At 63.7% G+C, this 111,654-nt stretch carries 122 protein-coding genes and 2 pseudogenes (1 of these 124 only partly in view); 59 read left to right on the forward strand and 65 right to left on the reverse strand.

What is annotated here, in order from left to right; translation table 11 throughout:
• Nucleotides 1–129: 129 nt before the first annotated feature.
• On the reverse strand, nt 130–684 hold the full coding sequence (locus tag CH278_RS05285; RefSeq protein WP_052073932.1) for a CGNR zinc finger domain-containing protein: 555 nt from the start codon (nt 682–684) through the stop codon (nt 130–132).
• Between the two features lie 52 nt (nt 685–736).
• Between CH278_RS05285 and CH278_RS05290 the strand changes: the two genes are divergently transcribed.
• On the forward strand, nt 737–1,327 hold the full coding sequence (locus tag CH278_RS05290; RefSeq protein ID WP_094621349.1) for a LysE family translocator: 591 nt from the start codon (nt 737–739) through the stop codon (nt 1,325–1,327).
• A gap of 23 nt (nt 1,328–1,350) precedes the next feature.
• Here CH278_RS05290 and CH278_RS27360 read toward each other — a convergent pair whose 3' ends face one another.
• Together CH278_RS27360 and CH278_RS05295 are read right to left on the reverse strand one after the other, a co-directional pair.
• Nucleotides 1,351–1,515, reverse strand: a complete 165-nt coding sequence (locus CH278_RS27360) for a hypothetical protein (RefSeq protein ID WP_155290302.1) — start codon at nt 1,513–1,515, stop codon at nt 1,351–1,353.
• A 29-nt stretch (nt 1,516–1,544) separates the two neighbouring features.
• Nucleotides 1,545–2,015, reverse strand: coding sequence for a winged helix-turn-helix transcriptional regulator (locus CH278_RS05295; RefSeq protein WP_094621350.1), 471 nt, complete (start codon nt 2,013–2,015; stop codon nt 1,545–1,547).
• 93 nt (nt 2,016–2,108) lie between these two features.
• Here CH278_RS05295 and CH278_RS05300 point away from each other — a divergent pair, with 93 nt between their 5' ends.
• Complete coding sequence (locus CH278_RS05300) at nt 2,109–3,278, forward strand: thiolase family protein (protein WP_032371733.1); 1,170 nt, start codon at nt 2,109–2,111, stop codon at nt 3,276–3,278.
• Between the two features lie 69 nt (nt 3,279–3,347).
• Here CH278_RS05300 and CH278_RS05305 read toward each other — a convergent pair whose 3' ends face one another.
• A complete protein-coding gene (locus tag CH278_RS05305) occupies nt 3,348–4,061 on the reverse strand; it encodes a GntR family transcriptional regulator (RefSeq protein WP_032389681.1) in 714 nt (237 codons plus the stop codon).
• 119 nt (nt 4,062–4,180) lie between these two features.
• Here CH278_RS05305 and CH278_RS05310 point away from each other — a divergent pair, with 119 nt between their 5' ends.
• From CH278_RS05310 to CH278_RS05340, 7 genes are all read left to right on the forward strand, one after another.
• Nucleotides 4,181–5,227, forward strand: coding sequence for an alcohol dehydrogenase catalytic domain-containing protein (locus CH278_RS05310; protein WP_094621351.1), 1,047 nt, complete (start codon nt 4,181–4,183; stop codon nt 5,225–5,227).
• A complete protein-coding gene (manD, locus tag CH278_RS05315) occupies nt 5,224–6,429 on the forward strand; it encodes a D-mannonate dehydratase ManD (RefSeq protein ID WP_032374833.1) in 1,206 nt (401 codons plus the stop codon). The genes CH278_RS05310 and manD overlap by 4 nt, the downstream gene beginning before the upstream one ends.
• 8 nt (nt 6,430–6,437) lie before the next feature.
• Nucleotides 6,438–7,373: a sugar kinase gene (locus CH278_RS05320; RefSeq protein WP_057474613.1), complete on the forward strand. Its 936-nt coding sequence runs from the start codon at nt 6,438–6,440 to the stop codon at nt 7,371–7,373.
• A complete protein-coding gene (locus CH278_RS05325) occupies nt 7,370–8,782 on the forward strand; it encodes a mannitol dehydrogenase family protein (protein WP_094621352.1) in 1,413 nt (470 codons plus the stop codon). The genes CH278_RS05320 and CH278_RS05325 overlap by 4 nt, the downstream gene beginning before the upstream one ends.
• Nucleotides 8,779–9,438 (forward strand): bifunctional 4-hydroxy-2-oxoglutarate aldolase/2-dehydro-3-deoxy-phosphogluconate aldolase, encoded by a 660-nt coding sequence (gene eda, locus CH278_RS05330; RefSeq protein WP_094621353.1) that lies wholly within the window; start codon nt 8,779–8,781, stop codon nt 9,436–9,438. Before CH278_RS05325 ends, eda begins: the two co-directional genes overlap by 4 nt.
• A 158-nt stretch (nt 9,439–9,596) precedes the next feature.
• Nucleotides 9,597–10,994, forward strand: a complete 1,398-nt coding sequence (locus CH278_RS05335) for an MFS transporter (RefSeq protein ID WP_094621665.1) — start codon at nt 9,597–9,599, stop codon at nt 10,992–10,994.
• Between the two features lie 175 nt (nt 10,995–11,169).
• Nucleotides 11,170–11,610, forward strand: coding sequence for an Hsp20/alpha crystallin family protein (locus CH278_RS05340; RefSeq protein WP_027495425.1), 441 nt, complete (start codon nt 11,170–11,172; stop codon nt 11,608–11,610).
• 68 nt (nt 11,611–11,678) lie between these two features.
• On the opposite strand, the gene CH278_RS05345 is transcribed toward CH278_RS05340, so the two are convergent.
• From CH278_RS05345 to CH278_RS05380, 8 genes are read right to left on the reverse strand one after another with little or no spacing between them, the layout of a single operon-like run.
• The gene (locus CH278_RS05345; RefSeq protein ID WP_094621354.1) at nt 11,679–12,299 is read right to left on the reverse strand and encodes a TenA family protein; all 621 of its coding nucleotides are present in this window, start codon (nt 12,297–12,299) and stop codon (nt 11,679–11,681) included.
• On the reverse strand, nt 12,296–13,048 hold the full coding sequence (locus CH278_RS05350; RefSeq protein ID WP_094621355.1) for a glutamine amidotransferase: 753 nt from the start codon (nt 13,046–13,048) through the stop codon (nt 12,296–12,298). Before CH278_RS05350 ends, CH278_RS05345 begins: the two co-directional genes overlap by 4 nt.
• A gap of 9 nt (nt 13,049–13,057) precedes the next feature.
• Nucleotides 13,058–14,083 (reverse strand): phosphotriesterase family protein, encoded by a 1,026-nt coding sequence (locus CH278_RS05355; RefSeq protein ID WP_032367060.1) that lies wholly within the window; start codon nt 14,081–14,083, stop codon nt 13,058–13,060.
• A complete protein-coding gene (locus CH278_RS05360; RefSeq protein WP_032367059.1) occupies nt 14,080–15,114 on the reverse strand; it encodes an ABC transporter permease in 1,035 nt (344 codons plus the stop codon). The genes CH278_RS05355 and CH278_RS05360 overlap by 4 nt, the downstream gene beginning before the upstream one ends.
• Entirely contained in the window at nt 15,111–15,896 is a 786-nt protein-coding gene (locus tag CH278_RS05365) for an ATP-binding cassette domain-containing protein (RefSeq protein ID WP_032367058.1), read from the reverse strand. The genes CH278_RS05360 and CH278_RS05365 overlap by 4 nt, the downstream gene beginning before the upstream one ends.
• 4 nt (nt 15,897–15,900) lie before the next feature.
• Nucleotides 15,901–16,914, reverse strand: coding sequence for a substrate-binding domain-containing protein (locus CH278_RS05370; protein WP_032367057.1), 1,014 nt, complete (start codon nt 16,912–16,914; stop codon nt 15,901–15,903).
• On the reverse strand, nt 16,911–17,807 hold the full coding sequence (locus CH278_RS05375; RefSeq protein ID WP_094621356.1) for a carbohydrate kinase family protein: 897 nt from the start codon (nt 17,805–17,807) through the stop codon (nt 16,911–16,913). Before CH278_RS05375 ends, CH278_RS05370 begins: the two co-directional genes overlap by 4 nt.
• Nucleotides 17,808–17,810: 3 nt before the next feature.
• A complete protein-coding gene (locus CH278_RS05380) occupies nt 17,811–18,677 on the reverse strand; it encodes a BtpA/SgcQ family protein (protein WP_230592013.1) in 867 nt (288 codons plus the stop codon).
• Nucleotides 18,678–18,879: 202 nt separating this feature from the next.
• Here CH278_RS05380 and CH278_RS05385 point away from each other — a divergent pair, with 202 nt between their 5' ends.
• On the forward strand, nt 18,880–19,905 hold the full coding sequence (locus CH278_RS05385; RefSeq protein ID WP_094621357.1) for a LacI family DNA-binding transcriptional regulator: 1,026 nt from the start codon (nt 18,880–18,882) through the stop codon (nt 19,903–19,905).
• Here the strand turns inward: CH278_RS05385 and CH278_RS05390 are convergent.
• The 4 genes from CH278_RS05390 to CH278_RS05405 form a co-directional block, all read right to left on the reverse strand.
• Nucleotides 19,866–20,948 carry a M20 family metallopeptidase gene (locus CH278_RS05390; RefSeq protein ID WP_032371743.1) on the reverse strand — a complete coding sequence of 361 codons (1,083 nt, stop codon included), beginning with the start codon at nt 20,946–20,948 and terminating at the stop codon, nt 19,866–19,868. The genes CH278_RS05385 and CH278_RS05390 overlap by 40 nt on opposite strands.
• Nucleotides 20,949–21,032: 84 nt before the next feature.
• Nucleotides 21,033–21,866 carry an alpha/beta fold hydrolase gene (locus CH278_RS05395; RefSeq protein WP_032371744.1) on the reverse strand — a complete coding sequence of 278 codons (834 nt, stop codon included), beginning with the start codon at nt 21,864–21,866 and terminating at the stop codon, nt 21,033–21,035.
• 19 nt (nt 21,867–21,885) lie between these two features.
• Nucleotides 21,886–23,103, reverse strand: coding sequence for a lipase family protein (locus CH278_RS05400; protein WP_052068991.1), 1,218 nt, complete (start codon nt 23,101–23,103; stop codon nt 21,886–21,888).
• 9 nt (nt 23,104–23,112) lie between these two features.
• The gene (locus CH278_RS05405) at nt 23,113–23,979 is read right to left on the reverse strand and encodes a hypothetical protein (RefSeq protein WP_139278398.1); all 867 of its coding nucleotides are present in this window, start codon (nt 23,977–23,979) and stop codon (nt 23,113–23,115) included.
• A 66-nt stretch (nt 23,980–24,045) separates the two neighbouring features.
• On the opposite strand from CH278_RS05405, the gene CH278_RS05410 reads away from it, so the two are divergent.
• Complete coding sequence (locus tag CH278_RS05410; RefSeq protein WP_032392136.1) at nt 24,046–24,807, forward strand: TspO/MBR family protein; 762 nt, start codon at nt 24,046–24,048, stop codon at nt 24,805–24,807.
• Here CH278_RS05410 and CH278_RS05415 read toward each other — a convergent pair.
• From CH278_RS05415 to CH278_RS05425, 3 genes are read right to left on the reverse strand one after another with little or no spacing between them, the layout of a single operon-like run.
• Nucleotides 24,795–26,573, reverse strand: a complete 1,779-nt coding sequence (locus CH278_RS05415; RefSeq protein ID WP_094621358.1) for an FAD-dependent monooxygenase — start codon at nt 26,571–26,573, stop codon at nt 24,795–24,797. The genes CH278_RS05410 and CH278_RS05415 overlap by 13 nt on opposite strands.
• The gene (locus tag CH278_RS05420; protein ID WP_094621359.1) at nt 26,570–27,496 is read right to left on the reverse strand and encodes a fumarylacetoacetate hydrolase family protein; all 927 of its coding nucleotides are present in this window, start codon (nt 27,494–27,496) and stop codon (nt 26,570–26,572) included. Before CH278_RS05420 ends, CH278_RS05415 begins: the two co-directional genes overlap by 4 nt.
• A gap of 27 nt (nt 27,497–27,523) precedes the next feature.
• A complete protein-coding gene (locus tag CH278_RS05425; RefSeq protein ID WP_032367048.1) occupies nt 27,524–28,159 on the reverse strand; it encodes a VOC family protein in 636 nt (211 codons plus the stop codon).
• Nucleotides 28,160–28,315: 156 nt separating this feature from the next.
• Between CH278_RS05425 and CH278_RS05430 the strand changes: the two genes are divergently transcribed.
• Both CH278_RS05430 and CH278_RS05435 read left to right on the forward strand, forming a co-directional pair.
• Nucleotides 28,316–28,939 carry a TetR/AcrR family transcriptional regulator gene (locus CH278_RS05430; RefSeq protein ID WP_072692027.1) on the forward strand — a complete coding sequence of 208 codons (624 nt, stop codon included), beginning with the start codon at nt 28,316–28,318 and terminating at the stop codon, nt 28,937–28,939.
• Between the two features lie 28 nt (nt 28,940–28,967).
• Nucleotides 28,968–29,627: an enoyl-CoA hydratase/isomerase family protein gene (locus CH278_RS05435; protein WP_027495442.1), complete on the forward strand. Its 660-nt coding sequence runs from the start codon at nt 28,968–28,970 to the stop codon at nt 29,625–29,627.
• On the opposite strand, the gene CH278_RS05440 is transcribed toward CH278_RS05435, so the two are convergent.
• The 3 genes from CH278_RS05440 to CH278_RS05450 are packed head-to-tail and all read right to left on the reverse strand — an operon-like array spanning nt 29,596 to nt 32,141.
• The gene (locus CH278_RS05440; protein WP_094621360.1) at nt 29,596–30,366 is read right to left on the reverse strand and encodes a TetR family transcriptional regulator; all 771 of its coding nucleotides are present in this window, start codon (nt 30,364–30,366) and stop codon (nt 29,596–29,598) included. The genes CH278_RS05435 and CH278_RS05440 overlap by 32 nt on opposite strands.
• 12 nt (nt 30,367–30,378) lie before the next feature.
• Nucleotides 30,379–31,164, reverse strand: a complete 786-nt coding sequence (locus CH278_RS05445) for an SDR family NAD(P)-dependent oxidoreductase (RefSeq protein WP_094621361.1) — start codon at nt 31,162–31,164, stop codon at nt 30,379–30,381.
• Nucleotides 31,161–32,141 carry an SDR family oxidoreductase gene (locus tag CH278_RS05450; RefSeq protein ID WP_094621362.1) on the reverse strand — a complete coding sequence of 327 codons (981 nt, stop codon included), beginning with the start codon at nt 32,139–32,141 and terminating at the stop codon, nt 31,161–31,163. The genes CH278_RS05445 and CH278_RS05450 overlap by 4 nt, the downstream gene beginning before the upstream one ends.
• A gap of 118 nt (nt 32,142–32,259) precedes the next feature.
• On the opposite strand from CH278_RS05450, the gene CH278_RS05455 reads away from it, so the two are divergent.
• Together CH278_RS05455 and CH278_RS05460 are read left to right on the forward strand one after the other, a co-directional pair.
• Nucleotides 32,260–32,889, forward strand: a complete 630-nt coding sequence (locus tag CH278_RS05455; RefSeq protein WP_027495446.1) for a TetR/AcrR family transcriptional regulator — start codon at nt 32,260–32,262, stop codon at nt 32,887–32,889.
• Nucleotides 32,890–33,126: 237 nt separating this feature from the next.
• Entirely contained in the window at nt 33,127–35,484 is a 2,358-nt protein-coding gene (locus tag CH278_RS05460; protein WP_094621666.1) for a transketolase-like TK C-terminal-containing protein, read from the forward strand.
• A gap of 12 nt (nt 35,485–35,496) precedes the next feature.
• Here CH278_RS05460 and CH278_RS05465 read toward each other — a convergent pair whose 3' ends face one another.
• Nucleotides 35,497–35,703, reverse strand: coding sequence for a helix-turn-helix domain-containing protein (locus tag CH278_RS05465; protein WP_027495448.1), 207 nt, complete (start codon nt 35,701–35,703; stop codon nt 35,497–35,499).
• Nucleotides 35,703–36,185, reverse strand: a complete 483-nt coding sequence (locus CH278_RS05470; RefSeq protein ID WP_094621363.1) for a DUF2975 domain-containing protein — start codon at nt 36,183–36,185, stop codon at nt 35,703–35,705. The genes CH278_RS05465 and CH278_RS05470 overlap by 1 nt, the downstream gene beginning before the upstream one ends.
• A gap of 176 nt (nt 36,186–36,361) precedes the next feature.
• Between CH278_RS05470 and CH278_RS05475 the strand changes: the two genes are divergently transcribed.
• Nucleotides 36,362–37,207: a GAF and ANTAR domain-containing protein gene (locus CH278_RS05475; RefSeq protein WP_139278399.1), complete on the forward strand. Its 846-nt coding sequence runs from the start codon at nt 36,362–36,364 to the stop codon at nt 37,205–37,207.
• A 227-nt stretch (nt 37,208–37,434) separates the two neighbouring features.
• Nucleotides 37,435–37,647, forward strand: coding sequence for a hypothetical protein (locus tag CH278_RS05480; protein WP_139278400.1), 213 nt, complete (start codon nt 37,435–37,437; stop codon nt 37,645–37,647).
• A gap of 28 nt (nt 37,648–37,675) precedes the next feature.
• On the opposite strand, the gene CH278_RS05485 is transcribed toward CH278_RS05480, so the two are convergent.
• Nucleotides 37,676–38,356 (reverse strand): TetR/AcrR family transcriptional regulator, encoded by a 681-nt coding sequence (locus CH278_RS05485; protein ID WP_027495451.1) that lies wholly within the window; start codon nt 38,354–38,356, stop codon nt 37,676–37,678.
• 157 nt (nt 38,357–38,513) lie between these two features.
• On the opposite strand from CH278_RS05485, the gene CH278_RS05490 reads away from it, so the two are divergent.
• The 11 genes and pseudogenes from CH278_RS05490 to CH278_RS05535 all read left to right on the forward strand — a co-directional run bounded on the left by CH278_RS05490 (nt 38,514) and on the right by CH278_RS05535 (nt 47,281).
• On the forward strand, nt 38,514–39,716 hold the full coding sequence (locus tag CH278_RS05490) for a cytochrome P450 (protein WP_094621667.1): 1,203 nt from the start codon (nt 38,514–38,516) through the stop codon (nt 39,714–39,716).
• Nucleotides 39,713–39,910: a ferredoxin gene (locus CH278_RS05495; RefSeq protein WP_027495453.1), complete on the forward strand. Its 198-nt coding sequence runs from the start codon at nt 39,713–39,715 to the stop codon at nt 39,908–39,910. Before CH278_RS05490 ends, CH278_RS05495 begins: the two co-directional genes overlap by 4 nt.
• Complete coding sequence (locus tag CH278_RS05500; RefSeq protein ID WP_094621364.1) at nt 39,907–41,049, forward strand: NAD(P)/FAD-dependent oxidoreductase; 1,143 nt, start codon at nt 39,907–39,909, stop codon at nt 41,047–41,049. The genes CH278_RS05495 and CH278_RS05500 overlap by 4 nt, the downstream gene beginning before the upstream one ends.
• An 8-nt stretch (nt 41,050–41,057) precedes the next feature.
• Nucleotides 41,058–41,450: a hypothetical protein gene (locus CH278_RS05505; protein WP_094621365.1), complete on the forward strand. Its 393-nt coding sequence runs from the start codon at nt 41,058–41,060 to the stop codon at nt 41,448–41,450.
• Nucleotides 41,451–41,456: 6 nt separating this feature from the next.
• On the forward strand, nt 41,457–42,215 hold the full coding sequence (locus CH278_RS05510) for a 1-acyl-sn-glycerol-3-phosphate acyltransferase (RefSeq protein ID WP_094621366.1): 759 nt from the start codon (nt 41,457–41,459) through the stop codon (nt 42,213–42,215).
• Nucleotides 42,216–42,250: 35 nt separating this feature from the next.
• Nucleotides 42,251–42,394 (forward strand): annotated as a pseudogene (locus CH278_RS28200) (TetR/AcrR family transcriptional regulator); the annotation flags it as partial.
• A gap of 509 nt (nt 42,395–42,903) precedes the next feature.
• Nucleotides 42,904–44,493, forward strand: a complete 1,590-nt coding sequence (locus CH278_RS05520) for a GMC oxidoreductase (RefSeq protein ID WP_094621367.1) — start codon at nt 42,904–42,906, stop codon at nt 44,491–44,493.
• A gap of 20 nt (nt 44,494–44,513) precedes the next feature.
• Nucleotides 44,514–45,806, forward strand: a complete 1,293-nt coding sequence (locus tag CH278_RS05525) for a lipase family protein (protein WP_256991772.1) — start codon at nt 44,514–44,516, stop codon at nt 45,804–45,806.
• Nucleotides 45,791–46,078 carry a hypothetical protein gene (locus tag CH278_RS27365; RefSeq protein ID WP_179274349.1) on the forward strand — a complete coding sequence of 96 codons (288 nt, stop codon included), beginning with the start codon at nt 45,791–45,793 and terminating at the stop codon, nt 46,076–46,078. Before CH278_RS05525 ends, CH278_RS27365 begins: the two co-directional genes overlap by 16 nt.
• Nucleotides 46,065–46,808, forward strand: coding sequence for an EAL domain-containing protein (locus CH278_RS05530; RefSeq protein WP_179274348.1), 744 nt, complete (start codon nt 46,065–46,067; stop codon nt 46,806–46,808). The genes CH278_RS27365 and CH278_RS05530 overlap by 14 nt, the downstream gene beginning before the upstream one ends.
• 140 nt (nt 46,809–46,948) lie before the next feature.
• Nucleotides 46,949–47,281 (forward strand): DUF3140 domain-containing protein, encoded by a 333-nt coding sequence (locus CH278_RS05535; protein ID WP_057474358.1) that lies wholly within the window; start codon nt 46,949–46,951, stop codon nt 47,279–47,281.
• Nucleotides 47,282–47,398: 117 nt separating this feature from the next.
• On the opposite strand, the gene CH278_RS05540 is transcribed toward CH278_RS05535, so the two are convergent.
• Genes CH278_RS05540 through CH278_RS05560 form a run of 5 tightly spaced genes read right to left on the reverse strand, consistent with a single transcriptional unit; the run spans nt 47,399 to nt 51,116 of the window.
• Complete coding sequence (locus CH278_RS05540) at nt 47,399–48,001, reverse strand: methyltransferase (RefSeq protein ID WP_032371760.1); 603 nt, start codon at nt 47,999–48,001, stop codon at nt 47,399–47,401.
• A 23-nt stretch (nt 48,002–48,024) separates the two neighbouring features.
• Entirely contained in the window at nt 48,025–49,017 is a 993-nt protein-coding gene (locus CH278_RS05545) for a Bug family tripartite tricarboxylate transporter substrate binding protein (protein ID WP_094621369.1), read from the reverse strand.
• Nucleotides 49,014–50,537, reverse strand: a complete 1,524-nt coding sequence (locus CH278_RS05550) for a tripartite tricarboxylate transporter permease (protein ID WP_082519354.1) — start codon at nt 50,535–50,537, stop codon at nt 49,014–49,016. Before CH278_RS05550 ends, CH278_RS05545 begins: the two co-directional genes overlap by 4 nt.
• Nucleotides 50,538–50,540: 3 nt before the next feature.
• The gene (locus tag CH278_RS05555; protein ID WP_179274347.1) at nt 50,541–50,774 is read right to left on the reverse strand and encodes a tripartite tricarboxylate transporter TctB family protein; all 234 of its coding nucleotides are present in this window, start codon (nt 50,772–50,774) and stop codon (nt 50,541–50,543) included.
• Between the two features lie 12 nt (nt 50,775–50,786).
• Nucleotides 50,787–51,116 (reverse strand): hypothetical protein, encoded by a 330-nt coding sequence (locus CH278_RS05560; protein ID WP_094621371.1) that lies wholly within the window; start codon nt 51,114–51,116, stop codon nt 50,787–50,789.
• 142 nt (nt 51,117–51,258) lie between these two features.
• On the opposite strand from CH278_RS05560, the gene CH278_RS05565 reads away from it, so the two are divergent.
• Complete coding sequence (locus CH278_RS05565; RefSeq protein WP_080731151.1) at nt 51,259–52,098, forward strand: MurR/RpiR family transcriptional regulator; 840 nt, start codon at nt 51,259–51,261, stop codon at nt 52,096–52,098.
• Nucleotides 52,098–53,267 carry an MFS transporter gene (locus CH278_RS05570; RefSeq protein ID WP_094621372.1) on the forward strand — a complete coding sequence of 390 codons (1,170 nt, stop codon included), beginning with the start codon at nt 52,098–52,100 and terminating at the stop codon, nt 53,265–53,267. Before CH278_RS05565 ends, CH278_RS05570 begins: the two co-directional genes overlap by 1 nt.
• Before the next feature lie 97 nt (nt 53,268–53,364).
• On the opposite strand, the gene CH278_RS05575 is transcribed toward CH278_RS05570, so the two are convergent.
• From CH278_RS05575 to CH278_RS05585, 3 genes are all read right to left on the reverse strand, one after another.
• Complete coding sequence (locus CH278_RS05575) at nt 53,365–53,799, reverse strand: GNAT family N-acetyltransferase (protein WP_032406096.1); 435 nt, start codon at nt 53,797–53,799, stop codon at nt 53,365–53,367.
• 31 nt (nt 53,800–53,830) lie between these two features.
• Nucleotides 53,831–54,220 carry a DUF4234 domain-containing protein gene (locus CH278_RS05580; RefSeq protein ID WP_230073142.1) on the reverse strand — a complete coding sequence of 130 codons (390 nt, stop codon included), beginning with the start codon at nt 54,218–54,220 and terminating at the stop codon, nt 53,831–53,833.
• Between the two features lie 139 nt (nt 54,221–54,359).
• Nucleotides 54,360–55,109, reverse strand: a complete 750-nt coding sequence (locus CH278_RS05585; RefSeq protein ID WP_052066810.1) for a TetR/AcrR family transcriptional regulator — start codon at nt 55,107–55,109, stop codon at nt 54,360–54,362.
• 136 nt (nt 55,110–55,245) lie between these two features.
• Here CH278_RS05585 and CH278_RS05590 point away from each other — a divergent pair, with 136 nt between their 5' ends.
• The 5 genes and pseudogenes from CH278_RS05590 to CH278_RS05610 all read left to right on the forward strand — a co-directional run bounded on the left by CH278_RS05590 (nt 55,246) and on the right by CH278_RS05610 (nt 58,363).
• On the forward strand, nt 55,246–55,938 hold the full coding sequence (locus CH278_RS05590) for a carboxymuconolactone decarboxylase family protein (RefSeq protein ID WP_057474355.1): 693 nt from the start codon (nt 55,246–55,248) through the stop codon (nt 55,936–55,938).
• Nucleotides 55,935–56,045 (forward strand): annotated as a pseudogene (locus tag CH278_RS28205) (NAD(P)-binding protein); the annotation flags it as partial. The gene CH278_RS05590 and the pseudogene CH278_RS28205, both read left to right, overlap by 4 nt.
• A gap of 93 nt (nt 56,046–56,138) precedes the next feature.
• Entirely contained in the window at nt 56,139–57,350 is a 1,212-nt protein-coding gene (locus CH278_RS05595; RefSeq protein WP_179274341.1) for a GMC family oxidoreductase, read from the forward strand.
• Nucleotides 57,351–57,371: 21 nt separating this feature from the next.
• Nucleotides 57,372–57,665: a hypothetical protein gene (locus CH278_RS05600; protein WP_094621375.1), complete on the forward strand. Its 294-nt coding sequence runs from the start codon at nt 57,372–57,374 to the stop codon at nt 57,663–57,665.
• A gap of 290 nt (nt 57,666–57,955) precedes the next feature.
• Nucleotides 57,956–58,363 (forward strand): ankyrin repeat domain-containing protein, encoded by a 408-nt coding sequence (locus CH278_RS05610; protein ID WP_032383178.1) that lies wholly within the window; start codon nt 57,956–57,958, stop codon nt 58,361–58,363.
• A gap of 2 nt (nt 58,364–58,365) precedes the next feature.
• On the opposite strand, the gene CH278_RS05615 is transcribed toward CH278_RS05610, so the two are convergent.
• The 4 genes from CH278_RS05615 to CH278_RS27370 all read right to left on the reverse strand — a co-directional run bounded on the left by CH278_RS05615 (nt 58,366) and on the right by CH278_RS27370 (nt 62,708).
• Entirely contained in the window at nt 58,366–60,504 is a 2,139-nt protein-coding gene (locus tag CH278_RS05615; RefSeq protein ID WP_094621377.1) for a catalase, read from the reverse strand.
• A gap of 70 nt (nt 60,505–60,574) precedes the next feature.
• Nucleotides 60,575–61,219 carry a GAF and ANTAR domain-containing protein gene (locus CH278_RS05620; RefSeq protein WP_052063100.1) on the reverse strand — a complete coding sequence of 215 codons (645 nt, stop codon included), beginning with the start codon at nt 61,217–61,219 and terminating at the stop codon, nt 60,575–60,577.
• A 209-nt stretch (nt 61,220–61,428) separates the two neighbouring features.
• Nucleotides 61,429–62,481 (reverse strand): YihY/virulence factor BrkB family protein, encoded by a 1,053-nt coding sequence (locus CH278_RS05625; protein WP_032367019.1) that lies wholly within the window; start codon nt 62,479–62,481, stop codon nt 61,429–61,431.
• A 74-nt stretch (nt 62,482–62,555) separates the two neighbouring features.
• Nucleotides 62,556–62,708 (reverse strand): hypothetical protein, encoded by a 153-nt coding sequence (locus tag CH278_RS27370; RefSeq protein WP_167326464.1) that lies wholly within the window; start codon nt 62,706–62,708, stop codon nt 62,556–62,558.
• Nucleotides 62,709–62,813: 105 nt separating this feature from the next.
• Between CH278_RS27370 and CH278_RS05630 the strand changes: the two genes are divergently transcribed.
• Nucleotides 62,814–63,884: an NAD-dependent epimerase/dehydratase family protein gene (locus CH278_RS05630; RefSeq protein WP_094621378.1), complete on the forward strand. Its 1,071-nt coding sequence runs from the start codon at nt 62,814–62,816 to the stop codon at nt 63,882–63,884.
• 42 nt (nt 63,885–63,926) lie between these two features.
• Nucleotides 63,927–64,307 carry a VOC family protein gene (locus CH278_RS05635; protein ID WP_032367016.1) on the forward strand — a complete coding sequence of 127 codons (381 nt, stop codon included), beginning with the start codon at nt 63,927–63,929 and terminating at the stop codon, nt 64,305–64,307.
• Here the strand turns inward: CH278_RS05635 and CH278_RS05640 are convergent.
• Together CH278_RS05640 and CH278_RS05645 are read right to left on the reverse strand one after the other, a co-directional pair.
• Nucleotides 64,294–64,632, reverse strand: a complete 339-nt coding sequence (locus tag CH278_RS05640; RefSeq protein ID WP_201245346.1) for a bile acid:sodium symporter family protein — start codon at nt 64,630–64,632, stop codon at nt 64,294–64,296. The two genes, CH278_RS05635 and CH278_RS05640, sit on opposite strands and share 14 nt — an antisense overlap.
• Before the next feature lie 118 nt (nt 64,633–64,750).
• Entirely contained in the window at nt 64,751–65,431 is a 681-nt protein-coding gene (locus tag CH278_RS05645) for a FadR/GntR family transcriptional regulator (RefSeq protein WP_094621379.1), read from the reverse strand.
• 51 nt (nt 65,432–65,482) lie between these two features.
• On the opposite strand from CH278_RS05645, the gene CH278_RS05650 reads away from it, so the two are divergent.
• Nucleotides 65,483–67,246 carry a 2-isopropylmalate synthase gene (locus CH278_RS05650; RefSeq protein ID WP_027495472.1) on the forward strand — a complete coding sequence of 588 codons (1,764 nt, stop codon included), beginning with the start codon at nt 65,483–65,485 and terminating at the stop codon, nt 67,244–67,246.
• On the opposite strand, the gene CH278_RS05655 is transcribed toward CH278_RS05650, so the two are convergent.
• A complete protein-coding gene (locus CH278_RS05655; RefSeq protein WP_094621380.1) occupies nt 67,243–67,965 on the reverse strand; it encodes an SDR family NAD(P)-dependent oxidoreductase in 723 nt (240 codons plus the stop codon). The two genes, CH278_RS05650 and CH278_RS05655, sit on opposite strands and share 4 nt — an antisense overlap.
• A 73-nt stretch (nt 67,966–68,038) precedes the next feature.
• Here CH278_RS05655 and CH278_RS05660 point away from each other — a divergent pair, with 73 nt between their 5' ends.
• On the forward strand, nt 68,039–68,581 hold the full coding sequence (locus tag CH278_RS05660; protein ID WP_032367011.1) for a MarR family winged helix-turn-helix transcriptional regulator: 543 nt from the start codon (nt 68,039–68,041) through the stop codon (nt 68,579–68,581).
• Here the strand turns inward: CH278_RS05660 and CH278_RS05665 are convergent, their stop codons facing one another.
• Nucleotides 68,582–69,721 (reverse strand): alpha/beta fold hydrolase, encoded by a 1,140-nt coding sequence (locus CH278_RS05665; protein WP_094621381.1) that lies wholly within the window; start codon nt 69,719–69,721, stop codon nt 68,582–68,584.
• 184 nt (nt 69,722–69,905) lie between these two features.
• On the opposite strand from CH278_RS05665, the gene CH278_RS05670 reads away from it, so the two are divergent.
• On the forward strand, nt 69,906–70,313 hold the full coding sequence (locus CH278_RS05670; RefSeq protein ID WP_045841083.1) for a hypothetical protein: 408 nt from the start codon (nt 69,906–69,908) through the stop codon (nt 70,311–70,313).
• Here CH278_RS05670 and CH278_RS05675 read toward each other — a convergent pair whose 3' ends face one another.
• On the reverse strand, nt 70,314–71,108 hold the full coding sequence (locus tag CH278_RS05675; RefSeq protein WP_094621382.1) for a hypothetical protein: 795 nt from the start codon (nt 71,106–71,108) through the stop codon (nt 70,314–70,316). It lies immediately after the preceding gene.
• A gap of 135 nt (nt 71,109–71,243) precedes the next feature.
• Here CH278_RS05675 and CH278_RS05680 point away from each other — a divergent pair, with 135 nt between their 5' ends.
• The 4 genes from CH278_RS05680 to CH278_RS05690 are packed head-to-tail and all read left to right on the forward strand — an operon-like array spanning nt 71,244 to nt 75,022.
• Entirely contained in the window at nt 71,244–73,127 is a 1,884-nt protein-coding gene (locus CH278_RS05680) for a hypothetical protein (RefSeq protein WP_094621383.1), read from the forward strand.
• Entirely contained in the window at nt 73,124–73,288 is a 165-nt protein-coding gene (locus tag CH278_RS27375; RefSeq protein WP_179274346.1) for a hypothetical protein, read from the forward strand. The genes CH278_RS05680 and CH278_RS27375 overlap by 4 nt, the downstream gene beginning before the upstream one ends.
• Nucleotide 73,289: 1 nt before the next feature.
• Nucleotides 73,290–73,709, forward strand: coding sequence for a hypothetical protein (locus CH278_RS05685; RefSeq protein WP_094621384.1), 420 nt, complete (start codon nt 73,290–73,292; stop codon nt 73,707–73,709).
• The gene (locus tag CH278_RS05690) at nt 73,706–75,022 is read left to right on the forward strand and encodes a hypothetical protein (protein WP_094621385.1); all 1,317 of its coding nucleotides are present in this window, start codon (nt 73,706–73,708) and stop codon (nt 75,020–75,022) included. Before CH278_RS05685 ends, CH278_RS05690 begins: the two co-directional genes overlap by 4 nt.
• Here CH278_RS05690 and CH278_RS05695 read toward each other — a convergent pair.
• The 3 genes from CH278_RS05695 to CH278_RS05705 all read right to left on the reverse strand — a co-directional run bounded on the left by CH278_RS05695 (nt 74,983) and on the right by CH278_RS05705 (nt 77,015).
• Entirely contained in the window at nt 74,983–75,291 is a 309-nt protein-coding gene (locus tag CH278_RS05695) for a hypothetical protein (protein ID WP_094621386.1), read from the reverse strand. The genes CH278_RS05690 and CH278_RS05695 overlap by 40 nt on opposite strands.
• Nucleotides 75,292–75,336: 45 nt before the next feature.
• Nucleotides 75,337–76,029 carry a hypothetical protein gene (locus CH278_RS05700; protein ID WP_094621387.1) on the reverse strand — a complete coding sequence of 231 codons (693 nt, stop codon included), beginning with the start codon at nt 76,027–76,029 and terminating at the stop codon, nt 75,337–75,339.
• A gap of 128 nt (nt 76,030–76,157) precedes the next feature.
• Complete coding sequence (locus CH278_RS05705; protein WP_256991771.1) at nt 76,158–77,015, reverse strand: alpha/beta fold hydrolase; 858 nt, start codon at nt 77,013–77,015, stop codon at nt 76,158–76,160.
• 150 nt (nt 77,016–77,165) lie between these two features.
• Here CH278_RS05705 and CH278_RS05710 point away from each other — a divergent pair, with 150 nt between their 5' ends.
• Nucleotides 77,166–77,540 (forward strand): hypothetical protein, encoded by a 375-nt coding sequence (locus tag CH278_RS05710; protein WP_094621388.1) that lies wholly within the window; start codon nt 77,166–77,168, stop codon nt 77,538–77,540.
• Nucleotides 77,541–77,557: 17 nt separating this feature from the next.
• Nucleotides 77,558–78,154, forward strand: a complete 597-nt coding sequence (locus CH278_RS05715; protein ID WP_094621389.1) for a hypothetical protein — start codon at nt 77,558–77,560, stop codon at nt 78,152–78,154.
• A gap of 104 nt (nt 78,155–78,258) precedes the next feature.
• On the opposite strand, the gene CH278_RS05720 is transcribed toward CH278_RS05715, so the two are convergent.
• Nucleotides 78,259–79,143 (reverse strand): COX15/CtaA family protein, encoded by an 885-nt coding sequence (locus CH278_RS05720; protein ID WP_179274344.1) that lies wholly within the window; start codon nt 79,141–79,143, stop codon nt 78,259–78,261.
• Nucleotides 79,144–79,374: 231 nt separating this feature from the next.
• Here CH278_RS05720 and CH278_RS05725 point away from each other — a divergent pair, with 231 nt between their 5' ends.
• Nucleotides 79,375–80,658, forward strand: a complete 1,284-nt coding sequence (locus CH278_RS05725) for an MFS transporter (protein ID WP_256991770.1) — start codon at nt 79,375–79,377, stop codon at nt 80,656–80,658.
• Here the strand turns inward: CH278_RS05725 and CH278_RS05730 are convergent.
• Both CH278_RS05730 and CH278_RS05735 read right to left on the reverse strand, forming a co-directional pair.
• On the reverse strand, nt 80,633–81,655 hold the full coding sequence (locus CH278_RS05730; RefSeq protein ID WP_094621391.1) for an ABC transporter substrate-binding protein: 1,023 nt from the start codon (nt 81,653–81,655) through the stop codon (nt 80,633–80,635). The genes CH278_RS05725 and CH278_RS05730 overlap by 26 nt on opposite strands.
• 96 nt (nt 81,656–81,751) lie before the next feature.
• On the reverse strand, nt 81,752–82,174 hold the full coding sequence (locus tag CH278_RS05735) for a hypothetical protein (protein ID WP_256991769.1): 423 nt from the start codon (nt 82,172–82,174) through the stop codon (nt 81,752–81,754).
• A gap of 133 nt (nt 82,175–82,307) precedes the next feature.
• Here CH278_RS05735 and CH278_RS05740 point away from each other — a divergent pair, with 133 nt between their 5' ends.
• Nucleotides 82,308–82,784: a DinB family protein gene (locus tag CH278_RS05740; RefSeq protein ID WP_094621671.1), complete on the forward strand. Its 477-nt coding sequence runs from the start codon at nt 82,308–82,310 to the stop codon at nt 82,782–82,784.
• Here the strand turns inward: CH278_RS05740 and CH278_RS05745 are convergent.
• Entirely contained in the window at nt 82,775–83,188 is a 414-nt protein-coding gene (locus CH278_RS05745) for a hypothetical protein (RefSeq protein ID WP_256984019.1), read from the reverse strand. The genes CH278_RS05740 and CH278_RS05745 overlap by 10 nt on opposite strands.
• A gap of 66 nt (nt 83,189–83,254) precedes the next feature.
• Between CH278_RS05745 and CH278_RS05750 the strand changes: the two genes are divergently transcribed.
• The gene (locus CH278_RS05750; protein WP_094621393.1) at nt 83,255–83,824 is read left to right on the forward strand and encodes a CGNR zinc finger domain-containing protein; all 570 of its coding nucleotides are present in this window, start codon (nt 83,255–83,257) and stop codon (nt 83,822–83,824) included.
• Here the strand turns inward: CH278_RS05750 and CH278_RS05755 are convergent, their stop codons facing one another.
• Nucleotides 83,825–84,604, reverse strand: a complete 780-nt coding sequence (locus tag CH278_RS05755) for an NAD(P)H-dependent oxidoreductase (protein ID WP_094621394.1) — start codon at nt 84,602–84,604, stop codon at nt 83,825–83,827. It abuts the gene before it with no gap.
• Between the two features lie 150 nt (nt 84,605–84,754).
• Here CH278_RS05755 and CH278_RS05760 point away from each other — a divergent pair, with 150 nt between their 5' ends.
• The gene (locus CH278_RS05760) at nt 84,755–85,618 is read left to right on the forward strand and encodes a helix-turn-helix transcriptional regulator (RefSeq protein ID WP_094621395.1); all 864 of its coding nucleotides are present in this window, start codon (nt 84,755–84,757) and stop codon (nt 85,616–85,618) included.
• Here the strand turns inward: CH278_RS05760 and CH278_RS05765 are convergent.
• Nucleotides 85,581–86,735, reverse strand: a complete 1,155-nt coding sequence (locus CH278_RS05765; RefSeq protein ID WP_094621396.1) for an FAD-dependent oxidoreductase — start codon at nt 86,733–86,735, stop codon at nt 85,581–85,583. The two genes, CH278_RS05760 and CH278_RS05765, sit on opposite strands and share 38 nt — an antisense overlap.
• A gap of 136 nt (nt 86,736–86,871) precedes the next feature.
• Here CH278_RS05765 and CH278_RS05770 point away from each other — a divergent pair, with 136 nt between their 5' ends.
• Both CH278_RS05770 and CH278_RS05775 read left to right on the forward strand, forming a co-directional pair.
• Nucleotides 86,872–87,885 carry a redoxin family protein gene (locus tag CH278_RS05770; RefSeq protein ID WP_218828686.1) on the forward strand — a complete coding sequence of 338 codons (1,014 nt, stop codon included), beginning with the start codon at nt 86,872–86,874 and terminating at the stop codon, nt 87,883–87,885.
• The gene (locus CH278_RS05775) at nt 87,882–88,496 is read left to right on the forward strand and encodes a LysE family translocator (RefSeq protein ID WP_032392167.1); all 615 of its coding nucleotides are present in this window, start codon (nt 87,882–87,884) and stop codon (nt 88,494–88,496) included. The genes CH278_RS05770 and CH278_RS05775 overlap by 4 nt, the downstream gene beginning before the upstream one ends.
• Here CH278_RS05775 and CH278_RS05780 read toward each other — a convergent pair.
• Nucleotides 88,480–89,154, reverse strand: coding sequence for a TetR/AcrR family transcriptional regulator (locus CH278_RS05780; protein WP_094621397.1), 675 nt, complete (start codon nt 89,152–89,154; stop codon nt 88,480–88,482). The two genes, CH278_RS05775 and CH278_RS05780, sit on opposite strands and share 17 nt — an antisense overlap.
• A gap of 41 nt (nt 89,155–89,195) precedes the next feature.
• Between CH278_RS05780 and CH278_RS05785 the strand changes: the two genes are divergently transcribed.
• Together CH278_RS05785 and CH278_RS05790 are read left to right on the forward strand one after the other, a co-directional pair.
• The gene (locus tag CH278_RS05785) at nt 89,196–89,630 is read left to right on the forward strand and encodes a GNAT family N-acetyltransferase (RefSeq protein WP_218828687.1); all 435 of its coding nucleotides are present in this window, start codon (nt 89,196–89,198) and stop codon (nt 89,628–89,630) included.
• Between the two features lie 299 nt (nt 89,631–89,929).
• Nucleotides 89,930–91,195, forward strand: coding sequence for an IS110 family transposase (locus tag CH278_RS05790; RefSeq protein WP_256991768.1), 1,266 nt, complete (start codon nt 89,930–89,932; stop codon nt 91,193–91,195).
• 108 nt (nt 91,196–91,303) lie between these two features.
• Here the strand turns inward: CH278_RS05790 and CH278_RS05795 are convergent, their stop codons facing one another.
• The gene (locus tag CH278_RS05795; RefSeq protein ID WP_032392175.1) at nt 91,304–91,969 is read right to left on the reverse strand and encodes an epimerase; all 666 of its coding nucleotides are present in this window, start codon (nt 91,967–91,969) and stop codon (nt 91,304–91,306) included.
• 99 nt (nt 91,970–92,068) lie between these two features.
• Nucleotides 92,069–92,368, reverse strand: coding sequence for a putative quinol monooxygenase (locus tag CH278_RS05800; protein WP_032374930.1), 300 nt, complete (start codon nt 92,366–92,368; stop codon nt 92,069–92,071).
• A gap of 173 nt (nt 92,369–92,541) precedes the next feature.
• On the opposite strand from CH278_RS05800, the gene CH278_RS05805 reads away from it, so the two are divergent.
• Both CH278_RS05805 and trpS read left to right on the forward strand, forming a co-directional pair.
• Complete coding sequence (locus CH278_RS05805) at nt 92,542–93,450, forward strand: AraC family transcriptional regulator (protein ID WP_032392177.1); 909 nt, start codon at nt 92,542–92,544, stop codon at nt 93,448–93,450.
• Nucleotides 93,451–94,196: 746 nt separating this feature from the next.
• On the forward strand, nt 94,197–95,243 hold the full coding sequence (trpS, locus tag CH278_RS05810; protein WP_094621399.1) for a tryptophan--tRNA ligase: 1,047 nt from the start codon (nt 94,197–94,199) through the stop codon (nt 95,241–95,243).
• Between the two features lie 112 nt (nt 95,244–95,355).
• Here the strand turns inward: trpS and CH278_RS05815 are convergent, their stop codons facing one another.
• A complete protein-coding gene (locus CH278_RS05815) occupies nt 95,356–95,727 on the reverse strand; it encodes a VOC family protein (RefSeq protein ID WP_032374932.1) in 372 nt (123 codons plus the stop codon).
• Nucleotides 95,728–96,167: 440 nt separating this feature from the next.
• Between CH278_RS05815 and CH278_RS05820 the strand changes: the two genes are divergently transcribed.
• Nucleotides 96,168–97,709, forward strand: coding sequence for an MFS transporter (locus CH278_RS05820; protein WP_094621400.1), 1,542 nt, complete (start codon nt 96,168–96,170; stop codon nt 97,707–97,709).
• Between the two features lie 114 nt (nt 97,710–97,823).
• Here CH278_RS05820 and CH278_RS05825 read toward each other — a convergent pair whose 3' ends face one another.
• The 10 genes from CH278_RS05825 to CH278_RS05870 form a co-directional block, all read right to left on the reverse strand.
• Nucleotides 97,824–98,852, reverse strand: coding sequence for a hypothetical protein (locus CH278_RS05825; RefSeq protein ID WP_094621401.1), 1,029 nt, complete (start codon nt 98,850–98,852; stop codon nt 97,824–97,826).
• 4 nt (nt 98,853–98,856) lie between these two features.
• A complete protein-coding gene (locus CH278_RS05830) occupies nt 98,857–99,972 on the reverse strand; it encodes a glycosyltransferase (RefSeq protein WP_094621402.1) in 1,116 nt (371 codons plus the stop codon).
• Nucleotides 99,969–101,114, reverse strand: coding sequence for a lipopolysaccharide biosynthesis protein (locus CH278_RS05835; protein WP_094621676.1), 1,146 nt, complete (start codon nt 101,112–101,114; stop codon nt 99,969–99,971). The genes CH278_RS05830 and CH278_RS05835 overlap by 4 nt, the downstream gene beginning before the upstream one ends.
• Nucleotides 101,111–102,178, reverse strand: coding sequence for a glycosyltransferase (locus CH278_RS05840; protein WP_256991766.1), 1,068 nt, complete (start codon nt 102,176–102,178; stop codon nt 101,111–101,113). The genes CH278_RS05835 and CH278_RS05840 overlap by 4 nt, the downstream gene beginning before the upstream one ends.
• Nucleotides 102,178–102,792: an acyltransferase gene (locus tag CH278_RS05845; protein ID WP_032366996.1), complete on the reverse strand. Its 615-nt coding sequence runs from the start codon at nt 102,790–102,792 to the stop codon at nt 102,178–102,180. Before CH278_RS05845 ends, CH278_RS05840 begins: the two co-directional genes overlap by 1 nt.
• Entirely contained in the window at nt 102,789–103,763 is a 975-nt protein-coding gene (locus tag CH278_RS05850) for a GDP-mannose 4,6-dehydratase (RefSeq protein ID WP_032392184.1), read from the reverse strand. Before CH278_RS05850 ends, CH278_RS05845 begins: the two co-directional genes overlap by 4 nt.
• A complete protein-coding gene (locus tag CH278_RS05855; protein WP_032392185.1) occupies nt 103,760–104,755 on the reverse strand; it encodes a GDP-mannose 4,6-dehydratase in 996 nt (331 codons plus the stop codon). The genes CH278_RS05850 and CH278_RS05855 overlap by 4 nt, the downstream gene beginning before the upstream one ends.
• Nucleotides 104,752–105,888: a glycosyltransferase gene (locus CH278_RS05860; RefSeq protein WP_032392186.1), complete on the reverse strand. Its 1,137-nt coding sequence runs from the start codon at nt 105,886–105,888 to the stop codon at nt 104,752–104,754. Before CH278_RS05860 ends, CH278_RS05855 begins: the two co-directional genes overlap by 4 nt.
• Nucleotides 105,889–106,316: 428 nt before the next feature.
• Complete coding sequence (locus CH278_RS05865; RefSeq protein ID WP_094621403.1) at nt 106,317–107,843, reverse strand: cellulase family glycosylhydrolase; 1,527 nt, start codon at nt 107,841–107,843, stop codon at nt 106,317–106,319.
• Nucleotides 107,844–107,952: 109 nt separating this feature from the next.
• On the reverse strand, nt 107,953–109,374 hold the full coding sequence (locus CH278_RS05870) for an O-antigen ligase family protein (RefSeq protein WP_094621404.1): 1,422 nt from the start codon (nt 109,372–109,374) through the stop codon (nt 107,953–107,955).
• A gap of 109 nt (nt 109,375–109,483) precedes the next feature.
• On the opposite strand from CH278_RS05870, the gene CH278_RS05875 reads away from it, so the two are divergent.
• Nucleotides 109,484–110,923 (forward strand): polysaccharide biosynthesis tyrosine autokinase, encoded by a 1,440-nt coding sequence (locus CH278_RS05875; protein ID WP_094621405.1) that lies wholly within the window; start codon nt 109,484–109,486, stop codon nt 110,921–110,923.
• A 4-nt stretch (nt 110,924–110,927) separates the two neighbouring features.
• Nucleotides 110,928–111,654: the 5' portion of a lipase family protein gene (locus CH278_RS05880; RefSeq protein WP_032366990.1), read on the forward strand. The gene runs 518 nt beyond the window's last position; only the first 727 of its 1,245 coding nucleotides appear in the window; its start codon is at nt 110,928–110,930; its stop codon lies beyond the right edge, outside the window.

The following is a 111,654-nucleotide window of genomic DNA, read 5'->3' on the forward strand; positions in this document are numbered from 1 at the left end:
GTGGATGTGTGGGTGGGGGTGGGGGTTGCAATCTACGCCCCTGTTAGGAATTTACGCCCCGTGTGGGGGGTGTGGATTGCTGCTGGGGGCGTAAATGTGTCGGCTGAGCCACCTGGCGTACTGAACTGTTCATGATCCGCGCTTCTCCTTTGCGTGGTGTCGTGCCGCACGGGCTCGATTTCCGCATGCGCTGCAGCACCATTGCTGATTGGGCCGATCCTGCAGAAACAGTTGACCGCATCGCGGAGCGTCGCAGAGTGACAATCGTGCGCGATCCGGTCCGTTCAGTAGATCGATGACCGCTGACGCTGCACGGGCGCGTATCGCGTCGACCGGATCCGACGTCCCCACAACATGTCCGACGCCACCGCCGCCCCCGAGATCGAGCCGACGGGTCACCGGATGGCGTCGGGCAATGTCGTCGATGTGGTCGACGCTGTCTCCCGGAACTTCCATGTCCGACGCCACCGCCCGCAGTAGCGCCAGCATGTGATCTCGCGTCAGCCGGAATGTGTCGATGTCGGCATCGTCAGGGATTGTCTCGGGTACCCGGGCACCCTGTAGCTCGGCCCATTCCTGGAGATCGGCGGTGGAGGCGATCAGTTCGACGTAGGTGCCGCGTTGCAACTGCACGGTGTTGACCACGTCGAGCGCGAAGTGGTCGCCGAGCCAGTTCCAGTCCATCGCCCGAGTCTAATGGTTTACGGATGTAAAAGCATCAGATACCGTCGAGACGATGACGGACATCCAATGGTTACCGTTCCTCGGCGTCGTGCTGTTGGCCTACGCGATACCCGGTCCGGACTTCGCGGTGGTGGCCCGGGCGGCAGCGAGCAGCCGTAGTGCCGGGTGGCGAGCGGGCCTCGGCGCGCAGACCGGACTGTGCGTGCACATGATCGCTGCGGTGGTGGGGCTGTCACTGCTCATCTCACGATCACCGATGGCGCTGAGCATCATTCAGATTCTCGGGGGTCTGTACCTGGTGTGGCTCGGTATTTCCGCGCTGCGACAGTCGTCGTCGGAGAGGCGTGCGACCTCCGATGTGCGCTGGTTTCGCATGGGCCTGGTGACGAACGTGCTCAATCCCAAAGCCATTCTGTTCTTCGTCGCGCTGCTGCCGCAGTTCGTCGATGCCGACGGACCGCTTCCCCTGCAGATCGGGTTACTCGGAATCGTGGATGTGGCAATCGGTGTGGTGGTCTGGGCGGTGGTCACCGCGGCTGTGGGCCGTCTGGCCGGTGGTTCGTCGAAGTCGACATCCTGGAACCGAGTGATCGGAGTCCTTTTCATCGGTATCGGAGTCGCACTCGCCGTCGAAGCGGTGTGACCCGAAGAAGGCACTTGCGCAAATCAGCGAACGATGTCCATGCTCGGGTCGTTCTTGGGTTTGTGGTCCCAAATGGAGGTGTCGGATTCCAGGGCCTGGCCCTCGTGGCTGGGCTGCACGGGGTCGGGTAGCTGTCGCCACTGTGCTCGCGGGTCATTCTCGGGTTCGATGCACGATTCATCGTCCATGGCGGAGACGCTACGCGTCGGCCCGGCAATCATCCGGCAACGCGTACTCGCAGCTCGTTCATCGGCACTTCGGAACCGACGCGGTCGGTGACCCGTACGCGCACGGGCTCGCCTCGGGAATCGACGACGTCGAGCGGTCCGTCGTCTTGTTGCAGGTACTGGTCGCCCCACTGCATCAATCCGAGTACGACGGGCAGCAGATCCTCGCCCATTCTCGTCAGAACGTATTCGTAGCGCGTTCTGCCCTTTTCGGGGCGGTAGGGCTTCTTGACGAAGATTCCGACGTCGACCAGTTCTTTGAGTCGGGCCGCACTGCTGGCGTCGGTGATGCCGACGCGTCGGCTGAAGTCATCGAAGCGGGTGGTTCCGTAGAACGCCTCGCGCAGGATCAGCATCGTCGATCGGGTGCCGACCACCGACAGCGCGCGTGCGATGGAGCAACGGTCACCTGCTGTCCAGCTGTCGAGATCGGACAGTGGGCCGTCCATGTGGAGGGGCATGCCACGATCCTACTGACTTTACAAAACTATAGCCAGCTCGTACCGTGGTGTCAGCGATCCGACAGGACCGGATCGATCGGACAAGGAGCCGTCATGAGAGACGCAGTCATCGTCGAGGCAGTCAGAACCCCGGTCGGACGGGGCAAAGCGAACGGCACGTTGCATCCCGAGCATCCAGTCGACCTGATGGCCCATAGCCTGCGGGAAGTAGTGCAGCGCAGTGGGATAGACCCGAGCCAGATCGACGACGTCATCGGCGGAGTTGTCACCGCGGTAGGGGATCAGGCGTCGAACATGACTCGGCGCGCGGCGCTGGCGGCGGGCTATCCGGAATCCGTACCCGCAACCACCGTCGATCGGCAATGCGGAAGTAGCCAGCAGGCAATACATTTCGCCGCACAGGGCGTGATCTCCGGTGCTTACGATCTGGCCGTGGCTACCGGTTCGGAGTCGATGAGCCGCATTCCGATGGGGTCGAACCTGGTGGGAACCGAGGATCCGGCAGGTGTCGGTTTCATCGAGAGGTATCCGGAAGGGTTGGTGCCGCAGGGCATCAGTGCCGAATTGATCGCGGCGAGATGGGGTATCAGCCGTACCGAGATGGACGAGTTCGCTCTAGTGAGTCATGCGAAGGCTGCCGCAGCCACCGAAGAGGGGCGTTTCAAGCGGGAGATCACCGCAATCCGCGGACTCGAACGCGACGAGGGGATCCGCACCGGATCCACACTCGATGCGCTGGCGGGACTGCGACCGGCCTACTTCAGCGACGCCATGGCGCAGCGGTTCCCGGAAATCGGTTGGAACATCACCGCAGGCAACGCAAGTCAGGTCAACGACGGTAGTGCGGCCGTCATGATCACGACCAGTGAGAAAGCGAAGGAACTCGGCCTGACTCCGATGGCGAGGCTGCACAGCTTCGCGGTGGTCGGCGACGATCCGTTGATGATGCTCACCGCAGTCATTCCGGCGACGAAGAAGGTGCTCGCCAAAGCCGGGCTGACGATGAACGACATCGACCTGTTCGAGGTGAACGAGGCCTTTGCGTCGGTTGTGCTCGCCTGGGCGAAGGAAACCGGCGCAGACATGAACAAGGTCAACGTCAACGGCGGGGCCATCGCCATCGGCCATCCGCTCGGCGGCAGCGGTGCCCGAATCATGACGACCATGGTCCACGCGCTCGCCGAGCGCGAGCAGCGTTACGGCCTACAGGTGATGTGCGAGGCCGGCGGGCTCTCGAACGCCACCATCATCGAACGCCTGTAATGCCTGCGGCAGTGGCGCGGATATGTGCTCTCGAGGGCACATAATCGCACCACTGCGGCGCAGCCGCACTCATTCCCAGCTGGAGACGACTTTGCGCGTCGGGCGTTCGTTGCTGTTGGAGAACAGGTGTGGGCTTTTGCTCTTGATGTATTCGACGTCGGCGAACACGGCGCGCAGGTGCTCGCGCATCGACTGGGCGGCGGCCTCGAAGTCTCGGGCTTCGAGGCCGTCGACTATTGCGGTGTGTTGTTCGATGAGGTCGGGGATGGGACGGGTATCGCGCAGACCGAGTCGTCGGGCCCGGTCCAGATGAGCTTTCGCGGATTCGACGGATCGCCATGCGGCGGAATGTCCTCCGGCTGCGAGGAGTAGCTGGTGGAATTGCTCGTCCAATTCGAAGAATTGGTCCATGTCGATTCCAGGCTCGGCCTGCGCTGCCAGATTGGCGCGCAACGCAGCGAGGTCCTCGTCCGAGCGAGACGTGACTGCATCTTTCAATGACGCGGTTTCGATTGCCTCCCGGACGAATTGGGCATCGGCAACACGGTCGGTGTCGACCCGCGAGACGAAGGTGCCGAGTTGTGGGAAGACCTGAACCAGACCCTCTTCGGCCAAGAGGATCAGGCTTTCGCGGACGGGTGTGCGGCTCACGGACATCTGCTCGGCGAGGTCGTTCTCCGACAGCGGGCTACCCGGGGGGAGCGTCAGCGACACGATGCGTAGGCGCAATTCTCGGTACGCCCGCTCCCGTGCGGTGACTTTCCTGCTGCTCTGTGTGCTCACCGGTCAAGACTAACGTGACCTCGTCGGTGACCCACAGGGCCGAAGCCTTGACGAAGTGCTGCCCGTCACTAGTATGGTAGTACTGATATTCAAGGCACTACGGCGGAGGCTCTACAGCGATGGCAGTGATCAGCGGCAACGACGAGGCAGCCGTCCTACACGGTCCACGTGACCTGCGGATCGAGAAGATCGACCGTATGCAGGTCGGCGACGGCCAGGTGAGGGTGGAGGTACACGGCGTGAGCCTGTGTGGCTCGGACCTGCACTACTACGCCGACGGCCGCAACGGCTCCAACTCGCTGACGCAGCCCACCGTCTTGGGCCACGAGGGATTCGGGGTCGTCACCGAGGTCGGCGCGGGCGTGTCCCAGGACCGGATCGGCCAGCGAGTGGCCATCGAACCCGCGATTCCGAAGGGCACCTCACCGCTGAGCCTGAGCGGTCACTACAACGTCTGCCCCAGCGTTGTCTGTTTCGGATCCCCACCGAACCACGGACTGCTGCGGCAATCCGTCGTTCTCGCAAACGAATTCGCGCACCCACTCCCGGATTCGATCGACGACGACGTCGCTGCGCTGATCGAGCCCCTGGCCGTCGCAGCGTGGGCTGCCGCACGGGTCGGGTCGGTGCTGGGCAAGCGCATCGCGATCACCGGTGCCGGGCCCATCGGTCTGTTGGTTCTGCAGACGGTCATCGCCCTGGGCGCGTCGGAGACGACCATCACCGACGTCGCACCAGCTCGACTCGAGGTCGCGGCAGCGCTGGGTGCCACCACGACAATGCGTTCCGGCAAAGACGCACTGCCGGAAGGCGCTTTCGACATTGCCTTCGACTGCTCGGGACATCCCGGAGCCATTGCCGACGCGGCACGCTCACTCGGCCCGGCAGGCATTCTGGCGCTTGTCGGCGTGCCCGGACGCGCGTCTGCCGAATTCCCCATCGGAGCAGTGCAACGCTGGGAGCTCGACATCCGCGGGTGCTTCCGTTACGGCCCTTCGGCATTCGCCGACGCGATCGCACTCGCCGGATCGGCGCGAGTGGACCTCGCGGCACTCGTCACATCGACGTACCCGTTGGCCGAATCTGCCGCAGCGCTCGAGGCCGCGCTCACCGACCCCACCCAGCTCAAGATCGTCATCGACACCACTTCGCAAGGACCGCAATGAAAATCATCGACGCCACCGTCATCGTGACGGCTCCGGGCCGCAACTACGTCACGCTCAAGATCACCACCGACGAGGGCATCGTCGGGTGGGGTGATGCGACGCTGAACGGACGCGAGCTCGCAGTCGAGTCGTACTTGAAGGACCACATTGCGCCACTTCTGATCGGACGCGATCCCCATCGGATCGAAGACATCTGGCAGTACCTGTACAAGGGTGCCTACTGGCGACGTGGCCCGGTGACCATGACGGCCATCGCAGCCGTCGACGTCGCACTGTGGGACATCAAGGGCAAGGCCGCCGATATGCCGGTCTACCAGCTCCTCGGCGGTGCTGCACGAGACGGAATCATGGTCTACGGGCACGCCAGCGGCGGTAGCATCGAAGAGATGCTCGACGACGTCCAAGCGCATCTCGACAAGGGCTACAAAGCAATTCGCGCCCAGTCGGCCATTCCTGGTCTGAAGAAGACTTATGGAATCCCGGTCGACGGTTTCTACGAACCCGCCTCCGGCGCTGCGCCGCAGGAAGATTCGTGGGATACCGCCCCGTACATGCGGTTCGCACCGCAGATGCTCGGTGCCGTGCGTGAACGTCACGGGTTCGACTTTCACCTGCTCCACGACGTGCACCACCGTCTGAGCCCGATCGAGGCTGGACGACTCGGGCGCGACCTCGAAGAGATGCGCATGTTCTGGATCGAGGATCCCACTCCCGCCGAGGATCAGAGTGCCTTCGCCACCATTCGCCAACACACGACCACCCCGATTGCCGTCGGCGAGATCTTCAACTCGATCTGGGACTGCCAGGATCTGATCACCAACCGGTGGATCGACTACATCCGAGCGTCGGTCTCACACGCCGGCGGCATCACCCATCTGCGCAGAATCTTCTCGTTGGCGGATCTGTACGGCGTTCGGTCCGGATCTCATGGTGCGGGCGATCTTTCGCCCGTCTCCCTCGCAGCCGCATTGCATGTCGATCTGTCGATCCCGAACTTCGGCGTGCAGGAGTACATGGGTCACGTCGACCCGACCGGCGATGTGTTCCAGACCAGCTACACCTTCACCGACGGTTTCATGCACCCGGGAAACAAGCCGGGCATCGGCGTCGAGGTGAACGAAGAGGCCGCCGCGAAGTACCCGTACAACCCCAAGTATCTGCCCGTCAATCGCCGTCTCGACGGCAGCATGCACGATTGGTGAAGCGCCACATGACCACAACGCAATTCGATGTCGTCCTGCTCGGCGAGCCCCTCGTGGAGGTTTCGACCACCGAGGCCTTCCGGCACGGAGCGCACGGGGTGCTCGGGGTGTCGGGAGACGTCGTCAACGCAGGTGCCGCGGCCGCGGCCGCGGGTGCCTCGGTCGCGCTGATCGCGCGGGTATCCGACGACGAGCTCGGCGACGCCGTCTGTCGGCGAATTCGTGAACTCGGCATCGACGACACCTGCATTCGGCGAGTTCCCGGACAGCAGGGTGTCTACTTCCTGCACATCGATCCCGAGGGGAATCGCCAATTCTCCTATGCCCGAGCCGGATCGGTGGGCAGTCAGCTCGATGTGGCGGACCTGCCCGAGGGTGTGATCGAGAACGCGGGTGCCGTGCTGGGCGGCGGAATCGCTGCGGCACTGTCGCCGACGCTCGCCCGCACGATGCTGCACGCGGCGCAGCGGTCGAGCAGATTCGTCTACGACCCCAACTTTCGCCCCAGGTTGACCACGGCCGACGAGGCCCGCGCATTCCTGCAGAGCGTTGCTCCCTGTACCGAGGTGATGGTGCCATCGGCACCGAGCGAGATCGAATTGCTCCTGGGCACAACCGAACCAGAGGCTGCTGCAGCTTTCCTGATGGGCTGGGGTGCACGTTCCGTGGTGGTCACGCGAGGGTCCGAAGGGTCCAGCATCTTCACCGCTGCGGGGACGTCGCACCAGCCGGTGATCCCCGCGCTCGAGGTCATCGATCAGACCGGTGCCGGTGATGTGTTCGCCGGCACCCTGACGGCGCGTCTCGCTCTCGGCGACGATCTTCGCGAGGCGGCGGCCATGGCAGCTGCTGCGGCATCGCTGAGCGTCGGCGGGCGGGGCGGCACTGGTCTCATCGCACCGCTGTCCGAAATCCGACGTCACAGAGAACGAGTGACGACATGACGGTGGCCACGCGATTGTCCGATGCGACCGCCGAGGTCGTTCGTCCCACCGCCAGCGGAATCGTGCATCTCGGCGTCGGGGCATTCCATCGGGCGCATCAGGCCGCGTTCACCTCCGAGGCGGCGCTGCTGACCGGTGAGACCAATTGGGGCATCACCGGTTTCACCCAGCGCAGTAACACCGTGGTGGAACAGCTTGCCCCACAGGACGGGTTGTTCACCCTGGTGCAGAAGGGAACCGAGGAGACGACGGCGACCGTCGTCGGTTCGATGCTCGCCGTACGGAACGCAGCCGCGAACCCCGACGCGGTGGTCGAGGCCATCGCCGATCCCGCCACGCACATCGTCACGCTGACGGTGACCGAGAAGGGCTATCGACTCGACCCCGCGTCGGGTCGATTGCGCCTGGACGATCCGGAGATCGCGGCGGATCTGGCCGGCAGGCCGCCGCGCACCGTTGCCGGACAGTTGGTGGCGGGCTTGGCTCGACGCATGGCGGGCGATGCGCCTCTCACGGTGTTGTGTTGCGACAACCTACCGTCGAACGGGCGGATTCTGTCCGAACTCGTCAGTGCTTTCGTCGAGGCCCGCGGCATGAACGATGGCCTGGCCGAATGGATCTCGCATCGAGTCACATTCCCCAGCAGCATGGTCGATCGAATCGTGCCGGCTACCACTGATGAGGACAGGGCGGACAACGAACGAAGAACGGGACTGCGCGACGATGCCCTGGTGGTGTGCGAGCCCTTCCGGCAATGGGTGATCGAGGACAATTTCGCTGGTCCGCGTCCGGCCTGGGATCGAGTGGGCGTGCAGTTCGTCGACGACGTGGAGCCGTGGGAGACCATGAAGTTGCGCGTCCTCAATGCCACCCACTCGGTGTTGGCCTACCTCGGAATTCTGCGTGGACACAACACTATCGCGGAGGCGGTCCAGGATCCGGAGCTCGACGAGATATGCCGGGCCATGGTTCTCCGAGATGTTGCGCCGACGACGGCCGGCGGAATGGACGCTGTCGGGTACGGCAACGAGGTACGCACGAGATTCGCCAACCCGGCGCTGAAACACACCACCCGGCAGGTGGCGATGGACGGATCGCAGAAGCTCGGACCGCGCCTACTCGGAACCGTGCGGGACGCGGCGTCGGCGGGTGGCTCGACGGACATGCTCGCACTCGCCGTCGCAGCCTGGTGCGCCTTCGTTCTGGCCGAGACGAAAGCCGGACGTGCACTGGACGATCCGTTGTCGGCGCACTTGGCTCGGGCCGGGTCGGCGTCGGACCTGCTCGCTGTCGAGTCCATCTTCGGGTCCGATCTCGGGCCCACGTCACCGTTCGGCACGCAGGTCGTTGCGTGGACCGACTTCCTACGGACCAACTCGCTGAGCGAGTGGAAACGAGTACTCGTATGACCTTCGAACCCACTATTTCTGGCGAAAGCCTTACCGCTCGCGACGTATTGCGCGTGAGCCCGGTGATTCCTGTGGTGGTCATCGATCGGGTCGAGGACGCAGTGCCGCTGGCGCGTGCACTCTATGCGGGCGGTATCGGCATCATCGAGATGACGTTGCGGTCCGAGGCCGGGCTCGGTGCCATTGCGGCAATCGCTGCGGACGTGCCGGAAGTGGTCATCGGCGCGGGAACGGTGTTGAACCGCGACGATGCCATGAGATCGGTGGATGCCGGCTCGAGATTCCTGGTCTCACCCGGATCGTCGAAGGGTCTCCTCGACGCGGTACGCACGCTACCGGTGCCTGTTCTGTCGGGCGTGTCGACTGCGACCGAGGCGATGACCGTTGCCGAGGCCGGATCGACCGAGATGAAGTTCTTTCCCGCCGAGTTCTCCGGTGGCGCAGCGGCACTGGGCGCGCTGGCAGGCCCGTTGCCGCACTTGACGTTCTGCCCCACCGGTGGGATCACCCCGCAGAACGCCGTCGACTACCTGGCGTTGCCGAATGTGGTGTGTGTCGGCGGTAGCTGGCTCACCCCGCGCTCATTGGTGCAGGCGGGGGACTGGGCCGCGATAGAGGAACTGGCCCGTTCTGCGAGTGCGCTCGGCACCGCGTAGTTCGGTTCGCGAAGGGTCATTGACCTATTGGTATAACAGTGCTTGTATATCACTGTGGCGAGCGCCACCAACCCTCCTCGATGAGGCACAGGTCTCGCGGAGGCCGCGGCGAACTCGCATCATGAACTCATCGATCATCACCAGCAATGGAGCTTCGGATGTCACAGGACACCAACGAGTCGACGGACGATCGCGGTAACACCGCCGTCCCGACTCGCAGCACTAAAGACCTCACCAAGGCGGCGATGTCCGGTTGGCTGGGTACGGCAATGGAGTTCATGGACTTCCAGCTGTATTCGCTCGCCGCCGCGATCGTTTTCAATCGCATCTTCTTCCCCGACGTGAGCCCGGCGATCGGCTTGATCGCCGCCATGGCCACTTACGGAGTCGGCTACGTGGCCCGCCTGGTCGGTGCCATCTACTTCGGCCGGATGGGCGATCGGATCGGTCGAAAGAAGGTCCTGTTCATCACCATTGCGATGATGGGTGCATCCACCACCCTCATCGGCGCACTGCCGACGTACGACGCGATCGGCATCATGGCACCGATCCTGCTCGTTGCCCTCCGCCTGATCCAGGGATTCGGTGCCGGAGCCGAAATCGCCGGTGCGACGGTCATGTTGGTCGAGTACGCACCGGACAAGCGTCGAGGCCTCATCGCATCGCTGGTCTCTCTGGGAACCAACTCCGGAACCCTTGCGGCCTCGGCTATCTGGGCCCTGCTGCTCGCTGTCCTGTCCGAGGATCAGTTGCTGAGCTGGGGCTGGCGAGTGCCGTTCCTCGCGAGCTTCTTCCTGATGATCTTCGCAGTGTGGTTGCGCTCGAACCTGAAGGAGAGCCCGGTCTTCGAGGAGCGTGCCGACGTGGTCGACGGTGTGGCTCTCTCGCGCGACGAGATCGAGAAGACCGACGAGGACGTGAAGGTCAGCGTTCTCGAGTCCGGTCTCAAGCAGAAGAAGGGGCGCGCGTTCTCCATCGCGCTGGGTCTGCGGTTCGGTCAGGCGGGCAACTCCGGACTGATTCAGACGTTCCTGGTCGGTTACATCGCGTCGACGCTGCTGATCGATCGTTCCATCGCCACCAGCGCGATCGTCTACGGCTCGCTCATCGGATTCGCCACCATTCCGCTCATCGGAATCCTGGGCGACAAGTTCGGCCGCCGTCCGATGTACATGGTGCTCAGCGCCCTCACCATGATTCTGGCGTTCCCGCTGATGCTGATGGTCACCAGCGGCAACACCGTAGCCCTCGTCGTCGCAATGGTTCTTGCACTGAACCTCGGTGTGCTGGGCCTGTTCTCGCTCGAAAGCGTGACGATGGCGGAGCTGTTCGGCGCACGTACCCGCTTCACGCAGCTCGCACTGTCCAAGGAGGTCGGCGGCATCCTCGCCACTGCCATCGGACCGCTGCTCGCGGCCAGTCTCACCGCGTGGACCGGTAGCTGGTGGCCCATCGCGGCAATGCTCGTGATCTACTCCGCAATCACCCTGGTGTCGGCCTACCTGGCACCGGAAACCAAGGGGCGCGATCTCGTCAGACTGGCCGACGCAGCCTGAGATGTCCGCAGTGGTGCAGTTGAGCCCACAGCTGCACCACTGCAACACAATTGGACACAAAAAAATCGAACTACCCTATTGGCACTCTCCGGTGGAGAGTGCTAATTTGGGTTCTGCACAGTGAAGGGCGGCCCGCCACAGGGGCGGACGCTTCGTCGTACAGGAGGTGGTTGCTGTGCTTCGCTTCGATCCGTTCCGTGACCTCGACTCCATTGCTGCCGGCATGCTCGGCGCGACCAGTGGTTCGGACCGTGCGCCCAGATTCATGCCGATGGATCTGTACAAGCTCGACGACCATTACGTACTCAACGCCGACCTACCCGGCGTCGATCCCGGCTCCATCGACGTCGACATCGACCGCGGCACCCTCACTCTGACGGCACATCGCACCGCTCCGAGTAGTGATGGTGTGCAGTGGCTTTCGTCGGAGCGGTTCGCCGGAACGTACCGTCGGCAACTCTCCCTGGGAGACGGCGTCGACGCGGAGAAGATCTCGGCCTCCTACGACAACGGCGTCCTGACGGTCACCATCCCGCTGGCGGAGCGTGCGAAGCCGCGCAAGATCGAGATCGCCCACGACAACACGCAGAAGACCATCGAGCCGCAGAAGAGCTGAGTGCGCTTCGCGCAGTGGTGCGGCAATGCGCCGCCCAGGGCACATAACCGCACCACTGCCGCAGGCACTCACACTGCGTTGTGAAATTTGTTCTCGGCGGCCAGCATCCCCTCGAACCACCTGTCGAGTGTCTCGTCGTCCACGGCGGCCATCCGGTCGACTTCTCGGGCCAGAGCGTCGACCTGAGCGGCAAACGCTGATCGAGTGTGCATCGCAATCCATTCCTGAAGTGCCGGTTCGCGTTCGGTGGAGAACGTCAGCGCAGTTCGGCACCACGACAAGTACAGAGTTTCGGCAGCGAACATCGCTACCAGAGCGGCACTTCTACCTTCTCGCTGCACGAGTCCGAGGGCATAGTCCGACAGCGCCGAGGAACTCGCGATCAACTCTTCGGTATTGCCGTCGAACGGAAACTTCTCGCGGAGACCGGCGAAGTACGCTCGCTGTTCTCCGACGAGGTTCGACATCGACATCACATGATCCGACGCGTCGTCCAATGACGTCGACTCCGCGACGACCAGCCCCAGAATGCGGACTGCAGTGAGTACGAACGCCTCCTCGATCACCAGGTACCTTCGAAAGTCCTCGTCGGAGAGTGATCCGTCCGTCGATTGCACGATGAACCGAACTTGCTGAGCAGCAGCGAGGTTGGGCTGTTGACGCTCGACGAGTTGCTGCGAGCGGGTCACGCGCCGGCAACCCACGTGATCAAGCCGTCGAACAGGTCGGTGTAACCGGGCCATTGTTCGCAGAACTCGGGCGGGGCCCAGTGCGGCGAGCAATCGGAGGTGAAGACCGCGGATCGGCCCGAGCCGTATTCGCCGACCGCGACGAGCGGATCTCCATTGATGGTGGCGGGCACGGTAACGCGCTCCTTCGGCACCACTCGGTTGTAACCGAGCAAGGCGGGCCACTGTGTTCCGCTGGCACCCAGTGCGGCGTGCGTGCTGTCGACGACATCGGGAACCATTCCGCCGGGAGCCTCGACTCGGTCGTCTTCGGCCAGCAGTGTCACCGGCAATACGTCGGCGAGCACAGTCTGCCGATACGCGGCGCGCGCTTGGAAACCGGAGAACGACAGGTACCCGCCGATCATGATCAGTCCTCCTCCGCTGCTCACCCACTCACGCAGTGCGGCGAGCCTGTCGTCGCCGGCCTGGAAGCGGTCGAACACGTTGGGCGCGAGTTGAATCGAATTGGCTCCGATATCCGAGAGCACAATGACGTCGAACTCGGACAGTGCCTCGGACGTGCCGGGGAATTGTGTGGGAACGAGGTGCGCGGGCATGTGAACCACTTCGTGCCCGCGCGAGGTGAGCGCGTCGCGCAGGGGGCCGATCCCTTCTACGTAGGAATGGACGGTGAATTCGTCGACGCCTTTGACGTGGGTGGACGAGGTCATCCAGCTTTCGCCGGCGATCAGAACTTTCTTACCCATGGTGGTTCTCTATCCTTTTCCGGCGCTCTCGAAGAGCGACCTGGGGTTGTCCTGCATGAGCGAGGAGACGTGGTGTGCGTCCATTCCGCTGCGGACCAGCCGCGCTGCGAAAGAGACTGGAACGTAGGCCAATCCGTTGCCACCGAACTTGCGGAGCATCGACTTGAGAAAGAGATCGTGACTGAGCAGCAACTGGGATCGATAGCCGCCACCGACGAGGCCGCAGATCGCGAACGCCGTATCGGCGGGCGACGGCGACTGGCCCTCGCCTGCGAACTCGAAGGGCATGCCGATCATGTCGAACTCGAGGAAGACTCCGCGATCGGCGAGGGCGCACTGATAGTCGGGGTCGTCGCCCGAGGGGTCCATGTGGCAGAGCACCACAGCTGCCGGGTCGACACCCATCTCGTCCACGACGATGTCGAGGACTTGATGTCCTCTGCGTTGCCAGCCCGGGAGATGGACGAACAAAGGGACGTAGGTTTCTCTTTGGGCGATGCAGGCGGCTCTCAGCGCTTTGGCCTCGGCGTCGGTGAAGGACGGCGAAACGCCGATCTCACCGATCACCCCCGGCCGCGGCCCGTCGCCGGTGAATTCGGCGATGAGCCGGGCCGCGAGGTTGTCGATACCGAGCGCGGTGACCTCGGGCGGGTGCGTGGGTTCGAGATACCAGCCCGAACCCATGACGACGCGTACTCCGGACTCGCGTGAGTAGTGCTCGAGGATCTCGGGTCGCCGCCCGATGCCCGGCGGCGTGAGGTCGACGACCGTGGTACCGCCGTTGTCCGCGAACACTTTCAGGTCGTCGAGTACGGCCGCCGCGTCGTCCACTCGGCAGTTGTCTGCGCTGTGGTACGGGTTGTCTTGCAGCAGCCAGGCGCGGTCCGCCGATACCGGACCGGACAGCAACTGCGCCAGAGCCGGGTCGGCAGCTTCGGAATACGCGGCCGAGGCGTCGTTGTGCAGATGCTCGTGCGGTAGCACCAGTCCCAGTTCGCTGGAGTCGATCGGCCCGGTGACGGTCTGGACGATCATTGCTTACCCGGTGCGCTCTGCAGGTGCTTGAACAGCGATGCCAGAGAGTGCCCGCGCATGTTGATCCAGATGGCAACGAGCAGAACGACACCGGTGATGATCGGTGTCAGGAACGGGCTCACACCGAGTAGCGTCAGGCCGTTGGCGATGATGCCGGTCAACACTGCACCGATGACGGTGCCGATGACCGTTCCCCGGCCGCCGAACAGGTTGGTGCCTCCCAACACCACTGCGGTGATGACGGTGAGCTCGAAACCATTGGCGGAGTTGGCCGATCCCGATCCGAGTCGTGCAGCGATCAATAGGCCCGCGATGCCCGCGGCGAGCCCGGTGAACACCAGGGTCATCATCAGCACGCGACGGGTGTTGACGCCGGAGCGTCGGACGGATTCGACGTTCGAGCCGATTCCGGTGACGTAGCGGCCGAATCGTGTGCGGTTGAGCGCAACAGCGCCGACGATCACTACGGCCAGAGCAATCCATGCGCTTGCCGAAAAGCCAAGCCACGACGCCGTACCCAGTTTCGCGAAGGCGGTACCGGGAGTGATCGGTACCGAGAAGCCCTCGGTCCTGTACAACGCGATGCCGCGGATGATGGACAGGGTCGCCAGGGTGACGATGAACGGCGGAATGCCCTGATACGCGGCGAGCCAACCGTTGACCAGGCCCCATGCTGCGCCCATCAGAGGTGCCGCGACGAATACCACCGACGAGTCGACTCCGGCTTGGATGAGTTCGGCGCTCATCGCGGCGACGAAGGCAACGGTCGCTCCGACCGACAGGTCGATCTGACCGGTGGTGATCACGAACGTCATGGCGACGGCGATGATGAGAACCGGTGCGATCTGCGTCGCGAGGTTCGAGATGTTGGTGAAGGTCAGGAACGAGGACGTCGTCACCGAGAACACCAGGGCCACTGCGATGGTGACCGCGAGCATGGCCAGGGTCGGCTTGTTGGTCTGCTGCCACAGAGTCGGGCGTGCCGCGAGTTTCTCCACGGTCGGCTGGGCTTTCTTGTCCACGGTGATCATGGGCGGCCTTCCGGCGAGGAGGGTGAACGCTGGGGAACCGGCGTGCGCGTGATCAATCCGACGAGCGACTCGATGTTCAGATCGCCGATCGGAACATCGTCGACGCTCTGTCCCTCGTACATGACGGTGATGCGGTCGCAGACCCGGAACAGGTCCTGTAGGCGGTGCGTCACCAGGATGACTCCGACGCCTTGGGCTGCGACGTCGGTGATGAGTTTGAGGACCGATTCGACCTCTGCCACAGCAAGAGCGGCGGTGGGTTCGTCCAGAATCAACACGTCCGGTCGAAACGAGACCGCGCGTGCGATGGCCACCGTCTGGCGTTGCCCACCGGAGAGTTGCCCGATCTCCTGGTAGGTCGACTTCACCTTCACGTGCAGGTCCGCCAGAATCTTGGCGGAACGTTCGTGCATCCCGTGGCGATCGAGGAACGGCCCCTTGCGTGGCTCGCGGCCGAGGAACAGATTGCTTGCGACGTCCAAGGTGTCGCACAGGGCGAGGTCTTGGTAGACGATGCCGATTTTTTTCTGTTGCGCGTCCAGCGGTGTCGAGAAGCGCACCGGTTCCCCGTTCACCCGCATCTCTCCACCGTCGTGTTGGACGGCGCCGGCAAGGATTTTCATGAGCGTCGACTTGCCGGCGCCGTTGTCTCCGACGACCCCGAGTACTTCGCCGCGACCGAGTCGAAGGTCGACTCCGCGAAGCGATTTCACCGGGCCGTACGATTTGGTGATTCCCGAGAGTTCGATCAGTGGCGCGACCGTCAGGTCTTGTTGTGCCATAGGGCTACTTCTCCAGGTAGTACATGTAGTCGCCGACGTTCTCCGGAGTGACGATCTGGGTCGGTACCGGGATGTCAGCGGGTGCGGTCCGTCCGCAGCCGAGGTCGATGGCGGCATTCATGGCCTCGTAGCCGAACTCGAAGGTGTTCTGCTGCACGACGCCTTTCAGCCACCCTGCGTTGAGAGCGGAGACGGCCTGATCGGACAGATCCCAGCCGACGGCCTGAATTCGGTCCTGCGCGTTCTGACTGTTCACGGCGGCGACCAACCCGATCAGAGCAGGCTCCCCGGTGGCGTACACGTACTGCATGTCCGGGTTGCCGGTGAGCAGGTTCTCGGCCGCGGTTTGCGCGTTCTCCTGGATGTTGCGGCCGTCGACCACGGTGCCGACGGTCATCCCGGCCGCCGAGACGGTATCGGTGAAGCCTTTCTGACGTTCGAGCTGGATGGTGCTGTTGAGTGCGCCGACGATTCCCACGGTGCCGGTGTTGTTCGCCAACGCAGTGAGGGTGTCGCCGATCTGAACGCCGCCTTCGGCGTTGGCGGTGCCGACCTGCGTGTCCACGGCAGGATCGTCGACGGTGGCGTCGACGGCGACGACCGGGATGCCCGCAGCATCGGCCTTGACGATAGAGGGCTTGATGCCGTCCGTGTCGATGGCATCGACGATGATCGCGTCGACGCCCGAGGCGATGAGGTTGTCGAATGCGTTGGCCTGGCTGACCGAGTCGTCGTTGCCGCTGATGATCTGCAGTTCGACGCCGGTCTGGTCGGCGATCTTTTGGGCTGCGTTGTTGATCTGGTTGAAGAACAGGGCCTGCAGGTTGATGGTGACGAGACCGACCTTGAGGGTGCCGTTCTTGCCGTCGCACGAATCGGCGACGCGGCTCGGATCCGGGATGCTCGACGCGGCTGCGTCGGTTCCGCCCGCGGTGTCGCTGCTGGATGCGGAGTCGCACGAGGTGAGGGTGAGCGCAAGTGCGGCACCGAGAACGAGGGGGAGTGCGCGTTTGATCATCGGGTCTCCTGGAGATCGACAGTGGCGAGGGTGGAGGTGAAGTCGGCGAGTTCGGTTGGAGTGGGGCATCCGCGTGGTCCGGCTGTAGCGCAGGCGAGTGCTGCCGAGATTCCCGCCATTCGGGCTGCGTGGATAGGGGGTTCGCCCGCGTCGATGAAGGCGATGTAGGTGCCGCAGAAGCAGTCTCCGGCTCCGACGGCATCTATGACGTCGACCGATACTGCCGGTTCGGTGATGGTCTCACCCGAGGGTGTGACCAGAGTCCACCCGCGTTCGCCGTCGGTGACGACGAGGTGGGTGTCGTGCTCGGCGGTCAGTATCGGCCACCGTTCGGCTGGGATGCCGAAGCTGTTCTGCCACAGACTGCGTCCGACGATGACGTGGTCGGCAAGGGCAAATGCGTGCAGTGCGGCGTCGACGTCGTCGCAGCCGTCGAGGTCGATGGCGAGGCCGACGTTGTCGGGGAGCGTGGGTGGGAGCATCGATGCGCGGTAGCCGTCGAGGAACACGCGTCCACCGTCGATCGAGAGCTTGTCGAGGACCGTGCGTAGTCTGCCTGCGTCGTTGGCGTCGTCCTGGCTGATGATCGATCGGTCCCCGCCGTCGGCGATGAGAACCACTGCGGTGGAGAGGAATGCGTCGCGCGGTGCCCAGCTGGTGTCGACTCCGTCGCGTTCGAGGGCCGCGAGGAATTCGGAGGATCGAATGTCCGGGCCCACCGCGCCGGCGAACGCGACGCGGGCTCCCATGCGGGCTGCCGACACTGCGGCGTTGGCATTCATGCCGCCGTCGATCGACTCGATCGTCGTGGCCTGCACCCTCTCTCCGAGGGTCGGAACATGCGGAACATGAACCGTGACATCGTTGTTGGCGTAGCCGAAAAATACGATCATCGTCTACTTCCCGGCTGCGCGGGACACGTCGCGAACCTTCTCGCCGGAGACCCGGCCCCACCAGCGTGCATTCTCCTTCACCGAAGAAGCGATGATGGCACCGTCGCATTCGTTCATCAGGTCGGCGACGTTGGCCGCCGTGATTCCCGATCCGATGATGACGGGGAGGACCGTGTTGTTCTTGATGACCGACACCTCGTCGACCGAGGCGGCGTCACCGGTTCTCGAGCCGGTTGCGATGAGCACGTCTGCGTCGAAGAATTCTGCGTCCTCGGTCTGTTCGGCGATGGTGCGATCGGCAACGATGGCGTGGGCACCGTGCTTGACGTGAACGTCGGCGAAGATCTTGACCGGGTCGGCACCGATGCGGTGGCGAAAGCGGGTGGTCTTGGCTGCCTGGCCTTCGATGAATCCCTCGTTGGCGATGTAGGCGTTTGCCCACTGGTTGACCCGCACGAAGCTCGCTCCGGCGGCCCACGCTGCGGCCACGCCGCATTCGCCCGCGTTGGACAGGATTGATACTCCGACTCTGCTGCCGAATTCACCGACGACGGAGGCGGTGACGACGCCCATGCTGGCCGCTGTTTCGTATCCGTGCTCTCCGGGCTTGAGGAAGGGTATGTCCCAATGATTTTCGACGATGACGCCATCGAATCCGTTGTCGATGTACGCGTGCGCCTCCTCCACGGCGAAGCCTGCGATCTCGGAGACGGGCTGGCCCTTGTAGTGCGGGCTGCCCGGCAGTGCGGGTAGGTGGATCGCGCCGATGAGTGCGGGTGCGGAGGTGAACATCTCGGCCAGCGCCGACGGCTTTGTCGGAAATACCCCCAGCGAAGCTGAGGGGTTCGGATCCGACGGGGACGTACTCACGTAAGGAGCTCCTCTGGTGTGGGCGTCGACCAAGGCGATGTAATCGATTGCCTCGTATGTATGCACCGTAGGCGATCGGCACCGGGTCGTGTCAAGGAATTCGCGAGTCGTTTATGTAAACGATTACCTCTACTGTGTAAACAGCATCGCAAGCGACCGTGCGGTTCGCTAGCCTCGGTTCACACGCGAGAGTAGGAGTTGGATGCGCAAAGCAACCATTCGCGACGTCGCGGAGCGCGCGGGCGTTTCGACAGCCACGGTGTCCCGGGCGCTCTCGGGGTCACGTCCGGTGTCGGACGACGTGGCCGCGAGCATTCGGCAGGCGGCGGCCGATCTCGGCTATTCGGGCAACATCATCGCCAGTTCGCTGCGCCGCAACCGCACGGACACGGTTGGGATGGTGGTGCCCAGTATTGCCAACCCGTTCTTCACCTCGCTCGTCGTCAATGTCGAACACGTTCTCTCGCAGCGTGGACTGCAGTTGTTCCTGTGCGATTCGCGATCGGATCCGGAAGTCGAGGCGCAACGGCTGCGTAGTCTGGTCTCGCGTCAGGTCGATGGCATCATCATCAGCCCGTGCCATGGAGAACGTTCTGCCGAGGCGGTTCGTGCGTCGGCCCGTGCGATCCCTGTGGTCCAGCTCGACCGCTTCGCTCTCGATACTCATACCGATTGGGTCGGCGTCGATGATGATGCCGCTCAGGGACTGATCATGGATCACCTTGCTGCACAGGGTGTTCGGAGTGCCGCATTCATCAGTTCCGAGCTGACCAATTCGTCGACGGAGTTGCGGCGGGCGGGCTTCTTCCGCCATGCCGAGCGCGTGGGGATTCGGACGCGGGACGAGTGGACATTGTTGGGTGATTATTCGATCGACTGGGGGCGTGAGTCGTCGCGCTCGATCCTTGCTGCTCCCACGCGGCCCGATGCGGTGGTGGGTGCGGACGACCTGATCGCCCTCGGGGTGCTGCAGAGCTGCCAGGCTCTGGGATTGTCGGTCCCGGGCGATGTGATGGTCACCGGGTTCGACGACATTCCGTTCTCTGCATTGAGCAATCCGCCGCTGACCACCATCCGGCAACCGCAGGAACGAATCGCTGCGGAGGCCACTCGCCTACTGGATCAGGCCATGAACAGCGATCACACCGGCACTGCGCACATCGCGTTGCAGCCGGAGTTGGTGGTCCGTCAGTCGACGGTCGGCCACGCACGCGTCGCCGCGGTGTAGGCCACGATCGCCGCATCGAGCTCGTCGAGCGTGACGGTTTCGTCGGCGGCGTGCATCAGTGTTGGCGTCCCCGGCCCCCACACGACAATAGGGGCACCGGGGGCAGCGGATCCGATGATGGACGCGTCGGTGAAGTACGTGACCGGTTCTTTAGCAACGGTATGCGGAAGGCCATCCACCCATCGGTCGCCTTGGGGTGTGCGAACTCCGGGCAGATCGATGCGAGCGTCGGCGTGATCGACCTCGGGTTGATCGCGCCACCAGGACAGCAGTGCCGAGCCGTCCCCGACGGTGCGATGGTCGACGACGACGTGTGCGGTGTCAGGAACGATGTTGGGTGCCGAGCCGCCGTCGATCAATCCCACGTTGAACGTTTCGGCGCCCAGGAACTGATCCGTAGACAGCGGGAGCTCGGTGCGGGCTCGTGTCAACACGTCGACCAGTTTCATGATTGCACTCTCACCCCGATGCGGAGTACTTCCGTGTGCTGCAATGCCTTTGGTGGTCACATCGACCCACAGTGCTCCTCGATGCCCCAGGTGTACCTGGTTCCCTGTCGCCTCGGGAACCACGACCGCTCCTACGGCGCACTCGGCGACGGCGTGGCGAGCGGCACGCGCACCGAGTGACCCGATCTCTTCGTCGCTGGTGAGCAACAGGGCGGCAGGAACCCCGTTGTCGAAGGCGTCCATCACCGCAGCGGTGGCGGCAACAAGCCCGGCCTTCATGTCCGAGGTGCCGCGGCCACGGAGTACCCCGTGTTCGATATCCGCGGCGAAGGGATCGAACTGCCAATTCGACAGATCACCCGCCGGCACGGTGTCCACGTGGCACGCGAACATCAACCGCGTCGACGTCGGCGGGGAGGGATTGGTGATCAACAGCCATGGGTGGGGACCATCCGGATCGCCGTCGATGGCAAGGTAACCGACGCGGGCCCTGAGGACGGACACGATTGCGTCCATCGACGAGCGCTGGGGACGAGGATCACCCGACACAGTGGGCTGGGTGACCAGTTCGGTGAGAAGTCCGACGGAATCCATGACTCCAGTATGCCCGTGGTGCCTTCGGCAGTGGTGCGGCAAAGCGCCGCAGAAGGCACATAGCCGCACCACTGCCGAAGGCATCTACGAGGCGTTGGCGATGATTGCCTGCGCGGCCTTGGTCGGTGCCTGAGTCGGGATCCAATGCGTCACTCCGGCAAGCACAGTCAGGGTGTAGCGGGCATCGACGTACTGTTGTGCGCGTTCGATGGCCGATCGGCCGATGAAAGTGTCGCCGTCACTCCACACCATCGATGTCGGCACTGTGATGCGCAGACGGCCGATACCAGGGTTGAAGAACGGCAGTCCGCGATACCAAGTGACAGCGTAGGGAAGTGCGCCGTAGTCGACGATGTCCGTGCGCGTGCGCTCCAGGTCGTCCGCGTTCATACCGCTTCTCTCGTACCAATTTTCGGCCCTCTGGCCGGGCCGCGTCATCCATTTCTCGGGGAGCACCGGCAGTTGGAAGAACGCGAAATACCAGGAGTGGAGTATCTGTCGCGAGGTGAGCAGAGCCGTCATGAACGACCCCGGATGCGGGACGGAGAATGCCGTCAGCGACGACACCAGATCCGGGCGTCGGCCTGCGGTGACCCACGCGATCATCGCTCCCCAGTCGTGGCCGACCACATGCACCGGGGCACCGATTTCGTCGATGAGGGCCACGATGTCGTCGACGAGCGCACCGACGCGATAGTCGCGTCGGCGTTTGGGTCGGGCACCCGGCGAGTACCCGCGCTGATCGGGCGCGATTGTTCGAAAGCCCGCGTCGTTCAGCTGGTCCATCACTGCGGACCACGACGCGGCACGTTCGGGAAAGCCGTGCAGCAGCAATACAATCGGTCCGTCCAGAGGTCCCTGGTCGAGGACGTCGAACTCGAGTCCGTCATGGGTGTAGCGTGCGATCCTCTCGCTCACCGAAGGATCCTTCCGTTGGTCAGCACGTGCTGGGAACCGATGCACCGGCGAATTCGGCGGCGAGGAATTGCATGGCCGAGTCGTCGCTCACGTTGTGTCCCTGCTCTGGTTGTTCCTGAGCGACAACCCGATCGCCGAGCGCACACGCTGCGCGGACGGCGTCGGCCGTCCACTGCGGTAGCACGATGTCGTCGCGCGCACCGTAGGCGACGAACATCGGCACGGTGGTTCGTACCTGAGGGAGGGTGTAGCGGCCGATCAGATCGAACAGCTTCTGTTCTGCCTCGGGGGATCTCGGTGCGAACTCCGTCGGTGCCATCTCGCTGACAGCGCGCTCCTTGGTTGCGGTGTTCGTGCCCTGGCACGCGAGTAGTAGTTCTGTGTTGGTCTGAGCGACCGTGCCGCTGTAGTCCCGAGGGTCGAGGGTGGGATCGACCTGTTGCGCCCCGTAGAGCAGGTACGGCAGCAGCCCTTTCTGCGGTGTGGTCAGGGTGCCGTCCCTGGCGGCACGCGCAAGCGGTGCCAGATCCGTGGGCGGGGACAGTGAGACCGAGGCGATCAGTTCCAGCCCTTGCCCATAGCTGGAGTTCAATTCGTTTGCGGCCCAGGCTGCTTGCCCGCCCTGCGACAGTCCGACGGCTGCCCACCGAGCAGAGGTCTCGGGCAGGCCGTTGTGGACGGCGCGAGCCGCGTCGATCATGTTGTGGCCCGCAGTGCGCGGCTCCAGGTACGGGTGGGTGCCGTCTCCGCTGCCGAGTCCTTGATAGTCGGGTAGCACCGTGACGTAGCCGAGTTCGGTGAAAGCCTCGACCGTGGAGTCCAATCCGAGTAGGTCGGGGTACAGGGAGGGCCCGCAGTCGGCTTGTACGCCGGTGGTGCCGTGGCCGTAGACGACGATCGGCCATCCACCTGCCGGAGGTGTACCGGGCGGAACAGCGGCGACGCCGGAGACCGCCGTCGCAGAATCATCGACACCGGATGTCGATTCGTACACGAAGCGATAGACGGTCGCACCTGTCGCAGTGAGCCTGGCCGACCGGGACCCGAAATCCTCCGATTCGAGCAGCGTCCCCGCAGTGCCCGTCAGCTCGTACTGCGACTGTGCTGCAGACGTACTTGCGGGCGCGGGCGAGTCGGGTCCAGCGGGCGACGAACTGCATCCGACGGCCGTCAGCAGCGTGAGCCCGCACGCAATTGCGAAGACTCGGCGAGACGGCAGGGCAATGGATGCGGGCATATCGCGTGTCTACCAGAACGCAGCCAACAACTCGTCGGTCGCCTGCAGCGGCGCATACCCGTCGGGAATGGCGCGACGGCATCCGTCGAGTTCGATGGTGAAATTGCGAATGTTCGACGGCCATCCAGCAGCATATGTCGTCACCGCCGTCCGCGTCGCAGACATCGTGCAGGGCCCGGCGGGTGCCAAGTCTTCGATCGATATCCCGATCTCGCCGGTGACTCCGGTGAATTCGGTGCCGGAGAACAAGCAGTACGTGTAGCCGATGGTCAGACCCGCTGCGCGCTCACTGCCGAGGAGAACCTCGGAGTAGTGAGGGGAGCAGCTCGAGACTCGTTGCCGGTCGTAGCTGATCACCGATACGTCGTGTTCGAATTCGGTAACCATATCGAGTGCCCGAATTTCGGCGATGGCGCTGTAATTCAGCAGCCCGCATTCCCCAGTAGGGAGAGTCGGTTCCATTGCGCGCCCTCGGTTGTCGACGAGCCATATCTGCGGCGGCTCGACGACGCTGTATGTCGGGCAATAGCCGCGGATCAGCGTGCTTTCGGACGGCGCGTTGAGTAGGCGGATCACCTCGGTGAGGTCACCTTCGTATCTGTGCTCGCGGTAGGGCACGGTGTCGGGGGCGACCCCCTCGTCGATTTGGTCGCAGACGATCGCGGCGACTGGAACGAAATCGTCCGGCACCGTCCCAGGTGTGGGCCGAGGGAATCTCGGCCGCGGCTCGTCTATCTGGGGCCCTCGGTCGCACCGAAATGCCTCTGCAGATCCGATTTCGGCGACGACCCGGTGGGGACTCAGCGACGCCGGCGACGCACAGGTGACCGCGGTGATGGCGACGAGCATCAGTCCCACCGTCCATCGCCATGTCATCAGCACAACGTAGCGGCATTGCAGTTCAGGGTTTGTCGCTTCTGTTTTTCGGGGACTATCGCAGCCATGAGGATTGGCGTCGTTGTCAGTGCGGTCGTTGCGGTTGTGGTGTCGTTTCTCGGCTCCGGTGCGTGGATAGGGACGCCCATTGCCGAGGCAGCCGGCGGGGCGCTCAGTGCCACGTCGACGCTGGTGGCTCCCGCTGGTCCCGCGTTCTCGATCTGGTCGGTGATCTACACCGGTCTCATCGTCTATGCCGTCTGGCAGTTCCTACCCGGTCGAACTGCACGTCACGACGCCTTGCGGGCACCGGTCATCGCGTCGATGTTGCTCAATCCGGCGTGGATTCTCGCGATTCAGTTCGGGCAGGTGTGGCTCAGCGTGGTGGTCATCGTCGCGCTGTTGGCCGCTCTCGTGCGCGTGTTCGTACTCCTGCAACAGCAGCGGCCGGAATCTGTGGTCGACGCGGTGATCACCGACGGCACGATGGGTCTCTACCTCGGGTGGGTGTGCGTGGCCACCATCGCGAACATCTCGGCGTGGCTGGTCGATCTCGGAGTCACCGGTGGCGCGACGGTCTGGGCAGTCGTCGTACTCGCCGTCGCAGCACTGGTCGGGGTGACTCTGGCGCGTTACTCGGACGGAGCGATCGCTCCGATGCTCGCCATCGTGTGGGGACTGGGATGGCTGGCGCAGGGGCGTCTCGGTGGCGAGCTGACGAACGCCGCGGTCGGATGGACGGCTGTATTTGCCGCAGCGATCGTCGCCGTTGTGACGGTGGGAATCAGGCTCCGATCACGGCGATCGACGGTCAGTCAGGCGGCGTAGTACTTCCGCCACTGCGTTTCGAGGAAGTCGGACAGCGAACTCCCCGAATCGTTGGTACGCCAGGCGACGTGACCGTCGGGTCGGACGAGTACTGCTCCGGACTCACCTACCTCGTACAGCGATATCAGTTCGTTGCGATCGACGCCGACGGGTGCGTCCAGCACGACGAGCGACATACCCGGGCGTGCATCATGCATACTCTCCACCACCGCTGACCACGCAGAACCATCGAAGGTGAACAGCGTCAACATGTTCGGGTCCAACACGTCGTGCGGCGAGACGAGTTGCCCGTCGACCGAGACGAGCGCGTGCGGCAATCGCGCACCGGGGTACGTGGTGGGCACGTAATCGACAACGTCTTCCAGGGGCTTCGCCGACGCGTCCTGAGCGATCAGTGGACTGTCGTAGAGGTAGCCGAATTGCAGGCCGGTGGAGACGAAATGCTCCAACTGCAGTGGAATCGCCGCTGCGATTTCGGCGCGCAGTTCCGCCGACCCGGGGACGTCCGGGCGCAGGCTTCGTGATCGACTCATCTGCTTGCGGGTTGCTGCAGCCGCGATGGGCGCGATCAGTCGGCCCGGAAGTTTGTTCAGTGGTGCCCGCCCCATGGCTTGAGTTGCCTTGGCCAGCATGGCGTTGGTGATCCCGACGCGCTTGCCGATGTCGTCCATGCGGAAGTGGTTGGCCACACTCTGTTCGGCGAATTTCTCCACCACGGGCCGACGCTCGGTGTCGTAGGTGTCCAGCAGCTCCGGGCCTGCCGCACCGGAGAGCACGGCATCGAGCTTCCACGCGAGGTTGTGGGCATCCTGCACTCCCGAATTGAGCCCGAAGCCGCCGGTGTGCGGAAAGCGGTGAGCGGCATCGCCCAGCAACAGCAGCCGATCGTGGCGGAACGTGTCGGCCGTCTGTGACGTCATCACCCACGTGCCCGTCGATTCGAGCGTGAAGTCGTTCGTACCCAACGCCTTCGGTAGCGTCTTCTCCCAGAATCGGCGGCCGTTCCTGGCGATCTCCTGCGCGGGGTGCAGATAGGCCGTCATCAGGATGTAGCGGTGGTCGGCGTGCGAGATGAGCACTCCGCACAGGTCCGGGGTGTAGATCCAACTCAACAGCGGACGCGCGTCGTCGGGAAACAGTGTTGTCGAGGTGAAGAACGCACTGCCCATGTTGGCGAGTACCGGCCCGGTCAGCGATATCCCGGCCGCGTCGCGGGTCGCGCTGTTTGCACCGTCGCAGGCGAGGACGTACGGCGCACGTACTTCGGCGGCGTCACCCGTCACGGTGCGGAAGGCGACGCGCGCGTCACCGGAGTTCGATTCGACCGATTCGACCGACTCGACCGAGACTCCGCGGCGAAATTCGATCAGCGGTTCGGCGTCCACGGCGTCCCACAGCACGGGCATCAGAATGTGCTGGCCGATGTGCGACACCATGTACGGGCTCTGGCTTTCCACGATGGCTTTGCGTTCGGGATCGGACAGCAGATCGATCGACCCGATGGCGTCACCGGCCAGGTCGCCGTACCAGCTGATCAGATTGACCTGTTCGTGCGGAGGCGACATCGCCGCTATCGACTTGGCCAGTTCGGGGCTGTACTCGTTCCAGATCTCCAGCGTCCGAGCATTGATGACGTGAGCCGCCGGATGGAACAACGGACTGGTCCGACGCTCGAGCAATACCGTTCGAATACCCCTGCGCGCCAGCAGAAGCGCTGCAGTGGTACCCGCCGGACCGGCACCGATGATGACGACGGGAGTGATCATCGGACGGCGGCTTCCTGGGTCCCCAGGTCGATCGACCCGTCCGGAGTGCGGATGGTGGCAGTGACGACGTCGTCGACCGAAAGGTATTTCGGGTTCTTGGCTTGGCGTGCGAAGAAGAACTTCCACTTCAGCGCAGGTGGGATGAGTTCACCGATCTTCTGGATCGCTCTGGGCGGCGCGGAGATTGCCGTGCCGATCGGCGTTCCGGTCAGCAGGACATCGCCTGCGGTCATGTTCTGAAAGCGGGCCAGTCTGGTGAAGGCCTCGGCGGGAGGAGTGATGAGGTCGTCGCCGATGGTCTGGTCCTGACGGATTTCCCCGTTGACCGCCAACGTCATCCGTAGCTCGGGCAGTCGTCGAAGCTCGTCGTTGTCGAGCAGCACCAGCCGAGGGCCGAGTGGAGTGAAGGTGGGATACGACTTGCTCTCGTACACCTGCACTTTCGTCAACTGGATCTCCCGAGCCGACACGTCGTTGGCCACGACGAAGCCCGCCACATAGGACGCGAGGTTGTCGTCGGTGACGGTTGTCCCGATGGGGATATCGGCACCGACCACCACACCCAGCTCGATCTCGTAGTCCAGCAGGGCTACCTCCGGCGGTTGCCGAATGGGATCGTTCGGGCCACTGATCGACGCGGACGATTTACGAAAGAACGTCGGCTGCAGGGTCTTCGGGTCCGAACCGGCGTCGATCGCATGGGATCGGTAGTTCAGCAACTGCGCCACCACTCGGCAGGGCGCGGTGATGGGCGAGACGAGCCGGAGCTCGGCGACGTTCGTCCCGACCCCCGACGCGGCCTCGATGGACGGCCGGTCGGCCAGTAGCTCACTGGTGGTCTGCGCGGTGGTGTCGATCCTGACGGCCTCGTCGCCGTCGAGACGCCACCAGCCGTCTGTGGTTCGAATGATGTTGATGGGCATAGCTTTCGATCCCCCCCTAGCAATCGGTCACAAAGTTTTCGGTGTGATGGTCTTCTTGTTGGCGATCACCGGTCGGCCGGGCCTGGTTCCGGCCTCACGCTGCCGCAGTTCCTCGTGGGTCGCGCCGTTGCGGAGTCGGCTGAGGAGGTAGTCGGGGTCGATGTTGACGCCGATGGGATTGCGCGCGAATTCCTCGGTGAAGAAGAAGGCCGCGGTGTGGTCGGGATCGAAATTCTCCACTTGGAACTCGAGCCGAATGCCGTCGGGGTCCTCGTAGTACAGCGAGATCGTGGGTCCGTGATTGATGGACCACACGGGAAGGATCCCCTGGCGCTTGAGCCGCACATAGTTCTCCAGCAGTCGTTCCAGAGATCGGAACGTCAGGGCGATGTGATCGATGCCGTAGGCCTTGCGCCGCAGCTTGGCGAAGGGGAACAAGAACTTCACCGGCTTGGGTACGGCGATGATCGCGAGTCGATGCGACTCGTCGTCCCAGGTCAAGAACGTGATCTCGTCGTCCTGGTAGGCGATCTCGGCCCCGAACACCGTGCCGTACCAGCGCACCATCTCCTCGGTTCGCGCAGATTTGACGACCCAATGCGCGATGTAGTCGGGTGCGACCCGTTGCGTCTCGATCGTCGGTGCATCGTGCGTTGCGCTCATGAATCGACCTTTCTTCGCGATCGCGGATTGTGATCCAGGTTAAGTGCACTTTGACTAACAGTCAATAAATTGACTGATGGTCAGTCGAAAATCCGGAATGGGTGCGGTGCCGAGCGTGTCGTTGTAACAGAGCATTTGCTCTGTTACGGTCACGTCATGCCCCGCCCACGCGTGCACGATCTCGACCACCTACTGGATGTGGCCGAGGCGTTGGCCGTCGAGTCGGGCCCGGCCGCGGTCACCATTCGCGCGTTGTCTGAGCTGACCTCGGTGTCCAACGGGGCGATCTACCACGCGTTCGGGTCGCGGGCCGGACTCCTCGGCCGAGTGTGGTTGCGCGGCGCGCAGCGCATGCTCACCGTGCAGCGAGGGTCCGTGGACGACGCATTGGCGACGGGCACCGCGGTGGACGCAATAGTGGCTGCTGCGGATGCGCCGGCGCGCTTTCTACTCGATCATCCGACGGCCGGGCAGTTTCTCATGATTGTGTCGCGTCGAGAGTTGTTGGGCTCGAACGATATTCCGGACGCGCTTGCCGACGACCTTCGTATGCTCGATTCGACGCTCGTCGAGTTGTTCGTGCGGTTGTCGACCGAGATGTGGAACCGAGCGGATCGCACGGCCGTAGCCGTGATCAAGGATTGCACCGTCGAGCTCCCTGCCGCGTTGCTCCTGCGGGGTCGCCGTGCGCCAGACGCATCGGTGCGCGAACGACTCGCTGCCGCCGTGCGCGGCGTCCTCACTCTTCCTCCGCCCCCTCCACCGCCGAAGTCTTCATAGCCTCGGCACCCTCGAAAGGTAGCTCACGATGACTCCTACGCTAGAAATTCGCAGTGACATAGCGATTTTGACGCTCGGCTCGGACGAGAATCGATTCTCACCGGACTGGCTCGATGCGGTCGACGCCCACTTGGACCAGATAGAGCGGTCGGCGCGCGGGCTGATCACGGTAGGAGCGGGCAAGTTCTACTCCAACGGACTGGACCTCGACTGGCTGATGGCCCATGGTGATCGCGCCGATTGGTACGTCGATCGAGTGCAGACGCTGTTCGCCCGAATACTCACGTTTTCGATACCCACCGCCGCGGCGGTCAACGGGCACAGTTTCGGTGCCGGAGCGATGTTCGCCATTGCCCATGACTACCGCTTCATGCGCGAGGATCGTGGCTACTACTGCTTTCCGGAAGCGGATATCAACATCCCTTTCACTCCCGGCATGTCCGCTCTGATTCAGGCGAAGCTCTCTCCGCAGACGGCCATGGTCGCAATGACCACGGGACATCGGTACGGGAGCGCGGAGGCCCTCACTGCAGGTCTCGTCGACGGCGTAGCGGCCGAGGACTCGGTGATCGATGCTGCGCTGGAGCGGCTCTCGGCAATTGCCGGTAAGGACAAAGCCACCATCGGAGCCATCAAGACGACCATGTTCGCGTCGGTCACCGCTGCGCTGCGTCAGGGCCGACAGTGACGTCGTAGTCGGTCGCGTCGCGCTGCGCAGGCGGGATCAGAAGGTGAACGCGGCCGACGAGGGTCAGAGCCGTGTCGGCGTCGGCACCGTCGAACACCGCTGTGTGGATGCCGCGCATGGCACCGGTGAGCAGTCGGGCTGAGGCAGGGAGGTCTGTGGCACTGTCGATCTGCCCTGCTTCGGCAGCGGCGCGGAGTAGTTCGGTGATGGCATCGACGAAGCTGTCGTGCCAACGCTCGGCTGTGCCTTCGGATTTGGGGACTCCGAGATTGCGGAACAGCACGTGCGTGCGCGGTGTCTCGTAGATGCTCTCGGCAGCTATTCGCAGAAATGTCTGCAGCTGCTCGAGTGGGGTGCTCGGCCAGCCGGCGTCCGCAGACCGTTCACGGATGCGTTCGATCAGAACGGTGGCGGCGTCGTCGACGGCGGCCTGAAAGAGTTGGCGTTTGTTGGGGAAGTGGTGGAAGGCAGTTCTGGGGGCCAGACCGCATTGCGCAGCGACACTTTCGATCGTGATGTCTGCGTAGTCGGCGTGCCGAAGCAGCTCCTGGGTGGCCTCGATGAGGCGTGTCGGTGCTGGCCCGGGTTCGTCCGTGGCCGACGACCCGGCCCAGCGGTACAGCGTGGTGGTGTGGATGCCCAAGTCCGTGGCCACGGCTGCCGGGCTTTCGGAACCCCCGAATGCCCGCGCCACCGCCTCTCGGCGATCGGCGAGTGTGAATCTCGAGACCCTGGCCATGATCGTGACAGTCTAGTGCAGCATTCGTGCGAGGGCCGGGAGTAGAACTCGTGCGGGGACGATACCCGCCATCGCCGCCTGCAGAGCATTGCGGCGACCCGAAATAACATGTGGCCGTGATCGTTTGGCGTCGAGTTCCTTCATGGCGGTGGCGACGACGTCGGCCGGTGTCTGGTAGGTACCGGTGGCTGTGGCCGAATCGCCTATGACGTCGAAGAATTCGGTGTGGGTGGGGCCGGGGTTGAGTGCGAACACTCTGACTCCGTGTTGCGCTGCTTCGTACCACAGCGACTGGCTGAAGCTCAGCACGAAGGCTTTCGCGGCCGCATACACGGCAAGAGTCGGGACAGGTTGGAATGCCGTCGTGCTGGCTACATTGACGATGGTGCCTGCTGTGCGGGCGATCATGCCCGGCAGGAACGCCGAGCAGATGTCCACGACCGCGCGGATGTCGACGGCGACGAGCCGCTCGAAATCGTCGGCGTCGCCGTCGACGAACGGTCCCTGGACCGCAAATCCTGCGTTGTTGACGATGAGGTCGATGCGCTCGGGAACGATGGCGCGGAGCCGCCGACCACTGGCCTCCTCCGACAAGTCCCAGGGCACTGTTCGGCAGCGCACACCGTAGGTCGATTCGAGCTCGTCTGCCAGCGCTGTCAGACGATCTTCCCGTCGGGCGACGAGCACCAGATCGGAGCCGCGGGCGGCCAGCACGCGCGCGAATTCGGCGCCTATTCCGGAACTCGCGCCGGTGACCAGCGAGCGGCCCGGACTGTATCGACCAGCTGTGCGGCTCATCGTTCCGTGCGTCCGAGTTCAGCGGCCGAGCGCCGGGCGAACTGTTCGTACGAGGTGGGTGTGCGTCCGAGCAGAGTCGGAAGAACCGTCAGGTCACCTGCGGGTAGGCCATGGCCGTCGTAGTGGGTCATCATCGTGCGGTACGCCTGACGTGCATCTTCCGGCCAGTTCTTCATATCGCGGGGATTCGACGCGGCCTGCGCGCCGCGAACGATATGTCCGAGCGAACGCAGCTTCGTCGATCGCACGGCGTGACCGATGACGGCAGGAAGTGCAGGCACCACATCGAGGGTATTCGTCAGCGACGAGGGCGGGATTCGGATGGCGGTCACCGGATGCCCCAGCACGCGTGACCAGATCTCGGCCATCTGGTGTCGGGTGAGTTCGACCGCGGATAGGTCGTAGGTGCGGCCGGTGTGCGGCGACGGGTCGATCAGTACGTTCGCCGCGGCCTCGGCGACGTCGGCGAGATCGACGACACCCATCACACTGTCCGGCGACACCGGGTACGGCATGACGCCCGCCTGCAGGAACTCCCACACTTCCAGGTAGTTCTGCATGTAGTGCGACGGCCTGAGCACCGTGGTGGGGATCCCGCTGTTTCGGAGCAGACCCTCGGCGATGTCCTTCTGGTGATGGTGTGTCAGCTGATGCAGGTCCGGATGGATGACCGAGTGAAACACGATGTGCTGCAATCCACTTGCCGGAGTCGTCGCGATCAGGTGCTCGATGATCGGTCTTTCGTCGATGACCTGGGTCGGTGCCGCGTGATAGAGCACGTCGGCTCCGGCCAGAGCTCTGTCGAGCGTGTCGGGCGACCGCAGATCGCCCACGACAACCTCGGTTGCCCCGTCTCGACGGGTGGTCGCAGCCTGACTGTCGTTCTTCACGACAGCGCGGACGGGCATCTTCTGCGCGGTCAGCTGCCGGACGAGCAACCGTCCGATCCCGCCTGCGGCACTGGTCACTGTGATCATCGGACCTCCTCGATGGTGAGCGCGGCAACTCCGGCTCGGTTGCATATATTGCAGATGAGCCGCAAATAACGCAAGAGGTCGACGCAAATGCCGGCTCGATCTGCATTAGTCTCGGACGGTGCCCTCGAACGACGTCGACGATGCAGAGCAGTCGCGGCGTGCCCGCCCACGTCGCGATCGCCGTCAGGCGTTGATCGACGCCGCGATCGAGATGATCTCCGAAGGTGCCAGCGCAGACATCAGTGCGGCGGCGATCTCGCGCAGAGCGGGTGTGGCGCACGGGTTGCTCTTCTACTACTTCACCGACAAGCAGGGCCTGGTGCAGGCTGCGCTGGCCGACGTTCTGGGCAAGTTGTCCGACGCGCAGGGGCCGCAGTCCGAAGAGCGGACCGTCCGAGCGCGGCTGGAAGGATTCGTCCGACGGCACATCGAGTTTCTGCGGGATCACCGAGCGCTCTACTTGCGCGTGGTGCGGGAGGAGGAGTTCGGTGAGGCAGGCGTCGAGAGCGCCCTCCGGCAGGCTCGCGCCGAGGGTGAGCGTCAGGTCGCGGCCCTGGCCGAACTTCCGGATCCGTTGCCGCCGCTGGTCGCTGTTGCGATTTCGGGGTGGACAGGCTTTCTCGATCGAACCGCCGATGCCTTCTTCGAGACGGCGGATCTCGATCTGGACGAGTCGGTCGCGCTGATCGTCGACGCATTCGAAGCTGTCATCGATTCCGCGACTCGCCGAGGTGCCGGGCCGCGGTGATCAGGTCGACCAGAAACCGCAAAGGCCGATTCCGAAAATTGCGCAGATTGCTCAATGTCGATGACTTCTATTGCGCAGCCCGCCGGGTTCTGGTCGACTGACGCCGGTTGCATCACAGACGCGACTGACTCGGCGCTTCGCAATCCGAACGCTTGCCTCATGGAGTGACGGGACCCATCCGGTCCCGCCACGTCCACTCGATGCAATCTTTCGTCGCCTATTTCAGGAGTGCTCGCCATGACCAGCCTCAGCTCGACCTCCGGCAATTCGACCGACGGTGATTCGGTCACCGGAGGGCGCGAAACCCTGCACGACATTTCCGAGCGGGTGCTGTGGCTGTCGACGTCGATGATCCATCACGCCAACCGAATCCGACCCAATCCGACGGGTCTCAAGGTGGGCGGTCATCAGGCGTCGTGCGCGTCGATGGTCACCATCATGACCTCGCTGTGGTTCGAGCAGCTCGAAGCGGGCGACCGAGTGTCGGTCAAGCCGCACGCGTCGCCGGTGCTGCACGCCATCAACTACCTTCTCGGTGAGTTGGACGAGAAGTATTTGACGACGCTGCGCTCGTACGGTGGGCTGCAGTCCTACCCGTCGCGCGCCAAGGATCCCGATACCGTCGACTACTCCACGGGGTCGGTGGGTATCGGTGCGACGGCACCTATTTGGGGCGCGATGTCGCGTCGTTTCGTCGACTCCGCATTTTCCGCGGACACCCCGAGTGGGTTTCGCGGCCGGCAGTATTCGCTCGTCGGAGACGCCGAGCTCGACGAGGGTGCCGTGTGGGAAGCCGTCATCGATCCGGGCATCGGTGAGTTGGGCGAGATCGTTTGGATCGTCGACCTCAACCGGCAGTCCCTCGACCGAGTGGTGCCGAACATCGCCGCGCGTCGCCTCGAGAAGATGTTCGACGCGGCAGGCTGGCAGGTCATCACCGTGCGTTTCGGTCGGCTGCTCGAGAACCTGTTCGCGCGTACCGGTGGTGACGCCTTGCGGCGTCGCATTCTCGACATGCCCAATCCCGAGTATCAGCGGCTGTTGCGGTGCTCGGCGTCCGAATTGCGTGATCGGCTGCCCGGCAACGGTTCCGATGCCGCGGCGATCACCGCGCTCATCGGTGACCTCGACGATCTGATTCTCACCGAGTCGATTCGCAATCTCGGCGGCCATGATCTCGACGCGCTGCGCGAGGCCTACGCGCAGATCGACGACACCCGGCCCACAGTGATCATCGCCTACACGGTCAAAGGCTTCGGCCTCCCCACTCAGGGGCATCCGCAGAACCATTCGTCTCTGCTGACTGTCGACGAATATGCAGCTCTGGCAGACACTCTCGGCACCGACGTCGGTTCGCCGTGGGGCCGCTTCGACGACGCTACAGTCGCCGGGCAGTTGTGCGCCGATGTCGCCGAACGGCTGCGCCGCGAGCCGGTGCCCGTCTCGGCACCGCCTGCAGTTCCCGCCGACATCGGTCGTACTCCCAAGGGCACGGCCACGACGCAGGCCGCGCTCGGCCGCACCCTGATCGACCTGACGCGTGAGGCCCCGGATGCGGCGCGGCGCGTGGTCACGGTCAGTCCCGACGTCAGCTCCACCACTAATCTCGGCGGTTGGGTCAACAAGGTCGGTGTCTGGTCGTCGTCGGAGCGGCACGATTGGTTCGGCGACGATGCCGAAACCATCATGCACTGGCGTGAGGGTCCCACCGGTCAACACATGGAACTCGGTATCGCAGAGACCAATCTGGTCGGATTGATGGGTGAGCTCGGGGCGACGTGGAGCCGGTGGGGAGAGCCGCTGTTCCCCATCGGGGTGATGTACGACCCGTTCGTCGAACGCGCTCTCGAACCGTGGTCGTACGGCATCTACGCGGGTGGTCAGTCGATTCTGGTCGGTACGCCGTCGGGTGTCACGTTGGCCGCGGAAGGTGGTGCGCACCAGTCGATCAAGACTCCGTCGATCGGTCTGGAGCAGCCCGGGTGCATCTCGTACGAGCCGGCGTTCGCCATCGACGTCGAGTGGACGCTCCTCGCCAGCATCGCCAAGTTGGGTCGTCCCGACGGCACCTCGGCATACCTGCGCCTGTCGACCCGTCCGGTCGATCAGACGTTGGCCGACGTGCCCAGCGATCCGGCGGCCCGCGAACGAAGGCGCAAGCAGGTGGTGGCCGGCGGCTACCCGCTCGTCCGACGTGACGGTGCCACCGTCACCATCGCGGCGATGGGTGCGCTCATGCCCGAAGCTCTCGACGCCGCAGCACGATTGGAACGCATCGGCATTCATGCGGACGTCCTGTGCATCACGAGTCCGGGCCAGCTCTATCGAGCCGTCCAGGCTCGACAGGGACACGGCGACGCGGAGTCGTGGATTCTCGATCAGCTGTTGCCGGCCGATCGGGCGACACCGATGGTGACCGTCCTCGACGGCCATCCGCACACGCTGGCGTTCCTGGCCACGGTGAACCGTGTGGCGTCGACGTCGTTGGGCGTCAGCAACTTCGGTCAGGTGGGCTCTCTGGACGAGGTGTACAAGCATCATCACATCGACACCGATTCGATCGTCGGTGCCGCTCTGGATGTCACCGGGCAGTAGTGCAGCGGGTGCTCATTCGTCCACCCATTCCAGGAGGTCTCCGGGTTGGCAGTGCAGCACCCGGCACATGGCGTCGAGGGTGCTCAGTCGTACGGCTTTGGCCCGTCCGTTCTTGAGGACTGCGATGTTGGCGGGCGTCAGCCCCACGCGTTCGGCAAACTCGCCGACGCTCATCTTTTGCTTGGCCAACTGAACATCGATGCGCACCACGATGGCCATCAGATGACCGCGTCCATGTCGCTGCGCAGTTCCGTGGCCTGACTGAGCAGGGTCCTCATGACGACCATCAACAATGCGGCGACGGCGACGATGACGACGAGCAGGAAGAGCAGTAGCGGCAGGCCTGGGTCGTCGGCTCCGAATCCGACGTAGAGAAAGACGCCGACCAGCACCACCCAGGCCGCGACGATCGACCACGTGATCGTGTCTACCCACACCAACGAAGCGCGGGTGAAGATGGCATTGCGGTTCACCATCGTCAGCAACTTCCATGTCGCGATCACGACCACCTGAATGCACAGCACCCAGAAGATCGACACGATGGTCAGCGGCCATCGCAGGTACGCGGATTCGGGAGATTCCTGGGCCATGTGGGCGAACTGGCCGGGCAACGACATGACTTGCATCAGCACCAGCACCGCGAACAACGCGGCGAGAAACAGGCGAAGCAACAGGACTACCGCTCGATATCCACTCAGCATGGAGCGGGTATCGACAGTAATCTATCGAAAGTCAATAGATCAATGTGGTGTCCGATTCATCCAGTTCGGGTTGACAGCGGGCGTACGGTTGTAACATTCGGTGAAGGTCATCACCGCTGACAGGCCTCGTGCACGCCAACAGGTGTAATGACTGCACCATCTGGGACGCGATCTACTTGACCGATTCCACATCCAACGGCCCCAAACGAAGTGCCGCTACCGAAGCCACGGCTGCAGCCGCATTCGACGAAGAAATTTCGGCTGCTCTGCCTGTCCGGCGACGTCGGTATGCAGGCGAAGACTATTTTGCCGAGGACACCTTCGATGCTCTCGACATATTTCGCGGAATACTGCTCGAACACAAACGTTTCGACACCCTCTTGCAGGGCCTGTGTGAACAGGTGGTCGCTGCCATTCCGTGGGCTGACATGGCGGGAGTGACTTTGCTCCGACATGATTCCGACAATCCCGCGACGGCGGCATGTTCGGATGCGCGTGTGATCGATGTCGACACCGATCAGTACGCCGCAGACGAGGGCCCGTGTCTCGAAGCGGCGAGAACCAACCAGATCGTCAGTGTTCGGATCGACGAGGTCGTAACCCGCTGGCCGACTTTCGCGTCTGCAGCCGCCGCGATCGGAGTGAAAAGTTATCTGTCTGCTCCGCTGGCTGTCGACTCGGGTCATGCCGGTTCGCTGAATCTGTACGGATTCGACTGCGAGGGCTTCAGCGATGTCGACGAGGTTCTCGTCAAGATGTTCGTCACGTCGGTCGAAGCTGCGGTGTGGAATTCGCGACATGCAGCAGAAGCGAGAACGGAAGCGGCCGGTCTTCGTGAGGCGATGAAGACCCGTGGAACAATCGAGCAGGCCAAAGGAATCTTGATAGCCTTGCGCGGCATCTCGCCCGAAGCGGCATTCGCGGTTCTGGCGGAGCAGTCGCAGCGTGAGAACGTCCGTGTTGCCGTACTGGCAGCTCGGGTGGTGAACTCGGCGGTCTCGCAGGCCGTAGGGTCGCATTGACGCCGTCAACTCCTCTCCCACTATGGTTCAGCGAAGCCGAACCGACCTGCGTTATCGAAGGTCGAGAAGGTCAAGGCCTATGACGGACACACCGATTCACGACGAACTTCAGCATTTTCTCGACATCGATACCGGCGGCGGGAGCCGGAAGGCTGCGGCCGTCGATCGGGCGGTCCCGGCCCCGGTACCCACGCATGTCCGGCCCCGGCATCACAGGGCCTGACGACGTGGCCACAGCCCGAGAGAAACAAGACGTAGCCCTCGCCGACTATCGACGCGCGAAGGAACACGAGCAAGGGCTCGCGGATGTGCGTGGGCAGACCGACGCCGATGTTCCCCTGGTTGTCGACGTCGACGATGCCGAATTGCAGGTCGCGGTCGATGCCGACGTGTCGGCACAGGAGGCTCTCAGCGTGGCCCTCAGGGCCGTCGACGACTAGGGCCGTCGACGACTAGAGCTGGACGCGATCAGCTTTCGTTGCCGTCCCGCACGGACGCAGTGGGTGCGACGGCCGCGTGGACGTCGCCGCTGTAGGACGCAGGCAAGGGACTACTGCACAGTGTGCGTGCCTCGTCGGTCGAAATGCCGAGTGCGCGGAGCACTCGCTCGGTGGTGCCGTCGACCGTCGCCGCTTCGTCGCGGTCGGGCTGCGCCAGGAGCAGACGGCCCATGGAAAGCAGTGAACCGGCGACGATCGCGAGCGCGAGATCCGGGTCGTCGACGTCGAATCTCCCCTGCGCTGCGGCCGATTCGATATCGCGACGCGACCGTGGTGCCAGGCCACCGGCCGCGGCGAACGCGGCGGCCTCGGAATTGAGCAGGACACGGCTCAGTTGCGGTTCGAGGCGGAACAGGCGCCCGGACAGTCTGAACGATTGGGTGAACTTCTCGACCGGATCCTCGAAACCAACGGTGAGCGAATCGAGGTAGTCGCCGACGGACTCGAGAGCGGCGTCGATGGCGGCCTGCCACAGTTCTTCTTTGCTCTCGAAATAGTTGTAGAACGATCCGTTGCTGACGTCGGCGGCCTGCGTTATTTCGAGCACGGGTGCGTTGGTGTTCCCGTTGGCGAGTAACCCTTGCGCGGCCTGGATCAGCGCGGCTCTGGTGCGTGCCTTGCGGCGCTCGACGCGGTTGCCTTCGGTCACGATCTGCTCCTGCTCTGCGGTGTCGATGCAGCCTATCGCGAATCAATGATGACGAATTCGTCAAAAAGCCTTGACGTACGGCCGTGCCGTGAGTGACGATATCGTCAACACCTTGCGAAGGCAGGGGTATCGACTTCCGGCGGCACCGAAGGACCTCATGACGACGAACGCGACGATCCCGCAGTACCGCACCGATCTGTACTCCACCGATGCGATTCTCGATCCGTACCCCCACTACGTTCGGCTACGCGCCCTCGGCCCGGTGGTGTGGCTGCCGCGCCAGCAGGTGTTCGCCGTCTCGCGCTACGCGGACTGCAAGGCGGTGCTGCTCGACGACGAGACCTTCATCTCGGGGGACGGGGTGGCGCTCAATCCCGTCGCCAATCGGCTCGGCCGCGGAACGACACTGAACAGTGACGGCGACGAGCATGCAACCAAGCGATCGGTGCTGGCGCATCGGCTCACTCCGAAGGCCGTGCGCACGATGAAAGCGGATGTGGAGGAAAAAGCGAACAGCATCGTCGACGCGGCGCTGAGCAAACAGTTCGTCGACGGCGTGGACGATCTCGCGACAGCGCTGCCGATGTCGATCGTGCCCGATCTCGTCGGGTGGCCGGAGGACGGACGCGCGGATCTACTCCGCTGGGCCGGTGCGACATTCGACTCCCTCGGCCCCGTGAATCGACACTCGATCACCGCTGTCAAGGGTGCCGCAGAGATGCTTGCCTTCTCGCGTCGGGTGGTGCGAGATCGATCGGTGATTCCCGGGAGCATGGGCGACGATGTTCTGAAGGCCGCCGACGACAACAAGATTCAGAAGTCGGCACGTCCCGCGTTGATGATCGACTACCTCGGTCCCTCGCTCGATACCACCATCGGAGCGATTTCCGGGGCCCTCGACCTGTTCGCGCGGCACCCCGAGCAGTGGCAGGCGATCAGGCGGGACCCGGACTTGATACCCAATGCGATCAACGAGGTCGTTCGATACGAGTCGCCGATCAGAGCCTTCTCGCGTCGAGCGGTCCGTGACGTCGAGATCGACGGATCGCGAATCCCGAAAGGTGCTCGCGTACTGGTGGTCTACGCGTCGGCGAACCGCGACGAGCGTGAATGGGACAACCCCGATGCCTTCGACATCACCCGTGACGCGGCGCGTCAACTCGGCTTCGGTTCCGGCGTGCACGGGTGCGCCGGTCAGGGGCTTGCTCGTCTGGAAGCCCAGACCATGCTCCGGGTGCTGGCGCAGCGGGTCGAGAAGTTCGTTCCCGCAGGAACACCCATACGAGCTGTCAACAACGTCATTCATCGATACGAACGGTTGCCGCTGAAATTGGTGGCAGCAGAAGGGACACAGCCATGAGGATCGACGTCGATTGGGATCGCTGCGAGGGCCACGGCATCTGTGCCGAACAGGCACCCAAGGTGTTCAGCCTCGATGACGAGGGCGAACTGCACTACGCCTTCGATGGCAACGACATTCCCGACGACCTCGCAGCCTCGGCCCGGTCCGCGGTCGGCGTGTGTCCGGTGGCGGCACTGCGAGAACAGGCGTGAGCTCTCTCGACAGCAGGATCGTCGTCGTCGGAGACTCCATAGCCGCGTGCACCGCTGTCCGCGAACTGCGGGCCCGCGGACACGAAGGTCCACTGACCATGATCGGGGCCGATGCCGACGGTTGCTACGCCCGGCCGCCGTTGTCCAAGCACGTGCTCAAAGGTGAAGCAGCCGAGGCGGAAACGTGGGATCTGTCGGACCTGGACATCGAGGCGATCGGTGATCGGGCCGTATCGGTGAATGCCGAGGCTCACACGGTCACGACCGCCGCCGGTACCGATGTTCCGTACGATCGCTTGATCGTGGCCACCGGAGCGGCCGCACGTCGCATCGCGGCTCCCGGGCAAACGGGCGAGACGGTGCTGCGGACCTTCGACGATGTTCGGGCACTACGTCCGAAACTCGATGCGGCGCAGACGGCGATCGTCGTCGGTGCCGGATTCCTCGGCATGGAGGTCGTCAGTGCGTGCGTCTTGCGCGGAATCGCAGTCACCGTCGTGGACGTCGACCCTCCGTTGAAACGCCTACTGGGTACTTACCTGTCCGACGCGATTTCCGCCCGGGCCGAGGCAGCGTCGGTCGGGTTTCTCCGCGCGGACAACCCGGTTGCGTTGACGGGTAACCCCGTCACCGGGATCGAGTTCGAGGGACGCACCCTCGACGCCGATGTGGTGGTCACCTGCGCCGGTGATGTCCCCGAGACCGAGTGGTTGACCGGTACCGGTATCGCCGATTATCGCGGTGTTGCCATCGACGAGCGCTGCGCCACAGCAGTTCCCGATGTGTTCGCCGCAGGCGACGTCGCGTACTCACGTGCCGGTTCCGGTCGAGCGCCGTTCTGGTCCAATGCCGTCGCGCAGGGCAAGGTTGCCGCGGCCTCCGCACTCGGCCTCGAACCCACGTGTGCGCCTACCGACGACTACTTCTGGACCGAGATTCTGGGACTGTCCATCAAGGTCGTCGGTCCTCTTCCGCTCCTGGGTAATCCGACCGTGCTCGAGGGTTCCGTCGACGACGGATCGGCACTGCTGCAGTGGAACCACGAGGACGGCCGCACGACCATCGTTGCCTACGGCATGAAGAAGGCAGTCGGGCTGCTCCGACGGCTTGCTCGCGACTCCGCTGTTCCCACTACGTAAGGAATTTCATGGCTTTCGCCTCTGCGTCCGGTTTGGTTCGTCGTCTTCCCGAGGCGGTCGGGCTCGCCCGGGCCGCGATCGGCATCGCCCACATGGTTGCGCCCACTCGCGCCAACGAACTCCTAGCCGGGCCCGATGCTGCGGTGGCGACGACGCGAGCTGCAGCTCGCACCTTCGGAATTCGTGAGATCTACATCGGCGGCGGGCTCTACGCGGCAACTCGGTACGCGCCGAAGGCCGTGCGTACTCTGCTGCGAGCAGGTGTGGCCGTCGACGTCTGGGACACCGCGGCGTTCGCGCTCACCGCTCACCTGCCGCAACGAACGAGAACGGCCGGCTGTGCAATCGCCGGAGGTTTCGTGATCGCCGGCGCGCTGGCAGACCTGCAACTGGACCGGTAGTCGGCGGTGGACAACATCGCTCGAGTTGTTCGCGCGGCCAGCATCAGTGCTGTTCGCCTCTACAACCGATTGGAAGTGACGGTGGCGCAACCGGTTCCGGACACCCCGGTACTGTTCGTCGCCAACCACGGGTTCGGCGGAGTCATCGATCTCAACGTGTTCGCATTCGCGGCCGCATACGACGAGCTCGGGATCGACCGCGAGCTGATCACGCTGACGCATCAGATCGCGTGGACTCTGCATGCCGAGAAGCTGATCGAACCCTTCGGTGCCAGGCCCGCAAGCAAACGGACGGCACTCGATGCGTTCGAGGAGGGCCACAACGTCCTGGTGTTTCCTGGTGGAGATGTCGATGCGCTCAAGGCCTGGAAGCACCGCAACGAGATTCTCTTCGACGGGCGTACCGGGTACGCCCGGTTGGCGATGGAGGCGGGGGTGCCGATCGTCCCCGTGGTGACCGCAGGAGCAGGGGAGTCCCTGCTGGTACTCGGCAGCGGGAAGCGATTGGCCAAGGCGCTGAGGTTGGACAAGGTACTGCGGCTCAAAACGTTTCCGCTGACGGTGTCCATTCCGTGGGGCGTCAATCTCGGTCTGGTCGGGCTTCTTCCGTACCTGCCGCTGCCCACCAAACTCGAAACGACGGTGCTCGCACCCATGCGCCCCGAGGCCGACGAGACGGCCGAGGAGTTCGCAGTGCGGGTGCACTCGGCTATGCAAGCCCAACTCGACGAACTGACGAAGGATCGGCGACCCGTCATCGGATGACTCGCCGAGCCGGCGATTGCCGTCATACTCGAACCATGCGTTCGAAGCAGAAGATTCTCGACGCCACCCTAGGGCTCATTGCCGAGGGTGGGTTCGAGGATGTCACCATTGCCGCGGCTGCGCGGGCGGCAGGCGTGACGCGCCAGACGGTGTATTCGATCTTCAGCACGCGCGAGGACATGATCTCGGAGGCGATGGTCGGTCTTGTCGTCGACGTGATCGGTGGCATCCGGGCAAAGGCCGATCAGGCCGAGACGCCGTCCGAGTTCGTTGTAGAGACTATTGTGGCTGCACGCAACCTCATTCGACGAGAACCGGTGCTCAATTCTCTGATGCGTTCAGGCAACGCCAACCCGTTGTTCGATCCGGACATGATGGATCGAGCCGAACCGGTGGTGCGTCAGTTCCTCGACGGTTACATCGAACGCAATCCCGGATTCGATGCGACGCGGTTCGACGGTATCGATTCCGTGCTTGTGCGTAACGGGCTGTCCGTCATCTTGTTCGACGACGCGCAGATCCACGACGACGACGGTTTGCGGTCATACCTGCGTCGCTGGCTGATTCCGCTCCTGTTCTGACGGACCCCCAAAAACTTGACACCATAAGCCGCATCTGTCTAGTTTTGCTTCGCACGTGCACGTGACACAGGTCTCGATGCGCGCTGCTGCACACCATTGGGGGGTACGTGTCGAATTTGAATCGCCGGTCGTTTCTCGGCGCAACTGCGGTTGCGGGGTTGGCCGCACTATCGGGCACCGGGGTGGCGCGAGCAGCCGGCGGGCGACGCTCCCAGATCCCGCTGACCCGCGAGGACCACAGGGTGGTGATCATCGGATCGGGGTTCGGCGGTGGCGTCGCCGCATTGCGCCTGGCCGAAGCGGGGGTGCCGGTTCTGGTCCTCGAGCGCGGAAGGCGTTGGAACACAGGCCCGAACGCAGACACGTTTCCCGATGCCACGTCACCGGACAAGCGGATGCTGTGGCACGGTTCGAGTCCCAACCTGTTCGGCAGGCCAGTTCCGTTCGATCCGTACGTCGGCCTTCTCGAGGCGGTGCCCGGGGACAACATGACTGCGCTGTGCGCGGCCGGTGTCGGAGGCGGATCCCTGATCTACCAGGGAATGACACTGCAGCCCTCGCAGCCGGTATTCGAAGAACATTTTCCGGCCGGTTTGGATTGGCCGACTCTGAATCGGGTGCACTACCCACGCGTGGCACGGATGTTGCAGCTCCAGCAGGCTCCCGACGAGTTGATCGGTACGCCCAATTATCAAGCGGCGCGGGTGTTTGCGGCCAATGCTCGTCGAGCGGGTCTGCCGGTGTCCAAGATCCCGATGCCGATCGACTGGAACTTCGCCCTCGACGAGACGCGCGGGGTGATGGCACCGTCGTACACCGATGGGTCCGGTGCATTCGGAGTCAACAACGGCGGCAAGCACTCCGTGGACGTCACCTATATCGCGGCCGCCGAGGCGACGGGGCTGGCCACTGTTGCGACACATCACCACGTCACGAGTGTCGAGCGGCGTGACGACGGCCGTTGGACGGTGTATGTCGATCGAATCGACTCCGACGGAACGGTATTGGAAAACAAGGTACTCACCGCCGGCGCATTGATCATGGCGGCGGGCAGCCTGAACACCACGAAGCTGCTCGTGCGTGCCGGTGCCACTGGAGCGATTTCGGACTTGCCGGACCAGCTCGGACAGGGTTGGGGCACCAATGCCGATCGCATCTACGTGTGGTCGAGCATCGAGCATACTTTCGGTGCGCCCCAGGGCGGTCCGGTGGTGTTCGGCAGTCTGAACTGGGACGACCCGAACACTGCGCACACCGTCATCCAGGCCTCGATACCGCCCTTGTCGTTCGATGCCCACAGCACGATGCTCGTCGGATACGGAGTCAGTAGCGGCCGCGGCCATTTCGGCTACGACTCCTCCATGGACCAGGTTCGACTACATTGGCCGGCCAACGGCGACAGCCGGATTCAGGACGGTTCGATCGATCCGACGGTGCGTCGTATCGCCGGATCGGGCAGTGTTCTCACCGATACCAATGCACTGTTCCCGTCCACCTGGCATCCGTTGGGTGGGGCCAACATGGGCGCGGTATGTGATCTCGACGGTCGCGTACACGGCCAGCGAGGACTGTATGTCCTCGACGGGGCGCTCATGCCCGGCACCACCGCAGCGTGCAACCCATCCATGACCATCGCCGCACTGGCCGAACGTGCGTTGGACAACATCGTTGTCGACGACATCGGCTCCGTTATCTGACCCCCACCAGAAAGAGACCGATGCATCTGTACCGCAACATGATCGGCGTCGCAGTCACCGCCGTGCTCGCGTCTTCCCTGACCGTGCTCGGCGGCTCGGCGGCGAATGCCGACCCCGTCGACGACTTCTACGTCCCTCCGGCTCAGGTCGTCGACGACCCGGGGGCCGTGTTGCGGACGCAGCCGATGTCACTGTTCGCGGCTCTGCCCGGTGCGGACGGTGCCTACCCCGTTCAGGCGCAGCGGGTGCTGTACACGTCACGGACGCAGGACGATACGCCGGTGGGCGTGTCGGGCACGTTCATCGAGACCGAGGTGCCCTGGCGTGGTGCAGGCCCGCGGCCGACCATCGTCGTCGCGCCCGGCACGGTGGGTCAGGCCGATCAGTGCGCTCCTTCTCGTGCGTTTCCGACGACTGTCAACGCTGTGACACAACCATTGTCGATCTCGTTCAATCAGGAGTTGTTGTCTTCCACTCTGTGGGGATCGATGGGTGCCAACGTATTCGTGACCGACTACATCGGGTTGGGAACGCCCGGTGTGCACACCTATGTCAATCGTGTCGAGCAGGCTCATGCGGTGCTCGACGGTGCTCGTGCCGCGAACAAGCTCCTCGGTGATACCGATGCACCCGTTGGTATCTGGGGGTACTCCCAGGGCGGTGGGGCGGCAGCCGCGGCGGCCGAACTCGCCTCGGAGTACGCACCGGGGCTGAATATGAAGGGCACCTGGGCCGGAGCTCCCACAGCGGACTTGCTCGAGGTGTTGAAGACCGTCGACGGGACGCTGATCGGAGGGGTGATCGGCTATGCCCTCAACGGGTTCGTAGAGCGGGATCCGAGCTTGCTGCCGCTCGTCGAAGAGCGACTCACCGATCACGGCAAGGCAGTGCTGAACGATCTGTCGACGCAGTGCATCGGCGACACCATTCTGAAGTACCCGTTCCTGCGAACCGAATCGTTGACCGCGGACGGTAAGTCGATGCTCGAGAATCTGGGCACCATTCCGCAGGCGGGTCGCATCCTCGAGGCTCAGCGGATCGGTCGTAGTACTCCGAACGCACCGGTGATGATCACCAGCGGACTCAACGACGACACCGTGCCGTACGGTCAGGCCCGGCAGTTGGCTCAGGATTGGTGTGGGCGAGGGGCCACGGTGGAGTTCCGAACCAATCCGTTGCCGCCGATCCTGCAGGGTGCGGTGTTGCCCAACCACTTCGGGCCACAGCTGATCGACGGGTACGGCGGCGCCGCCGCAGCGTTCCTGATGGATCGGTTCGCCGACGTCCCCATGGCGCCATGCTCCATCGACTGATCGGCGGCCGCAGGCGCTGGCGGCTGGTGCGAGAATTCGTACTACGCAATCGTTGTCCCGCAGCCTCGACCGTCGAGCAGCGTGCCCATGACTATGTGGCGATAGCAGACGCGTTCGGGCTGTGCTGGCCGCCGGATGGACAGCATGCCAGGGCACTGCTGACCAGTTTCGGCGATCGGGATCCGGATGCCGTCCTTGCCGCGATGCGCCCGGTTGCAGCTCCGGTTCAGCTCCACCCGGTGGTGCGGGTGTGGAATCGTGCCGTCGACTAGGGCAGCGTCGACACCGCTGCGCTCGACCCTGTTGCGGTCGCAGCGTCGAGTGGAGGCTGTGATTGCAGGCGGTGGCCCGGACATCGTCTTTCAGCCGATCGTCCGTGCACGCGATGGGGTGATCGAGGGATACGAGGCCCTGTCGCGTTTCCCGGCGGGCGGCGGTGACACCGAGGCGTGGTTCGCGGATGCAGCGCAGTGCGGCCTCGGTCCTGCTCTGGACAGATCTGCGGCCGTCAAGGCATTGGGCGAATCAGCGCGTCTGCCGGATGGTTGCTTCGTTGCGGTGAACCTCAGTGCTGCAACGCTACTGGTCGATGCCGCCCTCGTGGATGTGCTGCTCGACTTCGGCCGACGACGGTCACTGGTAATCGAGCTCACCGAACATGCCGCCCAGGACGACGAGGATGCGGTGATCGCAGTGTTGGCCGAACTTCGACGCGGCGGCGTCGCTGTCGCAGTGGACGATGTGGGATCCGGGTACGCAGGTATGCGGCAGCTCGTCGTGCTCGAGCCGCAGATCGTCAAACTCGACGCGTTCGTCGTTCACGGCATGAAAGGCAATCGCGTGAAGTCGGCCTTGGCCGAACTGGTGCTCGAGTTCGCGCGAAAAACCGAGGCCAGGTGCGTGTTCGAGGGCATCGAGACCGACGACGACCTCGAAGCGGCCACGTCGATCGGGGCCGACCTGCTGCAGGGCTTTCGAGTGGGCCGCCCTGCGGCGGTGTAATCAGATCTGACCAGCAGGTTGAGTACGGCCCAACTGTGGGTATGCGGCGGACTAGGAACGAGACGAGTTCCGAAGGCCGATGCGGTCGAACGGGAGACACGCGGCACCACCACCGAGGGTGAATCGAAGGAGACGGACTGATGGCCGATGACGACAGTGACATCAAGACGGAGTTCGATGACCTCGTCAACATGACGGCGAAGGAACTCGACGAGTTTCTCGGCACCAACGACTCGAAGGACGTCGGGCAAAAGAAGGAGGGCGGCGAGTCGACGGGCCACGAGAGCGGCCGCCGCATCGTCGAAATCCTGAAGACGAAGAAGGCGGACCTGTCCGACGACGACTACGAGCACATGCGAAAGGTCGTCGGTTACTGCAAACGACACCTTGCTCAGCGGCCCGACGGGGACATCACCGACACCAAATGGCGCTACTCACTGATGAACTGGGGCCACGACCCGAAGAAGAAGTGATCTCGGTTCGCTGACGGGAGGTTTGCTCCACTCGGGCCCCGGCTGCGGGAATTCCGCCACCGGGGCCCAGGAGTGGAGCAGACATTGCTCACACCGTGGAGGACCCGACTAGCGCATCTACGACGAGAAGCTCGCTCGCTTCGAGGCCTCGCGCGCCACCACTTCCTCGGCCGCGACGATGACGTCGTCCACATCGGCACTCTTGACGACGACCACTCCGTCGGCGTCGGCGACGATGAGGTCACCGGGTGAGACGACGACTCCTCCGAGCGCGACCGGCTCGTTCAGTCGGCCCGGCCCGTTCTTGTAGGGACCCGCCGGTGTGACACCGCGTGCGAATACGGGCAGACCCAACTCGGCCAAGGCGTCGGCATCGCGCACGGCACCGTCGATGACGAAGCCGGCGATGCCGAGCGATTTGGCGCGAATACCGATGAGATCGCCGATGAGGGCGCGTGTGTCGTCACCTGAGCCGTTGACCACGATGACGTCGCCGGGGCGGGCGTCGTCGAGAGCCTTGTGAATGTAGAGGTTGTCGCCCGATCGAGTCCAGACGGTGTACGCCCGGCCGGTGACTGCTGCTCCGGCCCAGATGGGCCGCAGTCCGGCGATTATGCCGAAGCGCTCCTGGGCATCGCCTACGTTGGCTGCGGGCACTCGAGAGAAGCGTTCGATCATGTCGTCGGATACGGCAGTGGCGGAATAGGTTTCGGTACTCATGAGATCAATGCCTTTCGGGTGACTTATTGCTGGTCGGCGAGCAGTTCGGCGATGATCGGTTCGATCTCGGTTTCACGCTGTTCCCACAAGGTCGCGACGTCTGCACCGGAGACCCAATCGGGCTGCGTCGCTGCGCCGGTCAGCTTCTCGGCGACCGCCGGATCGGCCAGTGCAGTCTCGAGGGCATTCTGCAGCGTGGTCATCGTCGCGTCCGGGGTGCCCGCGGGAGCGCTGATGGCGAAGTTGTTGGTCATGAACGGGGCGTCGTATCCCTCGCTCGCCAGCGTCGGTACCTCGGGGATGAGCTTGTTCTGCTCCTCGGTGAGTACCGAGAGGATGTTCACCTCCCCCGATGCGAACTGGCCGTAGAAGCTCGAGACTCCGCCGAGGGCGAAGTCGGTCTCACCCGAGACCAGGGCCGAGATCTTGTCGGCACCACTGTTGTAGTGGACGATGTTGAAGTCCAGGCCGAGGGTGTCTTCGAGGGTGCGGAGGTTGACGTGGTCGTCGCCGGCCCTGGAATCGGTGCCCACGGTGATGGACCCCGGGTTGGCCTTGACGGCGTCGAAGAGCTCGGCAATGTTTTTGTACGGGCTGGACTTGTTGACCCCGATCACGATGTCGTTGGAAGCGAACGAACCGATGGGCGAGAAGCTTTCGCGATCGAACCCGGCTTTCTTGCTCGGGTCGAGGTATCGCCCGAGGATCGACGGGATGTTGGTGAAGCCGATGGTCTCACCGTCCGGCTTGGCGTTGGCCAGGTAGTTCAGTCCGACGACCTGGCTGCCGCCCTCCTTGTTGACGACCTTGACCGGTACACCCAGTTCGGTCTCCATGGCGGGGGCCATGATTCGGGCCAGGATGTTGTTGCCTGCGCCTGCGGCAGACGGGACGACCCATTCGACGGTGGCACCGTTCCGTGGGAACGATGCTCCGGAATCGGCTGTGCTCGAGCCGCATCCGGCAATCAGGGCGGCGGCGGAGATGGCCGCGACCAGGGTGGGCAGTGTTCTCATGAGACGGGCTCCTCGATGGGCTGGGTTTGGGTGGCGCGGCGGGAGAGGATGCGAGCGAGGACGGGGCGCAGCATTCCGAACAGAACGGCTGCGATGAAGACGAGCAGGAGAACCTTGTTGATGGGACCTTCGACGAAGACGCCGTAGTCCCCGCGAGAGAGCGAAAGTGAACGCTGAAAGTTCTCCTCGAGCAGAGGCCCGAGGATCAGGGCCAGCACCAGTGGAGTCAGAGGAATCTTGGTGAGGTGGAACAGGTATCCGATGACGCCTGCGCCGAGCATGATGAAGATGTCGAAGACGCTGCCGTTGATGCTGTAGACGCCCAGGAACATGAAGGCCAGGATCATCGCCATCAGGTAGTGGAACGGGATCTTCAGTACGGCAATCCACAGGCGAACCAGTGGCACGTTGAGAATCAGCAGAATGATGTTGCCGACGAGGAAGCTGGCGATGATGGTCCAGGCCACTTCAGGGTTGTCGCGGAACAACAGTGGGCCGGGGATCAGACCGTTGATGGTGAAGGCGCTGGCCATGATGGCTACGGTCGCGGAGGTGGGGATGCCGAGGGTGAAGAGCGGAATCATCGACGACAGTGCGAGTGCGTTGTTGGCCGATTCCGGTCCGGCGACACCCTCGACGGCACCCTTACCGAATTGCCCGGGACGTTTGGTGAGCTTCTTCTCCATCGCATAGGACGCCAATGAGGTTGCAGCACCCGGAGATCCGGGGAGCAGGCCCATGAAGAAGCCGATGACGGAGCCGCGCATCGTGGGGCCTGCAGACCTGGTGATGTCCGTCTTGGTGGGCAGCAGCTTTCCGACGGCGAGTGGTCGTCGGCCGGCACCGCCCGCCGAGCGGGCTTGGATGAGAATTTCGGTGAGACCGAAGCAGCCCATCACAACGGCCACGAGTGCGACGCCGTCGAACAGTTCCGGCATGCCGAACGTGAACCGCTGGATGCCTTGGCCGGAGTCGATGCCCACCGACGCGATGGCCAGGCCGAGCCCCACACTGATCAGCGCTTTCGCGGGGTTGTTGCCCGAGAAACTGGTGATCAGGGCCATGCCGAGTAGTGCGACGAGAAACAGTTCGGGAGCACCGAATTCGAGTGCGAATCGGCTGAACGGGGCGACGACGACGAATCCGACGACGCCGACCAGTCCGCCGACGAACGACGCGAGTGCGGCAACGACGAGGGCGGGACCGCCGCGTCCGCTCTTGGCCATCTCGTAGCCGTCTAGTGTCGTTGCGATGGACGACGCCTCACCGGGAATGCGCAGTAGGACCGCGGTGACAGTGCCGCCGAATGCTGCGCCGTAGAGGATGGCGGCGAGCATGATCAGCGCCGTGGTGGCGTCGAGGCCGAAGGTGATCGGGATCAGCAGCGACACCGCAGCGGCGGGGCCGAACCCAGGGAGGACGCCGACGAGCATGCCCAGTACGCAGCCGAGGAGTGCGAAGAGCAGATGCGTCGGAGTGAGGACGTTGACGAAGCCTGCCATCAGATCGGGAAATCCCATGGCTCACAACCCCCAATCGGCGAGGAAGGGAATGGACGATGCAGGCAGGGCCGTGCCGAGCCAGACGTCGAACACCAGTCGGGTGGCGAGTGTGGTGGCCACGGCGACGCCGATGGCGACCACTGGAGTCCGTTTGCCGACGAAGGTCAGCACGACGGCGAGCATCAGCGCCATGGACAGGGTGTACCCGAGGGTGGGGAGGACCAGCGCTGCGCCGGCGATCGCGGCGACGACCACTCCGATTCTGATTCAGCCTGCGCGGTCGGGAAGTTCGGTCTCGTCGGCGTCCTCCTCGTTGTCGCTGGAGAGGAACGCGACGGCCGCCGAGGTGGCTGGTTCTAGCTCCAGTTCAGGTTCGGGGGTCGTCACCCGCGGTGCTCGGACGAGCTGTATCGCCCACATAGCGCCGCCGAGGATCATGCCGAGGCCGCCCACCAGGGGCAGGAAGCCCGCGCCGACGCCGGGGTCGGCGGCGATGCCGTAGCCGGTTGCCATGGTGACGGTCGCCAATCCGACGACCAGCGTCGCGCCGAGCACGATCCATTCGATCGTGTGTTGTGTGCCGAGCAGTATCTTCACGGCCGGCTGCCTTTCTGACGATAAGTTCGATGTGGCCTGGAGGGGTCGGCCGGATTGCTGTGCTTCACGTCACTTGCAATCTTGCACAGGTTTACAGGATTGTGGTTGAGTGTGTCAACAGACACAGTGGAAAGTGGAGGGTATGAGCTTCCGAACAGTGGTTGCCAGTAGCGGGAAATCGCTCAGCGCGTCCGAAAAACGTGTCATCGCAGTACTTCTCGGAGAGCCCGAACCGTCGAGTCTGCGGGCGGCCCCGGTCGCGGCCCGTGCACAGACGCATGAGTCGACGGTAGTGCGTCTTGCGCAGAAGCTTGGCTACAGCGGCTTCCCCGACCTTCGTGCCGACCTGGAGCGCGACAGCCCAGAACCGGTTGCGGCATCGGCACTGATGAGGAGCGACACCGGGCATGAGCTTGCCGTGTTCGCTCGCGACGAAGCGCGTGCTCTCGAACGGTTGTCGAGTTTCATCCCACAGGAGCAGTTGGTGGAGGTGGCTACGGCGATTCACCGTTCGCGGGTGGTCTACCTGTTCTCCAAGGCCGACGAGCGGCCCGCGTTGGATATGCTGGCACGACGGCTCCGCAGGCTCGGCCTGGTGGTCGTCGAGCTCGGGCTCGGAGGGAAGGACCTTGCCGAGCGGTTCGTCAGCTTCACCGAGGACTCCGTCCTGATCGCCTTTGCCCTGCGCGAGGCACCGTCGCAGCTGCCTGCGCTGGTCCGGGAAGCGGAACGACGCGGCGGCACGTCGATCCTCATCAGCGACGCGCCGGGATATCACTTTCGCCCCGCGCCGACGCATCTGCTCGTCGCCCAACGTGGTGACGATTCGGAATACAACACCCTCATCATTCCCATTGCCATTGCGTACGCGCTGCAGTTGGCCATCTTCCACCTCGATCCCGATCGGTACGGGGCGGTGCGCGACGACATCAACGACGTGTCGAGGTTGGTCGGAGGAACCGACGAAATTCCCTTGCGCTGATGCCTTCTCGTGACTCCATTGCTCTGACCGTTCAGGCGACGACTGCGCAGGCCGGGTGGGTCGGGGTGCGGTTGATGATCGGCTATCGGGCGATCGCCGAGGGTGCCGACACTCGAACGCTTGCGGTGATTGCGGCACTCTTCGCTGCGCCCGCAGTATTGGCGGCCCTGCCGATCGGGCGCATCGCCGACAGGTTCGGCGGGCCGGTGGTGATCGTTTCGGGAATCGTGTTGTGCTCGATCGCAACCGGTGTACTCGTCACGTTTTCGGCAATGTGGGCGTTGCTCGTGTGCACGGCTGCGTTCGGACTGGGCAATCTGCTCATCATGATCGGGCAGCAGGCGTTCGTTGCACACGCCCACGTCGACGGCAAGAACGAAAGTGCCTTCGGCGCACTGACTGCCGCCGCGTCGATGGGTCAGTTGGTGGGGCCGCTCGCCGTGACGGCCGTCGCGTCGAGATTCGGCGGCGCGAGCATCGAGAGCCCGAACACGACGGCAGGCATCCTCACTGCCGGTGCCTTCACCGCGGTCGCGCTCCCCACCGCACTGTTCTTGATGGTCGGCCGCAACCACATTCGTGCCGAGAAGCCTGCCGAAGGGGAAGCGTCGGGGCTGAAATTGCTGAAGCTGCCGGGTATGTGGCAATCGTTGACGGTCAGCGGCGCGGTGCTCGTGACGGTCGATCTGCTCTATGCCTTCGTGCCCGCGTGGGCCGTCGAGCGTGGGGTGTCGGTGACGACGGTGGGGTGGCTGCTGGCGTTGCGTGCCGGGGTGTCGGTGGTCAGCCGAGTGGGGCTGGGCAGACTCGACGCGAAGTTCGGTCGCACTGTGCTGCTGAATGTTTCGCTGGCGGCGGGCGCGACCGCTCTCGCCGTGCTGCCGTTCGTACAGGCCGTCGGAGCCATCGGAGTCATGATTGCACTCGGCATCGCGTTGGGTATTCCGCAGCCACTGACCATGTCGTGGGTGGTGTCGATCGTGCCGAAATCCACGCAGGGGGAGGCGCTGGGATTGCGCATGTCGGCCAACAGATCTGCGCAGATCCTCATCCCACTGACGGTCGGCGCGCTTGCCGGCCCGTTCGGGGTGACGGGCATTCTGCTCGGCAATGCACTCGTGCTCGGGGGATCGATCGTTGCAGCCTCGCATCCGCGGAGCCGACCCTGAGCAATTGACGCTCCACTCGACGCCTCGGTCGCGAGGATTCCCCGACTCGGGGCACAGAGTGGAGCACAAGTTGCACACGAACCGACACTGGGCTGATTCAGCTGGGATGGGTGGACATCTTCACGTGCGGGATTCCCGCTTCCAGGTATTGCTCTCCCACTCGAGTGAATCCGAATCGGCCGTACCATTTTTCGAGGTGTGCTTGCGCGGACATCTCGACCACCCCGGGGTATGCCTCGAGGGCGGCCTCGACGAGCTGTCCGGCATATCCGCGGCCACGGCCGGCAGTCGCGGTCGCGACGCGGCCGATGTGGACCGTGTCGTCGACGAGCACTCGGAGAGTGGCCAACACCTCGCTGTTCTCGTCCTGGATCCAGAACAGTTCGGTCGTCGGAAGTAGGTCCGCGCCATCGAGTTCGGCCTCGTCGACGATCTTCTGTTCGTGTACGAATACCGCGACTCGAAGGGCCAAGATGCGGTACAGAGTGCTCGGATCGACGCGTGAGAGCGGTGCGTGATGGAGGGTGGTCATCGGGTCCTTTTCGTGGTTTCGGTTTCGCGATTCACACCGCGAGCGGCACAACGGTTCCCGGCGGTACGTCGTTGTATCGGGCCGTGATCTTGTTCAGTTCCAGCTGGTAGTACAGGGACTGCAGGCCGAAGACGAACGTGAGCAGAAGTCCGACGACCGAGCTGCACGTCGGCTGAAGGCCGGCCGCGCGTTGGGCGTCGGCGATGCGGTTTCCTGTGTTGTAGTAGCTGATCAACGGCGCGATGATGGTCCAGCCGAGGAGGAGCAGAACCAGCAGTGGTCCGACGACCGGCGGGTCGACCTTGCGTCGGTCGAAGTCCGCCATCTCACGGTGGATGAGGTAGTACCAGACGAAGTGGTAGATGCCGAGAGTGATGAGCGGCAACAGGATCCACACGACAACGGGGTTTCGCCGCTTCATCGCACTACCTTGAGCAACCGGACCGGTCATGATGCTCCCCCCAACCTTGTCGGACGCGACAGACGCCGCATGTCCGTGGACCACACGATTCTCCCACGTCGTTGGGTCCGTACGCGAGGTCTCGCTCCGTGCACGGCACTCACGCAGTCGCTGGTAGCACGTCGAACCCCATCCCGCACAACACCGTCCGGAGGTGTGAGTCGTAGAGCGCGTCCACACTCGAGACCAGGCGTGGCAAATTGCCGAACTGTTCGGAGACGAGAAAACCCAAGATCGACGCCCAGGCGTTGAGTCCTACCGCCGCTATGCGCAGAAGGTGTTGGCGGTCGATACTTTTCGCGAGAGCAGTCTCTTGCAGATCGAGCAAATAGGTCCCGAGATCGCCGGGCTCGAGCAGTTCGGGGATCTGGCACCGAGTCAGGTCTGCCGATCCGTTCTCGACCGCAGCGAGATAGACCACCATCGGTGAAAGTAGTGCGCGGCTTGCTGCCGGGCCGGTCACTGCGGCGTCGGCGTGAAAGCCGGCGATGGGGGTTCCGAAGATCAGCGCGAAATCGTGGGGGTGGGCGAGCGTCCACTGTCTGATTGCGTGGCCCATGGCCCACCACTGGGCCTGCAGATCATGTGGGTCCGCGTCGGTTCGAGCAGCGTCGATGGAGTCGCCGAGCGCGGTGTATGCGTCGATGCAGAGCGCTCCGATCAAGGCCGATTGGTTGTCGAAGTACCGGTAGATCGCCGCCGAGGACATTCCCATTTCCCGTGCGACAGCACGCAAGGACAACCCGCCCGGCCCGTGTTCGGCCAGATGCGCACGAGCCCGCGTCTTGATCTCGTCGACGGTCTCCTTACGTCGAGCTTCTCGACGCGATGGTGCAGCTGCTCCGCCCACTGTGACCACTCCTCCCGATCCTGTCTTCCCGTGCCCCGTTGACAGTCTAGGCAGACAGCGCCTACTGTGCGATCACCGATCGAAATGTTATCGGTGATTACATTGCGCTTCGCATCGATCGAAGGAAGTGGCGAACATGGCAGCTCAACCCGGTCGGCACACCGACGTAGTGCCCCCTTTCCGTAAACGCACGTTCACTGCGGCCGCCATGACGCGTGATGTCGGCACTCTTCTCAGGCGCGGACGCAGCCTTGTCACCGTCTGGACACCGACTGGCGTCGACCCGCTGCTGCGTGAGCAGGTCATGTTCGCCGTTGCGATGGTCAACGACTGCAAGTTCTGCGCTTTCATGCACGACGATGCCGCGATCACCTCCGGCGCGGACCGCGACGGATTGGCGCGGCTGGTCGGCTTGGATCCGGCCGACGCGACCGACGATGTCTTGATCGCGGTGGTGTGGGCGCAGAGCCGAGCGGCGAACGGTCTCGGTCGTGCTGACGAGGCCCTCGAACGTCGGATGGAAAACCGGTACAGCCCACAGCGAATCCGTGACCTCGATACCGTCGTTCGAGTCATGACGCTGCTGAACGTATCCGGCAATACCGCAGAAGCGCTGATTCGCCGGATGCGCGGGCATTCGGTACCGGGAAGTCGCGTGGTCGACGAACTGATTGTCGGGGGAACCTACTTGGTCGGGGCCGTTGTCTCGGCGTTGTCGTTGGCACTGCGACGGCGGGTGTCCCCGAAGAAGGTGTGGCACGAGTTCGATCGATTCGACGGTCGTGCTCTCACCGCGCAGGGCAGCGTGAACGGTCGTGTGGGTTCATGACGAAGCCCACGTGGGACGCCATAGTCGTCGGGTCTGGATTCGGCGGTGCGGTCACTGCAGCACGACTGGCAGAAGGCGGCCACCGGGTTCTGATTCTCGAACGTGGGGCATGGTGGGATGGCGACCGGGTTCCCGCATCGGGTCGGACGGGCCCATTGCATATGGTGCGAGGGATCCGATATTCCACTCGGTCACGCAGTATGTCTGTCGGAGTCCGCCGTCACGGACTGTACGAGCTACATCAGTTCGACCGGTTGACCTGTGTGGTGTCCAGCGGGGTCGGCGGCGGATCTCTCGTCTACACCGACATGCAGGTGCCACCACCGGACGCCTACCTCGACGCTTTCCCCGACTGCATCGACGCAGCCGAGATGCGGCCACATATCGACGCGGTCCGAACAATGCTCGCCCCACGTCCGGTTGCGCCGATTCCGCAGAAGGCGCGCGCATTCGACCGCGCCGTGACCGCAGCGGGACTGGGCCCGGTGCATTTTCCCGATCTGGCTCTCACGAGCCATCCCCATGGCAAACCGAGTAGGGCGACGATGGGAACGACCTATCTGCCGATGGCGCTGCGTCACGGAGCCGAGTTGCGGGCCATGAGTGAGGTCGTCGCCATGTCGCAGACACCCGACGGCGGATGGCAGGTGCGGTACCGAGACCACGAACGCGGTCGCAGCTATGTCGAATCTGCACCTCGATTGATCCTGTCGGCGGGAACGCTGGGAACGATGCGGCTCCTGTTCGACGCTCGCGACCGGCTCGGAACGCTGCCCCTTGTCAGCTCCGCCCTGGGACGTGGCTTCACCCCCAACGGGGACATGGTGACCGTGGTTCATCGGACCGCGCAGCGAGTCGATTCCGTTGCAGGACCGCCGATCACTGCGTATCTGACCGCGGAGGGCCGACGTGATTTCCTCACTGCCGAGGTGGGGCTTCGCCTGCACCGCATGGCCCCGTCCGCCGCGGTGGCGAGATTGCTGCCACGAACTGCCCTGCTGATCGGTATGGGCGCGGACCGTATCGCGTCGGAGGCCACCTACGACGGGCGCAATCTTCACCTCGGCACCAACCGCGACGACGATTCCGAATTGTTCGAGAGACTCGCCGAGCACGCCACGGCGATCGCGTCGGGCTACCGGGCGAAACGCACGATCGTCAATGCGCCTTTCGGTCGCGGCAGCACGCGTCTGGCTTCGGTCCACCCACTCGGTGGAGTACCGATGGCCGAGTCGCCGACGAACGGCGTGGTCGACACCTCCGGGCAGGTTCACAACTATCCCGGACTTTTCGTCGCCGACGGGTCGATACTGCCGTCCGCGCCGGGCATTCCGCCCGCCATGACCATCGCCGCAATGGCCGAACGCATCAGCCACCAGATCCACCGATGCCCAGAAACCTCTGGGCTCTAGAACACCTGTCAGGAGAATCCGATGAAAGACAACACAATTCGCTTGCACAGCCTCGTCGACGCCACTGCTCCGATACCGACATCTCGTGACGGTCTCGGCTTCGCCGATCTGGCGTCGCTGATGAACGCCTCGCCGTCACCCGTCGTCCTTGCCGGCGACTACACCGGAAGAATAGTGTCTTTGATTGCTCTGCAACGACTTCCGGGCATGCTGCGCACTCCGATCACCTCCATCGTCGCGATGCTCGCGCGCCCGATATGGCGCGGCAAGAGATTCGACGGCAACACTGGAACCAACCTGTGGATCGGTCGCTGACGACCCCGCACATTCGGTGACTTCGCGATCACGACCGCCCAGGACGGGCACCACGCAGCACTGGACTACGACCAGCGTACGAACCCTCGGCCGGTTCGGCTCATCACCGGCGAAGCAGCTGCGATGGGGCCCGGGGTGTTCATTGCCGCGATGTACCTCACTGTCATGCGGCGACGCATCACGCTGATGTACTTCACTTTGGACCGGTGACCACGACGCGTGCCGTTCACCGTCGACTTGGATCGGACGATGCCTCGGTTGAATCTCGTCGCTCGGGGAATCATGTGTTGGTGGACGACGACAATGTTCTGGACGACGATGTTCTGGCTGTGTTTCGGCATGCATTCGATTGCGCGCGCAGCGGTGACGCCTCGTGGTTGCAGTCGTTTTTCGAGGCCGGAGGGTCCGTCGACCTGACCAACGACAAGGGCGACACACTGTTGATTCTGGCGGCGTATCACGTACAACCAGGTGCGGTGAGCATGCTTCTGACGCTGGGGGCTGCGGTGGATCGCGTGAACGACAACGGTCAAACAGCGTTGGCGGCCGCGGTGTTTCGTCGGTCGACGCCCATTGTGAGGATGTTGCTGAAGGCAGGCGCGGACCCCGCAGCCGGGGCTCGATCGGCGCACGCAATCGCCCAGTACTTCGAGTTGGACGACATGGCAGCGATGCTGACCGAGCCCCAGTCGGGGTAGCCCTACTTCCTTGCCTTGGCCTTGGCTGCCCGCTTACGAGCAGGCTTGTCGGGGACTGCAGGCGGGATGTTCGACGCCATCACCGCGGGGGCACGATCCCAGGCCCGGTGCAATCCGACCGCAGCGAGCAACGCGTCGTTGAACGCTTTCACCGCTGTCTCGCCGATGACGACGCCTGCGTCGTCGGCACCGATTCCGGCCTGCTCGAGCAGTGCCGCTCCGTCGCCCCAGGCACCCATCGCTTTGCAATGACGGAATGCTTCCTGCAGCAACAGGATCAGCTTGATGTCGTTCGTCGGCGTCGTTCCGCCCGCGACGACGAAGGCGTCGAACTCGATCGAACGAACTGTCAGGAATGTTCGCTCGACCACCTGAGTGCGCATGCCTTTGCCGAGGATGCCGCCGGCCGCAGCGATGACGTGCACTGTGGCACCGCGGCGCGCGGCTGCCGTCCGTAGCTTGCCGATTCCGGACAGGTCCGATCCGGCGTCGGCGATGACGCCGATCTTGCGTCCGGCAATCGGTCCCGGAGCCTCGACGATCTGAGACAGTGCGGGGGAGAGCAATACGTCCTCAGCGGGTGTGCCGACGGGTGCAGGCAGGCCGAGACCGGCGGCGACGCGCTCGCACAGATCGGCGTCGACGTTCGAAAGAACCTCGAGTTCACGTTCCTTGATCGATTGCTCGAACACTTTGCCCAGCTCGAACGTGAATGCCTCGACGAGGTGATCCTGCTCGACGGCACTGAGGCTGCGATAGAACATGGTGGGCTGAGTGAAGTGATCGTCGAAGGATGCGGGGTTCGCTCGTACCGCGCGGCCCTCGATGAGGCGTTCAGTTTGCACGTAACCGTGGTCCTTCTCACCTGCTACCGCTGGTTCTCCGTCGTCGACCGAGTTGCTGAGGTACGGGGCAAGGCCGGTGTGAACGGCGTTCTGGTGCATACCGTCTCGCAGCATGTCGTTGACAGGTGCATGCGGTCGATTGATCGGCAGTTGCGAGAAATTGGGGCCGCCGAGACGCGTGATCTGGGTGTCCAGGTAAGAGAACAGACGCGCCTGCATCAGCGGGTCGTTGGTGACTTCGATGCCCGGCACCAGGTGGCCCGTGTGGAACGCGACCTGCTCGGTTTCGGCGAAGTAGTTCGTGGGGTTCGCGTCGAGGGTGAGCTTGCCGATGGGTTGCACCGGAACCAGTTCTTCGGGAACGATTTTCGTGGGATCGAGCAGATCGATACCCTCGTAGGTCTCGGTGCCGTCGTCGGGCATGACCTGGATTCCGAACTCGTATTCCAGTGGGGCACCGGCCTTGATGCCGTCGGACATGTCGCGTCGATGGAAGTCCGGATCGACGCCCGCTGCGATCTGGGCTTCCTCCCACACCAGTGAGTGCACTCCGGCAAGCGGCTTCCAATGAAATTTGACCAGCCTGGTCTCGCCGTTCTCGGCGACGAGGCGGAACGTGTGGACGCCGAAGCCTTCCATCGTGCGATACGAGCGCGGGATACCTCGATCGCTCATGTTCCACATGACGTGGTGAGTTGCCTCGGTGTGCAGCGAGACGAAGTCCCAGAAGGAGTCGTGTGCCGACTGAGCTTGCGGCAGTTCGATATCGGGCTGCGGTTTGCCGGCGTGAATGATGTCGGGGAACTTGATGCCGTCCTGGATGAAGAAGACGGGCATGTTGTTTCCGACCAGGTCGAAGGTTCCTTCGTCGGTGTAGAACTTGACCGCAAAACCACGGGTGTCGCGGACTGTATCGGCGGAACCACGCGATCCGAGAACGGTCGAGAATCGCACGAAAACCGGTGTCCGCTTGCCCTTCTGGGCCAGGAATCCTGCCTTGGTCACGGTCTTCGCCGACCCGTAGGACTCGAACGTTCCATGTGCGGCGGCACCGCGTGCGTGCACGACGCGCTCCGGAATTCGCTCGTGGTCGAAGTGGGTGATCTTCTCGCGAAGATGGAAGTCCTCGAGCAACGTCGGGCCTCGATCGCCCGCCTTCAGTGAATGATCGGTGTCGGGTAGACGTACGCCTTGCGCAGTGGTCAGGAAATCACCGGTTTGGGCTCTCGTATCGCGAGCTCCGGTCGGGCCGTTGGGTGCCGGCGACGATTGATCCGGGCGAGGGATGGGTGGCATGTTCGGCCTTCTTTCGTTGTTGGAGCTGTCAACTCGGACGTTCGTGGTCGATGGACGGTGGGCTTCGATGTCAAGCGCTCCCCGGGTCGTCGTAGAACAAGCCGTCTCCCCGGACGATGTCGAACGCGAGGGAGGAGATCGAGCGGGCATCGGCGTAGGCACGGGCACGCAGCCGCGCGGTTGCCTCGTCGAGCGACACATGCAGACGTTCGGCCAACACACCGACCGCAATGTTGATGTCGGATCGAGCGAAGCGAAATGCGCCCTCGGGTGGTCCAAGTGTCGACTCGTCGAAAAAATTCGGTCGGGCTGCCACTTCTCCGACGACGATGTCACCGAGGGTCGACGCCGCAGCCTCGGCAGCGGCGATCTGTTGTGTCGTCATCGTTCCCGACTTTTGGGTGTAGAGCTCGAGGACCCCGAGTCGAGCACCACCACTGAACAAAGGGAACGCGTACACCCCGTGCACGCCGAGCTCCTGAAGAACTTCCGACGCGAAGGATGGCCATCCCGTGGTATCGGGCCGATTACCGATGTCCGGGTGTAGTTGCGGCTCCCCGGTGACGAAGGCATCGATACAGGGGCCCTCGCCGGTGGTGAATTGGAGCTCGTCGATGCGGGCTGCTTCGGAGTTCGTGGCGTACAGCAGATCCCGAGCATCTGCGTCATCGGTGAGGATGGCGACCGCGGCTCCGTCCGCGCCGGCGTCGGTCACACACCTCTTGCTGACTCTTACGACCCCTCCAAGTGGTGTCCGTACATCGACGCGCCGAAGCTATCCGAGTCCGGGGCGTGCACGCGTCGGGACTCTTCCGTATTTTCTTCCTCGGCCACGTTGCCTTGCCTCTCTGTGTCACCCGAACCGCCACACCGAATCAGCGCACCACGCGGAACTGTTTCATCGATCGGTGGCGTCCGGGATGTTCACGGTGTCCGGTTGTGTTCCTCCCGCAATTTGCGACCCTCCTCGACAGCCTGCGCATCCTTTTCGTCGTTCTTGTCCGATACCCGGGTGTCGCGGGGCGGCAGTTGCAGGCGTTCTTCGGCGACGATTCCGGCCTGGAGTTGGCGGCCGCGTTCGAGTTCGGAGTCCAGTTCGGCACCGAACAGCAAGGCCAAGTTGGTGATCCACAGCCACAGCAGGAACACGATGGCTCCGGCGAGGGAGCCGTAGGTCTTGTTGTAGCTGGAGAAGTTGGCGACGTAGAAGCCGAACGCGACGGTGGCGAGAATCCATACGATGATGCCGACCGCGGCACCGGAACTGATCCATTTGAACTTGGGCTGCTGCACATTCGGCGTTGCGTAGTACAGGATCGCGACCGCGAGTACCACCACGATCAGGACCAGCGGCCACCGTGCGATGTTCCAGATCGTCAGTGCGGTGTCGCCCAGTCCGACGGCGTCGCCCACAGCTTTGGCCACGGGGCCACTGATGGCCAGCATGACGGCGGCGAGCGCAATCAGGGTCAAGGCGATGAGCGTGACCAGAAGCATCACGGGGCGCAGCTTCCAGATGGGCCGTCCCTCGTCCACCTCGTACATGCGGTTCATCGCGCGGCCGAATGCGCCGACGTAGCCGGATGCAGACCACAGTGCGCCTGCGATACCGATGATCAACGCGAATCCGGCAGTGGGCGCTTGGACGAGCTGTTCGATGGTGGGACGCAACGTGTCGACAGCGGATTGCGGGCCGAGATCGCCGACGATCTGCAGCACGCCGTCGACCGTGGCCTGTCCCTGGCCGAACACACCCAGCAACGACACGATGGCCAGGATGGCGGGGAAGAGCGAGAGCACGGCGTAGTAGGTCAAAGCAGCTGCAAGGTCGGTGCACTGATCCCGGGAGAACTCACGGGCGGTTTTCTTCAGTACATAGATCCACGACGGCTTGGTCAGATCGGCGGGTGAATCCGCTTTGCGCGGATCGTCCGGATCTGCCTCGGTGGGTGCGGGTGATGCTGCTGAATCGGCCATGGCGATCGCATACCCGGGGTTTTTCGGTGGAAACCGGGAAATGCGACCGCCATGACGGTCGTTCGATTCGGCCGTCAGTTCACTTCGTTGCGCTCGTGCTCGGTACGCGCGTCGAGGTCGCTGTCGTCGAGATGCTTCGGCGTCTTGGCGTGCTCTTTGTGGTCGGGGTGAGCTTCCTCGGTGGGGATCATGACGTCGTCGAGGGTCGGTTCGTTGTTTTCACTCATGGTGATTCGATGCCCGGGAGGATGGCGGCTCAAACTCCTGAGCCAGTGTGGTTTCGATCGATGTGCAGGGGGCACTTCGACTGTGGTCGATTTTCGGAGGTAGAGATGCGAACTGTAGTGATCGGCGCGACCGGCAATGTCGGCACCGCCCTGCTGCGAAGGCTCACCGACGAGCATCCGGGCAACTCCATTGTCGCCGTAGCGCGGCGTCCGCCGAGCCTCAATCCTTTTGCCGAGCAAGTCGACTGGGTTCCGCTGGATCTCACCGGCGAACACGCACCGTACGAGCTACGCGCGTTGTGCCGCGGCGCAGACGCAGTGGTTCATCTGGCCATCGCCTTCCAGCCGATGCGTGATCGCGATTATCTGCGGGCAGTCAATGTCGACGCAGTGCGCACGGTGGCAACTGCCTGTGCGGACGCCGGAGTTCCTCATCTGGTGCACATGTCTTCCGGCGGGGTGTACGCACCGGGGTCGTACGGCGAGAAGGTGGACGAGTCGTGGCCGAGAACGGGGGTGTCTTCGTCGACCTACAGCATGGACAAGGCCGCCGCCGAGGATGTGCTCGACGAGTTCGAGGCAGCGCATCCCGATGTCGCGGTCGCTCGAATCAGGCCGGGCCTGATCGGGCAGTACGAGTTCGGAAGTGCGCTGTTGCGTTACGCCCTACCCGATCTCGTGCCGTCGGCAATCGTCGATCATCTTCCGATCCTGCCCATCGACAGGTCGTTCGCCGTTCCCGCCGCTCACAGCGACGATGTCGCCGATGCCATCGTGCGAGTGCTGGATAGGCGTGCAACCGGGCCCTACAACCTCGGCGGCCCGACGCCCGTGCGAGCCCACGACGTGGCCGACGCGTTCGGTGCGCGCATCGTGCCCGTGCCCTCTCGGGTGTTGTCCGCTGCTGCGCGCCTCGGCTTCGAGACCCACGTGTCCGCAGTGCATCACGGTTGGGTCGATCTCGCGTTCGCCACCCCGATGTTGAACACCGACCGCGCTCGACGGGACCTGGACTGGACTCCGCGAATCGATGGTCCGGACGTGGCCCGAGAGGTCATTCGGGGTATGCGCGACAACGCGGGTGCGCCCACCACGTCCCTGCGCTCGCGTACTGCGAAGGACCGCCTGCGAGCGTTCGGTCGACGGGGATTCATTTCTCGCGCGAAAAGGCCGTGAACACGACATGTTCGACGCCGGGGCAGGTGTAAATTCCCGCCCATGGCATGTCGAATCAGTGAACTCGTACTCGAAGGTCGCGATCCCGAGGCCTTGGCATCGTTCTGGTGTGAGGTGTTGGACTTCGTCGTATTGGACAGGGAGGGTGACGGTTCCGTCGAGATCGGTGCGCGCGACGGTTTCGGCGGCTCGCAGCCGACCATCATCTTCATCCCCAGTGAGAATCCCGAGCCGGCGAAACCTCGACTGCACATCGACGTCAATGCAACCGATCGAGATCAGGACGCCGAGCTCGAACGACTGCTCACTCTCGGTGCCCGACGAGTGGATATCGGCCAGACCGGCCAGGAATCGTGGCACGTGCTAGCGGATCCGGAAGGCAACGAATTCTGTTTGCTGCGTCCAAGACTCAGTCCCGTGTGACGGTACTGTCCTGGCGGTGATCGGCACCCGTCGACCGTCTGGACCAGTAGCTGGCCAGCAGCGATCCGGATACGTTGTGCCACACCGAGAAGATCGCCGCGGGGAGTGCTGCAGCGGGTGAGAAGTGGACCGAGGCCAGTGCCGCTGCCAAGCCGGAGTTCTGCATACCGACTTCGACGCTGATCGCACGGCGGCTGGCGACATCGAGTCCGCATGCCCTACCGATTCCGTAGCCCACCGCGAGGCCCAGCGAGTTGTGCAGCACGACGGCAAGGACGATGAGGGCACCGATCGACAGCAGGGTCGGCGCGCTGGCGGACACCACGAGGACAACCACGCAACGGTGAAAATCCGGTGCAGCTGACCGCGGTGAGCGCGGTCAGCTGCACCGGATTCTGTACTCGGACGGTGTTAGTAGCTGACAAGGCTTGACCGGCCGGTGCTCACGTCGGAGGGGCGATGGTCGTCGACAACTCCAGTAGATGTGTGCGGGTGAGCGCGTAAGCGCGGTGCTCTTCGCGTGCGGCGATTGCCTCGACGACGTCGGCGTGGGTGTCGTGGTCCGAGTCCTCTCCGAACGCGCCCTTGATCTTCAGCATGTCGATCATCGCGGTCCGTAACCGTGGGGCCATGGAGTCGAAGAGTTCGAGCAGGATGTCGTTGTGCGACGCGACCACGATGGAGCGGTGAAAAGCCATGTCCGCCTCCACCAGATCGACCGCGTCGGCGCGAGCGGTGTTGCGTAGCTCGAGTGAGCGACGGATGGCGTCGAGGTCGGTGGGAGTGCGTCGGACCGCGGCGAGAGCTGCCGCCTCACCTTCGATGGCGAGGCGGGCCTCGAGGACGACGGTGATGTGTGAGCGCTGGAGAACTTTGTCCCAGTCCGTCCGCGCCTCGTCGACCGATTCGACGAAGACTCCGGATCCCTGCCGGGTGACGAGAATTCCGCGCCCCGCCAGTTGTCTGATGGCCTCGCGCATCGTCGATCGGCCGACGTCGAACATGGGGGCAAGGGTGGTTTCACCTGGCAGTTTGGTGCCGACCGGCCACTCACCGGACTGAATTTTGGCATGCAACAGTTCGGCGGCCTGATCGGCCAGCGAGGTTCGGCGTATCGCGGTCACAGTCGAAGAATACTCCTCAGCTTGTCTGAGGAGTGGTGCTACATTGCTCGTATGCGCACAGATTTCCCCACTCTGTCCACTCCCGCCGGACCCGTTCCCGCCGGCGCGCCCACCTGGAATCGGCAGCGGCACTCCCAGATGCCGTCGCATCGTTACCGTGACGTCTACGCCAAGGTCGACATTCTGCTGACCAAGCGTCGCTGGCCGGAGCGACGGTTGACCGAGGCACCGCTGTGGGTGCCGGTCGATCTGCGCGACGGCAACCAAGCGTTGCCGGAGCCGATGGATCCTGCCCGCAAGAAGCAGTTCTTCGAGTTGATGGTTGCGATGGGCTACAAGGAAATCGAAGTCGGGTATCCATCGGCATCGCAGACCGATTTCGATTTCGTGCGGCTGCTGGCACACACCGATCTGGCACCGGACGACGTCACCGTGGTCGTCTTCACCCCGGCCCGACGCGACCTGATCGAGCGAACCGTGGAGTCGATCCGCGGAATCACCAACGACGTCGTGATCCACATGTACACCGCCACGGCTCCTACGTGGCGCGAGGTCGTGCTCGGCCGGGAGGCCAACGAGCTTCGCTCACTGATACTTTCGGGCGCAGCCGACGTTCTCGAACTTGCCGGCGACCTGCCCAACGTGCGATTCGAGTTCTCACCCGAGGTCTTCAATCTCACCGAACCCGACTACGTCCTCGATGTCTGCGATGCGGTGACGACTCTGTGGGACGCGACGCAGCAGCGGCCGGTCATCCTGAATTTGCCTGCCACAGTGGAGGTCGCGACGCCGAATGTCTATGCGGACCAGATCGAGTACATGAACGACAACCTTGCGCGACGAGACAGCGTAATCCTGTCGGTGCATCCACACAACGACCGCGGGACCGGCATTGCCTGCGCCGAGCTGGCCGTCCTGGCCGGAGCGCAGCGGGTGGAGGGCTGCGTATTCGGCAACGGCGAGCGCACCGGAAACGTCGACATCGCCACTCTCGCATTGAATTTGCACGCGCAGGGTGTCGATCCCATGATCGACTTCTCCGACATCGATCAGATTCGACGCACCGTCGAATACTGCAACCAGCTCGAGATTCACCCGCGGCATCCGTATGTCGGCGACCTCGTACACACCGCCTTCAGCGGTACGCACCAGGACGCCATCAGGAAGGGTTTCGTCGAGCATCGCACTCGGGCGCTGAGCGAAGGCCGTTCCGAGCGGGACATCGAATGGCGGGTGCCGTACCTGCCGATCGACCCCGACGACATCGGTCGCTCGTACGACGCGGTCATTCGCGTGAATTCGCAGTCGGGCAAGGGAGGAATCGCGTATCTCCTCGAAACCAACTACGGCATCGAACTTCCGCGTCGCCTGCAGATCGACCTCGCCCGGCACGTGCAGGCCCGCACGGATTCGATCGGTACCGAACTGTCGGCCGAGCAACTCTGGGACGTCTTCCGGGAGGTGTACATCGGTGTCGACGAACCCGACGTGACCCTGATCGGCTTCGACTCTCACGACGACGACGGGTCCGCCGACACCTGCATCACATTGAAGATCGACGGCACGTCCTTCGAGACTTCACACACGGGAGTCGGACCCGTCGAGGCACTCGTCGACGCGTTGTCTGCTCATGGCAGGCACCTGGACATCCTCGGGCTGACGCAGACGAGTGTGCGAGCCGGCAACGACAGTGATGCGGTGTCGATGCTCGAATATCGCACTGCCACTGGGTCTCGATGGGCGGCAGGGATCGATCGCTCCGTTCTGTCCGCCACCCTCGACGCGGTCCTTCGTGCGGCCAACGCGTCGACCTAGCGGGATGGCCACTCACCGCCGTTGACGGCGAATGTCTGGGCGGTGATCTGACGGGCGCGATCGGAGGCCAAGAACTCCACCATCTCGGCTATGTCCCGTGGTGCTCCGGCGCGTCCGGTCATGGCGGATGCGGCCATACCGTCCTTCGCGTCGTCGGTCAGGACGTCGCGGAAGAATTCGGTGTCGGCAATGTAGCCGGGTGCAACAACATTCGCGGTGATGGATCGCGAACCGAGTTGCCGTGCGAGGTCGATGTTCCACGACGCAATGGCGGCCTTGGCCGCGCCGTACGAGCCCGATCCTTTGTCTGCGGCGATCGACCCGATGGTGACTATCGCACCACCGTCGTTCATTCGCGGAAGGAGGCCGGTGGTCATCAGGACGGCCGTGAGCACATTGGACTCGAAGTTCGCTCGCCACGAATCGGCAATGTCGCTCAGGCCGTTCGGCGGTGTGCGGTCGAAGTCGGTGTTGCCGCCGGCGTTGTTGACCAGTACGTCGACCGGCCCGACTGCTGCTGCGAACTCCGTCACGGCCTCTGCATCGGTTGCATCGACCGAAGCCGCTTCGACGTTTCCGGCAATGTCTCGGGCGGCGTGTTCGAGAGCGGTCAGCCGTCGGCCTGTAATGATCACGCGCGCACCGTCTTCTGCGAAGCGGGTTGCTATCGCGCGTCCGATGCCGGTGCCGCCTCCGGTTACCACGACTGTTCGTGTCACTTCGATCTCCTCGACGTTGTAGACTCGTTTAGGCCTAAACGAAGTTACAGCACATGACAGAGGGGAGCGAACAGTGACCGATCTCGATCCGGATGATCCCATCGACGCGATAGCGATGGCGTGGACGAGGGAGCGCCCGGATACGCCGGTCGACTCGATTGCCATCGTGACTCGTATTGCTCACGTAGCCAAGCTGTTCGGTGACGATCGGTCGCGTCTGCTGAGGCAGTCCGGAGCCGACTCGGCCATCCTCGATCTGTTGTCGACGCTTCGCCGAGCTGGGCCTCCGTACCGTCTCAGTACCAGGGATCTCGCCGGCGCGGCGCTCGTCACGGCTGGGGCGATCACTCAACGCGTCGATCGTGCGGAGCAGCAGGGTCTGGTCGTCCGTCATCCCCGTTCCGATGGAACACGGCAGGTCGACGTCGAACTGACCGAATCCGGCCATCGCACAGTCGAACGCCTCGTGGACGAGGTACTGGGACGGGAGGCGGAGCTGCTCGAGAACCTCACTGCTCGGGAGAAAGAGCAGTTGGAATCGCTACTGCGACGACTGCTCGGGGAAATGCACGACGTGCTCGGCAGCGATCGTCGTCCACCGCATGTGGGTGGCTGATCAGCGCAACATGTCGAGTATGCGGGGCAGGGCGTCGTCGACGGTTGCGGCAATGACGTCGTAATGAGTGGCACCGGGCACGGGCAGGTAGGTCACGTCGCGGATGCCCTGTGCCGCCAGTTCCGCAGCGAGGGCGGTCGTCAGAGCCGGCGGCACGACGGTATCGGCAAGCCCCTGCTCGATGGTCACCGGCCGTGTGTAACCGGTGGTCGGCACGGATAGGTAGTCGCGGATAGCCGAGGTCATGGCGGGGTCGGAGAGCGATCGAGCGAGGAGCTGTTGTGGTGCAACGGCACTGGACTTCTGTCGTAGGTCGCTGATGCAATTGTCCTCTGCATGCGCCAGGTAGTCGCGCCCAAGTTCGCTGAGATAGCTGTTCACGTCGAGATCCGGCCGAGAGTCCCTGAGCCCGTACAGGACGTAGATCAGGGTGGCCGTGATGTTGTCGAGAGGTGCGATTCGGGGAGTGGTGGGTGAGAGCAGTGGAAGGACGGCTTCGAGGTTCGACGACGGTGCGAACGACATCACTCCGCGAAAATCCGACCGTTCTCCGTAGATGTCGGCGCGAGCCCCGGTGGTGAGTGCTGCTGCGCCGCCCTGAGAGTGTCCGGCGGCAACCCAGGTTCGCGACAGCTCGGGAAGTTCGTCTGCGGCAGCGCTGACGATGTCGGTGACGGCGTTCGCCTCCGAAATGTTGTTCAGGTAGTGGTGGGCGTCGGTGGTTCCGAGTCCGATGTAATCCGTCGAGACAACGGCCGTGCCGCTTCGTAGCAGCTGGGTGAGCAGGGGCTTGGACAGCTCGACGGCCATGGGGTCCTCGGCGGCACCGTCGTCGAGTGCTGTGCTCAGGGCGCATGAATCACCCACGCCGACGGTCCCTTTGGCCCACGACACGACCGGCCATCCTCCCGGTGGTGGTGTGCCGGAGGGGAGGTAGACCTGACCGCGGGCAACCGCGGCGCGCCCGTGCTCGTCGGTGGTTGCGTAGGACAGTGCGTAACCCGCTGCGGCACCGTCGATCAGCCGCGGAAGCACATCGATGGACGTTGCCGGTGCCGCGTCGGCGATGGGGGTGAGAAGTCCCGCGCCGCCGAACACTGCCACCGCTGCAGGCAGAATCAAGATGGTGCGAATCTTCATGGCTTCCTTCGGTTCGACCGTCCATGGCGACGTTCTGCCCGAACCCGCCCCGCAGGCAGAGTACACAGGGGCGCAGCTGAAACTGGTCTGAATAGAACGAGACCAATCGGACTTGTTCTGGCAGAATCGACAACTACGCCGGGGTGCGGCCGCAACCGAAGGACGACCAACACATGACGTCACCGTGAACAAGCTCTCGACGGTGGCACTGCTGATCCTGTTGGGTGCAGCCGGAACGTTCAACGGAATGTCGTTGACCTCCGACCCCACCGGGCGGTCACTGGGCTTGGATGTCGACATGCTCCCTGCGTGGCATACCTGGGACTACCGCATCTCCGGGCTGTTCGTGCTGATTTTCCTCGGACTCGGATCGTTGATCTCGGTTGCTGCTGTGCTCGTCGATGCATACGACGCTCCGACGTGTGTCGTGTTCGTGGGGTTGGTAACCATCGGGTGGGTGGTGTGGCAAATCCTCGTACTCGATATCGACGCGCCCCGCGCCCAAATCCCCCTCACCCTGTTGGGGGTCGCGTTGACCATCCTCGCGATCGGCCAATTCCGCGCGCGTGCCCGCGACCGCAGCCGGCAGTAGTTACACGCCGACTGATCCGAGGAGCGCGTCTCCCGGATCGACGACCGCCACGACGGCAGCGACGAAGAGCAGCGCCATCCCGATCGTCATCAGCGCGCCGAGTGAACCGAGGGTGACGAACATTCGACGGTGAGCAGCGTCTGTCGTGTCCGTCGCCGCGTACCGACGGAACGCGATCACGGTTGCGGGACCGACAACGGCGATCACCACACCCGTCGCGATGATCACCGCCCAGTTGTAGTGCTCGCCCTGCGTGAGCAGCTCGAGCAGAGGCGGCCTCGTATCTCCGCTCTGCACACCGCTTTCGATCAGTGACTGCGCCGTCTTCCCGTCCGCGTTGTCGTCGGAGAGCATCGGAAGCAGGGCGACGACGGGAGCTACCGTCGACTGGATGTTGATCACGGCCACGAACACCGAAAACAGCGACAGCACGGTCGAAGTACTCGCAGCGATCACGTAACCCATGCCGGCAGTCAGAGATCGCCTCCACAGCGTCGCTGCCAGCAGGCCCAGAACGGCGGTCAGCAGTACCGAGATGACGATCTTGATGGCGTGCCACGCGAACCAGTAATCCACCATCTCCGCCAACCCGGGCGGAAAGGTGCGAACGCCGCTGCCCCAGTACTCGACCAATCCACGGCCGAGCAGCTCGCCCATGGCGGACTGGTCCTGGAACTGGGGATAACTTCCGCGCAGCAGAGCGGCCGGTCCGAGAATGAACGCGGCTACCAATAATGCCCCTGCGCATGCCAACAGAACGATCGACCAGCGGCCGCGGTGGATGGGCTTACTCATTGGGTGACTCACGGACGAGAGTCAATCATCGAGGGGCCGGGCGCACATCACTCTGTAGGACTAGATCGAAGAGCAGTGAGCCACCGATTGTCCCGAACTTCACCGAAATGGCGGCCTGTGGTCCATACTCTCGCTATGGTCAATGTAAGTGTGACGACGGGTAACGTCATTGCTCAGTCGGAAAGCGGAGGCGCGGCGCTGGACCAGGTCTTCGGTATGACGGCAGCCGCGGCCGTCGTGTCGTTGTTTCTGCTGTACCTGGCATTCATGCACCGCACTCGCCGCATCACGTGGTTGGCGAGGCTGGCGGACTACGCGGGATCGAAACTGAACTTGCCCGGCTGGGCTGCGCTGCCGTTGGTCCTGTTCGTCTCGACGATCCTGACGGCATTCTTCGGGTTCATCTGGGACGTCAGCCTGCACATCGGACGAGGGCGCGACGAGGGACCACTGGCCAACCCGGCCCACTACTTCATCCTGGTCGGCTTGTTCTTCCTGTTCATCGCGGGCGCGCTTGCGATCATCCTGCCGCTCGACGAGAAGCCCGGTCGTGCGGCCGTCAAGATCACCCGCACCTGGTACGCGCCCACGGGTGGTCTGCTGATTGCGGGCAGTGGACTGTATGCGCTCATCGGTTTTCCGTTGGATGACATCTGGCACCGCATCTTCGGCCAGGACGTCACGCTGTGGGGGCCGACGCACCTGATGCTGATCGGCGGTGCCGGACTGTCTCTGATCGGCGTCCTGCTGCTCGAGCACGAAGGCAGACTGGCGCTCGCCGCAGCACGGCAGACGTCCCCCGACGAGGTGGACGAAACTGCGCAGGGGCCCAGACGCTCGGTGTTGTCCTGGATTCTCAAAGCCAGCGCATTCGGTGGCCTCCTCATCGGCCTGTCGGTGTTCCAGATCGAATTCGACTTCGGAGTCGAGCAGTTCCGGTTGGTGTTCCAACCGATGCTCATCGTCGGTGCCGGCGCGTTCGCACTCGTCGCCGCACGACTGGTCGTGGGACGGGGCGCGACTCTGTTCGTCGTCGCATTCGCCGCCGTCATTCGTGAGCTGACGGCATTTGTCGTCGGTCCCGTTCTGGGTGAACCGCACAACGTCTTTGCGCTGTTCCTCGGGATCGCGGTGGTGGTCGAACTCGTCGGTCTCACTCCGCTCGTGGTGCACAGACTTCGATTCGGAATGCTCGCTGGATTCGCTGCCGCAACCGTGGGCCTGTGGCTCGAATCGTTGTGGATAGAGGCGGTATTCGTGTATCCGTGGCCGACGTCGATGTGGGTCGAGGCACTTGCGATGGCAATACCTGTCGGCGTCATGTGTGGGCTGACGGCGGGACTGTTCGCGCAACTGCTCAGCGGTGACGGGCTGCCGGCACCTGCCGTCCGGCGCACGATCGTCGTCGCGTTGGTACTCGTCCTCGGCGGCGCGACAGCCAACGGATTGATGATCGACGTACCGGAAAACGCAACGGCGACGGTCACTCTCGCCGATGCCGCGCCGCAGGACGGTGGCCGCATGGTGACGGCGACGGTCCGTCTCGATCCAGCCGATCTGGTGTCCGACGACCCCGAGTGGGTGGCAATCCTGGCATGGCAGGGAGCCGGTGACACTCTGCGTGGTCTGGTCGTCGATCGTCTCGAACGAACCGGGCCCGGGATGTATCAGTCGACCCGTCCGGTTCCGGCGCACGGAACGTGGAAGACGTTCCTGCGTATCCAGGACGGTCGAACGTTGACCGGAACGCCGATCTTCATGGCGGCCGATCCCGGCATCGGCGCATCCGAGGTCTCGGCCGACGCCCAGTTCACACGGCAGCTGCAGAGCGAGACCGCGCTGCTGCAGCGTGAGCGGAGCTTCGATCACCCGGCGTGGCTGTTCGGTGCCGCATCACTGGTTGTGCTCGTCTGCACTCTGGCATTGATCTGGGCTCTGTCGTGGGGCGCAGTGCGCATCAGTACCGAGACCCCGGGAGCATCGGTGTCACGCAGGACGCTGGATTCGAGCTCCGTATGACGGCAGCATCCGACGTCATCTATCTCGCCGATCACTCTGTGGTGCTGGCCATTCCGGCAGTCGCGCCCGCGTTGATCATCGTGGCCGCGGTGCTGTACGTCGTCAGGAAGGACCGCCGGGCGGAGCGCGCAGAGAAACTCGAACAAGAAGGAGAGCACTGACATGGGACCGTCGCCACTGCGGGCAGCGATCATCGGGTGTGCAACGGTGGCGCTGGTGGCCGGCTGCGGATCGTCGTCCGGCGGTACCTCGCCCACCACAGCGGAACCGGTGCCCAGCACCGACTCCACCGCGTCGGTGTCCGCGCAGCTCGATACCCTGCGGATGAATGCCTCGATCGTCGGCGACACGGTCGAACCGACCAATCAACGCCTCGACGCGTCTGTGGGGCAGACGATTTCGATGTCCATCACCAGTGATGTCACGGACGAACTGCACGTGCATTCGGTTCCCGAGCACACCTTCGAAATCGAGCCGGGCAAAGATCAGCTGTTCACGTTCACCGTCGATGTGCCCGGACAGGTGGATATCGAACTGCACCACAGCGATCGCACCGTCGCCACGCTCGTCGTTCGTCCGTGATTCTCGCCCACGGCCTCGGCGGGTCGACCGATCTGCCGATCCCGGTCACGTACGCCCTGATCGGAGGGGCGTGGGCGCTGGCGGCGTCGTTCGTGCTGCTGCTGTTCGCGTGGCGTCGTCCCAGGCTCGACCCTACGCGTGTCGTCGTGGCGTTGCCGCGGACGACGGTGGTGGCTGATTCGGCGATCGTCCGGGGACTCGTCGGGACCTTGTCAATGCTGCTGGCGGGCACTGTCGCCGCAGCATCGGTGTGGGGGCCACAGGATTCCAGCAACGCGTTGCTCGGCACCTTCTACGTTCTGGTGTGGGTGGGCATCGTTCCGGCATCGCTGGTGTTCGGGCCGTTCTGGCGAATCGTGTCTCCGATGCGGGCACTACACCGAGTCGTGTGCGGACTGTTGCGTCGTCCGACGTCGGCGGCGATGGTCGCCTACCGTCGTGAATGGGGCTGCGTACCAGCAGTTATCGGACTCTTCGCGTTCGTCTGGCTCGAACTGGCCTCACCCGATTCGGGGTCGGTACCGGCTGTTCGTCTGTGGTGCGCGGTGTACGTCCTGGTGATGGCGGTGGGTGCGGCGATCTTCGGCGACGAATGGTTCTCTCGGGCAGATCCTTTCGAGGTGTACAGCGACACGGTATCTCGGTTGTCTCCACTCACCCGAGATACCGCGTCCGGCGTGCTGGCGCTGCGGTCTTCGCTGGACGGTGCGGTGAGCCTGCCGGTGCAGCGGGGCACGGTGGCAGTGCTCGCCGTTCTGCTCGGGTCCACCGCTTTTGATAGCATCGGGCAGATACCGGCGTGGCGTTCGTTGGTCGACGAATCCGCTCTCGGATCGGTGCCGACGAGAACTCTGGGGTTGATTGCCGTCATCTGCGTTGTCGGAGCGGCGTTCTGGAGTGCGGCCCGTGCCACCGGGGGAGTGTCGCGTGTTCGCCGTACCGCGCTTCCAGGGCTCCTGGCCCATTCCCTGATTCCGATCGTGGTGGGTTACATGACGGCTCACTACCTCACGTACTTCGTCGAGAAGGGCCAGCAGACGATCATTTCGCTGTCTGATCCGTTGGGCAACGGAGCGGATGTACTGGGGCTGCGGGATGCATCGGTCTCCTACGTCCTGTCGAATCACCCGTCGGTCGTTGCCGGCATCGCCGTCCTGGCGGTTGTGGTGGGGCATCTGGTGGGCATCACCCTCGCCCACGACGCGTCGCTGCGAACTCTGCCGAAAGAGCACGCGGCTACCGGGCAGCTCGCGATGATGGTCGTGATGGTGCTCTACACGTTCGGTGGGTTGTTCCTGCTGTTCGGTGCGTGATCGGGCCGTCCGCGCCGGACCCTGACAATCGTCACTGCGGCCAGCACCAGCCCAGCGAGTGTGAGGAAGTCGGACTCGGTGAGACCTCTCTCTGCGTCGACCACGTACAAAGTTCTGCCTTCGATGGGGGCGTTGAAGAACAGCCACAGCACCGAGACGACGCCCAGTGATATCGCCGCGGGCCAGGACGGCCTGGCCAGAGACCATGCTGCTGAGGCGAATACGGCGTTCATCAGAACGAGGGCATGGAACGGATCGACAGATGGCACCGGTACATCATGACGGAGTGCGTGCCAGACGACGACATCCCGAGCTCAGCGTTCACCGCGACAGAAAACCCGCGCTTCGGGATCTGCCGAGGGGTCTGGCACGAAGTCGGCACAATCTTTCATGACGGGCAGACCCTGGTAGTCGGCCAGTTGCGGACATACATATGCCAGTGCCGAATAGACAAGAAGATCGAACTGGGCTGCCTGATCACCAGCAATCGACGGGGCCGCCCGATCGGTGGGATGCAGTTGCTCCCACATCTGGCGGACTCCGGAACCGGCGACCGAGTTGCACGCTGCGCGTCCATACTGTGCAACCTGGCCTCGGAGGGCGCGGAACTCGACCCCCGAGTGCAGCTGCCCGTCGTTGATGGGCAGACCGCACACTGCACGTGAGAAGGCTGCATCTCCGCCGCTCGGAACTTCGTCGTTCGGCCCTAGCTGCCACTCCGTGCGCTTGTCCTCGGCGAGTTGTGCAGGTGATGGGAACGATTGATCCGGGTAGGCGGCACGCTGGTCGTCGAACACCGTCTGCCAGTACGTGACGTAGTCGTCCTCGGTGATGTTCGGCTGGTCGGAGTCCACACAAACGGCGGTTTCGTCGACGGGGGCGTTGGTAGGAGCGGTCGTGTAATAGCGCTCGGACGTCGGCGACGCGGTGCTAGGCGGGTCCTCGGCCGGGGTGCCGCATGCGGTTGCGACGAATAGCGCCGCGATCAGGGCGATCGACCACCTCATGTCGGCAAACCCTAACAGGGAGTAGCGCTTCCCATGCTTTGAACGTCTGGCGCTGAGCCGACCTGCGGCCAATCGGGGTGGAGGGGCGAGTGCGTCAGCTATAGCTCGCGGTCATCAGGCGGTAGATGTCAGCCCAGAGCATTCAGCAGCACGGCATCCAGTTTCCCGGCCGGCAGCATCGGCAGCATATGGCGGCTGCAGCCGGGCAGGACGACGGTGTGTGCGTTCGGAAGAACTTCCCCAACAGCGTGCGCGATACGAGAACTGTTGTGCACCTTGCTCTCACCGGCAAAGACGACGGTTACGTCCGCGGACAGCGTCGCCCATCGATCTTTCTTGGGGCGGCGCGGAACCACTGGTCTGCTCGACGGGAAGTCGGTGCCTCGCTCGGTGAGGTCGAGCCAGTCTGCGTCTATCGGAGCATTCTGCGTTTCCCACCGGATCAGAGAACGCATTCGCGTGCGAGTCGGTCGCACCAGAATGGGCACCGCGTGCAGAAGATATGCCAGTCGCATGCCGGCGAAGCACGATGGTGGATCCAGTAAAACAAGTCTGCCGACGCGCTTGGGCCGGTGCAGCGCATAGTCGAGCGCCACCTTCGCCCCGTACCCATGTCCGATTACCGACGTCCGTGTGACTTCCAGCGTGTCGAGTATTTGATCGAGCCAGGACATCAGGTCTTCGACTGCCCGGATCGGCTTCTCGCCGACCACGCTCCGTCCGGGCTCACCCATAGGGTCGATTGCGAAGACCCGGTTGCCCCGGGCCAGGGCTGCGATGTTGGCGAACCAGACAGTAGAGGTTGCTCCGCCACCGGGCAGGAGCACCACTGGAATTCCCCCGGCGGGTCCGGAAGCGTTGATTCGGGTTGTGCCGTATTCGGATTCGACATCGATGGTGTCAGTGAGAACCGGCCACTTGGCCAGCACGCGGTCGTAGGCCGAGAAGAATGCCTCGGCTGCTGGGCTACGACTGAACTGATTCACTGATCTCCCTAATATCTCGACAATCGAGATATTAGATCATCGTGATACTTTCGGGCAACGCGTTCATCAGAACGAGGGCATGGAATGGATCGATAGATGGCACCGGTACATCACGACCGAAGGCGGACGGTCAGGCCCTAGTCTGGCTAGGTGCACAACGAGGATCGGAGCGAAAACAAGCGAGATCTCGTGGACTCGCTTCTATCGATGATCGCCCTTGTCGTCGGAGGTGCCCTGGGTTTCGTGGGTGCCGTGTGGGCACTGAGAGTGGCACCGGATCTTCCTGGAATCTTCGCCGTGCCGGTCAGGGATCGGGGCGCGAGCGCGCCTGACGTACCTCTTACGTATTGGCTGACCTGGTTGCTTCCGCCGATCGCCGTGTACGGCTGCTGCGGACTGATCGTGTGGGCTGCGCGCCCGTCGATTTGGGTGAGCGTGTGCGCCGTTGGATCTTTCACCGCCGTCTACGGGCCAGTGGCCCTCCTGTGGATCTCCCTGGATGTGGGCGGTTTTTCGCCGAGTTGAACCAGGAAGGTGAATTCATGGCAGAAGACAACACGCGGGTGACGCGGCGTCGGCCGGGGATCGGCACCGCTCTGGCGACGGTTGTCTTTCTCGCACTTCTCGCAGGGAACCGATTCGAGTGGTGGGACTATCGCTCACCGTGGAATCTGTTCCTCGACTTGGTGATCGTGTGGATGGCAGTGGCTGGCCTCATTGTCGTCGGTGTCGTGTGGATCTACCGGCTGCACCGTTATCGGACCTCTACTGGGCGTTGGCCGTGGCAGAGTGTGGCCGCCCCGCTGGTGGTTCTGGCTGCCGCTGTGGCATTCATTGCAATCGAAAGGCCGGTCGAACGGGACTTCGACCGCGCCAGACCCGAGATGGAAAGCCTCGCGGAAACCATGCTCGACAAGCACATCCAGCGCATCGGCTCGATCCGGATCAGTGGCGTTTCGTTGTCTCACGTACGCGTCGAATCTGACAACTGTGTGTCTTTCGTGGACAGCAAACGCAGCAACACGCTGTCTCGACGCGGCTGGCTCTACACCGCTCGGTGCGTACCGGATTCTCGGCACTACGGCCCATTAGTGCAGTTAGCGCCCAATTGGATGACCTACTCGGAGCGTGGAACGTAATTCTCCATGTCCAGGATGCGCGTCATTTCGCGCTGCGTGCTCTGTTGATGACACAGCTCGTGAACCAAATAGGGCGTGTTACATACTGGCTCAACGATCCTGGCCTACCGATCAACATCGGCTGACGACTGAGTTAGCGCACGGCGAGCCTCTCGTTGCCATGGTCCGCCGGCGTCGATCCGACGGGTTTCGAACACGATTCTCAGAACGCCGGCCCAAATCAGCGCTGATCCGATCAGATGCAACACGATCAGCATTTCGGGCTGCACACCGAGGGATTGCAGCACCCCGATTGCGCCCTGCGCGAGGATCAGGCCAACCAACACGCCGGCCGACCGAGTGAGTCTGCGAGCGCCCGCAGAACGAGCATGCAGAATCATCGCTACTGCCACGACGGCGAGGACAAGGGCGACGGTGCCGTGCACCAGAGTCATGACGGTCCAGTCCAACGGAATGCGGTGCACATCGGCGGAGTCGCCAGCATGTACACCTGTGCCAGTCACCACGGTGCCGATGAGGATGAGCGAGGCGGCAACCACAAATAGGAGCATCCCGTGCAACCGCAGACGGCCGGTGGCAGTCACAACAGTTACGTCGCGCGATTCGATGAGATCGAAGGTTCGTGTCGCTACCGTCAGCAACAGCATGGCGGCGATGAAGTGAGCTGCAACCATGTACGGGCTCAGACGAGCGAGCACGGTGATACCTCCGACGATCGCGTTGAGAATCACGATCCAGAACTGCCACCATGCCGTCGTCAGTACGTCGCGGCGCGGCGGTTGCTGGCACCGCGCTACTAGGATGACTAGACCGACAGTGGCACATAGCACCCAGGTCAGCAGTCTGTTGACGAATTCGATGACGCCATGGATCCCCATCTCTGCTGTGGGACCGAGTGAACCGTCTGTGCACGAGGGCCAAGTTGGGCACCCCAGCCCCGAGCCCGTCACCCGGACGAACGCACCCCCCGCCACTACGAGGATGGTCATCACGATCGATGCTATTGCGGCTCGGCGCATTGCGGTCGGCCCTAGGCGTATTCGGGCCGCCGCCAGGCTCAATGGTGTTTGCACTCGTTCACTTCCGATGGGTGGCGTAAGCGGTCGTGTTGCAGCCGCTCGAACCTATCGCAGCTCCCAAGTGGATGGCTCATCCCGATGTAGTAAGTCTGCCAGGCTGAGGAGACCGCACCGACCGTCGCGCCAGTAGTGTCGACGTTCGTGACGATCAACCCTGGAGTCGGCGGTGCGTCGGCGCGAGGTCGACTGCGTGACCTTCCGTCGGTGGTCAAGCTCGTGTTGGCATCGATGGTGTTGTTCAATGTCGGCTTCTACCTGGTGGTTCCGTTTCTCGCGGTGCATCTGTCCGAGGAGCTCGGATTCGCGAGCTGGATCGTCGGTCTCGTGTTGGGTCTGCGCACGTTCAGTCAGCAGGGCATGTTCTTTCTCGGCGGCAGTATCGCCGATCGGTTCGGTCGTCGACCGGTCATTCTGTGGGGCATAGCAATACGCATCGTCGGGTTCGTTGTGCTGGCGCTTGCGAGCAGCCTCCCTGCGGTGATAGTCGGGATTCTGCTGATCGGTTTCGCCGCAGCGCTGTTCGCGCCCGCGGTGGAATCGGCCAACGCCGATATCGGGCGACAGCTCGAAGACTCGGGCGTCATTAAACGCACCGAACTGTTCGGCTACGAACAGATGAGTAGCCGGCTCGGCACCGTCCTCGGACCCGCATTGGGGGCGGTGCTCCTGATCTTTCCGTTCTCGGCATCGGCTGCCGTGGCCGCAATGCTGTTCGCCGGCATGTGGATCGGGTTCTACTTCCTGTTCCCCAGGACGATCGAAACCGGCAGTGTCGTCGGCACTCCCATAACCCGGGTCTGGCGTGTGGTGTTGGGCAATCGACGCTACGTCGTCCTGGCCACGCTGTGCAGCGCACAGTTCGTCGCGCTCGCTCAGCTGTATCTGATGCTGCCCGAGCAACTCTCACTACGCATCGGCTCGCAGGATCTGCTCGGCTGGTTCTACGTGGGGGCAGCGGTACTGGTGATCGTCGGTCAGCGGCCGATGGTGGCGGTTGCGGCACGGATGGGATCGCGAGCCGCAACAACCATCGGCTTGGCCGTGATGGCGGCGTCGTTCGTCATTCCGGCGCTAGGGCCAGGCATCATGACCGACTCGGTGTGGCCGTACGTGCAGATTGCAGCGTGGATTGCACTACTGCATCTGGGGCAGATGTTGATGGTGCCGTCGATGCGAGACACACTGGCCCGAATTGCCGGAGAACGTTATCTCGGAGCACATTTCGGACTGCTCAACACCATCGGTGGATGTCTGTCGCTGATCGGCACAATCGGCGTCGGGTATCTCTACGATCGCCTCGACGACGGCAGCGTTGCAGCGGCGACCCCATGGTTGGTGGTCGCCGGCTGCATCGCCGCGCCTGCCTTCGTGCTCGGTGTGTGGTCGTCGATGTCCGACGCTATCTGGCCGCGTCGACAGCCTTGATGTCGTCGATGAACGCAGACAGCACGAACGGGATGGTCAACGGATTCGGCATCGACACTGCATCGGAAACAATCGGATCCAGCGCGATCAATCCACCGTTGCGCACGACGCCCAGATTGGTGAATGTCTCCTGCGATTCCATGGACTCGCGGTGGAGTTCATAATTGTCGAAGAAGAGGTAGTCGCAGTCGAGCAAGCTGTAGCTTTCGGCCGACAGTTCGGTGTTCAGCTTGCCTTCGAATTGGGCCGCCAATGCGGCGGGTGCCTCGAAGCCGAGTGCGGTCAACAGCTGGGCCCGCGCCGAGTCGGGACTGAACGCCCGTAGCTTGCCGTCACTCCACCTGATGACCAATGCAGCCGTCTTGCCGACGAACTGCGGATTGTCGGTTCGAGCCTGCGCCACAAGGGCTTCGACGCGGTCGACCTCGGCCTGAGCGGCACTCGGCAAGCCCACCGACCGTCCGATTCTGGTGGTCACCTCCTGCCACGGCAGCACCCAGTCGGTCTGGTCGGCAGCGTGCAGCACCGTCGGCGCGATCGCACTGAGCTGCGCGTAGACGTCCTCGTCGATGGCGTTGTTGACGGCGATGATCAGATCAGGGGCAGCAGCGGCGATCGTCTCCACATCGAACTCGGTCGTCGCATTCGCCAGCGCGACCGGTTCGTCTCCCTTGACTGTCGGTTCGGCCCAGATGCCGATGCCGTCGTCGGTCGAGCCCTTCCACACCGGCACCAGCACGGGCGTCAAACCCAACGAGAGCAGCACGTCGGAGTCGCCGATGCCCACCGCGGCGATACGGGTGGGAGCGGAGTCGATAGTCGTGGAGCCGAGCTTGTGCTCGATCGTCACGGGGAACGCACCGCTCTCGACGTTCGCCGTCGAACTCGAACCATCCGAACGTTGCGCCGAGCCGTTGGCGCAGCCGGCAACAACGAGTCCGGCGACCGACACGAACGTCATCGACAACGCAGTCCGCCGATTCACCACGGGATTCATCGAGTCTCCTTCGAGCGTAGTTTGGATGCCCTAATCTAAACCACCCACGCCTGATTGTGCTGTCCTACGTTCTGCGGTCGATACCTTCTCGAATGGCTACGGAACGTAGAACGTCGCGAACCCCGGCACGGTGGTCGCGGAAGTCGGTAGTCCGACGAGTACCACTTGCCCTGGCCCGCTGTACACAATTGCCTCGTGTGGGGATCCGAAGAGGGCGTCGGACAATCGGGCGTTGCCACTGGCCCCGGTAGTCAGGTTCACCCAGCGCACGTCGGAAATGAGGTAGCACCCGGTGTTCGCGTTCGGGATGTCGGTGACCTTGGCGATCCCGGGTTGCTCGCCGACCACCACGGCGCAATTGCTCGGGGGTGAATCGACACTGCCCCTGGGGTTTCCGTAGGGCGCAGGGTTGAATTGAAACGGGATCGTCACCTCCGCGGACGCCACTGCAGCCGACGCGATCGCCGCACCGACCATTACCGCACCGCACACTGCAACCCGTTGAACAAGCCTTGCCATGACAACCTCCACTGGTTTCGGAATCTGGCGATGGCCCCATCCTCTCCCCGATTCGAGGCGAGGTGGTGGCAAACGAGCTATCGAGACGCCATCGGCCCTGGGTTCGCGAGATGGCCGGGTGTACGGTCCGGTGATGCAGGACGACATCGAAAGACGCGTAGCCGACGCCACTCTCGTGATCATCGGCGAGAGTCTGTCGTCGATGACGAAAATCCTCAGGGGCCTGGGTGACGAGCTGGCCAACACCACACCGGATCTGCCGGGCGCCAACAGTCCGTACGCAATCGTCTTCCACTGTGTCGCCGTGATCGAGCACTGGGGAGGCTCGGTGATCGCCGGCCTGAAACTTCCGCGGGACCGCGCCACGGAGTTCACTGCCACCGGCCGGGTCGATGACCTGATCAGACGGGTCGACGACGTTCGTACGCGTCTGCCCGAGTGGGTGGATATGGCATTGCGCGAGGGGATTCGTGATCGGACCGTCATGGGTTCCACACGCCCGGAGCTCGCAACCGCCACCCCGGAATGGGTGTTGGCGCATCTGGTGCGCGAGCTATCCCAGCACCTCGGCCAGCTCGAGCTCACACGCGACGTCCTTCGTCAGGCGTGACGACTGCCGACTGTCGGCGTGGCGACCAGGTCGGTGACGGCGATCTGCGCATCCGTAACCGCGGCTGTCACCGGTCCGCAACGGGCCGATGCGGTGGCGAGGGATAAGACCGCGGAGACCAGTGCGATATCGCGAGCCGTCGTGGTCGGATCGGACTCGTTAGCATTCGAACCGTCGGGCAGCTGCTGGCCTGCTTCGACCCCGATCCTTTGGATGACGTCGTTGGCGGCCGACGTGCATTGGGCGAGTATCCCTAAGGCCCAATACAAGTCGGCACCAGCCAGAGGCGCTCGGGATGCGGACGCCGCGGCCCGGCGTAGGTGATCGCGTGCATCGGCAAGATGATCGGTCAGGGGATGCGCATAGCCGTCGGCGGTGGAGCTGCAGTGCTGTCGCGTCGTCATACCGAGATCCGTCCGTAAGGGAGTAATGTGGCTTTATTCGGTTACGGTAGCGACAGGAGGTAAGGGGTGCAAGCCCTTTTGGACGATTACACCCACGGTGCCGCGTTCGCGACGGAACTGGTGAACACCTCTCCGGCGGTGTGGGTGGTCGCCGGTGACCAGCTGCGCGACCCGCAGGCACTACAGGCGTTCCTCGCCGACAGCGACGTACGAACAGAAGCGCTCGACGAACGCGATCTGGAACAGGTCCGGGCGCTACGTGAGCGCTTGCGACCGATCGTCGACGCGTCGTCGCCGGGGGAGTTGGTCGACCTCACGCACGAGCTACTGTCGACGGTTCGGCATCACGTCGAACTCGTCGAGCTGGACGGCACCGTGTGGCGATGGAAAGCGACGACCGAGAGCGTCGGCACACTGGCGGAGGAGTTGACCGTGTTCACGGGCTACGCCCTGCTGAGTGCTCTGCGAATTCTCGGGTTCGAGCGATTCCGTGCGTGCGCGTCACCGACATGCAACGGCGTGTTCGTCGACGTCAGTCGCGGTGGTCGACGCCGCTATTGCATGCCCGACCTGTGCGGTAACCGGATCAACGTGGCCAACCATCGGCAACGCAGAAATGCGCTCGGCGACAAATGATCACGATCGCACGTGCAAGGCGAAACTCGACTGCCCGGGTTCTTCGAGGCCCTCTTTGAGACGAAGGGACGGCATCTCGTAGTCGCCGAAGTTCTGTTTCCTGAACGCTATTGGTTCGGTTGTCTCGAGTTCGAGTAGTCGCCGTTCCCAGTTCTTCGCTGCAACCGCGTACTCCTCGGCCGTCAATCGATCGGATCCGTGGACGACGAACGGAGGCAGCACGTCGATCCCCGGGTAGTAGAGGATACCGTGGTGGATGGGGAACAACAGGTCGTCGATGGGGCCGTTGATGCCCCGATCGGAGTAGTGGGCTTCCGGGCCGCCCACGGTGACCGACAGCAGTGCTCTCTTGCCGGCGAGGGTTCCTTCGCCGTAGCGCTCACCGTACTTGGTGTCGCTGTGTTCGCCGACGCCATAAGCGAAGTGGTAGGTGAACACTCGATCGACCCACCCCTTCAGGATCGCGGGCATCGAGTACCACCACAGCGGGAACTGGAAGATGATGGTGTCGGCCCACAACAGCTTTTCCTGCTCGGTGCGGACATCGGACGTGAGAGTGCCGGTGTCGAAAGCCCGTCCGGAATCTGCAGCCACCCGCAGTGGCGAGGACGCGGCAGGGCCGTAGTCCGAGGCGTCGAGTGCAGCTTTCCACTTCGATCCGTACAGATCGGTCACCTGCACTTCGTGGCCTGCGGCTTCCAACGTGGTGACGGCCAGATCTTTGAGGGAGTGGTTGAGCGACTGTGGTTCTGGGTGGGCATAGACGATGAGCGTCTTCACGGGTGCTCCCTGTTGTCGAGTTGTGTTCGAGTGACGCCTTCACCCTGTCTCGTTCTGCCCGTCTCGTTCAGGGGCGCGATGTCCTGTGGTCGGTGTTCCTGGTATCGGCGGTACCACTCTCGACCGACGAATCCGGGGGATACTTCAGGTGTGGACGATTTGGCGAACTTCTTGAGAATTCGGCGGTCCCGTGTCGATCCGGCGTCGGTCGGAATTCCCGTCGACCGGTATCGCCGCGTCGACGGGCTGAGGCGCGAGGAGGTCGCTCACCTGTCGGGTGTCAGCATCGATTACTACGTTCGTCTCGAACAGGGCCGTGCCACACAGCCGTCCGAGCAGATTCTCGATGCGCTGGCGCGGGTGTTCGCTCTTGACGACACCGAGCGGGCGCACCTGGATCGGCTTGCCCGTCGACGTCGTCGACCTGCGAAGACCCCGAAGGGGCGCGTGCGCCCCGAACTTCTACGCGTGCTCGATCTGGTCGAGGGAGCGCCTGCGTTCATCATGGATCACCGTATGAATGTGCTTGCGGGCAACCGACTTGCGCGGGTGCTGTACGGCCAGCCGATCCCGGGGTTGAACACTGCGCGCCACATCTTTCTCGAGGAAGCCGAGCGGGGGCTGTACGACGACTGGAACACCTGCACCATGGATGTGGTCGGACACCTTCGGCTCGCTGCGGGGCAGTACCCGGACGACGCGCAGTTGGCGTCACTGATCGGTGAATTGTCCATGAGGAGTGACCGATTCCGTCGACTGTGGGCCCGCGCTGATGTGTGCGCTCGAACCCACGGGCGCAAGGCCTACCGTCACCCGCTGGTGGGTTTGTTGGAGCTTCATCAGGAGAACTTCGCTCTGCCGGGTGAGCCGGGAATGGAGATGATCGTCCTGAGCGCCGCGGCCGGCAGTGCCAGCGAGGACGGCCTGCGGCTGCTTGCAGCCCTTGCGCTCGATACGGCGTCGGACAGTGAATCTGTTATTGCGAGAGACGATCACCCGAGCTCACAGGGGTGACGCCGGTGATCAGATCGATCATTCCGAACGGGGAGCGTTCCCCGAGGCAGAGGTCGAGCGTTTCGTGTGACTGGATGGCCACCGCTTCACTTCGGATGAACATGGCCTTCTCGTAGACGGACACGGCTGCATCGATGTTGCCGCGGTGATCGGCGATGGCGCGAGCGAGTTCTGCGCCGTCGAACATCGCCAGATTGGCGCCGTCTCCGGAGGGAGGCATCAGGTGCGCGGCATCGCCCACGAGGGTCACTCCCGGCGTGTGATCCCAGCGGTGGTCGTTGGGTAGCGTGAAGATCTTTCGGGGAACCAGCGCGGTCTCGCCGTCGGTGATCAACGCCGTCAATTCCGGTGCCCATCCATCGAATTCGGCTGCGACCGTCGCTTTGGCCGAGGCGGCGTCGGTGAAGTCGATCGCGTCGATCCAGTCGACGCTGCGATTGAGCTGAACGTACGTGTGCAGGATGTCGCCGGCCTCGCGGTGCACGGAGATTCCCTTACCCGGGGTGAGGGCGAACATCGCACCGCCGCCGACTGCGCGGGCGGTGGCGGGGTGACGTGCGTCGACATCGTGGAGATAGGTCTCGACGAAGACGGTGCCCACGTAGTCGGGTTGGGCAGCCGAGAGCAGGGATCGGACTCGTGACCACGCGCCGTCGGCACCGACGAGCAGATCGCTGACCGCGATGGTTCCGTTCGCGAACTCGAGTGCGTGTTGCCCATTGCCCAAGGGACGGACGGAGGTGAGCTTGTGCCCCCACTGAACGGTGTCGGCCGGCAGTGAGTCGAGCAGAATGCGTCGCAGGTCGCCGCGCAGCACTTCCGGTCGACCGCCGGTGCCGTCGTCGGCTTCGTCGAGCAGAGCCTCGCCGTTCGGACGCAGGACGCGAGTCGCTTCGCCTCCCTCGTGAATGATGGCGCGGAACTGTTCTGTGAGCCCGGCTGCGGCGAGGGCGACCTGCCCGTCCTCCTCGTGGATGTCGAGCTGCCCGCCTTGAGTGCGCACATCGACCGTGGCGTCGGCCTCGTACACCGTGGCGGCGATTCCGTGAACGTGCAGTACTCGTGCCAGCACCAGGCCGCCGAGTCCTGCACCGATGATCGAGATGGATGTCTTCATGTATGTCTCCGCTCATTGTTGGAACGTTGTTCCAAGTAAGAATGGAACACTGTTCCAACGCTGTCAAGTAGGCGGACGCCCTCGGTCGCCTTTCGCGTTTGACCTGTCCCCTGGGGGCCGGGTTTACGGTACGGAGATGGACGACCTGCTGAGTGTTGGAGATGTGACCCGCGAGACCGGTGCCTCGTCGAAGGCGTTGCGTGGCTACGAGGCACTGAATCTCGTTGTCCCCGAACGGGCAACCAACGGCTACCGCATGTACGACCGCCACCAGATTCGAGTCGTCGCGCAGATCCACCGGCTGAATGCACTCGGAATTCCGCTCGCGGACATGCACCCGTTCGTCGACTGCCTGAACGCCGGAAGTCTGCACGCGGACACCTGCCCCGCCTCGCTGTCGGGGTATCGCCGGGCGATCCAGCGGGTCGAACAGGCCATCGACGACCTCGATCGCCAACGCGTCGCGCTGGTCGCCAACCTCGCCGAGGCAAGCGCACGGATGGCCGACGAGTGGGCCACCGCCGATGCGCACAATCCCGATCTCGCCCCGCTGCCGGCCGACCTGGACGTTCCACACGACGACGGAGCGACCGATCATCTGCGCGGGGTGGCAATGCCGACGACCCGGTTGCCGTCCACCGACGGTGGTCACGTCGACCTCGCCGCTCTCGGAACGGGCCGTGTCCTGGTCTATGTATTTCCGATGACCGGTGCACCAGGGCACGACATGCCCGACGGTTGGGACGCCATCCCCGGTGCCCGCGGATGCAGCCCGCACAACTGCGACATGCGTAATCACTATGCAGAGCTGGTGAAGGCCGGGATCAGCGCGGTCTATGGACTGTCGAGTCAACCCGTCGAATATCAATCGGAACTGGTTGGGGCACTGCGACTTCCCTATCCGCTGCTCACCGACAGCGAACTGATTCTGCACGACGTGATCGGACTACCGACGTTCAGCGCAGACGATCTCACGGTCTACCGACGACTTGCTCTCGTCATCACCGGGGGAAGCATCGAGCACGTGTTCTACCCTGTGTTCCCACCGGACCGCCACGCGCAGACCGTCCTCGACTGGCTCGATCAACACCCCCGGCAGACGGCACCGACGCGGATCGCATCGCGCACTGTCGACGGCGGCGGGCAGTGATCGGCATCGCCGATCTCGCGCTGTTCGCCGGAGTGTTCGCGGCATCGGCTGCCACCCCCGGCCCCGAAGTTGTTGCGGTGATGGCTCGATCCCTCGACTCCGGGTTCCGGGGCGTTCCTGGACTGGCGGCCGGCATCGTCGTCGGAAAGTTGACTCTCCTCGGCATGGCCATGGCAGGACTCGCCGCGGCGACGGCGGCCTACGAGCCGATCCTTCGCGTCCTCACCTGGGCCGGCGCTGGGTATCTCTGTTACCTCGCCGCGAAGAAGTGGAGGACAGCCGGAGCGCCGGCGCTATCAGTGCCCACACTCGACACGCCCCGCCGAGCTCACAGTGTCGGCCTCGGAATAGTGCTCACCATGTCCAATCCCGTGGCCATCGGCTTCTACGTTGCGCTACTTCCCAGCGTCATCGACCTCACACAAGTGCACCTCGACGACTATCTGTTGCTCGGACTCACCCTCACCACGGTCATGGCGGTGATCATCGGGCTCTACGGTCTCGCTGGATTGCGCCTTCGGCGCTTCTTCGACCGCGGCGGTCAACGCATAGTGGACCGAACCACCGCCGGAGTATTTCTCCTGTGCGCTGTCTTCATCGTCTTGCGCTAGTTCGGTCGATGCCGGCCAGGATGATGTCGACACCGGCCTGAAACTGTTCTCTATCATCATGTTCGACGAATTGTGACGCGATTCGGGTCAGGAACGGATAGTCGCCGGTATCCGTCACCGCCGAGCGTGTGGAGTCGAGAAATGTCGCGCGGTCCGTCACCGTGGCGGCCAATTGCCTCCCGGCATCGCGCTGGCTCGCAGCCCCGAGGGCGTGGTACATGAGCACGGACGCGGCGTCGAACTGCGCATTCTCAGGAACTCCGCATACGTCCAGTTCGGTTCCGATGCGGTCGAACAGATGCATGACGGCCGGCTGCCACGGCGCGCCGGCGAGTTGCGTCGCCACCCATGATCGCGTGGTGATCATGTCGAACACCCTCATCATCACGCCGCGAACGCCCTGCTCTGTCGGCTCGTTTTCGGGCGAGGATTCCAAGACCGACGCCATGACGGCTTTGGCCGCTGCCGTGAGCAGATCTTCCCTGTTGCCGACGTGGTGATAGAGCGCCCCGGCACCTGTGGACAGGTGTGCGGCGAGAGTGCGAAACGTCAAAGCGTCGGTTCCACCCTCGTCGAGCATCTCGATCGCTGCCTGCACGATGCGCCCTTTGGACAGTGCATCGGAACGTCGCGCGGGTGTCGGCTTCTTCTCAGGCATGGGCCGATCCTGTCACAACTGGAACGTCGTTCCATGCCTGAATGCGGGCTATCGTCAGCATTTCTATGCTGTTCGGCATGGCTATCGATTTCCGAGTCCGCTTCGACGTGGATGATGTCCAGCTATCGCAGCTCCATCACGATGCGTTCGGGGGGAACTACGAGTTGGCGCCGTGGGGATCTCGGTTGCAGCGCCACAGCAAATCGTGGGTTGGTGCCTTTCATGGCACTGTGCTGTGCGGATTCGTCAACGCAGCATGGGACGGTGGCAAGCACGCGTTCCTGCTCGACACGGCAGTTGCTACGGAATGGCGACACCAGGCGATCGGCACCAGGCTCGTCTCCCATGTCGTTTCCGATCTGCGTACAACCGATATCGAGTGGCTGCACGTCGATTACGAGGCACATCTAGCCGAATTCTACTCTGTGGCATGTGGATTCGATCCAACCTCCGCTGGAGTGCTGCGGCTGAAGTGACTGAGTCGACCGTGAATTCGAGCCTACGGGGAAGGCGACAATCTTCCTGCCAAGAATGATGCGCGACCGCGACCGCGACCGCGACACCGAGCCTGGCCGGTCTCCGTCGCTCCCGCACAATCACCTCTAAAATCGTCCCCACCTGGAGGTGATCACTTCAGGTGCCCGACGACGTTCGAGGCGAGGCTGACAATCACCCGCCGTTGGTGTGGCTTTGGTGGGATGGCCACCTCGTCCGTCGCGGACACTCCGGCCGCTGATTGAGACACGTATCTGCGAAAGAGTCGCTACTTAGAGGAATGCCGGCGGAGCCGTCCACCCAGTCGGGGCACTTCGACGGAAGGGACTCTCTAACAGCACAACCGCAAGCGGTGTGGATCGGTATCGACATCGGTAAGACTCACCATCAGGCCGCGGCGATCGACAACACCGGCCGGCAACTGTGGTCGGTCCGCGTCCACAACGACCAACACAGCATCGAACGTCTCCTCGACAAGGCGCGCACGACTGACGGCTCACCCGTGATCCGGTGGGCGGTGGATCTGACATCACCCGAATCAGCTCTGCTTCTCGCTGTCCTCGTCGCAGCCGACCAGACGGTCACCTACGTGCCTGGGCGAGTCGTCAACCGCATGACCGGTGCCTTCCCCGGTGAAGGCAAAACCGACGCCAAAGACGCCGTGGTCATCGCCGAAACGGCTCGCCTACGCCGCGACCTGACCACGATCACGACCCCGGACGACGTTGTCGCCGAACTCGGACTATTGACCGCCTACCGGGCGGATCTGATGGGGGAGTGGGTTTCCCGCATCAACCGACTCCGTGCACTTCTACTGCGGATCTTCCCTGAACTCGAGCGTGCCTTCGACTACACCACCCGCACCGGACTGGCCCTGCTCACTCGCTACTGCACTCCAGCCGCGATCCGCACCGCCGGCACCGACGAGATCGGTACCCATCTCCGCGAACTCGGTGTCCGACGGCCGACAATCCCCGGTATGGTCACCAAAGCGCTCGCCGCCGCCGAGGCGCAAACCGTTGCAGTACAAGCAGAATCGACCACCGAACAACTCGTCATTCGTCTCGCCGAGCAGCTGCTCGACCTAGACCACGAGATCAAAGCTCTCGACAAACAGATCGTCGAACGCTTCCGCAGTCACCACCAGGCCCACATCATCGAGAGCGTCCCCGGTATCGGCGCGCGCCTGGGAGCCGAGTTCCTTGCCATCACCGCGGGTGACCTCGCCGCATTCGGCACCGCCGCCAAGCTGGCCGCCTACGCAGGGCTTGCTCCCGTTCCCAACGATTCCGGAACCCGCACCGGAATCCTGCACCGTCCCAAGCGCTACCACCGACGACTACGACACGTCCTCTTCATGGCGGCCTTCAGCAGTGCGCAAAGAGAAGGACCGTCACGAGAGTTCTACCAACGTAAACGCGCCGAACACCAACGACACGTCCAGGCCACCATCGCACTCGCTCGCAGACTGGTCGACGTTCTCTGGGCATTACTGCGTGACCAACGTGAATGGCGGCCAAGCGAGTGGGCACATTCGCAGGAGTGAGGACGAGTCGTCGCTAACCGAAAGGGACGATGGATCGGACTCCACCCGAATAGGTTTGCTGCTCGCATTCTGCGCCGCAGCCCGCCCATGCGGACTTTCAAGTGAGCGTCAGGAGGCCGCGAGTTGGTTGATGTGGGCCGTGGCCAACACATGACGGGGCATGCCGCCGCCTGCGGTTCGGATCATCGCGTGACCCAGTTGCAGGCTCGTGGTGACGTAGCGTGGGGCGATTCGCCGCAGCACGGGGTAGAGCGGGCCGAGCACCTTGTACAGCACGACGTACAACGCAGTCTTCGATGTTGTACCGGGCAGAGGGAGGACGAACGCGGGGCGGAACATGTATGCGCGTGGTGACAGTGCCAGCAGAGCGTTCTCCGTCTCGCCCTTGACGCGCGCCCACATCATGCGGGTCGTGCCGGTGCTGTCGGTGCCGACGCCGGAGACGTAGGTGAAGACGAGATCGGGATCGGTGGTCAGCAGTGCCCGGGCGGCGGCCAGGGGGAAGTCGTAGGAGACCCGGCGGTACTGCGTCTCACTCATCTTGAAGGCAGAGGTGCCCAGACAGTAGAAGCAGGCGTCGAACCCGACCAGATCGTTCTGAACGGTGGTGAAGTCGGCGAAGTCATCGTGGGGAAGTTCGCGGAGCTTGAGGTGGGCGCGACCGGTGGGTGTACGGCCTACGGCGAGAACATCGGTGACCTGCTCGTCACGCAGGCAGGCTTCCAGTACTCCTTGCCCGATCATGCCGGTGGCTCCGAAGATGACAATGCGCACAATGGATCCTTTTCCTACGGTCAGCGGTGGTGTCGGCTCGGTTGCTGTGGATGGTTTCGGGCATGGGAACCCGATGCCGGTGAGCCGGCGGGTTGGAGCTCAGGCGTTGATCTCTTCGTAGAACTCGATCCTGAGAGGTGCGGCGAGTAGTTCGCCGAATTGCGCCATGACCTCGCCGCCGGTCTCGGCTCGCCATGCGGCATAGGCCTCTTGGTCGCGTTTGTCGTCCCATTGCTCGATCAGTGCGAATGCGGTGTCGTCGTCGGCGCTGCGCACAACCCGTATGCCGATGCAGCCGGGCCGTGAGCGGGTGGCGGCCAAGGTCTCGCGGTAGAAGTCGACGACATCGTGACTGCGGCCGGGTTTGGCTTGGGCGTGCAGGATGACAGTGAAGGCCATGGGGAACTCCGATTGTTCGGTGAGCTGGATGGATGACCGTCAGGCGCGCTGTGTGCCTGCCCGCCGCAGCTCGAATCGGCGAGAAGTGGGTCCTGTCCAGTCTGACGTCAAGACTTCGGATTGTGAATCATCGAGACGCCGCAATACCTTCGCCAGAGTCCTAGATTGTGTGTATGGATCTCATGTCCGATCTTCTCCGGATCTCCCACGCGCGATGCGTGCTGTCCGGCGGTATCTCCGGATCAGGTGCGTGGGCAGTACGGTCCCCGGCCCCGGGACGGATCAAAATTCTGGGGGTCATCCGCGGGTCCCTGTGGTTTCGGCTCGACTCCGAACCGGCAGACCTGAGGGTCGACGCGGGCGAGGTTCTGGTGGTGGACGGCCGCACGTCTTTCGACATGGGAAGCGATCTGCATGAATCGCCGGTACAGCTGCGGGAGAACGACCCGGTTCATCCGATCGATCGCGACGCCGACCACGTTTGCGTCACCGCGCACATCGAGTTGTTCGACGCCGCCGACGACTTCCTTCGAGACGCAATCCCACCCGTCCTGCATCTACACGGTCGAGCGCGCGAGGCGACGACTGCGGCCTGGGTCCTCGAGGAGCTCTTCGACGAATTCGCCCACGAACGCGCTGGTCGCACGGCTGCCTCGGCTCAGCTGACGCAGTTGCTGTTGGTGCAGGTTCTTCGGGCATGGGTGGCAGCGGCGGATGAGCTGCCATCAGGGTGGGTCCGTGCCGCCGCCGATGACCGGTTGCGTCCGGCATTGCAGCTCATGCACGCCGATGTGGGCAGAGATTGGCATATCTCCGAACTTGCTGCGGCGTGCGCGATGTCGCGGAGCAGCTTCGCCCACCGGTTCACCACGACCGCCGGCGTTCCTCCTCTCACCTATCTGTTCAGGTGGCGAATGCGCTTGGCCGAACGGTCGCTGGACGATGGATCGTCATCGGTAACCGAACTCGCAACGCAGCTCGGTTACCGGTCCGAGAGTGCTTTCAGTGTCGCGTTCAAACGTTGGTCCGGGCTCGCGCCGAGTCGATTCCGGCAACGCGACCCGCGATCGGACCTGTCCTGAGCCGGTCTCGATCCAAATGTCGTTGGCTGACAGGCGAAGCCACGACCTGCGACAGCGAAGGTCGTCGTCATGGCCGCGATCAGTGCCGCCCGGGGCGATGCTCACTCAGGCGAGTTCAACCGGCGCAGGACACCGGAATATGCATGGCACGCCTACACCGTCATCGCACTCGGCTACAGACATGCGATGTCTAGGCGCGCCACGCGGCTCCTCACAGTTCGTCGGCGCCGCGTTCTGTGCGGATACGGCTCGATGCAGAGCCAATGAGTGCGCCGAGATCTGCCCAAATCATCGCGGCTGCTTTGACACTCGCGCCAAAAATCCGAGATTTGCTGCGACGCTAGTAGCTATCCATCGGCATTGGAGTTTCCCGGTGGCTGCAAGTTCCAGCGTGCCATCATCCATTTGCTTCCCGCATTGAGATCCGACCATCTTGACGGCCGGGAGGTGGCCACCCCACCGGCGTCGGCCAACGGTCTTACATCCCGCCTGCGGGCAGTGCCGGCCTCCCTGCGGATGTACCCCGAATGAACGCCGCTGCTCTCCGCCGTTTCCGCTGTGATCGATCTACTTCGGTCGGGCTTGCTAGCCTGTCGGGGTGATCGACACTAATCAGGCTTGGTGGTGGCTGCGCTAGCAGCCCGGTCGACCATGTCCTGCGGGCTGTATCTCAGCCCGCTGATCTCTCGTACGGACCAGACGCGCGGCTGATACAGCCCGCTCCGTTCGTGCAGAGAGGTCTTCTAATGAGCACCAACACCTACGTCTCCAGTGTCGAGCGCAGCAACGTGCTCGCCACGAATATCGCGGCCGATCCGGGCCGGTATCGCACGTTGACCGGGGAAAGGCCTACCGGGCCATTGCATCTCGGGCACCTGTTCGGGACGATCCGAGAGCGCGTGCGACTGCAAGATCTCGGTGTCGAGACGATGATCGTCCTGGCCGACTACCAGGTGATTACGGACCGCGATGCAATCGGGCACGTGCGACGGCACGTGCACGACGCGGCCTTGGACAACATGGCGGCGGGGATCGATCCCGACAGGTCGACGATCTTCACACATTCGGCGGTACCCGCTCTCAATCAACTGGTGCTGCCGTTCCTGAGCTTGGTGACCGAGGCCGAACTTCATCGAAACCCGACAGTGAAAGCCGAACTGGCCGCCAGTGGCCGCGCCCTGGGCGGTCTGTTGCTGACGTATCCGGTGCACCAGGCGGCGGATATCTTGTTCTGCAAGGCCAACGTAGTCCCCGTCGGTAAGGACCAACTCCCTCACATCGAGATGGCGAGGGTCATCGCACGGCGCTTCAACGACCGATACGCCGCGGTGTTCGACGAACCACAAGCACTGCTGACCTCGAGTCCCGACGTTCCAGGCCTCGATGGGCGCAAGATGTCGAAAAGTTTCGGCAACGCGATCACGCTGTCGATGACACCGGACCAGACAGCTCAGGTGGTACGTCGAACGGCCACGGACTCTGAGCGACACATCTCCTATGATCCGCAGACGCGACCGGGAGTGTCAGCACTGCTCAACGTCGCGGGCCTGTGCACGGGCAGGGAACCGGACGCGATAGCTGCTGAAATCGGCTCCGCAGGGGCTGGCGCATTGAAAACCCTTGTGACCGAGGCGGTGAACTCGTACCTTGCAGAACATCGCCGTCGACGGGCAAAGCTCGCCGCCGACCCCGGCTACGTGCAGTCGGTAGTGCGCCAGGGAAACCAGCGCGCCAATGCGATTGCAGAGCAGACCCTGGACGAAGTCCGCACCGTCATGGGTACCTACTACTGAGCGAGGCGCGCCGCTTTCCCCGCACAATCATCTCTGACATCGTCGCCCACCTAGAGGTGATCACTTTCAGCTTCCCGTCGGCGGGCCGAAGCGGCAATCACGCGATCCGCCGCTACTGGAGAGGCTGCCCGACGTCAATTCGATTCCCGTCCGGGTCGCAGAAAACGAAGCCACGAAGTCCGTAGTCGGCGTCGCGCAGACGTTTGACGATGCGCACCTGGTGTTCGACCAGGTGCTCGTAGAGGCCCACTGCGTCTTCGACCATCAGGTGCGCAACGTTGTAGGTTCCAGCTCGGTGTCCGCTCACCAAGGTCAGGTGCAGTTCGGCGGCATCTCGCCGGATGATGACGAATCCGGGCGGGCTGCCGTTGGTGAAGGTCACGGTCATGCCGAGCACGTCGCGATAGAACTCGATCGAGTGCTGTATGTCGGTGACGGGAATCGTGGCTGCGATGCGGCCGAAGCCCACGGTGGTTGCGCTCATTATCGATCTCCTTGCACAGAGTTCGGGCGGCGAGGCGGTGCTCGCATCAACCCTGTCTCTGGGCGCGGTGGCCCCTGCTCGAAGTGTATTCAACGGGAGCACTATTCGCGTCACCGACATCCACGTATTCGATCATCGGGCGTCTCCGCCCACCTTGTGCTCTCGCATTGAGACCCTTCACGTTGTAGGGGTCTGAGGTGCCCGCTTCAGGCGCTCGTCGGCGGTGGTTGAGTGACGGTTCGGCAATCGAAGGCGAACGCGGGCGGTAAGTCCGTGGTCAGCCGAGCCGAGGCGAGCGGTCCGTGAAGATGGCATGTTCGGTTGCTGCTGACCCGATCGCCTGCTAATTTGACTGCACCGGAAGTAAAAGCGCTGGCTGTCAGCCGCGTTCGCACGCCGCTCCATCGAGCCGCCACTTCTCCCTTGACCGGAGAGGTGCCATGAGCCCGAAAAAAGAGCGAGCTACAAACAATACTGACGAGGCGCACGTCCCCTCGCCGCGGCACCGTCCGCACACCTTGAAAGCCGCGGCGGTAGCTCTAGCCGGCCTTTCGGCTGTGTTCCTGTTCGAGATGCTCGACAACTCCATCCTCAACGTTGCTCTTCCCGCCATCGGGCGTGAACTCGACGCGTCGACCACCGCGCTCCAGTGGGTCACCGGTGCCTACGCGGTCGTATTCGGCGGACTGATGCTGCTGTTCAGCGCCATCGCAGAACAATTCGGCCGACGCCGTGTGATGCTGCTCGGACTGACGCTGCTGGCCGTCGCCAGCGCTGCCATCGTCCTCGTCACAACACCCGAGCAACTCGTCGCAGTCCGTGCCGTCATGGGTGTCGCTGCGGCGATGACCACCCCCGGTTCCATGGCGCTGGCTTTCCGACTCTTCGATGAGGAGCCGCTACGCGTGAGGGCGCTCACCCTCATCTCGACGGTCGGCCTGGTGGGACTGGCGGTCGGGCCGACCGTCGGCGGATTCGTTCTGGCCTTCGCACCCTGGCAGGTTTTACTCTTGATGAACGTACCCATCGCGATCCTTGCATTCATCGGAATCCGCATGGGCGTAGCCGAAGACCTCCCCGAGGAGTTGCACCGCGACCCTCTCGACGTTGTGGGGGCACTCCTCGGCACGGCCACCATCGTCCTGGCGCTCGTAGCGCCGACCCTGCTCGTCGAACAGAGCGCAGGTTCGTGGATGCCATGGGCGTCAACTGCCGGTGCCGTGGCAGCGGCAGTCCTCTTCGTCGTCCGCGCACGCACCGCTACGTTCCCGCTCCTGGACCTCGAACTCGTGGCCCTCCCACTCGTGTCCAGCGGCCTCGCTTACAAAGCCGCTTCCGGTCTGGCAATCGCAGGCCTCGGCTACATGGTCACCCTTCAGCTGCAGTTCGCATGGGGCTGGTCGCCGGCTCTCGCATCGATAGGGATGCTCCCTCAGGTCATCGTGTTGCTCTTCAGCGGCCGACTCGTCGCACCATTCCTGCGCAGGGTGGGGATGAACCACGCAGCCTGGATCAGCGCGGCGGCGGTCGTTCTGGGCCTCGCCGTCTTCGCCGGGGGTAGCCGTTTCGGCTATATCTGGATCGCGCTCGCCCTCGTTCTCGTCGCCGTCGGGATGCGCATCGTGGGTGTCGTCGCAGGTACCAATGTCATGACCGGCCTTCCGGAGAATCGCACGACAATCGGTGCCGCCATGGTCGATACGTCGAGCCAGGTCGCCACCGGCATCGGGATCGCTGTCACCGGCACCATCCTTGCGGCGCTCTTCACGGGCAATATCTCGTCCACAACGTGGAGTGCCGACGAAGCGGCCTCGTTCCAAACCGGAGTCACCGTAGCGGGGTTCGCCATCGCCGCGGTAGCCGCAGCGCTCGTGTTGCTCGGCATGATCCGGGCGCGGTCAGATCGCGGCGCCGCCGTCGAAGCTCGAGTGCGACACCCGCTGCACCGATCCCGCCGGCCGATCGAGCAATTCACGAAGTAGGGATGATCCGACGCGACGCATGCAGAAAGGGTCGTCGCACAGAACGCTCCACTCGACGGTTCTGCAGCCGGGATTCCGCGACATAGGGCCCAGAGTGGAGCGAGAGTTGCAGCGCTACGATCCCAGCACCACGTCGAATGCCGGTTTGTGGGTGAAGTCTGCCCGCAGCAGTCCGAAGTTCTGTTCGGAGTCGGCGGGGTCGGTTCCGGAGTCACGCAGCGAGTGGACGAAGACCGGTCCGATGTAGGGCAGGGTCGACGCCTTGTTCAGGCTCGATCCGATAATGGCTGCTTGCGCGTCCTCGGACACGGCCATGGGGCCGTTGCCGGTGGGTGCGCCCAGCTCGGTAATCCAGATCTTCTTGCCCCCGTCACCGTTGGCGGCCATGGTGGCGTAGGCCTGATCCACCTGCGCCCATTGACCGTTGGGGTCGTTCTCGACGGTGAACGGGAACGTATAGGGATGCAGCGCAACGGCATCCATGAATCCGGCTGCACCCGCGGCGTACATCTGCCGCAGGAACGTCACCGGGGCGACGGTCCACGACCCGAAGTCCATGGTGGTGGCCAATCCGGCGCTGAGCACCGTCGCGTCGGCGTCGGCGTTGTGAATTGCAGGGTAGGCAGCACGCAGCAGACCGGTGTAGCGAGCGGCGTCGACAGGTGCGAAGAACGTGGGAATGTTCGGCTCGTTCCACACCTCGTAGCTGTCGACGCGATCGCCCAGATGGGCGGCTGCGGCCCCGGCGAACGCACCGAAGGCGTTGGAGTCGAGGGGAACTGCACCGGGCAGCGGTGACGCGACGCCGCCCTGAGCCCATCCGGGCGTACCGCCGAGGACTGCGAGTACCGAATAGCCCAGCGCTGTTGCAGCATTGATCACGCGATCGGTGTTGCCCCAATCGAACACACCCGGTGCGGCTTCGATTGCCGCCCAGTTGACGACCACTCGTACCCACGAGGCACCTATCTCACGGCCGGCACCGAACTCGTTGTTCAACGTGGCGTCGTCGAGGCCGAGAAAGGCTGCACCGCTGGTGAACCCGAGACCCGCAGGCGGGCCGGCATGGGCGGCGGGAGCCGAGAGCCCGACGGCGACAACAGCGGCCGCGGCAACGGTCAGCACGCGGGAGCGAAAAGTCATGCGGTCATCCTCTGGTCGTTGTCAGCGGCGCGCTGATCAGGGCTTCGACTGTCGTATGGGGGACGCGGTCGTGCCAGCGGGCGGTATTGAGTTCGTAGATGCGTTCGCCCGCCTTGACCGCAGCGGTGCGGTCGAGCAAGTAGTGGCGACACTCGGCGATGAACTGCTCTGTGTCGTCGAACGTGGGGAGCTCGAAGATGGAATCGAGCGACCCGACGGCCGCCGACGTACCGACGACGGGCAGGCCCTTGCTCGCCGCGTCGAGAATCTTGACGCGAACCCCGCCGCCGGTGGCGACCGGCGCGATCAGAGCACGGCACGTGCCGAGGAATTCCTGCAGGTCGTCGACGAAGCCGAGGTCTCGCACACCCGCCGGGTAGACAGGATCCTTGGCACCCGGGGCCTTCGCACCGATGATGCACAGTTCGGCACCCTCGATGCCTGCGGAGATCGCCGGCCAGTAGTCGAGCGCGATCTTGAAGGCCTCCTGGTTCGGTGGCCAGTCACGAGTCCCCATGAACACCAGACGTTTCGCGGTCTCGGACAAGTCGAGCTGCGGCGCGGGTTCGAGGGTGAGATCGATCCACCGAGCATCCCGTACCCCGTGGTCACGGTACATCTGTGCTTCGTCGGCATCGTAGGTTCCGACGGCATCCGCGGCACGGGCGACGCGAATCTCGTCACGCAGGATGCGGGGTGCCTCGACTCGGCCGATCGACCCGCGGGTCACCTTCCACACCTGGGATTCGGTGTTGACGGTGTTGATCGCGAACGGTGATCCGAACTTGGCCGACCGCAGAAACGACTCGGCCATGTAACTGTGTTCGGCCACATACACATCCGACTCGGAAGCGTCGATGGCGTCGCGGAGGGCGTCGATGTCGTAGCGTCCGTGGACAACCGATCGGGTCGGCCGCAGGGACTTCAGCAGCAACCGGGCGTCGACCTTCGGCTTGGGTACGCGGACCACGTCGGCGACGACATCGGTTTCCTTCGACAGGCAGATCGAGCGAACCTCGAACGCCTCCCGCGCGAGTTGCATCATCAACCGCGACAGTGCGATGTCGCCGCCGTGCTCCGTAACGGGGTCCTTGGACAGCAAGAATGTTGCGCGTCTCATTGCCGCACCTCTTCTTTCACCGGATCGAGATACAGGGCGCGCATGAACCAGACGAGCAGAACGGCGTCGGTGATCACCGACGCGATGGCCGCACCGATGGCACCGAGGGGGAACAGACACACCACGAGCAGCATCTTCAGCGGTGCCAATGTCGCGGCAGCCAACACTCGGGTCCGGTCTCGATGCTGGAGGTAGAGCACGGTGGTGAAGACGTGGTTGAGCACGCGCATCACGACGAACAACGACATGACCATCAGTGCACCTGCCACCTGAGGGGAGGCCGGGGTGAAGAGCAGTACGGTGCCCGCCGCCAGCAGCAGCGATCCCGCGGCGCAGCCGAGCATCGTCGTGTGCTTCAACGCCGGACCGGCAGTGACCGATCCGTCTGCTGCACGCAGCTTCTCGTGGAAGGTGTGGCCGAAGGCCTGACCGACGAACGCCACTGCCCAGGCCGTCACCGAGGCGACGGAGTAGTAGCCCGCGATGGTGGAGTCGGTGAGGAAGCCGAGCAGCAACACATCACCCTGGATGTAGACGGCGTTGGCGAGGTTCTCCGAGAACAACATCGACATCTCGCGCCACGAGCCGGGCAGCCGCGGTGCCGCCCCACGAGTTCGCAGCGCGGAGAGTACGGCGATGACGAAATACGGTGCCGCGTACAGCAGGCTGGCCACGACCAATGTCGGCTCGGGGATCACGAACAGGTACGCCGTGGCGAGCGCGATGGACGTGGCCTGACGCGTCGTGTCCATCCGCTGGGTGAGATCGGGGCGGCCGTCGCGTAGGGCTTGGCTCTTGTAGGCGTTCAAGACCAGTTCGCCGCCGCCGATGACGAGCGCGAACCAGGCGATGTAGCTCACCGGAATCAGGCACAACCCGGCCACGATCAGAGCGGTACCGGTGAGAACGCGAGTGGTGCGCTCGCCCAGAAACTCTCGCTCTGCGACGCGTATGGACCGCACGGTGAACGGATGATCCAGCGGCGCTGCGAGTATCGCGGCGAGCGCGAACGCCATCGCGTACTGGCCGTAATCGGAGATGCCAAGCTTGGCGATCAGTGCGATGGTCCACAGCAGACCGATGCCGCGGCCCCCGTACGTCCACAGCGCCGCGACTCCGGCCTTGAGCAGATTGCCGTTCACTTCGACCACACCGCTACGAAGTTCTCGGCCACCAGGTGAGGAGCATTGGCGCTCCGTAGGGTCTCCACTTCGCGGCGCAGCCGGGTCAGGGCCTCGCGGTCGGTGACGAGGCGGGCGGTGGCGTCGGCGATCTCGTCGGTTCCACCGGCCACAACCAATGCGCCACCGTCGGTTTCGGACAGTGCGCCTTCTTCGAGACACACCACCGGAGTTCCGTAGGCCACGGCGCGGCTCACCGATCCCGACGCGGGGAAGGCATCGCCGTAGACGGACCGCTTGCCGTAGGGGACCACCAGGGCACGGATGGAGCCGAAGAACGCATCCTCGTCCGGTCCGTTCACCTCGCCGAGGATCTCGACCCCGTCGACCGGGTCGAGTAGTTCGGTCCCACGACCGGCGATGCGGATGACGATCTCCTTCGGCAGGCGATCCCGAAGCTGTTGCAGCTGATCGAATCCCTTACCCCGGTAGACGAACCCGAACAGCCCGACGGCCAACGGTCGATCCTCGGCGGGAGTCAGGTCGGGGCGTTCGGGGACGAAATGCATGACGGCCTCGGCCGTGACGTCCGGGTAGGCGCGCTCGAGCGAATCGGCCCCGGAGCGAGTGAGTGCGAACAGGGTTCGGCTGCCCACCACGCTGCGTTCGAGGCGACGCCACACCTTCCGGAGTGGATAGTGCAGGCCGTGGTTGAGCACCTTCTTGCTCGCCAGGAACTTGGTGCGGGCCGGCCACCAGACGATGCCGGGCGGATCGTGCACGGTGGCCGTCACCATGGGATTTCCCGTGAGCCGTGCCGTGGCCCAGAACGGCATCACCGAGCCGCCGCTGAACTCGCAGTGCACGATCGTCCGCTCGGGGTCGGCGCCGACGAGCTCTCGAATTGCTCTGCGGTGCCGCAGAATATCGCGCACCGAGTGTGATCCGGGCCCGTCGTGGCGGTACTCGACCACCTCGCCGAAGTGCGGTCGCACGGCCGCGGCGAAGTCGTCGGCATAGTCGCCCACACCGCCGACCCCGGAGCGGGGAGCGATGTAGACGAGTCGGCAATCGCGCAGGATCATCAGTAGAACAGGGGCCGATACTTCGGGCGGTACGCGAGAGCCTTCGGGTCTCGCATGGCCCGCACCTTGGCCGGCACGCCGGCAACGACTTCGAGTTCGCCGACGTCGCCGCGAACCATCGAACAGCCGCCGACAACGGCACCGCGGCCCAGCGTGACTCCGCTCAACAGTGTGCTGCGACTGGCGATCCACACGTAGTCGCCGATGACGCACGGTTCGAGGATCGGTGTGAACTCCGGGGAGTTGTGGTCGTGGTAGCCGCCGATGATGTGCGTGTCACTGGCGATGACGACGTTGCTGCCGATCGTGATGCCGCCTCGGGCGTCGAGCATGCACCGGAACCCGATGGAGCAGGCGTCGCCGATGGTGAGGCCCTCGGGATCGAGGATGGTGGTACCGCGAAAGATCGAGACGTCCTTGCCGATGGTCGCACCGAACGCGCGCAGGAAGTTCTGCCGAATCCAGTGCGACGGAATGTAGGTGACGATCATGTTGAAGCCGAGGGTGCCGACGCGATTGCGTAGCTTCCGCTTGAACGTGATGTCCTGCATCTTGTAGTTCGACACCTCGAAGATCTCGGGCTCGGTGTCCGTCGGACGTTCCACCGCTGTCATGCTGCCATCTCCTCGGTCATGTCGAATTCGACCATTGCACGGACGATTTGGTCGAAGTCCTTGGTCGGTGCCCAGCCCAGCAGAGTTCGGGCCTTGGTGGCGTCGCCCACCATCCTGGCCGAATCGGCGGGTCTGAGCATCTCGGAATCGCTCCGGACGTAGTCGCGCCAATTGTCGATGTTCACGGCCGCGAAGGCCGCGGCCACGAAGTCGGCGACGCTGTGCGCCCGGCCTGTCGCCACGACGAAGTCGTCGCCCTTGCCGTACTCGGCCATCGCCGCCATCGCGTCCACGTAGTCCGGTGCCCAACCCCAGTCGCGGACCGAGGTGAGATTGCCGAGCTCGAGAAAGTCGAGACTGCCGCGGGCGATGGACGCGGCGGCCTTGGTGATCTTGCGGGTGACGAAACTGTCGGGCCGACGGGGTGATTCGTGATTGAACAGAATCGCGTTCGTCGCCTCCAGCCCGCGCGAGCGATAGACCTCTACCATGTTGTGGCTCAGTGCTTTCGACGCGCCGTACGGTGACGTCGGTGCTACCCGCGTGGACTCGTTCTGCAGGCTGACGCCTGATCCGGCGAAGATCTCGGCGCTGGAGGCGTTGATCATCACCACGCGTCTGCCCGACGCCTCCTGCTGGGTGAAGCACGCATCCAGCAGGGCGGCCGCGGAGACTCCGTTGACTCGGGTGGTGAGCACCGGGTCGTTCCAGGATCGCCACACCGACGAGATGCCCGCGAGGTGGAAGACGTAGTCGGGTGCGACGTCGCGGATCAGTGCGCGGGTGACCCCGTGATCGCTCAGTTCGACGTCGTGTCGCGTCACGCCTGCACCGACCGTGTCGGGTGTCGCGCCGGGCTTGGCGACGCCGTGTACCGACCACCCGCGTTCGAGGAGCAACTCCGACAGGTAGCTGCCGTCCTGGCCGCCCACCCCGGTGATCAGTGCGGTGGGGCACTGCCCGGGTTTCACGCGATTGCAGCCGTGTCGGGCGATTGCTCGGCGAGGTCGTTCTGCACCATCATCGCAACCAGTTCGGGGAAGGCAACTTTCGGCTTCCAGCCCAGTACCGCGTGCGCCTTGGCGGAGTCGCCGACCAATAGGTCGACCTCGGCCGGCCGGAAGTAGCGCGGGTCGATCTTGACGTAGGGCTCCCAGTCGACGATGCCCACGGCGGCGAAGGCGTGATCGAGCAGTTCCCGGATCGAGTGGGTCTCGCCGGTGGAGATGACGTAGTCGTCGGCCTCGTCCTGCTGCAGCATCAGATACATGGCTTCGACGTAATCGCCGGCGAAGCCCCAGTCGCGCTTGGCGTCGAGGTTGCCCAGTGAGATCTCGCTCTGCAACCCCAGGGCGATGCGGGCGACGGCCTGCGAGATCTTGCGGGTGACGAATTCCGGCCCACGGCGGGGTGATTCGTGATTGAACAGGATGCCCGAGCTGGCGTGCATGCCGTAGGACTCGCGGTAGTTGATGGTCATGTAGTGGCCGTAGACCTTGGCGACGCCGTACGGAGAGCGCGGCCACAGCAACGTCTCCTCGCGCTGCGGTACCTGCTGCACCTTGCCGAACATTTCACTGCTCGACGCCTGGTAGAACCGCACCTGCTTGCCGGCGACCTGCTCGTACAGCCGCGTCGACTCGAGCATGTTGAGCACTCCGCCGCCGGTGACATCGGTGGTCAGACGGGCGTTCTCCCAGGAGTACGCCACGAACGACACCGCTCCCAGGTTGTAGACCTCGTCGGGGTCGGCCACGGCGAAGGCCCGCATCAGCGCCGAGAGATCGAGCAGGTCGCCGTGCAGGATCTCGACCTGCGGCAGCACCTGCTCGAGCATCGTTGCTTTCGGATTGTTCTGTCCGCGTAGCAGACCGAACACTTTGTAGCCCTTGCTCAGTAGCAGCTCGGCAAGGTAGAGGCCGTCTTGTCCAGTGATTCCGGTGATCAATGCGCGCTTGGTCACGACGCTGCCCTCTCGATGGTTCCCGTGTGGAGCTCGGTTACTGCAGCGTTCAGTTCGGCAGCGAAGGTGTCCTCGCCGAACTGTTCGACGTGTTCCTTGATTTTCGACGGCTCCCAGGTGGTCGCTTCGAGTTCGGTGACGGCCCGTCGGATCGAATCGGGCTGCGGCTCATCGAAGTACACACCGGACACGCCTTCTTCGACGGTGTCGAGAAAGCCGCCCCAGCGCAGCACTGCACTGGGCTTGCCGTGGTAACCCGCTTCGATGGGGGTCAGTCCGTAATCTTCATAGCTGGCGGCGATCAATCCGTTACAGCCCTGGTAGAGCCACGTCATCTGACCGGACGTCAGATCGCTGAGCATGAGGACGTTGTCGGACTTGAGTTTTCGCAGTCTGTCCGCCTCGGGGCCGCGGCCGACGACGATCAGTCTGCGGTCGGTGCCGTCGAACGCGGCCATCACTTTGTCGACGTTCTTGTACGGCAGCAGGCGCGAGATGCACAGGTAGTAGCTGGAACCGTCGAGCCAGGCGGCGGCGTCGGGTATGGGCTCTGCAGGTGCTGTCTCGACGGTGAACGGGGCGGGCACCACGGTGGACGTGATGCCGTAGGCATCGGCGATTCGCTGCTGCACCACGGTGGAGATCGCGAGATAGCGGTCGGCCGTGAACGCGGCCTTGCGGTCCCATCTGCGCAGCGGCCACGAGAGAGTCTTGAGCGCAACACGTTTCGTCGGGCTACGGGATTCGCCCAGATACATATCGGACTCGTAGAGCCACCGCGCGGGGGAGTAGCAGTAGATCAACTTGCGGCCGGAGGTGTGGAATCCGTGCGCCCAGCCGCTGGTGCTGGTGAGCACCACGTCGGCGTCGATCTCGATGGAGCTCGACGCGAAGGGGAGCAGGGGAAGCGCAGCGCGGTGGTTCTTGCGGAGAAACCCGACCCGGTTCAACGTCGAGGGCCGAACGTCCAGCCCGGAGAACTCCGGGAAGGTGGTCGTCGGCTCGAACAACGTTGTGTAGATGGGGGCCTCGGGAAACGCACGAGCCATGGCCAGAACGACCTTTTCCGCCCCGCCGCGTTGTGTCAGGTAATCGTGCGCGATCGCGACACGGACGCCATCGGTGTCGGTCATGCCGAGTCCGCGTGTTCACGTGGCCGAAAAGGTTGCGAATCAGCATTATTGGTCTTCATCTACAAACCCATCGTTGCAAACCGATCTCGAATGGAGCTAGGGCGCGTCAGACGCCGAATGGACACCCGTCGTGCGCCGATGCACGGTGGGCGTCGAATTCAGAGTGTCCCCCGACGAGACTGCGAACGAATGGACACGATCCTGCCACGAAGGGTCATTCGTTCGTTGTCTATGAATATCCGGTTTACGGACAAATAGAAAGCGTTAAGTGAGGTGGTTCACAACGCAAAATAACTCGGCGGCGTAGCGGAAACCGCACCTTCGCCCAGAGTTAACGCGGACGCAATAGAGGCATCGAGAAATGATCGGTGAGAACGTATTTCACCATTCATCGGATAGGTGAATTGTTGATCGAACGGGCGAAAAATTCACCGAGTGACGGTGGTGCCGACCCACGGTGTCCATGTGATGGCTCCGTACTGGAACGTGACCCGCACTCCTCCGCCGTACTGCGGAATCTCGTCGCTCGTGGCCGGGCCCAGCGTGGGGTCCCAGGCCGCGAAGATGCCGCCGCCGATGTTGTGGGTACCGCCGACGGCGGTGGAGAACACCCGCAGGCCGTAGGGGCTGTCGAAGTCCTGGTACGTGCCGTTGAACGGAGTGGTGGGCAGGAACCCGGTCGGGCGCACCGCTTCTGCGACAGCGCGCGGTACGGCGACGAATCCGTTGGGTCGCTCGTACAGCACCGCGTCCTGGCGGTACTGCGCCCAGGTGTCGCGGACGGGGAACACCGGGCCGAGTACGGCACCGGAGTTGTTCGGTGCGGCCGCGAAGCGGGTGTATTCGGCTGTACGGGGAATGTTGTTCTGCAGCAGGTTCATCAGCCCCCACAGTGCGGGCTTGGCCGACCAGTCGGTGTGCAGCAGGCCGAAGGTCATCTCCGGGTCGTTGCTACCGGTCTGCTTGTCGCGCAGCTGGTACAGGAAGATCGGCCCGGCATAGGGCAGCTCGCGCCATTTGGTGACGAAGTCCGTGATCATCGCGTTCTGTTGGTCCTCGGTCGCCACCGAGGTGGGCACCCCGTATTCGGTGGCCCAGATCTTCTTGTTGCCGTCGCCGTTGGCGACCATGGCCGCGCGCATGTCGAGCACCTGGCGGGCCGGGGCGTGGTCGACGTACGGGCCCTCGGAGAACTTCAGCGAATACTGATACGGGTGGTAGGAGAGGGCGTCGAAGGAGCCTGCGGCTCCGGCGGAATACATCTGGTTGGTGAACGTGACGGGGTTGACGTTGCCGTAGCCGTCCTCGGTGGCACCGAGCACGCCGCCGACGACGGTGGCTGCGGAGTCTGCCGCCTTGATCTTCGGATACGCCGCTTTGAGCAGGGCGGTGTAGCCGGCCGGGTCGGGCTGCGGTGCGTAGAACATCGAGCCGTTGGGCTCGTTCCAGATCTCGTAGTCGGCCACCTTGCCCTTGTACCGGGCAGCGACTTTGCCGGCGAAATCACCGAAGGCGGCCGGGGACGCGGGACGGGTACTGATGGTCTGGTTCACCGGGGAGGTCGCCCACGGCGGGGTGTACGCGATGATGCCTAGCATCGAGATGTTGGCGGCGCGCAGCTTGTTCACGACGCGGTCCACAGCCGTCCAGTCGAGCTGGTTCTTGGTGTATTCGACGGTCGACCACGGGATGGCCACGCGCATCGATTTGATGCCCGCGGCGGTCACGAATTGCACGGTGGTGTCGAGTTCGGCGTCCGTCGCCCACAGCAGTCCGCCGCCGTCGGAGATGCCGACACCGGGCGGCGTCGGGGCAGCCTCCGCGCGTGACTGTCCGCCGACGAGGTGGTCGGGTGGCGTCAGTACCGAGGTCGCTCCGGACGCAAGGCCGGCAGCGACGATCAGAACGGCTGCTGCCGTGATCGCTGTGCGAATGCGGCCGCGAATATGAACCATCTCGAATTCTTTCCACCAGGGGTCCGTACCAACAATTCGACGGGCCGGTGTGCTGAATCATTGCACTACGAACACGCTTTCGTGCAAATTGGCACGAGATCCCGAATTCTTAAGAAACCGCTGGTCGAGCGCTGTGCCGTGAAAGCAAGCTTTTCGAATTCGACGGCGTGTCGGCTTCGGCGTCGACCTTGTTTTCCGACGACTTTTCCCATGCGTGGACGAGGAATGCGTACATCACCGAAAACGCCATTGTGGTGGCCGGGATGGTGACCACGGGGAAGTCGAGCTCCAATGCGACGACTGCGAATCCGATCATTCCGCCGCCGTAGAACCCGTCTTCCCAGCGCCGTGACCGCAGTAGCCGGTAGCCCACGATCGCGATGACGACGAGGATGGCGACGAAGGCGATTCCGGCTACGAGGCCGCCGCGGTAGATGGTCAGCAGCGGGGTGTTGGCGACGTAGTTCACCTCGAAAGCGACCGTGGGGTCTTTGAATTCTGCACGGCCCCAGCCGAGTCCGAACATCCAGTGACCCTGCATGTGCCCGGGGAACTCGACCAACGCGTCACCGCGTGCACTCGATCCGGCGTCTTCGTTGCCGAACGAGGAGAAGACGCGACTCCGGACACTGGGAACCGCGAGAGCGCCGACGAAGGCCGCGGCGAAGGCTCCGACGATGGCCAGCCGCTCACGGGTGCGCAGCTGCTGGAACAGCAGCATCAGCACCACCCCGAACACCACCGAGAACAGCGCGGCCCTCGAGAGCGTCAACACGATCGACAGAAACAGCAGTGCCGCAAGCACAGTGCGTAGCTGTCCCCGCAGGAGCAGGATGCACAGCATCAACGCGAGCACGAAACCGATACCGGCTGCGTTGGGGTCGATGTACGTCCCGGCCAGGCGAACGGTGGCGGCACCCGAGCTGCTGTAGACGAACCGAGTGCTTTCCTCCTCGACCCCGTAGCCGAATATCGACAGATAGCGAATGAGTTTTCCGGCGGGATCGGCGACGAAGACGATGAGAGCGAATGCCGCAGCGGCCGAGGCCGCGTAGACGTAAATTCTGCCGAACAGCGCCAATTCCTCACGCGGCAAGCGCAAGAGGCAGATCACGACGAGGGTCGAGACGAGCCATTGGCCGAATTCGACGTAATCGACCAGCGCACCACTCGTCGCGAACAACGACAACGCCGAGAGAATTATCAGCGCGATCATCGGCATTTCGGGCCATGTGATGCGGCTCACCGCTGTGCGGTGAATCACTGTCGCGAGAACGACGGCGATACCCAACGCGAACACCAACGGTACGTGAACGCCGGGCACGTAGCCGAAGGGCAGGGCTCCGAGCGAGAAGGCAAGCGCACGAGACAAATACAGCGGATGACGTAGGCCTATGTACACGCCGACGGCCAGTACGACGAGGGCGAACACACCCACGGTGGCCGCGGTTCCGCCCACGATCATGGCGGCAGTGACGACCACGGGAACGGCCACGATGGCTGCCGCGTGAAGTCGTGGCGTGATGCTCATGGGCTCTGATGTTGTCACGGTTTCATTCGCTCGCAACACGTACGCCGTGCCGAATCCTTCGCTGCGCTTTATTCTTTGCCACTACCGAAGGTTTTCGATGGGAGATCGCGTGGAGATTCGAGAATACGGCCGCATTCTTCGCGCGGGTTGGTGGATCGTGGCACTGGCGACGGTCCTCGGCATCGCCGCGGGATGGGCCTACACACTCTTCACGACGCCGCAGTATCAAGCTTGCGCCCGATTGTTCGTCACCACCGAAGGCGGCAGCTCGGTCGGTGAGGCCTACCAGAACAACCTGTTCTCGCAGGAACGGGTGACGTCCTACGCCGGATTGGCCACCAGCGCACAGGTTGCCCAGCGAGCGGTGGATCAATTGCAGTTGCAGATGTCCGCCGACGACCTCCGCTCGCGCGTCACCGCAACACCCATCGAGAAGACCGTGCTGCTCGATCTGTGCGCCACCGACCCCGACCCCGCGGTCGCCCAGGTGTTGACCAACGCAGTCGCCGGGCAGCTCACCCAGGTGATTCAAGAACTCGAAACGTCGCAACGAGGGGGCAGCGCCGCGGCCGGCGCGACCATCGTCGACCAGGGCGACGTGCCGTCCACGCCCATCGGCATGGGGCTACCCACCGCACTCGGACTCGGCGGTGCCATCGGGTTCGTCCTCGGGGTGGCGCTCGCGCTGCTGCGCGGGCTGCTCGATCGCTCGATTCGCGATCGGACTCGGGCAGAGGAGATCTCGGGCAAGGCCGTGCTGGGCGGACTTCCGGTCGACACGACGCGACCCGGTTCTGCAGTGGCCTCGATGACCGAGCTGGGGGAGCCGCTTCGCGCTCTGCGCACCAACATTCGATTCCTGGGCGGTGGGTCCCCGCCCCGGGTCATCGCCGTCACCAGTGCCTCCTCCGGGGAGGGCCGCACCAGTACGGCCATCGATCTCTCGGCGATTCTCGCCGAGGCGGGACACACCGTGTTGCTCGTCGGTGGCGATCTGCGCGACGCTGCCCTGGGCTCCCGGTTGGGTCTGAACCAGGACAGGGGCCTGTCGACAGTGCTCTCCGGCGAGCACCACGTGGAGGACGCCATCGTTCCCAGCGCGTTCGGTGGCGTGTCGGTATTGCCGACGGGCCCGGTGCCGCCGAACCCCAGCGAACTCCTCGGATCGGATCGAGCGCAGCTGCTGCTGGAGTCGTTGCGCGGCGACTACCGCTACGTCATTGTCGACACCCCACCCCTGCTCGACGCCACCGACGGCGCGATTCTCACCGCGTTGGCCGACGGCGCAGTGGTACTGGCGCGGACGGGCCGCACCACCCGAGACAAGCTCCGACGTGCAATCAAGGTGCTCGACGGCGTCGGCGGCACCGTGCTGGGTGTGGTGACCACGTTCGAGCCCTCGACGCGACGGTCGTCGAAGACCGCACCCCCCGCGGCCACCGACGACAGTAGTTCGACTGCAGCGTCATCCGCGAAGCCCTACTCCACCGCACGTCGGCATGCCGCGGCAACGAGCGATTCTGCGAGCCCGTCGGCGAGCAGAGGCTAGCTCGATGTCACCGAGGTTCGCGGTGCGGGTCGGTGTCGTCCTGACCGCCGCGGCAGTATCGATCTCCTGCTCCCAGCAGCCGTCGGTGGTGCTCCCTCCCAATGCTCCTACGGCTCCCGTCACCGCGCAGGCGCGGGCGTCGGAACCACCGCCACCGTCGAACTTCGGTGGTACGGAGCCAGGGTCGTTGATCTCGGCCGAGCCGATTCGAGACATCGCCGTCGACATCAGCGAACTGGGTGCGACGGCAACCCGGGTGGTCTATCGGTCGACGTCGGGCGTCACCGGCCAGCCGACGGAGGTCTCGGGAACCGTCGTCGTTCCGGCCGGCACTGCTCCCGAGGGCGGGTGGCCGGTGGTGTCGTTCGGGCACGGCACCACGGGAGTTCTCAGCGCGTGCGGCCCTTCCCTGTATGCAAACCTGCTCGGCAACGCACCTATCGTGGCCGCCCTCGTCCTCAACGGCTTCGCCGTGACGATGAGCGACTATCAGGGTCTCGGGCTCGAGGGCTCGTACCATCCCTACCTCGACGCGAAGACGTTCGGCTACAACATGATCGATGCGGTGCGGGCCGCGAGGAACTTCCTGCCCACGCTGAGTTCACGGTGGTCGGCGTACGGCGTCTCGCTCGGCGGGATGGCCGCATGGGCTGCGAGCGATCGCAATGCCGAGTACGGCGGTGGGCTCGAGCTGGTCGGCACCGCGGCGATGGTGCCGGTCTCGGACATGA

It is taken from the genome of Rhodococcus sp. 05-2254-5, from assembly GCF_002258575.1.
In the GTDB taxonomy this organism is placed as follows: Bacteria; Actinomycetota; Actinomycetes; order Mycobacteriales; family Mycobacteriaceae; genus Rhodococcoides; species Rhodococcoides fascians.

Excerpts from the sequence above, each read along its gene's own strand:
- CH278_RS05400 (WP_052068991.1), bottom strand. The coding sequence starts at position 23,103 with ATGCCCGCATCCATTGCCCTGCCGTCTCGCCGAGTCTTCGCAATTGCG.
- CH278_RS05540 (WP_032371760.1), bottom strand. The coding sequence starts at position 48,001 with ATGAGTACCGAAACCTATTCCGCCACTGCCGTATCCGACGACATGATC.
- CH278_RS05460 (WP_094621666.1), top strand. The coding sequence starts at position 33,127 with ATGACCAGCCTCAGCTCGACCTCCGGCAATTCGACCGACGGTGATTCG.
- CH278_RS05435 (WP_027495442.1), top strand. The coding sequence starts at position 28,968 with ATGACTCCTACGCTAGAAATTCGCAGTGACATAGCGATTTTGACGCTC.
- CH278_RS05815 (WP_032374932.1), bottom strand. The coding sequence starts at position 95,727 with ATGAGCGCAACCACCGTGGGCTTCGGCCGCATCGCAGCCACGATTCCC.
- CH278_RS05420 (WP_094621359.1), bottom strand. The coding sequence starts at position 27,496 with ATGCCCATCAACATCATTCGAACCACAGACGGCTGGTGGCGTCTCGAC.
- CH278_RS05790 (WP_256991768.1), top strand. The coding sequence starts at position 89,930 with ATGCCGGCGGAGCCGTCCACCCAGTCGGGGCACTTCGACGGAAGGGAC.
- CH278_RS05535 (WP_057474358.1), top strand. The coding sequence starts at position 46,949 with ATGGCCGATGACGACAGTGACATCAAGACGGAGTTCGATGACCTCGTC.
- CH278_RS05405 (WP_139278398.1), bottom strand. The coding sequence starts at position 23,979 with ATGACATGGCGATGGACGGTGGGACTGATGCTCGTCGCCATCACCGCG.
- CH278_RS05720 (WP_179274344.1), bottom strand. The coding sequence starts at position 79,143 with ATGACCATCCTCGTAGTGGCGGGGGGTGCGTTCGTCCGGGTGACGGGC.
- CH278_RS05545 (WP_094621369.1), bottom strand. The coding sequence starts at position 49,017 with ATGAGAACACTGCCCACCCTGGTCGCGGCCATCTCCGCCGCCGCCCTG.
- CH278_RS05425 (WP_032367048.1), bottom strand. The coding sequence starts at position 28,159 with ATGAGCGCAACGCACGATGCACCGACGATCGAGACGCAACGGGTCGCA.
- CH278_RS05600 (WP_094621375.1), top strand. The coding sequence starts at position 57,372 with ATGAAAGACAACACAATTCGCTTGCACAGCCTCGTCGACGCCACTGCT.
- CH278_RS05685 (WP_094621384.1), top strand. The coding sequence starts at position 73,290 with ATGGGACCGTCGCCACTGCGGGCAGCGATCATCGGGTGTGCAACGGTG.
- CH278_RS05320 (WP_057474613.1), top strand. The coding sequence starts at position 6,438 with ATGACCACAACGCAATTCGATGTCGTCCTGCTCGGCGAGCCCCTCGTG.
- CH278_RS05590 (WP_057474355.1), top strand. The coding sequence starts at position 55,246 with ATGGCAGCTCAACCCGGTCGGCACACCGACGTAGTGCCCCCTTTCCGT.
- CH278_RS05495 (WP_027495453.1), top strand. The coding sequence starts at position 39,713 with ATGAGGATCGACGTCGATTGGGATCGCTGCGAGGGCCACGGCATCTGT.
- CH278_RS05830 (WP_094621402.1), bottom strand. The coding sequence starts at position 99,972 with ATGAGACGCGCAACATTCTTGCTGTCCAAGGACCCCGTTACGGAGCAC.
- CH278_RS05595 (WP_179274341.1), top strand. The coding sequence starts at position 56,139 with ATGTCTGTCGGAGTCCGCCGTCACGGACTGTACGAGCTACATCAGTTC.
- CH278_RS05300 (WP_032371733.1), top strand. The coding sequence starts at position 2,109 with ATGAGAGACGCAGTCATCGTCGAGGCAGTCAGAACCCCGGTCGGACGG.
- CH278_RS05870 (WP_094621404.1), bottom strand. The coding sequence starts at position 109,374 with ATGAGCATCACGCCACGACTTCACGCGGCAGCCATCGTGGCCGTTCCC.
- CH278_RS05675 (WP_094621382.1), bottom strand. The coding sequence starts at position 71,108 with ATGAGTAAGCCCATCCACCGCGGCCGCTGGTCGATCGTTCTGTTGGCA.
- CH278_RS05745 (WP_256984019.1), bottom strand. The coding sequence starts at position 83,188 with ATGACGACGCGACAGCACTGCAGCTCCACCGCCGACGGCTATGCGCAT.
- CH278_RS05805 (WP_032392177.1), top strand. The coding sequence starts at position 92,542 with ATGGATCTCATGTCCGATCTTCTCCGGATCTCCCACGCGCGATGCGTG.
- CH278_RS05845 (WP_032366996.1), bottom strand. The coding sequence starts at position 102,792 with ATGACAGCGGTGGAACGTCCGACGGACACCGAGCCCGAGATCTTCGAG.
- CH278_RS05550 (WP_082519354.1), bottom strand. The coding sequence starts at position 50,537 with ATGGGATTTCCCGATCTGATGGCAGGCTTCGTCAACGTCCTCACTCCG.
- CH278_RS05630 (WP_094621378.1), top strand. The coding sequence starts at position 62,814 with ATGCGAACTGTAGTGATCGGCGCGACCGGCAATGTCGGCACCGCCCTG.
- CH278_RS05285 (WP_052073932.1), bottom strand. The coding sequence starts at position 684 with ATGGACTGGAACTGGCTCGGCGACCACTTCGCGCTCGACGTGGTCAAC.
- CH278_RS05375 (WP_094621356.1), bottom strand. The coding sequence starts at position 17,807 with ATGATCGTATTTTTCGGCTACGCCAACAACGATGTCACGGTTCATGTT.
- CH278_RS05860 (WP_032392186.1), bottom strand. The coding sequence starts at position 105,888 with ATGACCGACACCGATGGCGTCCGTGTCGCGATCGCGCACGATTACCTG.
- CH278_RS05580 (WP_230073142.1), bottom strand. The coding sequence starts at position 54,220 with ATGAAGCGGCGAAACCCCGTTGTCGTGTGGATCCTGTTGCCGCTCATC.
- CH278_RS05615 (WP_094621377.1), bottom strand. The coding sequence starts at position 60,504 with ATGCCACCCATCCCTCGCCCGGATCAATCGTCGCCGGCACCCAACGGC.
- CH278_RS27365 (WP_179274349.1), top strand. The coding sequence starts at position 45,791 with ATGCTCCATCGACTGATCGGCGGCCGCAGGCGCTGGCGGCTGGTGCGA.
- CH278_RS05680 (WP_094621383.1), top strand. The coding sequence starts at position 71,244 with ATGGTCAATGTAAGTGTGACGACGGGTAACGTCATTGCTCAGTCGGAA.
- CH278_RS05505 (WP_094621365.1), top strand. The coding sequence starts at position 41,058 with ATGGCTTTCGCCTCTGCGTCCGGTTTGGTTCGTCGTCTTCCCGAGGCG.
- CH278_RS05465 (WP_027495448.1), bottom strand. The coding sequence starts at position 35,703 with ATGGCCATCGTGGTGCGCATCGATGTTCAGTTGGCCAAGCAAAAGATG.
- CH278_RS05470 (WP_094621363.1), bottom strand. The coding sequence starts at position 36,185 with ATGCTGAGTGGATATCGAGCGGTAGTCCTGTTGCTTCGCCTGTTTCTC.
- CH278_RS05635 (WP_032367016.1), top strand. The coding sequence starts at position 63,927 with ATGGCATGTCGAATCAGTGAACTCGTACTCGAAGGTCGCGATCCCGAG.
- CH278_RS05715 (WP_094621389.1), top strand. The coding sequence starts at position 77,558 with ATGGCAGAAGACAACACGCGGGTGACGCGGCGTCGGCCGGGGATCGGC.
- CH278_RS27370 (WP_167326464.1), bottom strand. The coding sequence starts at position 62,708 with ATGAGTGAAAACAACGAACCGACCCTCGACGACGTCATGATCCCCACC.
- CH278_RS05840 (WP_256991766.1), bottom strand. The coding sequence starts at position 102,178 with ATGATCCTGCGCGATTGCCGACTCGTCTACATCGCTCCCCGCTCCGGG.
- CH278_RS05730 (WP_094621391.1), bottom strand. The coding sequence starts at position 81,655 with ATGAATCCCGTGGTGAATCGGCGGACTGCGTTGTCGATGACGTTCGTG.
- CH278_RS05820 (WP_094621400.1), top strand. The coding sequence starts at position 96,168 with ATGAGCCCGAAAAAAGAGCGAGCTACAAACAATACTGACGAGGCGCAC.
- CH278_RS05575 (WP_032406096.1), bottom strand. The coding sequence starts at position 53,799 with ATGACCACCCTCCATCACGCACCGCTCTCACGCGTCGATCCGAGCACT.
- CH278_RS05295 (WP_094621350.1), bottom strand. The coding sequence starts at position 2,015 with ATGCCCCTCCACATGGACGGCCCACTGTCCGATCTCGACAGCTGGACA.
- CH278_RS05335 (WP_094621665.1), top strand. The coding sequence starts at position 9,597 with ATGTCACAGGACACCAACGAGTCGACGGACGATCGCGGTAACACCGCC.
- CH278_RS27360 (WP_155290302.1), bottom strand. The coding sequence starts at position 1,515 with ATGGACGATGAATCGTGCATCGAACCCGAGAATGACCCGCGAGCACAG.
- CH278_RS05310 (WP_094621351.1), top strand. The coding sequence starts at position 4,181 with ATGGCAGTGATCAGCGGCAACGACGAGGCAGCCGTCCTACACGGTCCA.
- CH278_RS05410 (WP_032392136.1), top strand. The coding sequence starts at position 24,046 with ATGAGGATTGGCGTCGTTGTCAGTGCGGTCGTTGCGGTTGTGGTGTCG.
- CH278_RS05445 (WP_094621361.1), bottom strand. The coding sequence starts at position 31,164 with ATGAGCCGCACAGCTGGTCGATACAGTCCGGGCCGCTCGCTGGTCACC.
- CH278_RS05770 (WP_218828686.1), top strand. The coding sequence starts at position 86,872 with ATGGACGACCTGCTGAGTGTTGGAGATGTGACCCGCGAGACCGGTGCC.
- CH278_RS05355 (WP_032367060.1), bottom strand. The coding sequence starts at position 14,083 with ATGATCGTCCAGACCGTCACCGGGCCGATCGACTCCAGCGAACTGGGA.
- eda (WP_094621353.1), top strand. The coding sequence starts at position 8,779 with ATGACCTTCGAACCCACTATTTCTGGCGAAAGCCTTACCGCTCGCGAC.
- CH278_RS05765 (WP_094621396.1), bottom strand. The coding sequence starts at position 86,735 with ATGAAGACATCCATCTCGATCATCGGTGCAGGACTCGGCGGCCTGGTG.
- CH278_RS05570 (WP_094621372.1), top strand. The coding sequence starts at position 52,098 with ATGCCTTCTCGTGACTCCATTGCTCTGACCGTTCAGGCGACGACTGCG.
- CH278_RS05490 (WP_094621667.1), top strand. The coding sequence starts at position 38,514 with ATGACGACGAACGCGACGATCCCGCAGTACCGCACCGATCTGTACTCC.
- CH278_RS05370 (WP_032367057.1), bottom strand. The coding sequence starts at position 16,914 with ATGATCAAACGCGCACTCCCCCTCGTTCTCGGTGCCGCACTTGCGCTC.
- CH278_RS05430 (WP_072692027.1), top strand. The coding sequence starts at position 28,316 with ATGCCCCGCCCACGCGTGCACGATCTCGACCACCTACTGGATGTGGCC.
- CH278_RS05350 (WP_094621355.1), bottom strand. The coding sequence starts at position 13,048 with ATGGGTAAGAAAGTTCTGATCGCCGGCGAAAGCTGGATGACCTCGTCC.
- CH278_RS05385 (WP_094621357.1), top strand. The coding sequence starts at position 18,880 with ATGCGCAAAGCAACCATTCGCGACGTCGCGGAGCGCGCGGGCGTTTCG.
- CH278_RS05665 (WP_094621381.1), bottom strand. The coding sequence starts at position 69,721 with ATGAAGATTCGCACCATCTTGATTCTGCCTGCAGCGGTGGCAGTGTTC.
- CH278_RS05865 (WP_094621403.1), bottom strand. The coding sequence starts at position 107,843 with ATGGTTCATATTCGCGGCCGCATTCGCACAGCGATCACGGCAGCAGCC.
- CH278_RS05365 (WP_032367058.1), bottom strand. The coding sequence starts at position 15,896 with ATGGCACAACAAGACCTGACGGTCGCGCCACTGATCGAACTCTCGGGA.
- CH278_RS05525 (WP_256991772.1), top strand. The coding sequence starts at position 44,514 with ATGCATCTGTACCGCAACATGATCGGCGTCGCAGTCACCGCCGTGCTC.
- CH278_RS05390 (WP_032371743.1), bottom strand. The coding sequence starts at position 20,948 with ATGGATTCCGTCGGACTTCTCACCGAACTGGTCACCCAGCCCACTGTG.
- CH278_RS05800 (WP_032374930.1), bottom strand. The coding sequence starts at position 92,368 with ATGGCCTTCACTGTCATCCTGCACGCCCAAGCCAAACCCGGCCGCAGT.
- CH278_RS05415 (WP_094621358.1), bottom strand. The coding sequence starts at position 26,573 with ATGATCACTCCCGTCGTCATCATCGGTGCCGGTCCGGCGGGTACCACT.
- CH278_RS05780 (WP_094621397.1), bottom strand. The coding sequence starts at position 89,154 with ATGCCTGAGAAGAAGCCGACACCCGCGCGACGTTCCGATGCACTGTCC.
- trpS (WP_094621399.1), top strand. The coding sequence starts at position 94,197 with ATGAGCACCAACACCTACGTCTCCAGTGTCGAGCGCAGCAACGTGCTC.
- CH278_RS27375 (WP_179274346.1), top strand. The coding sequence starts at position 73,124 with ATGACGGCAGCATCCGACGTCATCTATCTCGCCGATCACTCTGTGGTG.
- CH278_RS05360 (WP_032367059.1), bottom strand. The coding sequence starts at position 15,114 with ATGATCACCGTGGACAAGAAAGCCCAGCCGACCGTGGAGAAACTCGCG.
- CH278_RS05325 (WP_094621352.1), top strand. The coding sequence starts at position 7,370 with ATGACGGTGGCCACGCGATTGTCCGATGCGACCGCCGAGGTCGTTCGT.
- CH278_RS05650 (WP_027495472.1), top strand. The coding sequence starts at position 65,483 with ATGCGCACAGATTTCCCCACTCTGTCCACTCCCGCCGGACCCGTTCCC.
- manD (WP_032374833.1), top strand. The coding sequence starts at position 5,224 with ATGAAAATCATCGACGCCACCGTCATCGTGACGGCTCCGGGCCGCAAC.
- CH278_RS05450 (WP_094621362.1), bottom strand. The coding sequence starts at position 32,141 with ATGATCACAGTGACCAGTGCCGCAGGCGGGATCGGACGGTTGCTCGTC.
- CH278_RS05735 (WP_256991769.1), bottom strand. The coding sequence starts at position 82,174 with ATGGCAAGGCTTGTTCAACGGGTTGCAGTGTGCGGTGCGGTAATGGTC.
- CH278_RS05700 (WP_094621387.1), bottom strand. The coding sequence starts at position 76,029 with ATGAGGTGGTCGATCGCCCTGATCGCGGCGCTATTCGTCGCAACCGCA.
- CH278_RS05825 (WP_094621401.1), bottom strand. The coding sequence starts at position 98,852 with ATGACTTTTCGCTCCCGCGTGCTGACCGTTGCCGCGGCCGCTGTTGTC.
- CH278_RS05625 (WP_032367019.1), bottom strand. The coding sequence starts at position 62,481 with ATGGCCGATTCAGCAGCATCACCCGCACCCACCGAGGCAGATCCGGAC.
- CH278_RS05565 (WP_080731151.1), top strand. The coding sequence starts at position 51,259 with ATGAGCTTCCGAACAGTGGTTGCCAGTAGCGGGAAATCGCTCAGCGCG.
- CH278_RS05785 (WP_218828687.1), top strand. The coding sequence starts at position 89,196 with ATGCGGGCTATCGTCAGCATTTCTATGCTGTTCGGCATGGCTATCGAT.
- CH278_RS05290 (WP_094621349.1), top strand. The coding sequence starts at position 737 with ATGACGGACATCCAATGGTTACCGTTCCTCGGCGTCGTGCTGTTGGCC.
- CH278_RS05440 (WP_094621360.1), bottom strand. The coding sequence starts at position 30,366 with ATGGCCAGGGTCTCGAGATTCACACTCGCCGATCGCCGAGAGGCGGTG.
- CH278_RS05740 (WP_094621671.1), top strand. The coding sequence starts at position 82,308 with ATGCAGGACGACATCGAAAGACGCGTAGCCGACGCCACTCTCGTGATC.